At 52.7% G+C, this 107,445-nt stretch carries 96 protein-coding genes, 8 tRNA genes and 1 riboswitch (1 of these 105 cut by a window edge); of the genes, 65 read left to right on the forward strand and 39 right to left on the reverse strand.

From position 1 onward, the window contains the following. The 22 genes from HC757_RS10290 to HC757_RS10395 all read left to right on the forward strand — a co-directional run. A protein-coding gene (locus HC757_RS10290; RefSeq protein WP_169564254.1) for a flagellar hook-length control protein FliK crosses the window boundary here: on the forward strand, window positions 1–1,061 show its 3' portion. The gene continues 571 nt to the left of window position 1, outside the view; the window shows 1,061 of its 1,632 coding nt (coding positions 572–1,632); the start codon falls outside the window, past its left edge; its stop codon occupies window positions 1,059–1,061. A 104-nt stretch (window positions 1,062–1,165) separates the two neighbouring features. Continuing rightward, window positions 1,166–1,687 (forward strand): flagellar basal body-associated protein FliL, encoded by a 522-nt coding sequence (gene fliL / locus HC757_RS10295; protein WP_169564255.1) that lies wholly within the window; start codon window positions 1,166–1,168, stop codon window positions 1,685–1,687. A gap of 55 nt (window positions 1,688–1,742) precedes the next feature. Next, a complete protein-coding gene (gene fliM / locus HC757_RS10300) occupies window positions 1,743–2,771 on the forward strand; it encodes a flagellar motor switch protein FliM (RefSeq protein WP_169564256.1) in 1,029 nt (342 codons plus the stop codon). 11 nt (window positions 2,772–2,782) lie between these two features. After that, window positions 2,783–3,166, forward strand: a complete 384-nt coding sequence (gene fliN, locus HC757_RS10305; protein WP_169564257.1) for a flagellar motor switch protein FliN — start codon at window positions 2,783–2,785, stop codon at window positions 3,164–3,166. A gap of 139 nt (window positions 3,167–3,305) precedes the next feature. Further along, window positions 3,306–3,671 carry a flagellar biosynthetic protein FliO gene (gene fliO, locus HC757_RS10310; RefSeq protein ID WP_169564258.1) on the forward strand — a complete coding sequence of 122 codons (366 nt, stop codon included), beginning with the start codon at window positions 3,306–3,308 and terminating at the stop codon, window positions 3,669–3,671. Further along, window positions 3,671–4,417, forward strand: coding sequence for a flagellar type III secretion system pore protein FliP (gene fliP, locus HC757_RS10315; protein WP_169564385.1), 747 nt, complete (start codon window positions 3,671–3,673; stop codon window positions 4,415–4,417). Before fliO ends, fliP begins: the two co-directional genes overlap by 1 nt. A 123-nt stretch (window positions 4,418–4,540) precedes the next feature. After that, window positions 4,541–4,810 (forward strand): flagellar biosynthesis protein FliQ, encoded by a 270-nt coding sequence (gene fliQ / locus HC757_RS10320; RefSeq protein ID WP_169564259.1) that lies wholly within the window; start codon window positions 4,541–4,543, stop codon window positions 4,808–4,810. A gap of 3 nt (window positions 4,811–4,813) precedes the next feature. Beyond that, complete coding sequence (gene fliR, locus HC757_RS10325; RefSeq protein WP_169564260.1) at window positions 4,814–5,611, forward strand: flagellar biosynthetic protein FliR; 798 nt, start codon at window positions 4,814–4,816, stop codon at window positions 5,609–5,611. Between the two features lie 244 nt (window positions 5,612–5,855). Then, entirely contained in the window at window positions 5,856–6,989 is a 1,134-nt protein-coding gene (flhB, locus tag HC757_RS10330; RefSeq protein WP_169564261.1) for a flagellar biosynthesis protein FlhB, read from the forward strand. A gap of 164 nt (window positions 6,990–7,153) precedes the next feature. Next, window positions 7,154–9,253 (forward strand): flagellar biosynthesis protein FlhA, encoded by a 2,100-nt coding sequence (gene flhA, locus HC757_RS10335; RefSeq protein ID WP_169564262.1) that lies wholly within the window; start codon window positions 7,154–7,156, stop codon window positions 9,251–9,253. 11 nt (window positions 9,254–9,264) lie between these two features. Beyond that, entirely contained in the window at window positions 9,265–10,644 is a 1,380-nt protein-coding gene (gene flhF, locus HC757_RS10340; RefSeq protein ID WP_169564263.1) for a flagellar biosynthesis GTPase FlhF, read from the forward strand. 4 nt (window positions 10,645–10,648) lie between these two features. After that, a complete protein-coding gene (locus tag HC757_RS10345; protein ID WP_169564264.1) occupies window positions 10,649–11,530 on the forward strand; it encodes a MinD/ParA family protein in 882 nt (293 codons plus the stop codon). Then, a complete protein-coding gene (locus tag HC757_RS10350) occupies window positions 11,523–12,242 on the forward strand; it encodes an RNA polymerase sigma factor FliA (RefSeq protein WP_169564265.1) in 720 nt (239 codons plus the stop codon). The genes HC757_RS10345 and HC757_RS10350 overlap by 8 nt, the downstream gene beginning before the upstream one ends. Before the next feature lie 43 nt (window positions 12,243–12,285). Beyond that, window positions 12,286–12,669: a chemotaxis response regulator CheY gene (cheY, locus tag HC757_RS10355; RefSeq protein WP_007649667.1), complete on the forward strand. Its 384-nt coding sequence runs from the start codon at window positions 12,286–12,288 to the stop codon at window positions 12,667–12,669. 13 nt (window positions 12,670–12,682) lie between these two features. After that, window positions 12,683–13,420, forward strand: coding sequence for a protein phosphatase CheZ (locus HC757_RS10360; RefSeq protein WP_169564266.1), 738 nt, complete (start codon window positions 12,683–12,685; stop codon window positions 13,418–13,420). Between the two features lie 15 nt (window positions 13,421–13,435). After that, window positions 13,436–15,778: a chemotaxis protein CheA gene (locus HC757_RS10365; protein WP_169564267.1), complete on the forward strand. Its 2,343-nt coding sequence runs from the start codon at window positions 13,436–13,438 to the stop codon at window positions 15,776–15,778. A 21-nt stretch (window positions 15,779–15,799) separates the two neighbouring features. Next, window positions 15,800–16,960, forward strand: coding sequence for a protein-glutamate methylesterase/protein-glutamine glutaminase (locus tag HC757_RS10370; protein ID WP_169564268.1), 1,161 nt, complete (start codon window positions 15,800–15,802; stop codon window positions 16,958–16,960). Further along, a complete protein-coding gene (locus tag HC757_RS10375; protein WP_342343062.1) occupies window positions 16,953–17,411 on the forward strand; it encodes a hypothetical protein in 459 nt (152 codons plus the stop codon). Before HC757_RS10370 ends, HC757_RS10375 begins: the two co-directional genes overlap by 8 nt. Window positions 17,412–17,452: 41 nt before the next feature. Continuing rightward, on the forward strand, window positions 17,453–18,244 hold the full coding sequence (locus HC757_RS10380; protein WP_169564269.1) for a ParA family protein: 792 nt from the start codon (window positions 17,453–17,455) through the stop codon (window positions 18,242–18,244). After that, on the forward strand, window positions 18,228–19,181 hold the full coding sequence (locus HC757_RS10385; protein ID WP_169564270.1) for a chemotaxis protein CheW: 954 nt from the start codon (window positions 18,228–18,230) through the stop codon (window positions 19,179–19,181). Before HC757_RS10380 ends, HC757_RS10385 begins: the two co-directional genes overlap by 17 nt. 7 nt (window positions 19,182–19,188) lie before the next feature. Continuing rightward, window positions 19,189–19,683: a chemotaxis protein CheW gene (locus HC757_RS10390; RefSeq protein ID WP_169564271.1), complete on the forward strand. Its 495-nt coding sequence runs from the start codon at window positions 19,189–19,191 to the stop codon at window positions 19,681–19,683. Between the two features lie 81 nt (window positions 19,684–19,764). After that, window positions 19,765–20,166, forward strand: a complete 402-nt coding sequence (locus tag HC757_RS10395; protein ID WP_234235268.1) for a DUF2802 domain-containing protein — start codon at window positions 19,765–19,767, stop codon at window positions 20,164–20,166. Between the two features lie 132 nt (window positions 20,167–20,298). Here the strand turns inward: HC757_RS10395 and HC757_RS10400 are convergent, their stop codons facing one another. Continuing rightward, window positions 20,299–20,610: an EscU/YscU/HrcU family type III secretion system export apparatus switch protein gene (locus HC757_RS10400; RefSeq protein ID WP_169564273.1), complete on the reverse strand. Its 312-nt coding sequence runs from the start codon at window positions 20,608–20,610 to the stop codon at window positions 20,299–20,301. A 50-nt stretch (window positions 20,611–20,660) separates the two neighbouring features. Further along, on the reverse strand, window positions 20,661–22,511 hold the full coding sequence (locus HC757_RS10405) for a hypothetical protein (RefSeq protein WP_169564274.1): 1,851 nt from the start codon (window positions 22,509–22,511) through the stop codon (window positions 20,661–20,663). A gap of 307 nt (window positions 22,512–22,818) precedes the next feature. On the opposite strand from HC757_RS10405, the gene HC757_RS10410 reads away from it, so the two are divergent. Both HC757_RS10410 and HC757_RS10415 read left to right on the forward strand, forming a co-directional pair. After that, on the forward strand, window positions 22,819–23,589 hold the full coding sequence (locus HC757_RS10410; RefSeq protein ID WP_169564275.1) for an MlaA family lipoprotein: 771 nt from the start codon (window positions 22,819–22,821) through the stop codon (window positions 23,587–23,589). Between the two features lie 105 nt (window positions 23,590–23,694). Beyond that, window positions 23,695–24,798, forward strand: coding sequence for a response regulator (locus HC757_RS10415; RefSeq protein ID WP_169564276.1), 1,104 nt, complete (start codon window positions 23,695–23,697; stop codon window positions 24,796–24,798). Between the two features lie 323 nt (window positions 24,799–25,121). On the opposite strand, the gene HC757_RS10420 is transcribed toward HC757_RS10415, so the two are convergent. Then, entirely contained in the window at window positions 25,122–26,597 is a 1,476-nt protein-coding gene (locus HC757_RS10420) for a peptide MFS transporter (protein WP_169564277.1), read from the reverse strand. Between the two features lie 452 nt (window positions 26,598–27,049). On the opposite strand from HC757_RS10420, the gene rfaH reads away from it, so the two are divergent. The 21 genes from rfaH to rfbD all read left to right on the forward strand — a co-directional run bounded on the left by rfaH (window position 27,050) and on the right by rfbD (window position 51,355). After that, window positions 27,050–27,574 (forward strand): transcription/translation regulatory transformer protein RfaH, encoded by a 525-nt coding sequence (gene rfaH / locus HC757_RS10425; RefSeq protein WP_169564278.1) that lies wholly within the window; start codon window positions 27,050–27,052, stop codon window positions 27,572–27,574. 845 nt (window positions 27,575–28,419) lie between these two features. Continuing rightward, entirely contained in the window at window positions 28,420–31,227 is a 2,808-nt protein-coding gene (locus HC757_RS10430) for an SLBB domain-containing protein (RefSeq protein ID WP_169564279.1), read from the forward strand. 190 nt (window positions 31,228–31,417) lie between these two features. After that, a complete protein-coding gene (locus tag HC757_RS10435) occupies window positions 31,418–32,386 on the forward strand; it encodes a Wzz/FepE/Etk N-terminal domain-containing protein (protein WP_169564280.1) in 969 nt (322 codons plus the stop codon). 99 nt (window positions 32,387–32,485) lie between these two features. Continuing rightward, window positions 32,486–33,676, forward strand: a complete 1,191-nt coding sequence (locus HC757_RS10440) for a UDP-N-acetylglucosamine 4,6-dehydratase (protein ID WP_169564282.1) — start codon at window positions 32,486–32,488, stop codon at window positions 33,674–33,676. 8 nt (window positions 33,677–33,684) lie between these two features. Beyond that, window positions 33,685–34,833, forward strand: a complete 1,149-nt coding sequence (locus HC757_RS10445; protein ID WP_169564283.1) for a LegC family aminotransferase — start codon at window positions 33,685–33,687, stop codon at window positions 34,831–34,833. 1 nt (window position 34,834) lies between these two features. Beyond that, entirely contained in the window at window positions 34,835–35,998 is a 1,164-nt protein-coding gene (gene neuC / locus HC757_RS10450) for a UDP-N-acetylglucosamine 2-epimerase (protein ID WP_169564285.1), read from the forward strand. Window position 35,999: 1 nt separating this feature from the next. Continuing rightward, window positions 36,000–37,073: an N-acetylneuraminate synthase gene (gene neuB, locus HC757_RS10455; RefSeq protein ID WP_169564287.1), complete on the forward strand. Its 1,074-nt coding sequence runs from the start codon at window positions 36,000–36,002 to the stop codon at window positions 37,071–37,073. Further along, window positions 37,066–37,728 (forward strand): acetyltransferase, encoded by a 663-nt coding sequence (locus HC757_RS10460; protein ID WP_169564288.1) that lies wholly within the window; start codon window positions 37,066–37,068, stop codon window positions 37,726–37,728. Before neuB ends, HC757_RS10460 begins: the two co-directional genes overlap by 8 nt. Continuing rightward, window positions 37,725–38,786 carry a nucleotidyltransferase family protein gene (locus HC757_RS10465; RefSeq protein WP_169564290.1) on the forward strand — a complete coding sequence of 354 codons (1,062 nt, stop codon included), beginning with the start codon at window positions 37,725–37,727 and terminating at the stop codon, window positions 38,784–38,786. Before HC757_RS10460 ends, HC757_RS10465 begins: the two co-directional genes overlap by 4 nt. Continuing rightward, the gene (locus tag HC757_RS10470) at window positions 38,787–39,494 is read left to right on the forward strand and encodes an acylneuraminate cytidylyltransferase family protein (RefSeq protein WP_169564291.1); all 708 of its coding nucleotides are present in this window, start codon (window positions 38,787–38,789) and stop codon (window positions 39,492–39,494) included. It begins immediately after the preceding gene. A 5-nt stretch (window positions 39,495–39,499) separates the two neighbouring features. After that, window positions 39,500–40,780 (forward strand): lipopolysaccharide biosynthesis protein, encoded by a 1,281-nt coding sequence (locus HC757_RS10475; protein WP_169564293.1) that lies wholly within the window; start codon window positions 39,500–39,502, stop codon window positions 40,778–40,780. 95 nt (window positions 40,781–40,875) lie between these two features. Further along, window positions 40,876–41,874, forward strand: a complete 999-nt coding sequence (locus HC757_RS10480) for an SDR family NAD(P)-dependent oxidoreductase (RefSeq protein WP_169564295.1) — start codon at window positions 40,876–40,878, stop codon at window positions 41,872–41,874. Continuing rightward, window positions 41,874–42,722 (forward strand): dTDP-4-dehydrorhamnose reductase family protein, encoded by an 849-nt coding sequence (locus HC757_RS10485; protein ID WP_244623443.1) that lies wholly within the window; start codon window positions 41,874–41,876, stop codon window positions 42,720–42,722. Before HC757_RS10480 ends, HC757_RS10485 begins: the two co-directional genes overlap by 1 nt. A 4-nt stretch (window positions 42,723–42,726) precedes the next feature. Further along, complete coding sequence (locus HC757_RS10490) at window positions 42,727–43,527, forward strand: glycosyltransferase (RefSeq protein WP_169564299.1); 801 nt, start codon at window positions 42,727–42,729, stop codon at window positions 43,525–43,527. 4 nt (window positions 43,528–43,531) lie between these two features. Further along, window positions 43,532–44,662, forward strand: coding sequence for a hypothetical protein (locus HC757_RS10495; RefSeq protein WP_169564301.1), 1,131 nt, complete (start codon window positions 43,532–43,534; stop codon window positions 44,660–44,662). Then, a complete protein-coding gene (locus tag HC757_RS10500) occupies window positions 44,652–45,590 on the forward strand; it encodes a glycosyltransferase family 52 (RefSeq protein ID WP_342343065.1) in 939 nt (312 codons plus the stop codon). Before HC757_RS10495 ends, HC757_RS10500 begins: the two co-directional genes overlap by 11 nt. A 9-nt stretch (window positions 45,591–45,599) precedes the next feature. Next, entirely contained in the window at window positions 45,600–46,562 is a 963-nt protein-coding gene (locus HC757_RS10505) for a UDP-glucose 4-epimerase family protein (protein ID WP_169564304.1), read from the forward strand. Beyond that, on the forward strand, window positions 46,559–47,116 hold the full coding sequence (locus HC757_RS10510) for a sugar transferase (protein WP_169564305.1): 558 nt from the start codon (window positions 46,559–46,561) through the stop codon (window positions 47,114–47,116). The genes HC757_RS10505 and HC757_RS10510 overlap by 4 nt, the downstream gene beginning before the upstream one ends. A gap of 119 nt (window positions 47,117–47,235) precedes the next feature. Continuing rightward, entirely contained in the window at window positions 47,236–49,176 is a 1,941-nt protein-coding gene (locus HC757_RS10515; protein WP_169564307.1) for a polysaccharide biosynthesis protein, read from the forward strand. A gap of 92 nt (window positions 49,177–49,268) precedes the next feature. Then, window positions 49,269–50,315, forward strand: coding sequence for a dTDP-glucose 4,6-dehydratase (gene rfbB, locus HC757_RS10520; protein WP_169564309.1), 1,047 nt, complete (start codon window positions 49,269–49,271; stop codon window positions 50,313–50,315). Window positions 50,316–50,398: 83 nt separating this feature from the next. Next, the gene (gene rfbD, locus HC757_RS10525) at window positions 50,399–51,355 is read left to right on the forward strand and encodes a dTDP-4-dehydrorhamnose reductase (RefSeq protein ID WP_169564311.1); all 957 of its coding nucleotides are present in this window, start codon (window positions 50,399–50,401) and stop codon (window positions 51,353–51,355) included. A 63-nt stretch (window positions 51,356–51,418) separates the two neighbouring features. On the opposite strand, the gene HC757_RS10530 is transcribed toward rfbD, so the two are convergent. Beyond that, on the reverse strand, window positions 51,419–52,006 hold the full coding sequence (locus HC757_RS10530; RefSeq protein ID WP_169564313.1) for a HutD/Ves family protein: 588 nt from the start codon (window positions 52,004–52,006) through the stop codon (window positions 51,419–51,421). A gap of 320 nt (window positions 52,007–52,326) precedes the next feature. Here HC757_RS10530 and rfbA point away from each other — a divergent pair, with 320 nt between their 5' ends. The 4 genes from rfbA to HC757_RS10550 all read left to right on the forward strand — a co-directional run bounded on the left by rfbA (window position 52,327) and on the right by HC757_RS10550 (window position 56,105). Next, window positions 52,327–53,205, forward strand: a complete 879-nt coding sequence (gene rfbA / locus HC757_RS10535) for a glucose-1-phosphate thymidylyltransferase RfbA (RefSeq protein ID WP_169564314.1) — start codon at window positions 52,327–52,329, stop codon at window positions 53,203–53,205. Further along, window positions 53,205–53,738, forward strand: a complete 534-nt coding sequence (gene rfbC, locus HC757_RS10540; RefSeq protein ID WP_169564316.1) for a dTDP-4-dehydrorhamnose 3,5-epimerase — start codon at window positions 53,205–53,207, stop codon at window positions 53,736–53,738. The genes rfbA and rfbC overlap by 1 nt, the downstream gene beginning before the upstream one ends. Window positions 53,739–53,881: 143 nt before the next feature. Beyond that, a complete protein-coding gene (locus HC757_RS10545; protein WP_169564318.1) occupies window positions 53,882–55,048 on the forward strand; it encodes a nucleotide sugar dehydrogenase in 1,167 nt (388 codons plus the stop codon). A gap of 49 nt (window positions 55,049–55,097) precedes the next feature. Beyond that, window positions 55,098–56,105, forward strand: a complete 1,008-nt coding sequence (locus tag HC757_RS10550; RefSeq protein WP_169564387.1) for an NAD-dependent epimerase — start codon at window positions 55,098–55,100, stop codon at window positions 56,103–56,105. 100 nt (window positions 56,106–56,205) lie between these two features. Here HC757_RS10550 and HC757_RS10555 read toward each other — a convergent pair whose 3' ends face one another. Continuing rightward, entirely contained in the window at window positions 56,206–57,384 is a 1,179-nt protein-coding gene (locus tag HC757_RS10555; RefSeq protein WP_169564320.1) for a patatin-like phospholipase family protein, read from the reverse strand. Between the two features lie 122 nt (window positions 57,385–57,506). After that, window positions 57,507–58,340: a 3-methyl-2-oxobutanoate hydroxymethyltransferase gene (gene panB / locus HC757_RS10560; protein WP_169564322.1), complete on the reverse strand. Its 834-nt coding sequence runs from the start codon at window positions 58,338–58,340 to the stop codon at window positions 57,507–57,509. Between the two features lie 181 nt (window positions 58,341–58,521). Between panB and HC757_RS10565 the strand changes: the two genes are divergently transcribed. Beyond that, window positions 58,522–59,340: an AraC family transcriptional regulator gene (locus HC757_RS10565; protein WP_169564324.1), complete on the forward strand. Its 819-nt coding sequence runs from the start codon at window positions 58,522–58,524 to the stop codon at window positions 59,338–59,340. 102 nt (window positions 59,341–59,442) lie between these two features. Here the strand turns inward: HC757_RS10565 and HC757_RS10570 are convergent, their stop codons facing one another. From HC757_RS10570 to HC757_RS10590, 5 genes are all read right to left on the reverse strand, one after another. Beyond that, complete coding sequence (locus tag HC757_RS10570) at window positions 59,443–61,158, reverse strand: proline--tRNA ligase (RefSeq protein WP_169564326.1); 1,716 nt, start codon at window positions 61,156–61,158, stop codon at window positions 59,443–59,445. Between the two features lie 336 nt (window positions 61,159–61,494). Then, window positions 61,495–62,151 carry an acyltransferase gene (locus HC757_RS10575; protein WP_244623432.1) on the reverse strand — a complete coding sequence of 219 codons (657 nt, stop codon included), beginning with the start codon at window positions 62,149–62,151 and terminating at the stop codon, window positions 61,495–61,497. A 50-nt stretch (window positions 62,152–62,201) separates the two neighbouring features. Continuing rightward, a complete protein-coding gene (gene tsaA, locus HC757_RS10580) occupies window positions 62,202–62,960 on the reverse strand; it encodes a tRNA (N6-threonylcarbamoyladenosine(37)-N6)-methyltransferase TrmO (RefSeq protein WP_169564327.1) in 759 nt (252 codons plus the stop codon). 17 nt (window positions 62,961–62,977) lie between these two features. Continuing rightward, the gene (rcsF, locus tag HC757_RS10585) at window positions 62,978–63,364 is read right to left on the reverse strand and encodes an Rcs stress response system protein RcsF (protein WP_169564329.1); all 387 of its coding nucleotides are present in this window, start codon (window positions 63,362–63,364) and stop codon (window positions 62,978–62,980) included. Between the two features lie 934 nt (window positions 63,365–64,298). Continuing rightward, window positions 64,299–64,691 carry an H-NS histone family protein gene (locus HC757_RS10590; protein ID WP_169564330.1) on the reverse strand — a complete coding sequence of 131 codons (393 nt, stop codon included), beginning with the start codon at window positions 64,689–64,691 and terminating at the stop codon, window positions 64,299–64,301. Window positions 64,692–65,016: 325 nt separating this feature from the next. Between HC757_RS10590 and HC757_RS10595 the strand changes: the two genes are divergently transcribed. The 4 genes from HC757_RS10595 (at window position 65,017) to HC757_RS10610 (ending at window position 69,449) form a co-directional block, all read left to right on the forward strand. After that, entirely contained in the window at window positions 65,017–65,766 is a 750-nt protein-coding gene (locus tag HC757_RS10595; protein WP_169564332.1) for an electron transfer flavoprotein subunit beta/FixA family protein, read from the forward strand. Beyond that, on the forward strand, window positions 65,767–66,696 hold the full coding sequence (locus HC757_RS10600; protein WP_169564334.1) for an electron transfer flavoprotein subunit alpha/FixB family protein: 930 nt from the start codon (window positions 65,767–65,769) through the stop codon (window positions 66,694–66,696). It abuts the gene before it with no gap. Between the two features lie 142 nt (window positions 66,697–66,838). After that, window positions 66,839–67,036: riboswitch (Lysine riboswitch) on the forward strand. A 79-nt stretch (window positions 67,037–67,115) separates the two neighbouring features. Continuing rightward, window positions 67,116–68,672, forward strand: coding sequence for a Na+/H+ antiporter NhaC family protein (locus HC757_RS10605; protein WP_169564335.1), 1,557 nt, complete (start codon window positions 67,116–67,118; stop codon window positions 68,670–68,672). A gap of 198 nt (window positions 68,673–68,870) precedes the next feature. Continuing rightward, window positions 68,871–69,449, forward strand: coding sequence for a thymidine kinase (locus tag HC757_RS10610; protein WP_169564337.1), 579 nt, complete (start codon window positions 68,871–68,873; stop codon window positions 69,447–69,449). Window position 69,450: 1 nt separating this feature from the next. On the opposite strand, the gene HC757_RS10615 is transcribed toward HC757_RS10610, so the two are convergent. From HC757_RS10615 to HC757_RS10625, 3 genes are all read right to left on the reverse strand, one after another. Then, a complete protein-coding gene (locus HC757_RS10615) occupies window positions 69,451–69,888 on the reverse strand; it encodes a hypothetical protein (RefSeq protein ID WP_169564339.1) in 438 nt (145 codons plus the stop codon). 105 nt (window positions 69,889–69,993) lie between these two features. After that, window positions 69,994–70,560, reverse strand: coding sequence for a class I SAM-dependent methyltransferase (locus HC757_RS10620; RefSeq protein ID WP_342343063.1), 567 nt, complete (start codon window positions 70,558–70,560; stop codon window positions 69,994–69,996). Between the two features lie 231 nt (window positions 70,561–70,791). Continuing rightward, a complete protein-coding gene (locus HC757_RS10625) occupies window positions 70,792–72,687 on the reverse strand; it encodes a M61 family metallopeptidase (RefSeq protein WP_169564340.1) in 1,896 nt (631 codons plus the stop codon). A gap of 637 nt (window positions 72,688–73,324) precedes the next feature. On the opposite strand from HC757_RS10625, the gene HC757_RS10630 reads away from it, so the two are divergent. Then, entirely contained in the window at window positions 73,325–73,684 is a 360-nt protein-coding gene (locus HC757_RS10630) for a hypothetical protein (RefSeq protein WP_169564342.1), read from the forward strand. A 325-nt stretch (window positions 73,685–74,009) separates the two neighbouring features. On the opposite strand, the gene HC757_RS10635 is transcribed toward HC757_RS10630, so the two are convergent. After that, window positions 74,010–75,011 carry a zinc-dependent alcohol dehydrogenase family protein gene (locus tag HC757_RS10635; RefSeq protein WP_169564343.1) on the reverse strand — a complete coding sequence of 334 codons (1,002 nt, stop codon included), beginning with the start codon at window positions 75,009–75,011 and terminating at the stop codon, window positions 74,010–74,012. 103 nt (window positions 75,012–75,114) lie between these two features. Between HC757_RS10635 and HC757_RS10640 the strand changes: the two genes are divergently transcribed. Together HC757_RS10640 and HC757_RS10645 are read left to right on the forward strand one after the other, a co-directional pair. Then, window positions 75,115–75,993 (forward strand): LysR family transcriptional regulator, encoded by an 879-nt coding sequence (locus HC757_RS10640; protein WP_169564345.1) that lies wholly within the window; start codon window positions 75,115–75,117, stop codon window positions 75,991–75,993. Between the two features lie 228 nt (window positions 75,994–76,221). Then, window positions 76,222–76,974 carry a hypothetical protein gene (locus HC757_RS10645; RefSeq protein ID WP_169564346.1) on the forward strand — a complete coding sequence of 251 codons (753 nt, stop codon included), beginning with the start codon at window positions 76,222–76,224 and terminating at the stop codon, window positions 76,972–76,974. A 255-nt stretch (window positions 76,975–77,229) separates the two neighbouring features. On the opposite strand, the gene HC757_RS10650 is transcribed toward HC757_RS10645, so the two are convergent. The 9 genes from HC757_RS10650 to HC757_RS10690 form a co-directional block, all read right to left on the reverse strand. After that, window positions 77,230–77,910 carry a PilZ domain-containing protein gene (locus HC757_RS10650; RefSeq protein WP_169564348.1) on the reverse strand — a complete coding sequence of 227 codons (681 nt, stop codon included), beginning with the start codon at window positions 77,908–77,910 and terminating at the stop codon, window positions 77,230–77,232. 203 nt (window positions 77,911–78,113) lie between these two features. Then, window positions 78,114–78,770, reverse strand: coding sequence for a 3-oxoacid CoA-transferase subunit B (locus tag HC757_RS10655; RefSeq protein WP_169564349.1), 657 nt, complete (start codon window positions 78,768–78,770; stop codon window positions 78,114–78,116). A gap of 29 nt (window positions 78,771–78,799) precedes the next feature. Further along, entirely contained in the window at window positions 78,800–79,504 is a 705-nt protein-coding gene (locus tag HC757_RS10660) for a CoA transferase subunit A (protein WP_169564351.1), read from the reverse strand. Between the two features lie 92 nt (window positions 79,505–79,596). Further along, window positions 79,597–80,490, reverse strand: a complete 894-nt coding sequence (locus tag HC757_RS10665) for a hydroxymethylglutaryl-CoA lyase (protein WP_169564353.1) — start codon at window positions 80,488–80,490, stop codon at window positions 79,597–79,599. A gap of 1 nt (window position 80,491) precedes the next feature. After that, window positions 80,492–82,531: an ATP-binding protein gene (locus HC757_RS10670; protein ID WP_169564354.1), complete on the reverse strand. Its 2,040-nt coding sequence runs from the start codon at window positions 82,529–82,531 to the stop codon at window positions 80,492–80,494. Beyond that, a complete protein-coding gene (locus tag HC757_RS10675) occupies window positions 82,532–83,398 on the reverse strand; it encodes an enoyl-CoA hydratase-related protein (RefSeq protein ID WP_425313960.1) in 867 nt (288 codons plus the stop codon). A gap of 26 nt (window positions 83,399–83,424) precedes the next feature. Continuing rightward, window positions 83,425–85,047: a carboxyl transferase domain-containing protein gene (locus tag HC757_RS10680; RefSeq protein ID WP_169564356.1), complete on the reverse strand. Its 1,623-nt coding sequence runs from the start codon at window positions 85,045–85,047 to the stop codon at window positions 83,425–83,427. Between the two features lie 60 nt (window positions 85,048–85,107). Continuing rightward, on the reverse strand, window positions 85,108–86,277 hold the full coding sequence (locus tag HC757_RS10685; protein ID WP_169564357.1) for an isovaleryl-CoA dehydrogenase: 1,170 nt from the start codon (window positions 86,275–86,277) through the stop codon (window positions 85,108–85,110). Between the two features lie 189 nt (window positions 86,278–86,466). After that, complete coding sequence (locus tag HC757_RS10690; protein WP_169564358.1) at window positions 86,467–86,874, reverse strand: MerR family transcriptional regulator; 408 nt, start codon at window positions 86,872–86,874, stop codon at window positions 86,467–86,469. 323 nt (window positions 86,875–87,197) lie between these two features. Between HC757_RS10690 and HC757_RS10695 the strand changes: the two genes are divergently transcribed. Both HC757_RS10695 and gndA read left to right on the forward strand, forming a co-directional pair. Further along, a complete protein-coding gene (locus tag HC757_RS10695) occupies window positions 87,198–89,141 on the forward strand; it encodes a propionyl-CoA synthetase (protein ID WP_211164368.1) in 1,944 nt (647 codons plus the stop codon). A gap of 309 nt (window positions 89,142–89,450) precedes the next feature. Beyond that, window positions 89,451–90,977 carry an NADP-dependent phosphogluconate dehydrogenase gene (gene gndA / locus HC757_RS10700; protein WP_169564360.1) on the forward strand — a complete coding sequence of 509 codons (1,527 nt, stop codon included), beginning with the start codon at window positions 89,451–89,453 and terminating at the stop codon, window positions 90,975–90,977. Window positions 90,978–91,130: 153 nt separating this feature from the next. Here the strand turns inward: gndA and HC757_RS10705 are convergent, their stop codons facing one another. After that, entirely contained in the window at window positions 91,131–92,006 is an 876-nt protein-coding gene (locus HC757_RS10705) for a 1,4-dihydroxy-2-naphthoate polyprenyltransferase (protein WP_169564361.1), read from the reverse strand. A 240-nt stretch (window positions 92,007–92,246) separates the two neighbouring features. Here HC757_RS10705 and tesB point away from each other — a divergent pair, with 240 nt between their 5' ends. Further along, window positions 92,247–93,113, forward strand: a complete 867-nt coding sequence (gene tesB / locus HC757_RS10710; RefSeq protein WP_169564362.1) for an acyl-CoA thioesterase II — start codon at window positions 92,247–92,249, stop codon at window positions 93,111–93,113. After that, on the forward strand, window positions 93,114–93,515 hold the full coding sequence (locus HC757_RS10715; RefSeq protein WP_169564363.1) for a YbaY family lipoprotein: 402 nt from the start codon (window positions 93,114–93,116) through the stop codon (window positions 93,513–93,515). It abuts the gene before it with no gap. 8 nt (window positions 93,516–93,523) lie between these two features. Here the strand turns inward: HC757_RS10715 and HC757_RS10720 are convergent, their stop codons facing one another. Further along, window positions 93,524–94,393 carry a LysR family transcriptional regulator gene (locus HC757_RS10720; RefSeq protein WP_169564364.1) on the reverse strand — a complete coding sequence of 290 codons (870 nt, stop codon included), beginning with the start codon at window positions 94,391–94,393 and terminating at the stop codon, window positions 93,524–93,526. Between the two features lie 118 nt (window positions 94,394–94,511). Between HC757_RS10720 and HC757_RS10725 the strand changes: the two genes are divergently transcribed. Beyond that, window positions 94,512–95,759, forward strand: coding sequence for an MFS transporter (locus tag HC757_RS10725; protein WP_169564365.1), 1,248 nt, complete (start codon window positions 94,512–94,514; stop codon window positions 95,757–95,759). A 36-nt stretch (window positions 95,760–95,795) separates the two neighbouring features. On the opposite strand, the gene HC757_RS10730 is transcribed toward HC757_RS10725, so the two are convergent. The 13 genes from HC757_RS10730 to HC757_RS10790 form a co-directional block, all read right to left on the reverse strand. Continuing rightward, window positions 95,796–97,175 carry a sigma-54-dependent transcriptional regulator gene (locus tag HC757_RS10730; RefSeq protein ID WP_169564366.1) on the reverse strand — a complete coding sequence of 460 codons (1,380 nt, stop codon included), beginning with the start codon at window positions 97,173–97,175 and terminating at the stop codon, window positions 95,796–95,798. Next, on the reverse strand, window positions 97,172–98,926 hold the full coding sequence (locus HC757_RS10735; protein ID WP_244623446.1) for an ATP-binding protein: 1,755 nt from the start codon (window positions 98,924–98,926) through the stop codon (window positions 97,172–97,174). Before HC757_RS10735 ends, HC757_RS10730 begins: the two co-directional genes overlap by 4 nt. Window positions 98,927–99,111: 185 nt before the next feature. Beyond that, window positions 99,112–100,512 carry a TRAP transporter large permease gene (locus HC757_RS10740; RefSeq protein WP_169564368.1) on the reverse strand — a complete coding sequence of 467 codons (1,401 nt, stop codon included), beginning with the start codon at window positions 100,510–100,512 and terminating at the stop codon, window positions 99,112–99,114. Further along, window positions 100,512–101,177, reverse strand: a complete 666-nt coding sequence (locus HC757_RS10745) for a TRAP transporter small permease (RefSeq protein ID WP_342343064.1) — start codon at window positions 101,175–101,177, stop codon at window positions 100,512–100,514. Before HC757_RS10745 ends, HC757_RS10740 begins: the two co-directional genes overlap by 1 nt. Window positions 101,178–101,238: 61 nt before the next feature. Next, window positions 101,239–102,261, reverse strand: coding sequence for a TRAP transporter substrate-binding protein (locus HC757_RS10750; protein ID WP_280520981.1), 1,023 nt, complete (start codon window positions 102,259–102,261; stop codon window positions 101,239–101,241). 264 nt (window positions 102,262–102,525) lie between these two features. Next, entirely contained in the window at window positions 102,526–103,776 is a 1,251-nt protein-coding gene (locus HC757_RS10755; protein ID WP_169564369.1) for an MFS transporter, read from the reverse strand. 289 nt (window positions 103,777–104,065) lie between these two features. Further along, window positions 104,066–104,293, reverse strand: a complete 228-nt coding sequence (locus HC757_RS10760) for a hypothetical protein (protein ID WP_169564370.1) — start codon at window positions 104,291–104,293, stop codon at window positions 104,066–104,068. Window positions 104,294–104,369: 76 nt separating this feature from the next. Next, window positions 104,370–104,445, reverse strand: a tRNA-Val gene (locus tag HC757_RS10765). Window positions 104,446–104,492: 47 nt separating this feature from the next. Continuing rightward, window positions 104,493–104,568 (reverse strand) — tRNA-Val (locus tag HC757_RS10770). Window positions 104,569–104,615: 47 nt separating this feature from the next. After that, window positions 104,616–104,691, reverse strand: a tRNA-Val gene (locus HC757_RS10775). Window positions 104,692–104,730: 39 nt separating this feature from the next. Then, window positions 104,731–104,806: transfer RNA gene (locus HC757_RS10780), tRNA-Val, on the reverse strand. A gap of 35 nt (window positions 104,807–104,841) precedes the next feature. Then, window positions 104,842–104,917: transfer RNA gene (locus HC757_RS10785), tRNA-Val, on the reverse strand. Between the two features lie 45 nt (window positions 104,918–104,962). Further along, a tRNA-Val gene (locus HC757_RS10790) sits at window positions 104,963–105,038 on the reverse strand. Window positions 105,039–105,556: 518 nt separating this feature from the next. Here HC757_RS10790 and gltX point away from each other — a divergent pair. From gltX to HC757_RS10805, 3 genes are all read left to right on the forward strand, one after another. After that, window positions 105,557–106,966 (forward strand): glutamate--tRNA ligase, encoded by a 1,410-nt coding sequence (gene gltX, locus HC757_RS10795; protein WP_169564371.1) that lies wholly within the window; start codon window positions 105,557–105,559, stop codon window positions 106,964–106,966. A gap of 127 nt (window positions 106,967–107,093) precedes the next feature. Next, window positions 107,094–107,169, forward strand: a tRNA-Ala gene (locus tag HC757_RS10800). Window positions 107,170–107,372: 203 nt separating this feature from the next. Continuing rightward, window positions 107,373–107,445: transfer RNA gene (locus tag HC757_RS10805), tRNA-Glu, on the forward strand.

Here is a 107,445-nt window from a genome sequence, read left to right on the forward strand (position 1 = left end):
TAGCGGCCCAAGGCGCGAGTCCAGAGGCGGGTCAGGGCGCAGACGCAGATGCAGAGCAAATTACATCACAAACTGTACAACACATGCCGCAATCAGCTTCCGGGGCAAACTTGACCTCAGAGTCCAGCCTGGAACCGGCGCCTGCCGGGTCTGGCGCTGGGTTGAGTGCTGGACTGAGCGCCGGCGCAATGGCGACGCCCGAGGTGGCCGATGCCGGGGGCGAGCTCGCAAGTTCGCAAGGGCTGAATCCTGACCCTGGTCCAATGGCTGCCTCGGCGACATCGACCAGAGCCGCCGCCGGGGCCGCGACGACCGCCGCGAGTCCTGGCCTCGAAGCCATGGGTGCCGCCAAGGGTGATGCTGCGCTGGCGATGTCCGGCGTCTCTCAGGAGGCGTCACTCGGCAATGCCGATAAACTGACGGCGATTCAGACCTCGGATAGCGCCGCTCAGCTTAGGGAGGCCAGCCTGTCCGTCGGTTTACTGACCGACGCAGGTGAGGCGCCGGCTGTCGATGGCCAGAACGCTAACCCTGTGGATGCCAAGGCGCTGCAGTTGCAGCACTTGTCGGCCCAAGGTCTTTTGAACCGCAGCGAGCAGGCACAGATGCAGTTGTCTCTGCGCCACGGCGGCGAGCAGGCACCGCAGATGCAGGAGATGATCCAGCGCTTCTCTCCCGTGATGAAACAGCAGTTGATCGCCATGGTCAGCCAGGGCATACAACAGGCAGAGATCCGCCTGGATCCCCCCGAACTTGGGGCCATGATGGTGAAGATCCAGGTGCAGGGCGATCAGACCCAGGTGCAGTTCCATGTGGTGCATCATCAGACCCGGGATCTGGTCGAACAAGCCATTCCCAGACTGAGGGAGTTGTTGTCTGAGCAGGGCATGCAACTGACCGACAGCCAGGTATCCCAGGGCCATGGTCAGCAGGAAAGGCGCGGCTCCGACGACGGCGGTGCGGGCACTGGCCAGGGGCTGGATGAAATTTCAGCAGAAGAGACAGTGTTGAGCCTAAATCAGGCAACAAGTTCGGCTTCGGGTATAGATTATTACGCATAAGCGGGTAACCTATAGGGTCGGCGCCATGCCCCAGGGCGGCCCGATTGCAAGTGAACCCTTTAGAAGTATGACCGAAATTAACTCATGGGTGAATGGAACAGCTAATGGCTGAAGAAGAATCTTTAGAACTTGAAAATACGCAGGACTCTCAGAGTAAGCGCAAACTCATGCTGTTTGCCGGGCTTGGCCTGGTACTGCTGCTTCTCTTGGGCATAGGCCTGTGGCTGCTGCTCGGCGGCGACGATGCCGAATCGGCAGCAGCCGAGGATGCCGGCCAGGAGATAGCCACAGAAGTCGTCGACCCGGGGGAGGCATTCTATGTCGCCATGCCCAGGCCGTTTCTCTTCAATCTTCCCGGTGCCGACAGGGCCAGGTTGGTGGAAATCAAGGTACAGTTGATGGTGCGGGGCAGCAACGACGATGTCCTGGTCAAGAAACACATTCCTTTGGTCGAAGATGCCCTGCTGACCACCTTCAGCAGTGCCGATGTGCAGAAGTTGAGCTCCTTGGTGGGCAAGGACGAGTTGCGTCAGCTGGCGTTGTTGAATGTACAGAATACCCTGCAGCCGGTGACGGGTCGCAAGGTGGTCGAGAAGGTGCTGTTCACAGGTTTTGTGATGCAATGAGTGGTGACTTAGATGGAAAGCAGATTAATCCAGGCAAAGATGCTAAGGCGATATTGTGAGTGATCTATTAAGCCAAGACGAAATTGATGCGCTGTTGCACGGCGTTGACGATGTCGATGACGACGACATAGAGCTCGATGATAGCGATGCCCGCTCCTATGACTTCTCTTCCCAGGACAGGATCGTGCGTGGGCGCATGCCGACCTTGGAAATCGTCAACGAAAGGTTCGCCCGTCACCTGAGGATCAGCATGTTCAACATGATGCGCCGGGCGGCGGAGGTGTCGATCAACGGGGTACAGATGCTCAAGTTTGGTGAGTATGTCCATACCCTGTTCGTCCCTACCAGTCTCAACATGGTGCGTTTCAGTCCGCTCAAGGGCACCGCCTTGATCACCATGGAAGCCAGGCTGGTATTCATACTGGTGGACAATTTCTTCGGCGGTGACGGGCGTTTTCACGCCAAGATTGAAGGCCGGGAATTTACCCCGACCGAGCGGCGGATTGTTCAGCTGTTGCTGAAGATCATTTTTGAAGATTATAAGGAAGCCTGGGCTCCCGTGATGGACGTCGAGTTCGATTACCTCGACTCGGAAGTCAATCCGGCCATGGCCAACATAGTCAGCCCGACGGAAGTGGTAGTGATCAACTCGTTCCACATAGAAGTCGATGGCGGCGGCGGTGACTTTCATATCACCATGCCCTATTCGATGATCGAGCCTATCCGTGAGTTGCTCGATGCCGGGGTACAGAGTGACAAGCAAGACACTGACATGCGCTGGTCCCAGGCGCTGCGTGACGAGATCATGGACGTCAATGTGGGTTTCGACGCCAACGTGGTCGAGCAGGAAGTGACGCTGAAAGATGTGATGAATTTCAAGGCTGGGGATATCATACCCATAGAATTACCCGAATACATCATGATGAAAATTGAAGACTTACCCACCTACAGATGTAAGATGGGCAAGTCCAGAGACAATCTGGCGTTAAAGATCTGTGAGAAGATACCCCGTCCGGAAACAGTCAAAACTGAGCTGCAGCTTGTGACCCGTAAAGGGAAATCCAGAGATATTTCAGAATTATAAGGTAGTAGTGTATGAGTACAGAAGATACAGGTGACGATTGGGCTGCAGCCATGGCAGAGCAGGCGCTGGAAGAGGCCAATGCCATAGGATTGGATGAACTGGTCGATGACTCCAAGCCGATAACGGAAGAGCAGGCGGCCAAGCTGGACACCATCTTGGATATCCCAGTGACCATCTCCATGGAAGTGGGCCGCAGTTTTATCAGCATACGCAACTTGTTGCAGCTCAATCAGGGCTCAGTGGTCGAACTCGACAGGGTTGCCGGCGAGCCGCTGGATGTGATGGTCAATGGGACCCTGATTGCCCACGGTGAAGTCGTGGTGGTGAACGACAAGTTCGGTATCCGTTTGACCGACGTGATCAGCCAGACTGAGCGGATCAAGAAATTGCGCTGACTTAACTCCTGGCCGGCAAGTCATTGCCGCGGCCGGGATCCAGGTGCGTGAATGGGAGCCACCCGCCAAGCGTGGCTGAAATAATAATAAGGACATCCTGGCCGAGTTTCCGCCAGGAACCCATCATCGGGACTGTTTAATGCTCACTCCTGTCATTCTAAGCCTGGCGGCGACGACTTCAGCCGCCGAACATGAGCCATCACAGGTCGCTACCCTGGCCAGCATGCTGGGTGGACTCATCCTAGTCCTGCTGTTGATCTTTGCCCTGGCTTATCTGGTCAGACGCTTTAATCTGGTGCCCGCCAGCCAAGGGGTATTGAAAATCCTGGCGGCGACTTCTCTCGGCACCAAAGAAAAACTCGTGTTGGTCGAAGTCGGGGGCCAGCAGTATTTACTCGGGGTGACGGCGCAGCAAGTCAATCTGATAGACAAGCTGGAAACCGGCGTCGCCATAGGGTCGGATTCATTTGCGACCAAGTTAAGACAAGCGAAGTCAAAATTATGATGAAATGGACACGGACCCTGGCGGTCCTGGGCCTGATGCTGGTGGCTCCGACCGGGTTGGCCGCCGAGGGTATCTTGCCCGCCGTCACTGTGACGACCGGGGCCGATGGTTCGACCCAGTACTCGGTCACCATGCAGATATTGCTGTTGATGACGGCGCTGAGCTTTTTGCCGGCCATGCTCATCATGCTGACCTCCTTCACTCGCATCATAGTGGTGCTCTCGATTCTCAGACAGGCGTTGGGCCTGCAACAGACCCCCTCGAATCAGGTATTGATCGGCATGAGCCTGTTCATGACCTTCTTCATCATGGCGCCCGTGTTTGACAAGATTTACGAACAGGGGGTCAAACCCTATGTCGACGAGACCTTGACGCTGCAACAGGCGTTCGACAACGGCAAGGAGCCGCTGAAACATTTCATGTTGTCCCAGTTGCGCTTGACGGATCTGCAGACCTTCATCGAAATTTCAGGCTATCAGGACATCAAGTCGCCGGAAGAGGCCCCCATGACTGTGGTGATCCCGGCATTCATTACCAGCGAGCTGAAGACGGCATTCCAGATAGGCTTCATGTTGTTCGTGCCCTTTCTGGTGTTGGATCTGGTGGTCGCCAGTATCCTGATGGCCATGGGGATGATGATGTTGTCGCCCATGATAGTTTCCTTGCCCTTCAAGATCATGTTGTTCGTGCTGGTGGATGGTTGGGGCCTGGTGATGGGCACCCTGGCCAACAGTTTCGGCCTCTAGCCAAGGTGAATGCGTTGACGGAGCCGAGATGAGCCCTGAAAGCCGGTTAGTGATATCGGCAAGGCGCCGGCCATCGGTTTTGGTCGCGAGTGAGGTGCTGATGTTTTTTTCGACGGAGCCAAGATGAGCCCAGAATCCCTGATAGATATATTTCGTGAGGCCCTGTCTGTCATCGTCTTGATCGTCTCGGCCGTGGTCTTGCCGGGTCTCGCCATCGGCCTGGTGGTGGCGGTATTTCAGGCTGCGACCTCGATCAACGAACAGACCCTGAGTTTTTTGCCCAGGCTCCTGGTGACGCTGTTCGCCTTGATGTTCCTGGGTCACTGGCTGGTGCAGACGCTGATGGAGTTTTTCATCGAGATGGTGAACCGTATTCCCCAGGTGATAGGGTAAGACGTGGAGTTGCTGTTTGACACCCTATCCCAGACCATAGCGGCTTATATCTGGCCGCTGTTTCGCATCGCCAGCATGTTGATGGTGATGGTCGTCTTCGGCGCCAATACTACCCCTACCAGGGTACGCTTGCTGTTTGCCATGGCGATCACCTTCGCCATAGCGCCGGTATTACCCCCCATGGACAAGGTCGAGTTGTTCGGTTTCAGCGCCGTCTTCATCACGGCGCAACAGATACTGATCGGCACCGCCATGGGCTTCGTGACCCTGATGCTGATGCAGACCTTCGTGTTGACCGGGCAGATCATCGGCATGCAGACCAGTTTGGGCTTCGCCTCCATGGTGGATCCCGGCTCGGGGCAGCAGACCCCAGTGGTAGGTAACTTCTTTCTCTTGCTGGCGACACTGATCTTCCTGGCGGTCGATGGCCATCTGTTGATGATCCGCATGCTGGTGGCCAGCTTCGAGACGATTCCCATCGGCAACCAAGGCATAGATATCAGCAGCTATCGGGCGTTGGCCGAATGGGGTTCATACATGTTTGGTGCCGCACTGACCATGTCCTTGTCGGCGATCATCGCCTTGCTCTTGGTTAACCTCTCTTTCGGTGTCATGACCCGCGCCGCGCCGCAGCTGAACATCTTCGCCATAGGTTTCCCCGTCACCATGGTGGGAGGCCTGTTGATCCTTTGGCTGACCCTGACCCCCATAATGGCGCATTTCGATGAGGTCTGGCGTACGGCCCAGTTGCTCTTATGCGACATGCTACATTTGCAATGTTCCAAGGACGCAGTCCTATGATGGCCTTTGTCATGGCAGCTATGTTTGATGAAGTCTGGCGTGCGGCCCAGTTGCTCTTATGCGACATGTTGCACTTGCAATGCTTCAAGGACGCTGTCCTATGATGGCCCTTATCATGGCACCTATGTTTGATGAAGTCTGGCGTGCGGCCCAGTTGCTCTTATGCGACATGCTGCATTTGCAATGTTCCAAGGACGCAGTCCTGTGATGGGTTGTATCGGGTCATTGAACTGGAGTTGCCGTCATGGCTGATAACGACAGCAGTCAGGAACGTACCGAGGAGGCCACCAGTAGGCGACTGGAGCAGGCCCGTGAGAAAGGCCAGGTCGCCCGCTCCAAAGAACTCGGTACCGCCGCCGTGCTGCTCGCCGCCGCCGTGGGCTTTTCCATGACGGGACCGGCGCTGGCCCAGAGTCTGTCGAGGATCATGACCCAGGTGCTCACCATGGAGCGGGCACAGATATTCGATACCAACTCCATGTACCGGGTCTGGGGTGTCGTCGGCAGTGAATTGACCCTGCCGATGCTGAGTTTCATCGGCATGCTCGCCGTGGTGGCTTTTCTGGGCAATATAGTGCTCGGTGGATTGAGTTTTTCGACCAAGGCCTTCATGCCCAAGGGCAGCAAGATGAATCCCATGAATGGCTTCAAGCGCATGTTCGGCACCCAGGCCCTGGTGGAGCTGACCAAGGGCATAGCCAAGTTTTCTGTCATCGCCCTGTCGGCCTATCTGCTGCTCAGCTTCTATTTCAACGATCTTCTCATGCTGTCGGCGGACCACCTGCCGGGCAATGTGTATCATGCCCTGGATCTGCTGGTGTGGATGTTTATCCTGCTGTGCTCATCTATGTTGCTCATCGTCGCCATAGACGTGCCATTCCAGATCTGGAATCACAATAAACAGCTGAAGATGACCAAGCAGGAGGTCAAAGACGAATATAAGGACACCGAGGGCAAACCCGAGGTCAAGGGGCGCATCCGGCAGATGCAGCGCGAAATGGCTCAGCGCAAGATGATGAGTGAAGTGCCCAATGCCGACGTGATAGTGGTTAACCCCGAGCATTATGCCGTGGCGGTGAAATACGATGTGACACGTTCGGCGGCGCCTTTCGTGATAGCCAAGGGGGTGGATGAGGTGGCCTTCAAAATTCGGGAAATTGCCAGGGAGCATAAGGTGGCCATAGTCTCGGCGCCGCCGCTCGCCAGGGCGATATACCACACCACCAAGTTGGATCAGCAGGTGCCCGAGGGCTTGTTTACCGCCGTCGCCCAGGTGCTGGCCTATGTGTTCCAGCTAAGGCAATATCAGAAGGGCCGCGGCCGTAAGCCCTTGCCCATACCGCTCAACCAACCCATTCCGGATGAATTGAAGCATTGAGACTGAGGCCGGACTTGTCCTGGGCGCGTTCTAGCCGGGGGATCAGGCTAAGCGGGTTGCCGCTACCCCTGGCTGTTTTTACGGCTGAAACCGCGAATCGAATATAAATCTGGCGTGCTTTTTGCTTTAAGGTTGTTATGCGTCAAAGTTTAGGTTAACTGTGAATGGATGTTAAAGCGACCCTGGGTCAGATAAAACAAATAAGACCTGCCACCTTTAAGGGGATAGGCACGCCTCTGTTGGTGCTCGCGGCACTGGCCATGGTGGTGTTGCCTATTCCGCCATTCCTGCTCGACATCTTGTTTTCCTTTAATATCGCCCTGGCACTGGTGGTGCTGCTGGTGTCCATTTACAGCGACAGGCCGCTGGATTTCGCCGCCTTTCCGACGGTGCTGCTGGTGGCGACCCTGCTCAGGTTGGCGCTTAATGTCGCCTCGACCCGGGTGGTGTTGCTCGAGGGTCACAACGGCGGTGATGCCGCGGGTAAAGTCATCGAAGCCTTCGGCTCTGTGGTGATCGGCGGTAACTATGCCGTGGGCCTGGTGGTCTTCCTCATTCTCATCATCATCAACTTCGCCGTGGTGACCAAGGGTGCCGGGCGTATCTCGGAGGTGAGTGCCCGCTTTACCCTGGATGCCATGCCGGGCAAGCAGATGGCCATAGATGCCGATCTCAATGCCGGCACTCTGAATCAGGAGCAGGCCAGGATACGGCGCGCCGAAGTGACCCGTGAGGCCGACTTCTACGGTGCCATGGACGGTGCTTCAAAATTTGTTAAGGGTGATGCCATCGCGGGTATCATGATCTTGGTCATCAACATACTGGGTGGTTTCGTCATAGGCATAGCCCAGCATGGGTTGAGCTTCTCCGATGCCATGGAGATCTATACCCTGCTGACCATAGGTGACGGTCTGGTGGCACAGATCCCCGGACTCTTGCTCTCGATTGCCGCCGCCCTGATGGTGACGCGTCAGAACGAGTCGGGTGATATGGGCCAGATGGTGATGAGTCAGATGTTTGACAGCCCCAAGTCGATGGCGATCGCCTCCGGGGTGTTATTCGTCATGGGGCTGGTGCCCGGCATGCCGCATCTGGCCTTCCTGGCATTCGCCCTCTGCACCGCAGGCGGCGCGTATTTCATCAATAAACGCAATAATGCCAAACGCACTCAGGCATTGGCGCTGGCCCAACAGGGGCCGACCGAGAAACTGGATAAAGAACCCAAGGACCTGAGCTGGGACGACGTGCGCCATGTGGATACCATCGGCCTGGAGGTGGGTTATCGGCTGATCCCTCTGGTGGATAAGGGCCAGGGCGGCGAGTTGTTGGGGCGGATAAAAGGGGTACGCAAGAAACTGTCCCAGGAGCTGGGTTTCCTGGTGCCTGCGGTGCACATACGTGACAATCTCGACCTGTCGCCCAACGTCTATCGCATCTCTCTCATGGGGGTGGTGGTCGGTGAAGCCGAGGTGCGCCACGATTGCGAGCTGGCGATCAATCCGGGTCAGGTTTATGGCAAGCTCGATGGCATAGAGACCAAAGATCCCGCCTTCGGCCTGGAGGCCGTATGGATAGCCCCGGAACAAAGGGAACACGCCCAGACCCTGGGGTACACAGTGGTGGACGCAGCGACAGTGATCGCCACTCATATCAGTCAGTTACTCACCAACAATGCCGCCAAGCTGCTGGGTTACGAAGAAGTGCAGCAGCTGATGGACATGCTGGGTAAACATTCGCCCAAGCTGGTCGATGGTTTCGTGCCGGATGTGATGCCGCTGGGCAGCGTGGTGAAGGTCATGCAGAACCTCCTCAATGAAGGGGTGTCGGTGCGGGATCTGCGCACCATAGTCCAGACCCTGCTGGAGTATGGCACCAAGAGCAATGATACCGAAGTCTTGACTGCTGCCGTGCGTATCGCCCTGAAACGCATGATAGTGCAGGAGATCTCCGGTCCAGAGTTGGAAATTCCTGTCATAACTTTGGCGCCAGAGTTGGAACAGATGTTGCATCAGTCTATGCAGGCAACCGGTGGCGAGGGGCCGAATATCGAACCAGGCCTTGCAGAGCGCATGCAGCAGTCACTCGCTGACGCGGCGCAGAAGCAGGAAATGGTCGGTCAACCTGCCATATTGTTGACGTCGGGTATGTTGCGAGCCACATTGTCACGCTTCGTGAAGTATACCATTCCAAATCTCAGGGTGATTTCCTACCAGGAGATCCCAGATGAGAAGCAGATACGCATAGTATCCGCAGTCGGTCAGTAGAGGGTGCGTAATTGAAGATTAAACGTTTTTTTGCCAAGGATATGCGTGCCGCGCTGGCCCAGGTCAAGGAGACCTTAGGCTCGGATGCGGTGATCATGTCGAACAAGAAAGTCACGGGTGGCATAGAAATTGTGGCTGCTGTCGACTATGACGAACCCAAGGCCAACATCAAGACCCAGTCGGCCGTATCCAGTTTGCTGGACATAGGTGACGACAAGGTTTCGCTGGGCAATCAACCTGTCCGGGCCCAGAGCAGGATCAATGCCCCAGCTGCCCCGGATTCGCTGCAGGCCTTGCTGGAGAAACAGCAGAGCCGCCTGACTCAGCAGTTGTCGCAACAGCAGGAAGAGTTGGATATGCCGGCCTGGGCCAAGGAGTTGCAGACCCCGGCCGCCCCTAAGGTCGCGGCCCGTGAGCCTCAGTCAGGTTTCGAGCGCCAGCATAAGGGCAACAGCAAACCCAGCGCCGAGTTGGACGCCATGCGCGACGAGCTGGCTTCACTGCGAAGTCTGTTGACCCATCAAGTGTCTTCCCTGATGAATGAGCAGAAGAAGCGCACGGATCCCGTCGGTGCCATGCTGGAAACCAAGCTGCTCGAAGCCGAGTTTTCTCCTGCGGTCGCAGGCAAACTCGCCGCTCTGAGCCAGCATTACTCTCCGGCCGAATTGGTTAACGCCTTGCCCCAGAGTCTGGCCAATATGCTCGACAATCAGGGGGATGACATAGTCCGCCAGGGCGGGGTAGTGGCCTTGGTAGGCCCCACTGGGGTGGGCAAGACCACCTCGCTGGCGAAACTGGCGGCGCGTTTCGCCGCCCACCATGGCGCCGACCAGGTTGCCCTCATTACCACGGATCATTATCGCATCGGAGCCTTTGAGCAATTGGCGACTTATGGCAAAATAATGGGCTGTCCGGTAAAACAGGCTCACGACTTGGGTGAGTTGGAACAAATTCTTTACCAGTTCAGGAACCGCAAGTTAGTCTTGATAGATACCGCCGGCATGGGCCAGCGGGATATGCGGCTTTATCAGCAACTCGACAATTTGACTGCAAATACCAGGATACCGATACGCAGTTATCTGGTACTGTCTGCAACAGGGCAGCGCCGGGTGTTGCAGGATGCGGTGGATCACTTCAAGCGCATTCCCTTGTCGGGGGCCGTGCTCACTAAGCTCGACGAGTCAGTCTCCTTGGCTGGCGCCTTGAGTGTTTTGATCCAAAGTGGGTTACCATTGAGTTATGTGACTGATGGTCAAAGAGTTCCTGAAGATATGCAGGTAGCGGATACCCTGGCTCTGGCGCAGCAAGCCTTGACAGCGTTGAACAATACCGAACAACAATCGTTACATGACAAAAGCTGGTCAGAAAATATGACCCGTGCATTTGAGTAGAGTTATGACCCCGGATCAAGCAAGTGGTTTACGTATGATGAATCAACCTTATAACGAAAAAGTAAAAGTCATCGCTGTGACTGGCGGTAAAGGCGGCGTGGGTAAGACCAGCGTCTCCATCAATACGGCTGTCGCCCTGGCGGAAAAAGGCAAGCGGGTGTTGGTGCTCGATGCCGACCTCGGTCTGGCGAACGTCGATGTCATGTTGGGGATCCGGGCCGAGCGCAATTTGTCGCACGTCTTGTCCGGTGATGCCGAGCTGGATGAGATCATCGTCCGTGGCCCCAAAGGCATAGGCATAGTGCCTGCGACTTCGGGTACCCAGGGCATGGTGGAACTCACCCCGGCCCAGCATGCCGGCCTGATCCGCGCCTTCAGCGAGATGCGCACCCAATTCGATATCCTGGTGGTGGATACCGCCGCCGGTATTTCCGACATGGTGCTGAGCTTCTCCCGCGCTTCCCAGGACGTGTTGGTGGTGGTCTGTGATGAGCCGACATCGATAACCGATGCCTACGCCCTGATCAAGATCCTCAGCCGTGAACATGGGGTGTTTCGCTTCAAGATAGTGGCCAACATGGTGCGCAGTCTGCGGGAAGGCATGGAACTCTTCGCCAAACTCAGCAAGGTGACCGACAGATTCCTGGATGTGGCGCTGGAGCTGGTGGCGACGATTCCCTTCGATGAAAACCTGCGCAAGTCGGTACGCAAACAGAAGCTGGTCGTCGAAGCCTATCCTAAATCGCCTGCGGCTATTGCTTATCAGGGATTAGCCAATAAAATAATGAGCTGGCCCGTGCCGCAGCAACCCGGTGGTCATCTGGAGTTCTTCGTCGAACGTTTAGTGCAAAGACCAGATTTTCAAGAGGAAAAAACGGGTGAATAAAGCCGCTGCGTATACTTGTTTAGACAATAAATCCACTATCGTTGAACAGTATGCTCCGCTGGTTAAAAGAATTGCCCACCATTTATTGGCAAGATTGCCGGCGAGTGTGCAACTGGATGACCTGTTACAGGCTGGAATGATGGGGCTGCTCGAGGCCTCATCCAAGTTTGATGGCGGTAAGGGTGCCAAGTTTGAGACCTTTGCCGGGATCCGCATCCGCGGTGCCATGCTCGATGAGATTCGCCGTGGTGACTGGGTTCCGCGTTCGGTTCACAGGAACCAACGCCGGGTCGCCCAGGCCATAGATGAGTTGGAGCAAGAGCTGGGCCGTGATGCCCGCGATGGCGAAATTGCAGAAAGACTTGATATGACTCTGGATGAGTATCATCATATCCTCAATGACGTTTCTGTCGGGAAAATCATAGGCATAGAAGATTTGGGTGTCTCCCAGGATGTGTTAACTCCCGAGGATGGCAGCAACGATGATGCCTTCGAGAGCCTGGCAGAGACCCAATTTCATTCGGCCTTGGTTTCAGCCATTAAACTCTTGCCGGAAAGAGATGCCTTAGTCTTGTCGCTGTATTACGATGAAGCACTTAATTTAAAAGAAATTGGTGCCATTCTTGAGGTGAGCGAGTCGCGGATCAGCCAGATACTGAGTCAGGCTATGTTGCGACTGAAAGCGAAACTCAAGCACTGGACACTAACATAATTACTAATCGAGCACATTGAATGTCAGCTCACCGGAGGAAACCTTGGACAAGAATATGAAGATTCTTATTGTTGACGACTTTTCAACAATGAGACGTATCATTAAGAACTTGTTGCGAGATCTGGGGTTTAATAACACCCAGGAAGCAGATGATGGATCGACAGCCCTGCCTATGCTGCAGAAAGGAGATTTCGATTTTGTCGTGACAGATTGGAACATGCCCGGCATGCAGGGGATAGATCTGTTGAAGGCAATACGCGCCGATGACTCACTCAAGCATTTACCCGTACTCATGGTGACGGCGGAAGCCAAGCGTGAGCAAATCATTGCCGCGGCGCAAGCCGGGGTCAATGGCTATGTGGTGAAACCCTTCACCGCGGCCACATTGAAAGAGAAGCTAGATAAAATCTTCGAACGTCTCGCTTGAGCAAGGATGGGTTATGCAGTCACATACTTCAGGGCTCATCACGCTCGAGCAGGCGCAACACTTAGTTGCCTTGCTCGGTGCGGGCAGTCAGAGCCAGGCAGATGATGTCATCAGGGAACTTGCCGCACCGTTACAAAGGGATCTCTTCGAGGAAGTGGGCAAACTGACCCGCCAGCTTCACAGCGCTTTGATGGACTTTCAGGTCGATAACCGCTTGGCGGAATTGGCGAATAATGAGATCCCCGATGCGAAAGAACGCCTTAACTATGTGATTGACATGACAGAGCAGGCCGCTAACAAGACCATGGATGCGGTCGAAGAATGTTTGCCGCTGGCCGATGCGCTGACGACCAATATTCAGACTGTGATGCCGAGTTGGGACAGGTTGATGCGCCGCGATATAGACTTAACCGAATTCAAGGGCTTATGCCACAATATTCAGCAGCTTATGACGCGCAGTGAGCATGACTCCAGCCGGTTGAAAGAGTTGCTGAACCAGATACTGTTGGCGCAGGATTTCCAAGATCTCACAGGGCAGATGATACGCCGGGTGATAGATCTGGTCAGGGAAGTCGAGAATAATTTGGTGTCCATGCTGACGGTATTTGGCGAACAGGCCGTGAGCGAAAGCCAGTTTGTGGTGGAAAAGAATATTGAGGCCGAAGGTCCGATCATGAATGCGGAGCTGCGCGAAGATGTGGTGACAGGTCAGGATGAAGTCGACGACCTGCTGTCGAGTCTGGGTTTCTAACTAGGAGTCAAGCTAATGGCCTTTGAAGTTGATGAAGAGATACTCCAGGACTTTTTGATTGAAGCGGGTGAAATTTTAGAGTTATTGCAGGAGCAATTGGTGGCGTTGGAGAACAATCCCGACGATACCAACCTGTTGAATGCGATTTTCCGTGGTTTCCACACAGTTAAAGGCGGCGCCGGTTTCCTGAGCCTGACTCCCATGGTCGATGTGTGCCACGAGGCCGAGAATACCTTCGACCTGCTCCGGACCGGCAAACGCCAGGTGAACGCCGAGCTGATGGACATCATACTGCAGGCCGTCGATGCCATTAATGGCATGTTCGCCCAGACCCAGCGCGGTGAGGAACAAGATCCCGCCGGCAGCGACTTGCTCGGTCAACTCAAGTTATTGAGTTCGGGCGCCCCGCTGGCATCGGAAACCCAGGTGCAAGCAGCCGCAGCCGATTTCAGTGGTATCGAATTGCTCGATGCCCTGGTACAGGCAGATGCGCCGGCCGATGCCGGCATGGCGCTGTTCGATTCGGTCGCCGGCGTGGCTGAGCCCGCCGGCAGCATAGATGAGATCAACGAAGACGAATTCGAGGCCTTGCTCGATGCCTTGCACGGTGCGGGCCAGAGCCCGACCACCAAGGGCGTCGATATGGCGCAAGCCAGCACGCCGCTTGCGGCGAACCCTACGCCTCATGTCGCGCCTCATGTCGCGGCTCAGACGAGCGGCCCCATGGGGGGCAACGACGACATCACAGACGATGAGTTCGAGGCTCTGCTCGATGAGCTGCATGGTTCGGGACAGTTCAAGGCGACGTCCGCTCAACCCAGTCAGCCCCAAACTCAGGCCACATCCGCGCCGACACCCGGTCAAACGGGCCAGCAGCTGAGTACATCCGTCGCCGGCGCCGGCAGTGACTCGGATGAAATCACGGACGATGAATTCGAGCGTCTGCTCGATGAACTCCATGGCAAGGGTGGCGCGCCGGCTAAGGTCGATGTGCCACAAAGTCATCCTGCCGCCAATGAGGCACCCAGGGTCAGCGCCCCAAGCCGCGAGGCCGAGGTCACTGCGACGCCGGTACCTCAGGCGCCTGCCGCCAAGGCAGTGCCCAGTGTCGCCGCCAAAGCAAATGTCTTAGTGCCGGAAAAGGCCCAGGCGAAAGCCGTCACCGCCAATGTGCCCCAGGGTGAAACCACAGTGCGGGTCGATACCGCCCGCTTGGATCAGATAATGAACATGGTGGGTGAGCTGGTGTTGGTGCGTAATCGCCTGGTCAGCCTCGGCATCAGCCGTGACGATGAGGAAATGTCCAAGGCGTTGGCCAACCTGGATCTGGTGACCGCCGATTTGCAGGGCGCGGTGATGAAGACCCGGATGCAACCTATCAAGAAGGTCTTCGGTCGCTTCCCGCGGGTGGTTCGGGATCTCGCCCGCAGCCTGAATAAAGACATAGATTTAATCATGGTGGGTGAAGAGACAGATCTGGACAAGAATCTGGTCGAGGCACTGGCCGATCCTCTGGTGCATCTGGTGCGCAACTCTGTCGATCATGGCATAGAAATGCCGTTGGAGCGCGAAGCCAAAGGCAAACCCAGAACCGGTACCATCACACTGTCGGCCAGCCAGGAAGGCGATCATATACTGCTGAAAATCGAGGATGATGGCGCCGGGATGGATCCCGAGAAGCTCAAGCAGATCGCCATCAGCCGCGGGGTATTGGATGAGGATGCCGCCGCCCGCATGTCTGATGGCGAGGCCTATAACCTGATCTTTGCCCCTGGATTCTCGACCAAAGTGGAAATCTCCGATATTTCCGGTCGTGGCGTGGGCATGGATGTGGTCAAGACCCGCATCACCCAGTTGAACGGCACTGTGCATATCGACTCGCTCAAAGGCAAGGGCACCACCTTGGAGATCAAGGTGCCGCTGACCCTGGCGATCATGCCGACCCTGATGGTCGATGTCGCCAAACAAGTGTTCGCCTTGCCTCTGTCGAGCGTGAGTGAAATTTTCCACCTGGACTTGACCAAGACGAATGTGGTCGATAGCCAGTTGACCGTCATAGTGCGCAATAAAGCCGTGCCCTTGTTCTATCTCGAGCATTGGCTGCACCGCAACAAGACCCAGTTCAAGCATGGTGACAGACAACACGGTCATGTGGTCATAGTCCAATTAGGCACTATGCAAATAGGCTTCGTGGTCGATGCCCTGATAGGGCAGGAAGAGGTCGTCATTAAGCCTTTGGGTGCCATGCTTCACGGTACTCCCGGGATGGCGGGTGCGACTATCACCTCAGATGGTGGCATAGCACTGATATTGGATGTTCCCGGATTGCTGAAGCATTACGCCAAGAATAAGAGCTAGTCCGGGATATTAAGGAATTGCATGGCCATTAAAGTATTAGTCGTCGATGATTCGAGTTTTTTCAGGCGACGTGTCAGCGAGATCATAAGCCAGGACGCTGAACTGGAAGTCATAGGCACAGCGACCAATGGTCTCGAAGCGGTGAAGATGGCTGCCGAGCTAAACCCTCAGGTCATCACCATGGACATAGAGATGCCTGTGATGGATGGGATCACCGCAGTGCGGGAGATCATGGCGAAGACCCCCATCCCTATCCTGATGTTTTCTTCACTGACCCATGATGGCGCCAAGGCGACGCTGGATGCCCTGGATGCAGGTGCGCTGGACTTCCTGCCGAAACGCTTCGAGGACATAGCCACCAACAAGGACGATGCCATCGCCTTGCTGCAGCAGAGGGTCAGGGCCCTGGGACGCAGACGCTTGTTTCGGCCCATAGGCCGACCTGCGCCCCTGCAGCCGCATCCGCTCACAGGCGGCCTGGCCGGCACTGTCGCCGGCACTGCGGCAGGCACTTCGGTCGGCAGCAGCCGGCTTCAGAGCCAGAGCCTGAGCCAGAGTCAGGTCCCCGTCAGGCAAGCGGCTCCGACTATCCGTGCCAGCGGCAAGCAATATAAGTTACTGCTGATAGGGACATCCACGGGCGGGCCTGTGGCGCTGCAAAAAATCCTCACCCAATTTCCGGCCGACTACCCCCATCCCATCCTGTTGATCCAGCATATGCCGGCGGCCTTTACTCCGGCCTTTGCCGCCAGGCTCAATGGCTTATGCAAGATCCAGGTCAAGGAGGCGGCCGCAGGCGATGTGCTGAGCCCAGGTCATGCCTATCTGGCCCCCGGCGGAATGCAGATGTTGGTCGAACGGGCGGGCACGAGCGGCAGGATTAAAGTCCTCGCAGGCAATGCCGATATGAATTACAAACCCAGCGTCGACATCACGTTCGCCTCGGCATCCAAGGCCTTCGGCGGCGATATCCTGGCCGTGGTATTGACCGGCATGGGGGCCGATGGCCGTGAAGGCGCACGCATGCTGAAGAGCGTTGGCGCCAACATCTGGGCCCAGGACGAGGCCAGCTGTGTCGTTTATGGCATGCCTCAGGCGGTGACTGCCGCCGGACTGACGAGCCAGTCTATCCCACTGGACAGCATGGCAGAGTCCATCTTGAAAGAGACGGCGCGTGGCTGAGCCCGGGGGCCATGTTGACCCGGGCGCCGCCAGCCGCATGGCCGATCGTGGCATAGGCACTAGTACTGCCGGCAAAAGCACCGCCGGCGGCTTGGCTATTTTTCTGTTGGCAGGCGCAGTGCTGGTATTGCTGGCCTTCTGCACTCAGCTGCAGCGCAAGAATAGCTTGTTGCTCGATGAGCTTGAGCGTTTGCAGGCGGAACAGGTCGTGCTCATGGCACCGAGCGAACAGGCCCAGGCGCTGGCCAGCTGGCTGGACTCACATCCGCAGCAAACCCGGGCCTTAGTCCAAAAGCCGTCACAGGCCAGTTCCATGCAACTTGGCCAGGACGCTGGCAATGACACCCGCCCCGCAACCGAGCAGGCGGTCATACTGTCTGAGAATGCTGCGGGCGTGAAAGTAGTGAGTTTACCCGATGGCGGGATCCGGGTGACGACTCGTGTAGAGTAGTCATATCAGACTGATAACATGGGCTATTCGAGGGGCGTTTCTTGAAAGTATGGACGGTAGCAAACCAGAAAGGCGGTGTGGGGAAAACCACCACAGTGGCGAGCCTGGCCGGCGCCTTGGCCAAACGCGGCAAACGTGTGCTCATGATAGACACGGATCCCCATGCCTCCTTGGGCTATTACCTGGGCATAGATTGTGAAGAAGTGCCGGGTTCCCTCTACGACGTCTTTCTGGCCCATGACAGGTTGACCAGGGAACTCGTCGCCCAGCACATAGTGCCGACCCTGGTCGAAGGCCTGGACTTGTTACCCGCCACCATGGCCCTGGCGACGCTGGACAGGGCCCTGGGGCATAAGGAAGGCATGGGCTTGGTATTGCGCAACTTGTTGGCCAGGGTCGAAGATGACTATGACGTCGCCATCATAGATTGCCCGCCTGTGTTGGGGGTGCTGATGGTCAATGCCCTGGCGGCATCACAGCACATAGTGATCCCTGTGCAGACTGAGTTCCTGGCGATCAAGGGCCTGGACCGCATGCTCAAGACCATGGAGCTCATGGGGCGCTCGAAGCAGACCCGCTACAGCTATACCATAGTGCCGACCATGTTCGATAAACGCACCAAGGCATCGCCGATGGCGTTAACCAGCCTGATGCAAGACTACCCTGATACCCTCTGGGATGACATCATTCCGGTGGATACCAAGTTTCGTGATGCCAGCCTGGCACATGTGCCGGCAACCCATTATGCCGCCGGCAGCCGTGGGGTTAAGGCCTACATGAGGTTGTTGGATTTCTTATTCGCCGGGGAGTTTGGTCATGTCAAAATCGGTTGATCAAACTGTTTTTGATTTCTTCCAGCTGTTGTTGCAGGAACCCGAAACAGGCCAAGACAATGCGGAAGCCGAACTCAAACGAACGTCGCCGCAAGCCGGTGCTAGAGTAACCCCTGCAGGCCAGAGGGCGCCCCGGCCGGCGGAGTTGAAGCCGGATTATGCTTCCGCCGAGAAGCAGGCCAGGCCGCAGCTGGATAAGAAGGCGTTGGAGAAATTATTCGCCCCCATGCGGGTGCAGGCCGAGCCCCAGCCTGAGATTCAGGCGCAGACTCAGAGCCAGCCACGGCAACCAATGGCGGATGAGGCGAGTCAGCCAGGTACGGTAGCGCCGGCACTCACAGAGACCGCCGCCAGGCTCGCGGATTGCGCCCCTATGCCGGCGGCAGCAAAAACTGCTACCATCCCACCGCCAGAGGCTCGTCAAGAGGTTGATCTTGCCGCAGCCCCGGCGGAGAGCCTGACCTGTGAGTTGCAGGATGGGCTGGATGATGAGTTTCAGGTGTTGTTCTTCAAAGTGGCGGGCTTGACCTTGGCCGTGCCGCTGGTGAGCCTGGGCGGGATTGTCAAGATAGAGAAGATTAACCATATCATTGGCCGGCCCGACTGGTTCATGGGGGTGCAATCCCACAGGGAGTCGCAACTCAATATTGTCGATACCGGCGCCTGGGTCATGCCGGAAAAGTATGACGCCACTCTGGCTCAGAAGGTCAGTTACCAGTATCTTGTGATGCTGGAAGGCAGTAATTGGGGCCTGGCCTGTGAATCTCTGGTCAATGCGGTCAAGATTAACAAGTCCCAGGTAAATTGGCGCAGCAAGGCGGGTAAACGTCCCTGGCTCGCCGGGGTGGTACGGGAACAAATGTGTGGTATTTTGCATGTGCAATCACTGATCGGCATGCTAGATGCGGGTTTAGGTTGTCAGGACTCTATTGGCTGAGGTAAATATGACAGAATCAAGAAATGTGGCAGTGGTTGCCGCGGGTAAAGAAGACGCGGTATTACAGTGGGTAACCTTCAAGTTAGATAACGAAACCTATGGTATTAACGTCATGCAGGTGCAGGAAGTGTTGCGTTATTCCGACATAGCACCTGTGCCGGGCGCACCCTATTATGTGCTGGGGATCATTAACCTGCGCGGCAATGTGGTGACTGTTATCGATACCCGCACCCGTTTCGGGCTGCCGTCGGCCGAGATAGATGATTCCAGCCGGATTGTTATCATAGAAGCGGAAAAACAGGTGATAGGCATATTGGTCGACAGCGTCGCCGAAGTCGTTTACCTGCGCCGCTCTGAAATCGATAACGCGCCAAACGTGGGCACGGAAGAAAGTGCCAAGTTTATTCAGGGCGTGAGCAACCGTGATGATGAGCTGTTGATCCTGGTGGATTTGGATAAGCTGTTATCCGATGAAGAATGGGCCGAACTGACGCAGATCTGATTGCCCGCGTCCCTGCTGTGGCCCGAGTCCCGGGCCAGAGTCTAGCCCTTGTTGTAGCTTTACCCTGTTGAGACCGACATGATCGCCGATGAAATGATTATCCTAGCTGCACTGGTTTTTGTGGTTGCCTGCCTCGCTCTGGTGCTCTATTTGCAGAAGCAGGCGGGTAAGCTGCGCACCAAGGTGGATGCCTTGACTGTGCTGGTGAAGGAAAGTGATCGTCAACGCGAGACGGTTAAACGTGAACTGCATGAGTTGCGCAGCGGCACCATAGGCGTCGGCCGGCGGGTGCTGGAACTGGAGAAGAGATTGCAGCAACAGTCGGAGCGTATCGAAGAGTCCAGCCAGCAAGATCCTCAGGCCAAATTATACAGTCGCGCCATGAAGATGGTGTCGCTGGGCGCAGGGGTCGAGGAGCTGGTACGCGAGTGCGAGTTGCCCAAGGCCGAGGCCGAGTTATTGATCCGCTTACACGGCAAATAGTGCCTGCTTGCGCGCCGTCTGGCCGCTGTCCCCCAATTCTTCGACACCTTAATTCTTTGACACCTCGATTCTTCGACACCTCGATTCTTTAACATGTACAGTCCCGCCTCCTTCCTGGGCTAAGGCACTGCTTCAGGCTTTTTCGATAATCTTCTGATGCAGGTTATTCCATTGCTCGGGAAACTTGCCATCGAGCATATAGACGAAGGAAATCAGCTCGGCGATTAGCAGATATAACTCCTTGGGTATTTCTTCTCCCAGCTCCAGTCGTTGCAAGAAATCACTCAGGTGAGGATCCCTGTGGATATAGATGCCGGCGTCCTTTGCCAGGCTGATGATTTCCTCGGCGATGAGATCTTGCCCCGTGGCGGTGATCTTGGGGGCGCCCTTACCGTCATAACTCAGGGCGACCGCCTGGGTCGGTTGTTGCTTGTTATCTGACATCTCAGTTTTTCCTTGATGACTCATTTTACGCCCAGCTGCACGGCAGTGCCTCAGGCCTGGGTCTTGACCAGATAATGATCGCCGGGAAGCAGTGTGGCGGGTATCGAAGTTACCTGGGTGGTCATTTTCCCCGGCATGAAACCCAATTGGGTGAGCTTTTCACTCAGGGGAGCCAAGTAATTGCTCACACTATCCAGCAAGGCGGGATCATTGGCCTTGAATTGCATATTCAGGTGTTCACCCTGTTGCTGTGCCTGGATCAGCAGGGGGCCATGGCTTAGGTTAAATTTAAGCTGCAGCCGCCATAGGCTTGAGTGTTTATCTTCGGCCTCGCCGCTGCCACGCTCGAATTTTCCTTCAAGCTGTTCATGTCTCTGGTTGATGACATAGGGCAGGGAAAAATACCAATTGAGCGAGCCTTTATCCTCGCCGCTGGCCTGCTGATACTGAGCCTGTCCCGCCGATAACAGTCCGAGGGCGTCCAGTGTGCCTGCCTTGTCGAGTGCTTCCAGCTGCCGCCGATTCATACCGCTTGAAGCCTGCAAATGCTGCAGATAGTTTTCGAGCTTGGGACTGATCCGGGCACCGGCTGCCGAGGCTTTTATCCCCAGCAGCAGCTGGAACAGGGTGGTTATGGCATTGGCGTTAACAGCCAGCGAGGAGAGCGTCGCCGGCTGGCTCGCCAGACTAAGGCCGGCGAGTCCGGTCATTTCGGCGGCGAGAATGCTTGGCTCTGCTAAAATACTCAAAGGCAATGGGTCGAGCCGGGGCAAGTGCTTGAGCAGTTCACCGGCCAAGTTGTCCTTAATGGCCGCACCTATGTCACCCTTGGGCATGGCTCCGGCTTTATTCAGGGCCTGTTGCAAGATCAGGCTCCTTGCCTTGGTATCCGAGCCGGCGGCAAATTCAGGCGCTGTGGCTGCATTTATGCCAGCGCCAGGGCTGGCTGTGTTAGTGGCAATGTTAGTGGCAGTGTTTGTGGCAGTGTTAGTGGTGTTGTTAAGGCCTGTATTGGCACCAGCAGCTGTCAGGGGAGGCCTGGTCTGTGTGGCGGCAGGAACCAACCTGGCTTCGGTGCCGAGGCGGTTTATTGACGCCTTGTCTGACGTCAGCCCTGGATTGGCCGGCTTGGCAGCCGGGGAGTTTGGCTGCGACGAGCCGAGCGCCTCGGTCTGCGTCGCTGCTGTTGGGGTCTGAGAAGGCAGGGTCTCGGCCATCTTGGATGGGACGTTAGCCACCGGCGTTGTTGACCCTGTCGATGGCGGGAGCTGTTCCAGCTTTTTCAGCAGTTGTCCCCATACTTGTGCCGGTTCGGTCTTGCTCTGTACTTGTGATCCTAGCTTGGCGTCAGCAGGGAGCTCGGCTTCTGCTACCGTTGCTGTTGCTATGCTTCCCAGTTGAACCTGGGTTTGAGCCAGTAGCGGGCTGAGACTCAGTTTGAAGCTGCCCTGAGTGAACACTATCTTGGCCACATAGTCGCCATCATCGACTCGGATATTGGTACCCAGGTGGACATAGGTAGCGCCGGAAAAGGAAAGCTGCTGTGCTTGCAGGCTGGCGATGGGAAGAGGATAGCCTTGAGGCCGGGCGGCTAACTGGGTGAGCAGCTCCGTTGACACGCCGTTTTGTCTGGCCAGGGCGAGCAGGGCCGATGGCAGTTTGAATTCTGCTGCCGCGCCCAGGCCGAGCAGTTTTGCCATTTGGCCGGTGGGGGGCAGGTTATTGTTCTGGGCTTGAGTCTGGACTTGGGTTTGGGTCTGAGCTTGGGGTGGTAGCTGCAGCATGAAGGTGTCTATACCGGCGAATTTACGCTGTTGGGCAGAATTCAGTATGAGACTATATTCGCTGCCATCTAACACCAGTGTGGCGCTTGGCGCAGCCGGATTCAGTTCAACTGTCACCAGCCTGGTTTGCCCCTGGCTGACCGCGGTAGATGCAGCAGTGGCTCCCGCTGGGTATGTAGCTGAATTGTTAATGTTTATCGGGGCTTTTAGTGGCTCCATGGTGTAACCTTCGGCAGATTATGGCGAGCGTTATGATTTATCACAAATTAACATTTGACCTTAATTTTCTGGCAAGTATCCTTAGCCACCATATCGGGCTAATTGGCCGGCTTTCGCATCAAACCGATCTTTATATCGTCCGCTGCGCGGCTTCACTTTAGCGAAAACCCGGTGTGTGTGCAGTACTTTCACATAAGAGAATGCTATGAAGTTGAAATGGATGATGATATCTCTGGTTGTTTTGGCCAGCCATTACGCCGATGCAGTTGAAATCGCAAAGGAAAGCGAACCTTCTGGGGTGCAGATCAGTTATAACGATCCCAATGACCCCTTCGAAGGCTTTAACCGGACCATGTGGGACTTTAACTATCTTTTCTTGGACAGATATTTATATCGCCCCGTTGCCCATGGTTATAACGATTACGTTCCGTCACCGATAAAGTCCGGATTGAATAATTTCGTCAGGAATTTTGATGAACCCAGCAGCTTAGTCAACAATAGCCTACAGGGGAAATGGGGCTGGGCGGCGAATGCGGGTGGGCGCTTTACCATCAACACCACTCTGGGTTTGTTGGGCTTCATCGATGTGGCCGACATGATGGGGATGCCGCGCAAGAATGATGAATTCAATGAAGTGCTCGGCTACTATGGCGTCCCCAATGGACCCTATTTTATGGCCCCCTTTGCCGGGCCTTACGTGACCCGTGAGCTCGCATCGGATTGGGTGGATGGTCTATACTTCCCCTTGTCAGAGTTCACCTTATGGCAGTCGGTAATTAAGTGGGGTCTCAAGAGTCTTCATGCCCGGGCGACGGCCATAGATCAGGAACGACTCGTCGACAATGCCCTCGATCCTTATACTTTTGTGAAAGATGCCTATTTACAGCATATGGATTACAAGGTGTATGATGGCAATCTTCCAACGAATGATGATGATGACGCATTACTCGATGAATACATGAAGGAGCTGGATTAGCACCCTGGTCCTACAGCATTGCAGATAAGATAGCTTAATTTCAGAGGCAGGATTTTCCGGAACCTGATCATTTCTAACGCTATCCGCTCCTATGGGGATTTGGTTATGGCGTTAAAGGATGTTGCGGTACTCTTGGTCGAAGATGATCCTGTTTTCAGGCAAGTTGTCGCCAGTTTTCTCTGCAGTCGCGGCGCCAGTGTCTGCGAGGCCGCCGATGGTGAACAAGGTTTGTCCAAGTTCAGCCAGCAACGCTTCGATGTGGTGCTTGCCGATCTGAGCATGCCAGTCATGGGAGGCCTGGATATGCTCAAGGCCATGTCCGGCCTGGATGCCCGGGTGCCTTCCATCGTTATCTCAGGCAACAATGTCATGGCCGATGTGGTCGAGGCGCTGCGTTTAGGCGCCAGTGATTATCTGGTCAAGCCCATTCCGGATCTGTACATCATAGAGCAGGCAATAAATCAGTGCCTTGCCGAGGTGACTCACACAGATCCTGTACTGTCTCAATTGGAAGAACTCTCCTATCAAGAGCTGAATGACAATCTGGCGCTACTCGAACAAAACGCCCAGGCCGCCAAGAGTGTGCAGCAACAGCTGTTCCCCGCATCCAACATCAGTTATCCCCATGCCAAGATAGATTACAGCCTATTTAAAGATAACGATATCAGCGCCTATTTCATCGATTCCACCATGGTCGGCAGTGAGCATCTGATCTTGTATATGGCGCATTTTCACCCCGAGGACAACAGAGCCGCTTTCGGTTGTGTGCTGCTCAGGAGCTTCGTGAATCAGAAGCTTAAACTCTTCAGGAACGGTCTGAGTAAGACCATAATCGAACCCTTCAACATGCTCAGTTACCTGAATGAACGCATGGTCAAATCCGGCCTGGATATTTATGTCGATATCATTTATATCAGCATTGAACTGACTAAGTTTCGTGCCGGCATAGCACAGGCAGGGCAGGGCTTACGCTGTTATCTACGCAACAATGAGGGGTTGAGCCCACTGGCATTGCCTGAGTCACTGCAACTCGGCATCTTGGATTGGGGTAAGCCCAGTATCCAATTCAGGACCCTAATGCCGGGAGAGCAGTTGTGTATCGCTACCCATGACCCCCTGCATAAACGACTGTTGTTGCAAAATCAATTCAAGGGGTTGGTCTATGATGTCAATATTCCGGCCGGGGGCTTCATTCAGCTGCGACTCTAATGGCTTGATTGTGGGCAATGCTTGTGAGTGAGCCCAAGGCTCAGGGCCAGCGGATAAAGATGAGTGACTTGAGGTACTTCCGGGTTTAGGCAGTGAATGCCGCTTTGCTGACGTCATTTACGGTAAGCCGCTCTTCAGTGACCTACTGGTAACTTAAGTAGCAGTGACTTAAGTAGCAGAGATGTAAGTTGCAGTTGCTTAAGTCGCATAAAAAACTGACAAGGGAAAGCATGCATGAAGCAGGTTTCTCTTGTCAGCCAGTATCAGTTTAACTTTTTTGACTCTTTAAATTGAGAGTCATTGCTAAGAGCTCTGACTAAGGGCTATCGCTTCAGGGCTATAGCTTCATGCTCTGCAGTTACGGCAATCTCTTCTTCCAGCACTTCGGCCTCGGTATGCTCTTTGGTTTCGGCGCCATGCATCCAATCGACCAGCTTATCCGCCATGAAATACAGTATCATGCCAGAAATGGCTGCGGTGATGGCTATGCCGGCGAAGATAGACATGGCGTTGGCCAGCTGTTCTTCCCTGGCACCATCGTGGCCGATGAAGGAACCGACCACACCGCCAATCTTGTTGGCGGCGGCGATAAACAGGAACCAGGCGCCCATCATCAGGGAGGCGATACGCAGCGGCGCCAGTTTGGTCACCATAGACAGGCCTATGGGAGACAGGCACAACTCACCCATGGTATGGAAGAAGTAGGCGCCTACTAACCACCACATGCTTGACTTGGCATCAGGATCGCCGCCCATTTCCATAACAGCGCCTATCATGAACAGGAAGCCTATGCCCAACAGCAACAGGCCTAAGGCAAACTTGACCGGTGAGTTGGGTTCATTCTTGCCTAAACGTATCCAGATGGAGGCGAGTACAGGGGCAAAGATAACGATGAACATGGCGTTCAGTGACTGGAACCAGGTGGTGGGGACTTCCCAGTTGCCTATCATGCGATCGGTAAAATCATTGGTGAACAGATTCATCAGGCCGCCGGCCTGCTCGAAGCCGGCCCAGAAGATGATGGTGAACAGGCCCATGACCATGATGACCTTGATGCGATCACGTTCAACTTTAGTGAGTGGTTCCTTACGTACTTCACCGCGAGCGGCATCTTTCTCTTTCTCCAGCTTGGCCGCCGGTACTGTGCCTATATCACCCAATAATCTCTGGGCGAAGAAGAACTGAATGACGAGGGAGAACAGCATGCCTATACCGGCACAGAAGAAACCCGCCTGGAAGTTACCGTCGTAGGCGCTGACAACAGAGCCGACTATGATGCCGGACAGGAAGGCACCGACGTTGATGCCCATATAGAAGATGGTAAAGGCACCATCACGGCGATGATCGCCTTCCGGATATAAATCACCGACCATGGTGGAGATGTTAGGCTTAAACAGACCATTACCCAAAATAAGGGTGCCCAGGCCTAAATAAAAGGCCGCGGTTTCCAAACCTGGGATCCAGCTGTGAGGCGCGGCCAATATGAACTGGCCCATGGCCATCAGCGCGCCACCTATGTAAATTGCCTTGCGCTGCCCAAGCACGTTGTCAGCCAACCAGCCACCCAACAAAGGGGTTAGGTAAACGAGCCCGGTGAAAGTACCGTACAAGGACAGGGCATCGGCCTGTGACCAACCTAAACCATGGCCACCTTCGCTCTGTACTTTATCCACCAAATACAGCACCAGAATGGCGCGCATAGCGTAATAACTGAACCTTTCCCATAACTCTGTCGTAAAGAGTAGGAACAGTCCCTTGGGATGCCCAAGCATCGTTCCTTGTGGTTTTGCTGCGCTCATGAAGTCTTCCACCTTAAGCTTGTTATTGCCTGCGGACCCACAATGCCAGAGGGGGGGCCGCAGAAAAGTTGTTGTTGCTAATGTTAGTACAGCCGTGCCATGTCGAAATGATAAAACCCCTTGGTTTTGATGCTATTCCCATGATGTTCTTGTTAGCCGCACTTAGGTAACTCGTTATATTTTTATAATAAAAGTTGTTTTTTAGGCCTTAAAAAGCACTTAATGCTAAAAAATCCCAATCTATATACCCTCTTAAGGCTGCGAAAGTCAATTTTAGCGGTTTGATTGGTGCTATTTTCAGCAGGTGTCGGCCTGTATCTTTCTCAGTGTTGGCGAGGGTTAGCCTGGCGCCATAAGGGTTAAAAAATTATTTCATAAGCAGGGGTATCTTTGTTATCATCCTCGCCCGTGTGAAAGGACGTCAGTTGGCTGGCAGGAACGAGAGAGATAAGATGAAAGCCTGGTACCTTTTGTACTGTAAAGCTCGAGAAGAACAGAGGGCGCAGCAGAATTTAGCCCTGCAAGAGCTTGAAACCTATCTGCCCATGATGACTTGCCAAAAGCGCACCAAGGGCGGGTTGAGAGTGTCTAAAACGCCGCTATTCCCCAGCTATATCTTCATTCATTTCGATCCCTTACAGACCAGTGTCGGCCGAATTCACTCTACCCGTGGCGTGGTGCGCTTGGTGGGGTGCAAAGAGGACATTACGCCGATAGACGACAGAATTATCCATGGCTTGAAGCTGAGGGAGTTGTCCTTAAGCGCAACCGAGGGTACGTTTTCCGGGCTAGAGCCTGCTGAGGTTGAGCTTAAATCTGGCGACAGGATTAGGTTCAGCGAGGGCCCTTTTGCCGAGCTCGAAGGCATTTTTGAAGAGCAGTGTGCCAACAAACGTTGTTTTGTGTTGTTCGATATTTTGGGGCAGCAGAAGAAGGTGGCCGTGCCACAGAGCAGCGTCAAACGCATCTGTGAGTGATACACCTGCAGGCGTGTGAGATATTTGCCCTGATTTAGTGATACATTGTAACGCTTGGACTGCAGTCAGTAGGAAAAGATAGAGTAGATTGAATGGGAAAGTGGTATTTATCAATATGTTACCAGGATTTCATTTTTGGTTTATGTAGAGGTAGAGTACAACTGCTTGAAATCTAAACCGAACCTGCGCGTTAGGTCAGAGATTGAGCTTTTTGTTTTTTTTATTCGGGTATAATCCGGCTCGCCGTAGGTAAAGTTCGTGAATACCGGGAGAGATACACCCATTCAGTCTGATACAAGGTTGAGTCGCTATGGTATAGCCGTAGCCAAGAAAGATTTCAAGGTGTGAGGTTTATACGTTACTGTTTAAAAAGGTATTTTCACTTAGTGAAGGGCATGTTGGAGGCCGTAATCCATGGGCGGTAGCGTGTCTGAAAGGCGAAAAAACTTGCAAAGGGTGAGCTTTTGAGCGAGAGGCATGGATGCCGAACTGGCTGTTAAATAGGGAGATTGTTAGCTCATGAACAATTTCATGAGCTTAGTGGACGCCGAAGGCCTCTGGCCGCCACGCGGACGGTAGCGTGTCTGAAAGGCGAAAAACCTTGCAAAGAGTGAGCTTTTGAGCGAGAGGCATGGATGTCGAACTGGCTGTTAAATAGGGAGATTGTTAACTCATGAACAATTTCATGAGCTGAGTGGACGCCGAAGGCCTCTGGCCGCCACGCGGGCGGTAGCGTGTCCGAAGAACAAGAAGTCCTTAGATAATGCCATTGCGGCCTTAGGTTCAATAATTAGCCATTCGTAGAGTTTCTGGACCTTGGCACTATTTTTAAACGGAGATAACAGGTGTTACAACAAGTAAAAAAATTCATCTTAGTGGGCCTTGGTGCCTTGGTGTTGCTTGGCGCTCAGGCTCATGCCATCACCCCATCTCCGCAAATGCTGGAACAGTTCAAGAGCTTACCCAAGTCAGAACAGCAGAGACTGGCGAAGCAGTACGGGATAGATCCTTCGTTGATATCGGCCACCCAGTCACAAGCACAGCTGGAAAATCCTGATTTGGTCGGTCCAAGGTTGAATGACCAAAGGATAGATAATGAAAATAGCCCATATGGCGAAGACAGTGACGACAGTAGAGAAGGCAGAGGCTCTCGTGATAATAAGAAAGAATTCGATTTTGCCCAGGATGAGAGCAAGAAAGAATTAACGCGTTTCGGTTATGACATGTTTGCCGGTGAGCCGAGCACCTTCGCACCAGTATCGGATGTGCCTGTGCCGAGCGAGTATTTGGTAGGGCCCGGCGATAGCATCAAGATACAACTTTATGGTAAAGACAGCCAAACCTATGACCTGGTGATTAACCGTGAAGGTGTGATCCAGTTCCCCGAGTTGGGCCCCATTTCGGTGACAGGACTCAACTTTGAACAGTTGAGAAAGTCATTATCGACCCAGATTAAGCAGCAGATGATAGGTGTCGAGTCCAACATCACCATGGGCGAGCTACGCTCCATCCGAATTTTTGTCGCAGGGGATGCATATAAGCCTGGCTCTTACACCGTCTCTAGTTTATCTACCATTACTCAGGCCTTGTTCGTGGCCGGAGGGGTGAATGAGATTGGCTCACTGCGCAACATACAGTTGAAGCGAAATGGTAAGTTGGTCGGTTCGTTCGACTTGTATGATCTCTTGCTTCGTGGTGATGCCTCGGGTGATATGCGTCTGCATTCAGGCGATGTGGTTTTTATTCCTTCTGTGGGTGGCTTGATTAGTGTCAGTGGTGAAGTACGTCGGCCGGCGATTTATGAGCTTAAGCAACACGAAACAATGGCAGACGTTATTGTTATGGCCGCAGGGCTTAAGCCTGGTGCTTACCCTAGAAGCAGTTCGGTCGATCGCTATAACGCTAAGGGTTTGAAGTCGATAGTCAGTGTGGATTTGACTTCGGCCAAGGGGCAGAACACTCAGGCGAAAGCCGGAGATTATCTGAGGGTTAAGAGCGCTTCTACTCAATATGAAAGCGCCATTACTGTTCTGGGGGCTGTAGTGCGCCCAGGTAAGTATCAATGGTATCAGGGGCAGAAGATAAGTGACCTACTGCCATCAATCTGGGGGGACTTATCCATATCAGCTGACTTGGATTATGGCCTGATAGTGAGGGAGGTTAGTGAGTACGGCGATATCGAAGTTCATCAATTCTCGCCAGGCAAAGCCATAAGCAGTCAAGGTTCTGAGGAAGACTTGAGTTTGGCCGCCAGAGATATAGTCATTATTTTTAATTTCAGTGATGAAGAACAGAATCGTTACGAATTGAATAAGTTGGTGAAGGAGCGGGTTAAGAAAGTCACCAGACTCAATGAGGACAGCCTGCTTGGCTCAGATCTATTCAGTGCAGGTTTCGCTCAGTTAGACAAAGCTCGCTTGAGCCCGAGAAAAGAGCTTGCCGGCGTGGTATTCAATGATGCAGCAAGAGAGAGCGAACTCGATGAGCTTAAAGCCGCTGAAGAGTCGGTAGTCAAAGCCGTAGTCAGCAAGATGTTGATGAACATGTTTGATGATGCCGAGTTAATAAAACTCAGTGGTCAAATGAATCGTAACGAGCTGTTATTCCCTATCATTACCAAGCTTAATAGTCAGGGCCGCGCCGGGGCTAATGTCAACATAGTTGCTGTCAATGGCCAAGTGCGTCACGAAGGTATTTATCCGCTAACCGTCGGTGCCAAGGTGAGAGACATCATCCATGCTGCCGGAGGCCTGAAAGAAGGGGCCTATACGGCCAGGGCAGAGCTGACCAGTACTGTGACGGATGCCGTAGGTTCGAGTATCAGTCATCAGAGTATTGAGCTGTCCCAGGCGCTGATGGGTGATGCCGAGGCCAATAAAGCCCTGAAGGGGCGTGACATATTAACGGTAATGACAACACCCGATTGGCAAGAACACAAGTCGGTTGAGATTCGAGGGGAAGTCAAGTTTCCCGGCATATACAACATACGCCGCGGTGAAACCCTCAACGATGTGCTCAATCGTGCCGGTGGCTTTACCGAATATGCTTCGTTGCCATCGGCCGTATTCGTACGCGAATCTGTACGTCAGCAGGAACAATTGGAGATCCAAAAGCTTGCAGATCAACTACGTCGTGACATAGCTACCCGCGGGGTATCCAAAGACGGTAATGTGGTTAATTATGCCGATGCGCAGTTGATGCTAGCCGATTTGGAGAATATTCAGGCCGTAGGTCGTTTAGTGGTCGATTTACCCGCAATTTCTGTTGGTATTGAGCAGGCTAATATTCAGCTGGAAAATGCCGACATTCTATACGTACCCTCGACCAAACAGACTATTTCAGTCATGGGAGAGGTGCAACATCCGGCGACCCACAGATTCAAACAGGGCTTAACGCTGGATCAGTATCTGACTATGTCTGGTGGGGTGCGTAAGCGTGCCGATGAAGGCAGGACTTATGTTATCCAGGCCAATGGCTCGGTACTGCTGCCAAACCGTTCGGCTTGGTTCAGCGGTGAAGACCTGTTACAACCGGGTGACACCGTAATCGTGCCGCTCGATACCGAGTACAAGGACAACTTGACGCTCTGGAGCCAGGTGACCAGCATTATCTATAACAGCGCCGTAGCATTGGCAAGTATCGCCAGGTTGTAACGGTAGAAGGGGGGGAGATATTACAGTACGCTCCTTCGGAGCTAGGGATAACTGAATGGCCTGCGGCCTCAAGGGGAAGCGAAGCGTTCCACATTCCGCCCTCCGTAATCCGTAATTGCTTTTGCTGTATCCGAACACCGTAAGCGACGCGTTCTGTCAGCGAGAACTCAAATCAAGAGACAAGGTTGCAATGTCCACAGAAATAAAAAACTATAAGCAAGACTTGGATTTTACCCCACCGCGTGCGGCGGACGACGAAATCGATCTACGCGAACTCTTCTCAGTTATTTGGCAAGGTAAGTGGTTCATCATAGCCATAACAGCCGTGTTCACTGTAGGTTCTGTAATTTTTGCAGTTATGCAACCCAATATCTACAAGTCTGAAGCATTGTTAGCACCTGCTTCAGAAGAACAAGGGGGAGGCGGGCTTGCAGCATTAGCGGGTCAATTTGGAGGCTTAGCCAGCTTAGCAGGCATTAACCTTAGTGGTCAGGGCGGAGTGGATAAGACTCAATTGGCGATTGAGGTGATGAAGTCGCGTCAGTTTGTCAGTCAGTTTATCCAAAAGCACACTCTGCTGCCTGATCTCATGGCAGCTGAAAAGTGGGATCGAAATCAAGATAAGCTTAGTTATGATAAAGGTGACTATTTGGCTGAAACCCAAACTTGGGTTCGTGATGTTAACCCACCTTTTAGACCTGAGCCATCGATGCAGGAAGCATATAAAGAGTTCAGTAAAATCATCAGTGTCGACTCGACTAAAGATACAGGAATGGTGACTGTATCGGTTGAGCATCTGTCTCCAACGGTTGCCCAACAATGGGTTACCTGGCTGGTTCAAGACATCAATAAAGTGATGAAAGACCGTGATGTTGCTGAGGCCAACCGCAGTAGTGAATTTTTAAATAAACAAATCTCACAGACTAATGTCGCCGATATTCGCTCCATTTTATACAAACTAATTGAAGAGCAAGCTAAAACTATCATGTTTGCTGAAGTACGTGATGAATATGTGTTTAAAACCATAGATCCGGCATTAGTTCCTGAAGAGAAAGCTAAGCCCAAACGTGCCCTTATCTGCGTATTAGGCGCTATGTTAGGTGGCGTAGTGGGGATGATGTTTATACTAATAAGACACTATATTAGAAAAGAAAAGTGATATGACTCAACTGTTTCAAAATGGTTGAATTATCTTAGTTTGGTTTGAAAGACTGAAGTTGATATATGAAAAATGACAGCAAGTTAGGAATTGAAGTTTATGAGCAATGTATTGCCATTAATTGGGCGAAGTAAAGAACTATTTATATCCGATATAAGCTTTCATAATGAAGAGTTACAGCAGATTGTAGCTGAATCGAGATTCCTTGTTTTAGGTGGTGCAGGCTCTATTGGTCAGGCCGTTACTAAAGAGATTTTTAAGCGTAATCCGAAAAAACTACATGTGGTTGATATCAGCGAAAATAACATGGTAGAGCTGGTGCGAGACATCCGTAGTTCTTTTGGCTACATCAATGGTGACTTTCAGACCTTTGCTCTAGATATTGGCTCTGTAGAGTATGATGCCTTTATTAAAGCAGATGGCAGGTACGACTATGTGCTAAATTTATCTGCATTAAAACATGTGCGTAGTGAAAAAGATCCTTTCACTTTAATGCGAATGATCGATGTAAACGTGTTTAATACAGATAAAACTATTCAACAGTCTGTTGAAAAAGGCAGTAAGAAATATTTCTGCGTGTCTACAGACAAAGCGGCTAATCCTGTCAATATGATGGGGGCATCCAAACGTATTATGGAAATGTTCCTGATGCGCCGCAGTGAGGAAATTGCGATTTCTACAGCACGCTTTGCTAATGTCGCATTCTCAGATGGTTCTCTTTTACATGGTTTTAATCAGCGAATACAAAAGAATCAACCGATCGTCGCTCCTAATGACATCAAGCGTTATTTTGTGACACCACAAGAGTCAGGTGAATTATGTTTGATGTCTTGCATCTTTGGTGAGAATCGTGACATTTTTTTCCCAAAACTAAGTGAAACTTTGCATCTAATTACCTTTGCAGACATCGCAGTGAAATACCTGAAGCAACTTGGGTATGAACCCCATATGTGTGACAACGAAGATGACGCCCGTGAGCTGGTTAAAACTTTACCTGCAGAAGGTAAGTGGCCTTGCCTCTTTACGTCTAGCGACACTACCGGCGAGAAAGACTTTGAAGAGTTTTTTACCGACAAAGAAACTCTGGATATGGCGCGTTTTGATAATCTGGGCGTGATTAAAAACGAACCTCTGTACCAGCAGGAATTACTGACCTTGTTTGAACAACAAATAGCCTCTTATAAACAGGATAAATCCTGGACTAAAGAGCAGATTGTTGAACTGTTTCATCAAATGATCCCCGATTTTGGCCACAAAGAAACAGGCAAATATCTCGATAGCAAAATGTAAGGTGTCGTATGAGCGCTGCAGTTATTAATTTTATTCGTGAGCTTTACCGTACTAACGAGTTTATCCCGTTACATACGCCAACTTTTGCTGGCAATGAACTGAAGTATGTTGCCGAAACCATTCAAAGTACTTTTGTGTCCAGTGTCGGTAAATTTGTGGATGATTTTGAACGCAAAATGGAAGCCTTCACTTCAACCACAAAAGCAATTGCAACGGTAAATGGTACTGCAGCTTTGCATACTGCGCTTTATATGGCTGGTGTAAAGACTGGTGATTATGTGATTACTCAGGCGCTGACCTTTGTGGCAACTTGCAACGCTTTACATCATATGGGGGCTGAGCCCATCTTCGTTGATGTATCCAAAGTTAGTTTGTCTTTGTGCCCTGTTGCCTTAGATAACTATTTGACTGAAAACGCCTTCAGTAATGAGTCCGGCTGTTTTCATAAAAGTAATCAGCGACCTATCAGTGCCGTGGTTCCTATGCATACTTTTGGTCATCCTGCAGAGCTGGATGAGCTGGTTGCTGTATGTAGTAAATGGAACATAGTTCTGGTAGAAGACGCAGCAGAAAGCTTGGGGTCTTATTATAAAGGTAAACACACCGGTACTATTGGTGAGCTTGGCGCTTTAAGTTTTAATGGCAACAAAGTTATTACCACAGGTGGAGGTGGTATGGTGTTATGCCGTGACGCAGCACTTGGTGCCCGCACTAAACATGTTACTACCACAGCCAAGGTGCCACATCCTTATGAATTTTTTCATGATGAGCCAGGTTTTAACTACAGATTACCCAATTTAAACGCGGCATTAGGCTGTGCTCAAATGGAAATGTTGCCTGAGTTTCTTAAGCAAAAACGTCAGTTGGCTCAGCTTTATAAAACTTTTTTTGCAGATACCGAATTTAGTTTTGTCAACGAACCTGATTATGCTCAGTCTAACTACTGGCTTAATGCTGTCATTTGTCCTGATCCACAATCCCGGGATCAATTGTTAAAGAGCACCAATGAATCTGGTGTAATGACTCGTCCTATCTGGAAGCTGATGCATCGTTTACCTATGTTCCAAAATGCTCACAGAGATAGCCTGGAAGTGTCTGAGTGGATTGAAGGGAATCTAATTAATCTACCTAGTTCACCAACACAACTGGCTTTATGACATGACAAAAAAAATTGCAGTCTTCACCGGAACCCGTGCTGAGTACGGGCTTTTGTATTGGTTACTTAAAGATATTCAGTCTGAAGAAGAGCTCTCTTTACAACTGCTTGTCTCTGGTATGCACTTATCACCTGAGTTTGGTGAAACGTATCGACAGATAGAAAAAGACGGTTTTAAGATTGATGAAAAAATAGAGATTTTATTGTCGTCAGATTCAGCAGTCGGTACAGCTAAAAGTATGGGCTTGGGGGTATTAGGTTTTGCAGATGCGCTTTCTCGCTTATCCCCTGATGTACTGGTTATTTTAGGGGATAGGTTTGAGGCTTTGGCTGCCGCTCAGACAGCCATGATTTTACGTATCCCTGTTGTTCATCTGCATGGTGGTGAAATTACTGAAGGTGCCTATGACGACGCTATCCGACATGCGATCACTAAATTAAGTTATCTTCATGCTACTTCAACCGAAGAATACAGACAGAGAGTGATTCAGCTTGGTGAAGCACCAGAGCGTGTATTTAATGTAGGGGCGATTGGTTTAGACCATCTGAAACGGGGCACATTTATGTCTGTGGAGGAGCTGGCAACTTCGCTCAACTTTCCACTACACAAACCTTATGTAGTAGCAACTTATCATCCTGTCACTTTAGCAGATGAAGAGCCAACAGCATCCTTTACCGCTTTATTAGAAGCCATGGATCAGTATCCTGATATTCAAGTGATTTTAACGTACCCTAATGCAGACGATGGTGGCCGCAGAATTATCCCGTTGCTTGAAGCTTATGCTGCAAAGCAACCTCTGCGAGTGCTGGCTATACCCTCTTTAGGGCAAGTACGCTACCTGAGTGCTATTAAACATGCAGCTGCTGTAGTTGGTAATTCATCCAGTGGTATTATTGAAGTGCCCTCACTGGATGTGCCAAGTGTGAATATTGGTATGAGGCAAAAAGGACGTCTCGCAGCAAGCAGTGTGTTGCATTGTGGAGCAACAGCCTCTGACATTCAGGCTACTCTTGAGATTGCATTAAGTCGTAGTTATAAAGAAACTGACGAACAGGTTTATAACCCCTATGGCCAGGGCAATGCAAGCCGGAAAGTTATTTCAATACTTAAAAATCTAAAGTTTAATTCAGTAAAATCTTTTTATGATGTGAAGGTAAGTGATTAATATGACACTCATTATTGCTGAAGCTGGTGTAAATCATAACGGTGACGAGAAACTAGCTTTTCAGTTAGTGGACAAAGCATACGAGGCTGGTGCTGACATCGTTAAATTTCAGACCTTTAAAGCAAAAAATCTGGTTACGGCGCAAGCTCTACAGGCCGATTATCAGGTCATGAATACACAGAAACAAGAGTCACAGTTAGCGATGTTAAGCCGACTTGAGCTATCTTACGCTGCTCATCATCAGCTAGTGAAGTATTGTCAATCACTGGGTATCGAATTCTTATCGACAGCGTTTGACTCAGAGAGCCTTGATTTTTTGGTGAACGACTTACAGTTAAAACGGCTTAAATTACCATCTGGTGAGCTGACCAATGCGCCTCTGGTATTGGAGCATGCTCGAAGCGGTTGTGATTTGATTGTCTCCACCGGTATGGCAACACTGGCAGAAATTGAGATGGCCTTGAGCGTGATAGCCTTTGGTTACACAGTAAGCTCCGAGACTGAGCCATCTGTTTTGGCCTTTCAACAAGCGTATGCATCTTCGTCTGGACAACAAGCATTGAAAGCGAAAGTGACCATTTTGCATTGCACCACTGAATACCCCGCGCCAATGAAGGAAATTAATCTCAGAGCTATGGATACCTTAGGTCGCTCATTTGATTTACCAGCGGGTTATTCGGATCATAGTGAAGGGATTACGATTCCGATTGCCGCTGTAGCTCGTGGTGCTGTGTTGATTGAAAAACACTTCACCTTAGATAAAAACATGGAAGGGCCTGATCATAAAGCCTCGCTTGAGCCACATGAGCTTGCTGCGATGGTCCAGGCTATTCGTCAAATTGAAGTCGCGCTGGGAACGTCAGTGAAAACTCCAACTGTCTCGGAAGCGAAAAATAAAGCGGTAGCGCGTAAGAGCCTTGTGGCGGCTAAAGCGATTCAGGCTGGAGAGGCATTTAGCCAAGATAATTTGACTATAAAACGCCCTGGTACCGGAATGTCTCCTTATCAATATTGGAATATGCTCGAGTGCACTGCAAGTCGAGATTATCAACCGGGGGAGTTGATCCTTGAATAGTGACAAACCGTTACTACTGATTGGTGGCGGTGGTCATGCCAGTGTTTTAGCGGATATCCTACTGAGTCAAGGCAGAGATATTTTAGCGGTGATTAGTCCTGACGATATTTCTGCAAGGAAGGTGTTCCAGGGAATCCCACATATAACGCACGATGATGAAGTGAAGAATTTCTCTCCAAAGAGTGTACTACTTGTCAATGGTATTGGAATGATGCCTCGTTCTACATTTCGTAGGCTTATTAACCAGCATTTTCTTGATTTGGGATACCAGTTTGAGACAGTGATTGCTAACAATGCATTTGTTTCAAATTACTCTGAAATCAAACCTGGGGCCCAAATACTGCCAGGCGCGATAGTTCATACTGGTGCAATAATTGGAGAGCATTCAATTATCAATAGCAATGTGCTGATTGAACATGATTGTAAGATAGGTTGTTACAACCATATAGCGCCTAAGGCAACATTGTGTGGTGAAGTTCGTACCGGAAAAGATGTTTATGTCGGTGCAAATTCAACGGTTGTTCAGGGCCTTGTATTAGCAGAGCAATCAGTAGTTGGAGCTGGAGCGGTGTTAACGCAAGTTTTACCCGCACGCAGCACTTGTTACCCTGCTCGAAGTATGATAAAAGCAAACAGAATTAAAGGTATTTCATGAGCTACTGTTGGAACAATGTGTTGATAAACCCAAATGATTCTATTCGTGATGCGCTGGAAATTATTAATAATGAAGCTCTACGCGTTGCCTTAGTAGTGGACAATAATCAACATTTAGTTGGGATCGTAACTGACGGGGATATTCGTCGTGGACTGCTTAGAAGTCTTACATTAGGCGAATCAGTATCAAAGGTGATGAATATATCACCGATAACTGCCAAAATAAGTACAGCACGTACTGATTTAATTGAACTAATGGAAAAAAAAGGCATTTTGTCAGTTCCATTACTCGATGATGAAAATAAAGTCGTTGGTCTCGAAACTTTGAACGGACCTCTACGTCGACCTAAGTATCAAAATCCTGTTTTCCTGATGGCTGGCGGTTTTGGTACTCGTTTACGTCCTCTGACGGATACGTGCCCCAAACCTATGCTGAAAATTGGTAATAAACCGATTTTGGAAACTGTGATCCGCAGTTTTATCAAAGCAGGTTTTGTCAACTTCTACGTGTCTACCCATTATATGCCTGAACAGATCCGTGCATTTTTTGGTGATGGTGCTGATTTAGGTGTAAACATCTCTTATGTACACGAAGAGTTCCCACTGGGTACGGGTGGTGCACTAGGTTTGCTGCCTAGGGATCTGCCTGAAGGTTTGCCTCTGATCATGATGAATGGTGATGTTCTAACCAAAGTAGATTTTCAACGCCTATTAGAGTTTCATGTTAGGAATAATGCTGATGCAACTATGTGTGTGCGAGAGTATGACTACCAAATCCCATACGGGGTGATCAATGGTGAAGGTAATAAAATCATCAGTATGGTGGAAAAGCCGATCCAACGTTTCTTTATCAATGCAGGCATCTACGTGGTTTCCCCTCGCGTAATCCAGTCGGTCCCAGAAAATCATAGAATCGATATGCCGACCTTACTTGAACAGCATATGCATAAACGTGAGAAAGTTCTGATGTTTCCTATTCATGAGTACTGGTTAGATATTGGCCGAATGGATGACTTTAACCGCGCTCAATCAGATATATTGTCTTTAGGACTCGATTAAATGATAAATGGTAAAAAAGTTATCGCTATCATCCCTGCAAGAGGGGGAAGTAAACGCCTACCTAGAAAAAATATACTTTCCTTGGGAAACAAACCATTAATTGCATGGACAATAGAGGCTGCTAAAAATAGTAAATATATCGATAATGTGTTTGTAAGTACAGATGATCAGGAAATAGCTGATATTGCGTGCGAGTTTGGCGCAAATGTACCGGAACTTCGTCCTTCAGAGTTATCTTCTGATGTTGCGAAAACACAAACTGTTTTGCTGTATGTCTTAAATAAATTCGGGAAAGATGCTGATATTGTTATTTTGCTCCAGCCAACGTCACCATTTCGTAACGAAGAACATATTGATGAGGCATTAGAGTTGTTCATTAAAAAAGGTGCATACTCAATCATTTCAGTTACACCATGTGAGCACCCACCACTATGGGCTAATATACTCCCAGAGGATGATTCTATGAAGGATTTCATTCGTAAAAATCTGAATAGTGTGCGTTCTCAAGATTTAGGTGAGTTTTATCGATTAAATGGTGCAATATATATCTATAATGTTAGAGAGTTGATTCAAGCAGGTTCAATGGAAAACACAGCGAGAACTTATGCCTATAAAATGGAAAGTAAGTGCTCCATAGATATAGATAATCAAATTGATTTTGATATGGCTGAGTTCTTTTTTGATAAAAAAACACAAAAAACTAATTAATTATTATGAGTTTTGCGAAAAACACCTCGGTATATCTAATTTCAAATATACTTAATGCTGCGGCCCCTTTTTTGTTACTACCTCTTCTTACAAGATGGTTAGGGCCCGAAGGGTATGGAAAGGTCGCGATGTTTCAAACCTTAATTGCAGGGATGCTTGCACTTATAGGTATAAATACTGTTGGAGCCGCTAGTCGTAAATATTATGATGATATGAGCCGTGAAGAGCTCGGTCGTTTTAATTTCTCATGTATCTACATTCTATTTTTTACGTTAATTTTATCAATAATAATGATTTTTACTTTTGGAGATATAATCTCTGTTTTTTTAAACATCCAAGTCAAGTGGATTTATGCAGCTATAGTGATTGCTTTCTTTACTTATATAATTAATTTTAGGCTTGTCCAATGGCAAGTGAGAAATAAAGCAATGAAATACTGTGGCCTTCAGGTCTCTAATGCTTTACTTGGTATGTTAGCAACTTTGTTTCTTGTTAAAATGTATTCGTTCGGAGAACAAGGGAGGGTTGATGCACTTCTTTATACAAGTGCTATTTTTTCCCTTATATCAGTGTGTCTTTTAATTAAGGATAAGCTTTTAATAATAACTGGACTTCGATATGACTATATTTCTGAAGCGCTTAAATTTGGAGTCCCTTTGACTCCGCATGTTTTTGGCGCCTTCCTTTTGAGTGCAGCTGATAGGTTCGTCATTAATGATGAATTGGGCGTTAAGTTTGCAGGAATATATATGGTTTCAGTACAGGTAAGTATGGCCTTAGCAATTATTTTTGATGCTATAAATAAAGCGTATGTGCCTTGGTTGTTTAGCAGGTTAAAGAATTGTAGTATGACTGGTAAATATGAAATTGTTAAGAATACGTACTTATATTTCATATCTCTACTTGTTGTATCTGGATGCGCATTTTTCATCGGGCCGCTAGTAATAGAATTGGTAGTTAATGAAGATTTTTACATGGCGAAAGATGTAATTGGTTGGCTGTGTTTAGGCCAAGTTTTTGGCGGTATGTATTTAATGGTCACCAATTATATTTTTTATGAGAAGAGTACTACAGCATTATCAATAGTTACAATAGCATGCGGATTGGGTAATTTATTATTAATGCTTTTGTTTATAGGCCCATTCGGGGTTAATGGCGTAGCTTTTGCTTTTGTAATTTCAAAGCTTATACAGTTTTTGGTTACGTGGGTTTTAGCCAATAAAGTTTACCCTATGCCATGGTTAAGTTTTTTGCTAAATAAGAATGGAATTGAACACGTTAGATAATACTTGCATTATTATGTTGGATTAAATGCCTTAACATTTATTGTTTTTTAATTACTTTGGTAAGGTATGTTTTTATTGAATATTATGGGGTTTTTATGTTCGAAAATAAAATATTATTGATTACTGGTGGTACTGGTTCTTTTGGAAATGCTGTTATTCGAAGGTTTTTAAAAACAAATATAAAAGAGATTCGAGTATTTTCTAGAGATGAAAAAAAACAAGATGATATGAGAAAACAGATTGGGGATTCAAAAGTTTCATTTTATATTGGAGATGTTCGAGATAGGCAGTCTATAGATTATGCTATGAAGGGAGTAGATTATGTTTTCCATGCTGCCGCATTGAAACAAGTTCCATCTTGTGAATTCTACCCTTTAGAAGCAGTTAAAACGAACATTCAAGGTACGGAAAATGTTGTTGACAGTGCCGTAAAGCATAAAGTGAAAAGACTTATTGGTCTTAGCACGGATAAAGCTGTATATCCCATCAATGCGATGGGGATTTCTAAGTCAATGATGGAAAAGGTCATAACCGCCAAATCAAGGAATTTATCTGACGATGAAACAACACTGTGTGTGACTCGGTATGGGAATGTTATGGCATCTCGAGGTTCAGTAATTCCATTGTTTATAGAACAACTAGAGAAAGGAAATCCAATAACGATTACTGATCCGAAAATGACTCGATTTATGATGAGTCTAGATGAAGCTGTAGAACTTGTCCTTTTTGCATTTGAGAATGGCACTGGCGGCGACACTTTCGTGCAGAAATCCCCTGCAATATCTATTGGACGTTTGGCCGAGGCAGTTTGCCTATATAAAAATTGTATCGGGCATGAAATAAAAAATATTGGAACGCGTCATGCTGAAAAGTTATATGAAACTTTGTTAACTCGTGAGGAAATGGTTAAAGCGGAAGATTTAGGGCAATATTATAGAGTTCCTCTTGATAATAGAAATATGAATTACAATGATTATCTGGATGCAGGGGAAAGTAAAATTACCGCTGAACAAGATTTTCACTCTCATAATACGAAACAGTTAACAGTGAATGAAATGGTTGCTTTGTTAAATAACCTAACAGAGCTTAAGTGATGAATGTCATGGTGTTAGGCGGAGCTGGTATGTTGGGCTCCGAGCTTGTGAAAAGCTTAAAAATAGCAGGGCATCGTGTGATTTCTTTAGGTAGAAAAAATTGCGATCACAATCTGGATTGCTTGGATTTTGATGCTCTAAAAGTAGTCATTGAGGTTGAAAGGCCAAACGTAATTGTTAATTGTATAGCAATCGTAAATCTTAGTACTTGTGAGGAAGATAAGTCCCTAGCACATGATACACATTTTCATCTTTCACGGTTTTTGGCTGATTTTAAGGACGTGTATAATATATACATATCAACGGACTCTGTCTACTCAGGAAGTGCCGGCCTCTGGAAGGAAATAGATGAGCCTAATCCGGTTAACTATTATGCCAAAAGTAAGCTTGAGGGAGAAAGACCTGTGCTTAATAGTTTGGGATTAGTATTGAGAACTAATTTGTATGGCTTTAACAATGATCTAGATGGAAACTCTCTATTTGAGTGGGCATATAAGTCCTTAGCTTGCGGTGAGGAGATAGAAGGATATGACAATGTCTTATTTAATCCGTTGTCTGTCACTCAACTTTCTAATCTAATATGTCGTGTCCTAGATATTGATAAACCACCGCAAGGAATCATAGTAAATACTGGTTCAAATCAAATGCTTAGTAAGTACGAATTTGTGAATTATATAGCGAAATTATTTAATCCTTATGATATTGAAATAAGGAAAGGCACTTTAAAAGGCGGGGATCTAGTAAGGCCAATGAATACAAGTCTAAATATAACTAAAATGAAAGAAATATTTAATTGTGATTATGATATTTACCAAGGCATAGAAGAACTGATAAGAAGAGTTAAGTGATATCATGAATTTTTCAGTACTAATGACAGTTTATTTAAAGGATTCTCCCGTATATTTTGAAAGAGCATTGACAAGTATCACATTCGATCAAGTTAGAAAGCCAGACGAAATTGTTTTAGTTTGTGATGGACCTTTATCAGAAGAACTTAATAAGGTAATAGGTACTTTCGAAAAAGTAATTCCTTACTTAAAGGTGTGTCGGTTGCATAAAAACTGTGGGCAAGGAAATGCACTAAATTATGGTCTTAAAAATTGTTCTTTTGAATTGATTGCTAGAATGGATTCTGATGATATATCTCTTCCTCATAGATTTAAAGAACAAGTTGACTACATGGAGCGAAATAAGAATACAGATGTCTTAAGTTCTGTAATAGAAGAGTTTTCATCAAGTTTTAGTAACTACAGAAAACTTCCTGAGAGTCATTCGGATATTTCGAATTTAATGAGCTTTAGATCTCCAGTGAATCATGGGTGCTGCATATATAAGAAGTCGACTGTTATCGCTGCCGGTGGTTATTCTCAGTTATTCCAATGCCAAGACTATCTGCTTTGGATAAATATGCTTTCCAATGGTGCTGAATTCCATAATCTAACTGAATGTCACATGAGAGTAAGAATGGAAGAGGGGTATTCGAGGAAAATTGGTTATAGCTACGCTAAAGAAGAGTTTGCTATTCAAAAGTACTTATTTAAATTAGGCATGATTGGTTGTTTTGGTTTTGCTAGAAATTTATTTATAAAAGTAGGGGGACGATTACTTCCGGAGAAAATAGTGGACTATGTATATAGAAAATACTACAGGTAAAGTAATGTCAGTGCAAAACAGAGTGCTTTTTTCACTACTTTTTGCATTGACATTTTTTTACACTGCTTTAAATAGGAATTGGTATAATATTGCTGCCATATTCCAGTTGGCATTGGTTTTAACGTTACTCTTAACTTTTTCAGTTAATATAAAACATGTTAAAAATACACTAATGTTCTGGGTGTTACTATTGTTTTTCCCTTTGCTTGCCTTTTTTCAAGGGCAGTACATTTTGAATTTATTAGCATTCTTTTTTGTTTTTGAATTATCTAGAATCGTTAGTCGGAGTTTTTTTTATAAGGCATCTGTTCTCTACTCATTGATTATTGCTTTAGTTTCTATAATGCTTTTCTCAGTTTTTCGGGGAGGGGGGATGTATAATTATATCTCTTTTGGGAATCAGATTGTTCCCGGCTTAAATAGATTGCTGGGTCTCGATGGTAGTCCTGTCAGTATTTCAATAGTGGTGATTTTGGGTATATTGGCAAGTATTCAATTGCGAACGGTGTTTTATGTTTTTATTGTTCCATTTATTTTGATTTTGGTTCTTGTCTGGACTGGTAGCAGAACAACAATATTTGCTATTCTTTTCGCATTGCTTGTAGCTAAAGTAAAAGGGTGGAAACTCTGTGTAATTCTTATTTTTATTCTGACTCTTCCTTTTTTATTTACATATTTATACGTAACCCATTCAGATAATTTACTTTTAACCTTTAGTATAGAGGGGGTAACCTCATATAGAATAGTTAATTGGGTGAATGCAATTTATTACTATTTAGACTCCGGTCTGTGGGGGGTTTTATTCGGCATTGGTCACTTGCCTGTTCTTAATGAAGCTTATCTGGCAAAGAGTTTCTTTGATGGACACTATACATATAAATTTGTTACGTATACGGAATCTGCAATATTGAGAATAATGGTTAACTATGGTTTGATTTTTTTTGTTTCTTTTTTTGGGTTGATTGTGTACTCATCTAAAAAGTTGGAGAGCTATGTTGGGCGGTTAACAGTTTTGATAATTGTGCTGATGTCATTTTTATATGATCCCGTTTATTCTATTCAATATTTTTTCATTATTATGATGTTGTTTATTACTGTTAGCCGAAGCAGGGAGAATAGTTTTGGTGGTTTATGAAGCTAGAAACAGCAAGGAACTTCTGTATTCTGTTATTTTAGCTTGTTCAAATGTAGGGAGGGAGGCTCTAATATTAAATTTGTCAAGCTTTACGTTTCCTGAAAATATTTTTGACATAAGAGTATTGCATATTCCTTATCAAACTACGATGGATAAAATAAGGTATCATTTATTTGGTTATAAATTCCTTAGTGGAGTTGAACATGCCTTTGTCTTTCATGACTTCTCTCCCATAGTTAGAATATCTTTCCCTATGAGGCCCTCTCTAGTTGAGCATGGTTTAGTTAATTACCTCGAGAAAGAAGATATTTATGGTGCAATGCCAATAATTCCTAGGTTTTTGTCAAAGTTAATATCAGGTTCAGTGTGCGGTAGAAATAAAAAAATAAGTTCAATATATGCCCACTTCCCAAGGGCATTGCCCTCCGATATTATCAATAAAGGGGTTGCGTTAGATATAATAGGTAAATGGTCCGCAATGCCGTTAGAGGTGAAAGCAATAGTTAATTCTATTTTCGGATATAAATCTCCTGAATCCAACTTCTCACTACTTGTAACTCAGCCTATTGAAATATTTGATGGCATATCGGAAAAAGATAAAATAAATATTTACACGGATGTGGCGAATACTTTTTCGTCTAATGACGGGAAACTTTTGCTAAAAAGACATCCGTTAGAAACTACCCAGTATAGTTCTTATATTAAAGATGCTGAAATGCTTGAGGGAGAGTTCCCTTTAGAGCTCTTAATGCTAAATGATATTGAGAAGGTTAATAAAGTTGTAACCTTGTTTTCCTCTGCGGTTATACCTTTTATCGGCCTTAACGAAGTAGTATGGTTGGGAGGGTATCGCCAGGATGCATTGGTTACTGCTTCTGAAATGGCTAAATTACCTAAGTTATTAATGGACATGGTCACACAATACTAGAGTTTTATTATGAAAGTAGCATTGACTGGATATAGTGGTTTTGTGGGAAAGTATGTACTCAGGTCTCTAGAAGATAGTTATATGAACATTACGTTGTTGGGAAGAAGTGGCGTCTCAAGTGTTCGTGAGAGAGTTGATTTTGATCTCAGTGAACCCACTGATATAACCGAAGGCTTACGAGATATCGATGTTGTGGTTCATTGTGCTGCTATGGTCCACCAAATGCAAAAAGCAGATAACAATACAGCTTTCAACTATCATCGTATTAATATGATGGGAACGTTAGAACTTGCCAAGCAGGCTGCTAAAGCGGGTGTAAAGAGGTTTATCTTTATTAGCACAATTAAGGTTAACGGTGAGTGTACGACACTGTCCTCTCCTTTTACTGCTTTTGATGAACCAACTCCAAAAGATAACTATGGTGATTCTAAAGCCAAGGCTGAAAAACAGTTGTTTGAGTTGGCTGAAAATAATGGAATTGAGGTTGTAGTCATTCGTCCTACATTGGTTTATGGCCCAGGTGTAAAAGCAAATTTTGCATCATTACTGAATTTTGTATATATGAGGCTCCCGCTTCCCTTTGGCTGTATAACAGATAATAAGCGTAGCTTAGTTTCAGTGGTGAACCTAGTGGACCTTATTAAAGTTTGTATTGTGCATCCAAAAGCAGCAAATCAGGTATTCTTGGTTTCCGATGATAATGATATTTCGACTTCTGACATGGTTGTAGAGATGGGTAAGTCTCTTGGAAGGAAGACTTGGCTACTCCCTGTCCCATTGTGGTGTTTTAAACTAGTTGGGAGAGTGATAAATAAATCCGACGTAGTCGAACGCTTGATCGGTTCGCTTCAAGTTGATATATCGCATACAAAAGAAACTTTAGGTTGGAAACCTCCTCAGAGTTTAGAAGAGGGCTTTAAGAATACAGCCCAAAAATTTTTTCAATCAAAGAACAAAAACGGTAGATTATGATTCGTTTACTAGATTTTCTGGCAGCATTTTTCGGTTTGTTGCTTCTATGGCCCATTTTAATTATTGTTACTATCATTGGTTTATTTGATTCGGGCTCACCATTTTTTGTGCAAACCCGCGTCGGCAAACAAAAAAAACCATTTAAGCTGATAAAGTTTCGGACTATGAGGAAGGGCACTGCCTCTGTTGCTAGTCATCTAGCCTGCAACGCAGCGATTACCAAGCTTGGCGGTTTTTTACGTAAAACTAAAATTGATGAATTGCCACAATTAATTAATGTGCTAAAAGGTGAAATGAGTTTAGTTGGTCCTAGGCCAAATTTATTTAATCAAGAGGAGTTAATTACTGAACGTGATGCGCTTGGGGTTTATAATGTCCTCCCCGGCGTGACTGGCTTAGCCCAGGTACAGAATATTGATATGTCTACGCCTAAATTATTAGCGCAAACAGATAAAAAAATGATCGATAATATGACATTGAGTTGTTATTTTCAATACATACTCATGACAGCCACCGGAAGTGGCAGCGGTGACGCGGTAAAACCTAATAAGTAGTTGTAAGTTTCGGACTTTGGGACATGTGATGTATACTTATTTTCCTTAGGATATCCAGTCTTCATATGAAGTGTATAGTATCTAATTTTATGAATATTATTAATAGGTTGAAGCGGAAAATGGATTTTTTGCAATGTTTGTTCTCCTTGAAACGGTCACAGAAACGTCTGGTGAGTGTTACAGTCGATTCGTTTTTTCTAGTTACCGCCTTCTGGGCTTCACTCTTGGTCCGTCTAGATGCTGTCAGCGTGCTGGCAAACAGCAGCTATTGGTTACTGATTGCCTTAGTCGTGCCTATTAGCGTCATTGGTTTTGTTAAGCTTGGTTTGTACCGTGCTGTGCTCAGGTATATGGGGTTGCAAGCCTTGACTGCGATTATCTTGGGAGTCGCAGCTTCGACCACAGCTCTGGTATTAGTTAGTTATTATGCCGAGCTTGATTTACCTCGCACCGTGCCGATTATTTATGCGGCTTTTGCTTTGGTGTTTGTCGGTGGCACTCGCGCCATGGTGCGTTCATTGGTTGGCTCCGGTATGAAGCGGATTGGTGAGCCGGTGATCATCTATGGTGCAGGGGTCAGTGGCCGCCAACTGGTGACTGCGCTGGTACAGAGCCACGAATACTATCCTTTTGCATTTGTCGATGATGATAGAACACTAAATGGCACTGTGATCCAGGGGGTGCATGTACACTCACCGTCTATTATCCGCAAGCTGATCAAACAAAAAGCCGCCACTAAGGTACTGCTTGCTATACCCAGCGCATCTCGCGCTCGTCGCCAAGAGATACTGACTTTGCTGGAGCCTTTAGCTGTACAAGTCCTGACTTTGCCTGCTATGGCAGATTTGGTCAGTGGCAACAAGTTGTACAGTGATATAAAAGAAGTCGAAATCGACGATCTTCTCGGTCGGGATGCGGTGGCTCCGCGTAATGATCTGATGTCCGCTAACATCAAAAATAAAGTTGTGATGGTTACAGGTGCGGGCGGGTCTATAGGCTCCGAGTTATGTCGACAGATCTTAAAGCAATCTCCAAAGAAATTGGTATTGTTCGAATTATCAGAGTTCGGCTTGTATTCTATCGAACGTGAGTTGAGTGCTACTGCGCAGGACTTAGGACTTGATATTGAGATCTTACCCATGATGGGCTCAGTTCAACGTGAAAACCGGGTTCGAGCTGTCATGGAAGCTTTTAAAGTACAAACTGTATATCATGCGGCTGCATACAAGCATGTACCTTTAGTTGAGCACAATGTGGTGGAAGGGGTGCGTAATAATATATTCGGTACTCTGTATACTGCTCGTGCGGCGATCGTTGCCAGAGTCGAAACTTTTGTATTGGTATCTACCGATAAAGCTGTACGTCCAACCAATGTAATGGGGACGACTAAGCGTATGGCTGAGTTGGTACTTCAAGCACTTTCGAAAGAAATAAATCAGACCCGTTTCTGTATGGTACGCTTCGGCAATGTGTTGGGTTCATCGGGCTCTGTTGTTCCTCTGTTTCGTAAGCAAATCGCCAATGGTGGCCCTGTGACTGTCACCCATCCCGAAATTACCCGCTTCTTCATGACCATACCGGAGGCATCGCAGCTGGTGATCCAGGCCGGTGCCATGGGCAAGGGTGGCGATGTGTTTGTGCTGGACATGGGCAAGTCGGTTAAGATCGTCGACCTTGCCGCCAAGATGATACGTTTGAGTGGTTTCGAGGTGAAGGATGATAAACATCCTGATGGGGATATTACCATTGCGTTCAGTGGATTGCGCCCCGGTGAGAAACTCTATGAAGAGCTGCTTATCGGGGATGATGTCACTGGTACTGAGCATGAACGAATAATGACTGCCAATGAAGTGTGTCTATCATGGAAAGAACTTGAAAGCATTCTCAACCGCTTGGATAAGGCATGTCACGAATTTAATCATGAGGTGATACGGGATATCTTAGTTACTACGCCAACAGGCTTCAATCCTACCGATGGGATTTGTGATTTGGTATGGAAACAGAAAGCTAGTCTAGCGTTAACTTCTAGCGACAATAAGGTAGTACCCTTAGTGTCTTAGTCGTTTTCGGGTATGAAGAGGCCAATTCAGTAAATGACTTGGCCTTTTTGTTTCTGGAGTGCAGACCGAGAACCATGGGAGAGCACAAAGTTATGGCAAAGAGTATTTTTATTACAGGCGGTGCCGGTTTTATCGGCTCGGCTCTGGTGCGTTATCTTATCAATGAAACCGATTGCCGAGTGGTTAACCTGGACAAGTTGACCTATGCGGGCAAGCTGGCGTCCCTGGCCTCGCTTGAAGGCTGTGAGCGTTATTATTTCGTTCAAGCCGACATCTGCGACAGAAGCACTCTGGATTATGCGCTGGCGAAATTTCAGCCTGATATCATCATGCATCTGGCGGCCGAGAGTCATGTGGATCGCTCCATCGAAGGGCCGGCGGAGTTTATTCAGACCAACATAGTGGGCACTTACACCTTGCTGGAGGCCGCGCGGGCTTATTATCTCGTCTTGGATGAGGGCCGACGCAGCAACTTCAGATTTCTTCATGTCTCGACCGATGAGGTCTATGGCGACCTTGGCTCCGGTGAGATTGGCGCAGGCGCGCTGTTTACCGAAGAGAGTGCCTATGCGCCCAGTTCGCCCTATGCGGCCAGCAAGGCGGCGTCGGATCATCTGGTGCGGGCCTGGCAGCGAACCTATGGCCTGCCGATAGTGATCACTCACTGCTCGAATAATTACGGTCCCTTTCAACTTCCCGAGAAGCTTATCCCGCAGGTGATACTCAATGCGCTGGCTGGCAAGCCGCTGTCGCTGTACGGTGATGGTCGGCAGGTGCGGGACTGGCTGTATGTGGAAGATCATGTCAGGGCGCTGTACCAGGTCGCGACTCGAGGCAAGTTGGGCGAAACTTATAATATCGGTGGCCATAACGAGAAGACTAACCTCGAGGTGGTAAACGCTATCTGTGAGTTGTTGGAGCAGCTGGCGCCCGCCAAACCTCAGGGTATTGCCAGGTACCAAGATCTGATCCGCTTCGTGGCCGACAGGCCGGGTCACGATGTGCGCTATGCCATAGATGCAGGTAAAATACAGCGTGAGCTTGGCTGGCTGCCACTGGAGAGTTTCGACACTGGCCTCAGGAAAACCTTGCGCTGGTATTTGGCTAATTTGGATTGGCCGAGGCAACTGCCAAGTTAGTATGCTTTGCCCTGAATTTTTTGGTGTTTATGGGCATAGTGGGATGGGATGCAGCAGGCGTTATTTGAGTTGTTAAGGCAAAAATGAGAGTACTGGTCATAGGAAAACACGGCCAACTAGCCCGGGAACTGGCGGCTGTTGTGGAGGACAAAGCGGCAAAGGAAAAAGAGGCCAAAGAGAAAGGGGCTGAAGAGGTGGAAGTAAACGAGAGCCGGGCGCCGGCTGACGTGCAGTTGCTGTGCCTCGGCCGCGCCGATGTCGATATATTGCAACCGGCCACATTGGCCGCCGCAGTGGATGCATTCGACCCAGAGGTGATGATCAACGCCTCCGGCTATACCCAGGTCGATAAGGCCGAGACCGACATAGCGCAGGCCTTTGCCATCAACGAGACTGCGGTTGCCAACATGGCTAAAATTGCTGCAAAGCGAGGCATTCGCTTCATTCACGTATCGAGCGATTATGTCTTTGACGGTGACAGCAGGGCCCGCTATGGCGTCGGCGATGCCCCCAAGCCGCTCAATGTCTATGGCGCCTCTAAACTCGCCGGCGAGCTGGCATTGGCACGCATCATTCCCCCGGATACGGCCATGGCTACCATTGTCAGGAGTTCCTGGGTCTATTCGCAATATGGCAATAATTTTGTCAATACCATGCTGGGGTTGATGCAGCAAAAAACCGAGCTCGCGGTGGTCGCCGACCAAGTAGGTTGTCCTACCTATGCCAGAGGGCTGGCGGAGTTTATTTGGCGCCTGACCCAACTCGACCGACTCGAGCCCATTTATCACTGGTGCGATCTGGGCCAGGCTTCCTGGCATGAGTTTGCCGTGGCGATCCAAGAAACAGCATTGGAACTTGGGCTGTTGCCGCGGGCGATAAGCATCACTCCCATTAGCTCGGAGCAGTACCCTTCAGCGGCCAAACGGCCGCATTTCAGTGTGCTGGACGTGAGCGGATCACTGGCGATTATGGCGGGCACGCCCTGGCGCGAACAGCTGAACATCATGCTGTCGGCGCTGGCCGGCAAGCGGCAGCAATAGCCTGGTTCAAAACTTTCCCACCTGCTTAGCCAAGCAACACTTATCCAATCAATACCCATTTAATCAACATCTATCCAACCAGACTCTGATGATGTCTGCGGCTGCTTGCGGTTGCAGGCGGATCGTTTCTCCTGCCTCATAGCTCAAGAGATCATAGGTCTGCAACTCGAGTACGGGTATGCCTTCTCCCGTGAGGCAGAGTGCCTGGGTTAAAAACATCAACAGGCAGCGCCGGCTGCGGCATTCCTGGTTGATGCCGACATTTTTCTCCAGCCTGAGGTACTCAGTCTTTGCCCGGTAGTGGCCCCGGCGGGTCATGACGTTGAAGTCGAGTACCGGCCCGGCCAATAACTTGCTGTCAATCATCAACTCGCCGGTGAATGTCAGCGCCGGGCCCAGCTTCAACAGGGTTGCAGCGTCTTCCTTTCCCTCAATCTCCAATGCCAATCCCTCGCCCTCAAGGATCAGCAATTGCCTGTCTATGGCTTCGAACCGCGAGAAGGGGCCGTCCGAGTTGACCCTGGCCATGCTGACTCGATAATCGAAGTTATCCAGACTGGCCCCTGGCGGGGCTATTATCAGTTGGGTGGTGGTACCGCCGCCATTCTTCCACTGTGTGCTCTGGCATTGGTTGAAGCGAATGATATCCATGATGTTACTGCCGCCCTTATTTGGTGTTGTTTTGACCAGTGTTGTTCCGGTCTGGGTTCTTCTAAGCCGTATTGGTAAGCGAAGCGTTTCAGGCAAATCAGCCGTAAGCCAATAACACTGGGCCGGGTCTGGTCTGGTGCCAGCCTATGTCAGCCTGCTACATAGCATCGCCGCCAGATTAACATAAAAGCCGCAGCCGGCTAACGGGCTTTGATCCGAGAGGTTTCGCTTTTCTGGCGGCGACTCTGCCGAGCCGTTTTGCGTCCCTGGGTCTTGAATATGCTACAATCCCAACAGTTTAGGATGATTGCAGACAGGCGATGAGAAAAGGCATTTTGTTGGCGGGAGGTACGGGTAGCCGTTTATTCCCCATGACCCAAGTAGTGAGCAAGCAGCTGTTGCCTCTGTATGATAAGCCGATGATTTATTATCCCTTATCCACGCTGATGCAGGCCGGCGTCAGGGAGGTGCTGCTGATCTGCACCCCGAGCGATCTTGGGCTGTTTCGCGCCTTGCTCGGGGACGGTTCTAAGTGGGGCATGCAGTTGCACTATGAAGTGCAGCCCAGACCCGAGGGACTGGCGCAGGCGCTGCTCATTGCCGAGGAATATCTGGACGGCGACGACAGCGTGTTGATCCTCGGCGATAACCTCTTCTATGGTCACGAGCTGCCGCAGATGCTCACACGCGTCGCCGCCAGCCAAGGCGGTGCCACTGTCTTCGGTTATCATGTGGCCAATCCCCGGGCCTATGGGGTGCTGGGCTTCGATGCTGAGGGACGGGTCACCTCTATCACAGAGAAACCGCTCGCGCCCGCATCCCAATATGCCATGCCCGGGCTGTATTTCTTCGACGGCCGGGCCTCGTCTATCGCCAAAGGGGTTAAGCCGTCATTGCGGGGCGAGCTGGAAATCGTCGATGTGCTCAACCACTATCTTGCCGAGGGCTCTCTCGAGGTGGAAATCATGGGGCGGGGCACGGCTTGGCTCGACACAGGCACAGCGGATGCCATGGCGGAGGCGAGTCAATTCATTGCCGCCATAGAGAAACGTCAGGGGCTGAAGATCAATTGTCCGGAAGAGCAGGCCTATCGGCTCGGCTGGATAGATGCGGCACAGTTGCAGGCGTTGGCGCAGCCGCTATTGAAGAGTGGTTACGGTGAGTATCTGCTCAGTCTGTTAGACACTAAGGTATTTTAATGCACTGTATCAGCACAGAAATTCCCGATGTTCTCCTATTTGAACCCCAAGTGTTTGGCGATGAGCGCGGTTTCTTCATGGAGACCTTTCGCGAGTCAGAGTTCAACGCCTGCTTCAAGGCCCATGGCCTGGAGGCCCCCAGGCTGGTGCAGGAGAACCACAGCCGCTCGATGAAAAATGTGCTGCGCGGCCTGCATTATCAGGCAACGAGGCCCCAGGGCAAGCTGGTGCGGGTCATCGCCGGTACTGTCTTCGATGTGGCGGTGGACATTCGGCCCGAGTCGCCAACCCATGGCCGCTGGGTCGGACGTGAGTTGTCCGCCGATAACCGCCTGCAGCTGTGGATCCCGCCGGGGTTCGCCCATGGCTTCTATGTGCTCAGCGATTCTGCCGAAGTGATCTATAAGTGCAGTGACTATTATGTTCCGCAAGATGAACATGTGCTCCCCTGGAACGACCCGAGGTTTGCTATCGCCTGGCCTCTGTCGGCAGCCCCTATCTTGTCCAGACGCGATACCCCAGCAGGCGATTAGTTTTGGCATGGACTTTTATAGGTAGTAATATGCGGGCTTCTTCAGCTCAATTTGTCTCTTATTCTTGAAGCGTAAAGTGAAGTTGGGACCAACTTGGGCATCGAGGAATTACCACTTAGATCATTATTCCTGTAAGGTTTTTTATGAAAATTGCAGTTGCCGGTACCGGGTATGTTGGCTTGTCTAATGCAGTGCTGTTGGCGCAACATAATGAAGTCATTGCGGTGGATATTCTTCAGAGCCGGGTCGATGCGGTCAATAACCGTCACTCGCCTATCGCCGATGCACAGATAGAAGAATATCTGGCCAGCCACGCATTGAATTTAAGTGCGACCCAGGACAAAGCTCTCGCCTATGGCAATGCCGACTATGTGATCATCGCCACCCCGACAGATTACGATCCCAGCACCAACTATTTCAATACCAGTTCGGTAGAAGCTGTGATCCAAGAGGTGATGGCCATCAATCCCAATGCTGTGATGGTGATCAAATCCACAGTGCCCGTGGGCTATACCCGGTCGATCAGAGCCAAGTTCAATTGCGACAACATTCTCTTCTCGCCCGAGTTCCTGCGCGAAGGCAAGGCCTTGTACGACAACCTGTACCCTTCACGCATCATAGTGGGTGAGCGTTCCGAGCGGGCGCGGGTGTTTGCCGACCTGCTGAGCCAAGCCGCCATCAAACAGGACATTCCCGTGCTGTTCACCGACTCGACCGAGGCCGAGGCGGTGAAACTCTTCTCCAACACCTATCTGGCGATGCGGGTGGCCTATTTCAATGAGCTGGACAGCTATGCCGAGACCCATAACCTCGACAGTCGGCAGATCATCGAAGGGGTAGGGCTGGATCCCCGTATCGGCTCTCACTATAACAACCCCTCCTTCGGTTACGGTGGTTATTGCCTGCCCAAGGACACCAAGCAGTTGCGGGCCAACTATGCCGACGTGCCCAACAGCCTGATAGGGGCGATAGTCGATGCCAACACCACCCGCAAGGACTTCATCGCCGATGCCATCATCCGCAAGCATCCCAAGGTGGTGGGCATCTATCGATTGATCATGAAGTCGGGCTCGGACAACTTTCGCGCCTCATCCATCCAGGGGATTATGAAGCGCATCAAGGCCAAGGGCATAGAAGTGGTAGTGTTTGAGCCTGTGCTGACCGAGCCCGAGTTCTTCAACTCCAGGGTGATCACAGATCTCGACGAGTTCAAGGCAATGGCGGATGTGATAGTGTCGAACCGCATGCTGGCAGAGCTCAACGATGTGGCCGACAAGGTCTATACCCGCGATCTGTTTGGATCAGATTAAGCCCCGGCTTTCCAAAATTATTTTTAAGGATTAGATTTTAATGAAGCTGATGAAATATTTAGTCACAGGCGCGGCAGGATTTATCGGTGCCAGGGTCAGCGAGCGCCTGTGCGCCGCAGGTCATAGTGTCGTAGGTATAGATAATCTCAATGATTATTATGATGTTAACCTGAAACAGGCCAGGTTGGCCAGGCTGGCGTCCCAGGACAAGTTTCGCTTCATCGAGCTGGATCTGGCCGATCGCACCGGTATCGCCGAGTTATTCGCCGGCGAAGGTTTCACCCGGGTGATCCACCTCGGTGCCCAGGCCGGGGTGCGCTACTCGATAGACAATCCCTTGGCCTATGCCGACAGTAACCTCATAGGTCAGCTGACCATACTCGAAGGTTGCCGCCACCATAAGATAGAGCATCTGGTGTATGCCTCTTCCAGCTCTGTCTATGGCCTGAATCAGAAGATGCCATTCTCGACCGCCGACAGTGTCGATCATCCCATTTCCCTGTATGCGGCCACCAAGAAGGCCAACGAACTGATGGCCCATACCTACTCGCATCTGTATGGCTTGCCGACCACGGGGTTGAGATTCTTCACCGTCTATGGCCCCTGGGGCCGACCGGACATGGCGCCTATCAAGTTCGTCAGGGCGATCCTCAAGGGTGAGGCCATAGACGTGTACAACCATGGCAACCTGAGCCGTGACTTCACCTATATCGACGACATAGTCGAAGGCATCATGCGTATCCAGGATGCCGTGCCTGCGGCCGATGTCAACTGGACGGTCGAAACCGGCACCCCGGGCACCAGCTCGGCGCCCTATAAGGTGTTCAACATAGGCAACGGCAGTCCCGTGCCCCTGATGGACTTTATCGCCGCCATAGAAGCGGCGCTCGGCGTGGAGGCCATCAAGAACATGTTGCCTATGCAGCCGGGCGACGTGCATGCCACCTGGGCCGATACCGAAGATCTGTTCAAGACTGTGGGTTACAAGCCGCAGATGGACATCAAGCAAGGGGTGCAGCAGTTCGTCGATTGGTATCGCGACTATTATTCCGTCTAAATTCCCGGTCACACAGAGTTAAACAACAACCCCGCATCTCTTGGCAATAAGCAATGCGGGGTTATTTTTTACTCGTCGGCTAACGGCTAACGGCTAACGGCTAACGGCTAACTGTGGCGGTTGGTTTGTCTCTGACACACACTGAACCTCTGCCGCCTTCGATACCGAAGAAGGCTTTGATCTCATCTATTTGGCACATGGCATCCTGGTAGCCCAGCTCTATCAGTGTGCTGGTATAGGATTTTTCGAACAACAGGTAGGAGACAATACTCGAGTCCGAGTGTTTATCTATGCCGATAAAGGCCAACAGGGTGCGGATCGCAAACGGCATATCGTCATAATAACGGGCGGCTATTTGGGTGAGATCTTCGCTCGGCTTGATGACCAAGGTTTCTATCGGTTTAAGCTCCAACTTGGTTTTGCCAGATTCAGGGATCAGGCTCAGGGTGTTGTTGATCCGCTCCAGCCGCTCCAGATCGCTGTTGAGGGTATCAGAGAAGATGGTATCCAATAGATGACCCGCAATGGTGGCCGTCTTGGGGTGATGGGCTTGGCGGGTAGGCAGCAGCCTGTTGGGGCTATCCAGGTTGATCACCATGAGCTTCTTGGCCCCCAAATGGATAGGGCTGGAGAGGGGCGCCAGCTGGTGGACCGAGCCATCGCCATAGTAGCCCTGCTCGAGTTTAATCGACGGGAACACCAGCGGGATGGCCGAGCTGGCGAGCAAATGCTCCGTGTTGAGGCGCCTGCGCTCACCGCTGCGCCTGGCGCGGGTCCAGTTTTCGATATCACTGCTGGCCTGGAAAAAGGTCTCTGAGCGGGAGCGATCATAACAGGAGGTGTCTATGCTCAGGGCGGTGAGGGCACCGTGGGTGATATTCCTGTCTATGCGTTTGAAATCTATCAGTTGGTTCAGCAGGTGCCTCAAGGGGTCGTTGTCGAGCAGGCTGCCGGCATCCGTGTTGACAGCGTCATTTTGCAGCCCCCTCAAGGCCATCTTGCCGAGGTGACGCAGCACGCCGGGGATCGAGGCGCGGTAGACCTTGCGGGTCTCGATGTGACGCCAGACCCACTCGAGTTTACGCACCCCCAGATGAAAACAGGAGGCGTGAGTGGCGATGGAGGTGCCATTGATGGCCCCGGCCGAGGTGCCACAGATGATCTTGAAGGGAATACCGTGATTGCGGGGATAAAATTGTACCAGCGCTTTCAATACTCCCAATTGGTAGGCGGCTCTGGCGCCGCCGCCACCCAGTACCAGTGCGGTTGATGTTGGCAAAATAGGGCCCCAATTGCTTGATAGATAAATCAATTAAAGCCATTTAACACCCTAAAAAGCAATAGGACAGGCAAAATAAGCCACACTTGGCCACGGGGCGTCGGCGCAAACCGGCATTCGGGTTACTCCATAGGTTGCTCCAGCATAGTGAAGCAATGGGCCGAGGTCGGAAAACTGCCTTGGCGTACCTCCATGGCAAATTGCGCACATGCCGTTGAGATCAACGGGCTCAGCTCGGCATAGCGTTTGACGAACCTGGGGCTATAGTCGCTGAACAGCCCCAAGATATCTTCGGTCACCAGTACCTGACCATCGCAGGCGGGTGACGCCCCTATGCCTATGACTGGGATGTTGACCGCCGCCGTTATTCTGGCGGCGGCCGGCTCAGAGATGGCCTCGACCAAGAGGGCGAAGGCGCCGTGCTGGGCGAAGGCCACTGCGACATCACGCAGCTGAGCCGTGCTCTCTGCCGTCCTGGCCTGGGCCTTGAAGCCGCCGAGCCGGTTCACATGCTGGGGTGTCAAGCCTATGTGGGCCATGACAGGGATGCCGCGCTCCACTAAAAACTGCGTGGTGGCCAGCATTTCGGCTCCCCCTTCGAGTTTGACGCCTTGGGCGCCGGTGCGACTCAACACCCGGCTGGCATTGCGGAAGGCCTGTTGTGGCGATTCTTGGTAACTGCCGAAGGGCATGTCGATGATGACGCAGGCGCGGTTTGCCCCTCTGACCACGGCCGCGCCATGGTTGATCATGGTCTCCAGACTGACCCCCAGGGTGGACGCCTGGCCGTAGGCGACCATGCCAACCGAGTCGCCGACTATGATGAGCTCGACATGGGGATCCACCAGGCTCGCCATGGAGCTGGTATAGGCGGTAAGTGAGACTATCTTGGTATTGCCTTTCATTTTTTGCAGAACCAATGGGGTGACTCTGTCGTTAGACACGTGCTGACTCATAGGGAGGCTCCTCGATTAACCTGGATAATGAACCTGCATGCTAGCACTTGTCTGTTTGGCTTAGTCTCGCTAAATTGCCGTCTTATCTATAGAAATCGCCATCATGGTCATCATGACCAGCTATGTTGGCGAGCCATTAGGCAAAGCACTTAGTTAGGTAAAGCATTGCGAGGTTCAGTTCATGTCCGCTGCTCATATCCCCATCCCGCCCTCGACGCTGGCCGCCGCCGGGCTGAGCTTACCCATCATGCTGCTCAAACGCAGGTTGAACCACAATGAACGGGTGCAGAAGCATAGCCATGCCTGGGGCCAGCTTATCTATGCCAGCAGGGGGCTGCTGACTGTGATAACGAATTCAGGGCGCTACATAGTACCGCCGGAGCAGGCGGTGTGGGTCGCGGCCCATACCCAACATGAAGTGATCGCCATGACGGATGCCAGCCTTACCAGCCTGTATCTGGATGAAGCCGAGAGTCTCGGCCTTAAAGACGAGGCCTGCGTGCTTGCCATCACGCCACTGCTGAGCATGCTGCTGGCCGAGGCGAGCGTGAGAGTGGCCAATGACGACTGGCCTGGGCCGGGAGGACGCCTGCTGCGGGTCATCCGCGACTTGCTATGTCAGGCCGAAGTGGTGGCCTTGAACCTGCCTTACCCCAGGGATCCCAGGTTGCTGCAGATCACCCGGACATTGCTGGCCGAGCCGGGCAATGACGCGAGTCTGGCGTTCTGGCAGCAACACGTTGGCGCCTCGTCCCGCACCCTGGCGCGGCTGTTCAAGGCGCAAACCGGGCTGAGTTTCAGTCAGTGGAAACAGAGATTGAAGTTACAGCTGGCGGTGCAATTACTCGGGCGGGGTGAGTCGGTACTGGGCACGGCCCTGAGCCTGGGCTACGAGTCCAGCTCGGCATTTGGTTTCATGTTCAAGCAACAGATGGGCATCAGCCCGAGCGAGTTTATTTCCGGGGGGCGGCGTCTTTGGCAACAGCCGCAGGCAGACTGAGGTTGTCGAGCCAGCATAAAAAAACGCACCCCGGGGTGCGTTTTTGTTTGGGTAGGTCGGCGCCAATCATTCGGCGCACGCCTGGGGCCCATAGCCTGAACTTCAGGCCTGAAGCTGGCCCTTGAGGAAGTCGATGAGCTGATCGAAGGGGATGTCCTGCTTCTCACCCGTGCGACGGTTCTTGTATTCGAACATGCCGGCATCTATGTTGCGATCACCTATGACCACAGTGTGCGGAATGCCCAGCAGTTCCATGTCGGCAAACATCACTCCAGGGCGTTCCTTGCGATCGTCCAGCAGCACTTCGATACCGGCGGCGTTGAGATCTTGATACAGCTTCTCGGCGATATCCGTGACTCTATGGGATTTGTGCATGTTCATCGGCAGTATGCCGACGCTGAATGGCGCTATGGCTTCCGGCCAGATGATGCCGCGCTCGTCATTGTTCTGCTCGATCGCCGCTGCCACTATGCGGCTGACACCGACACCGTAACAGCCCATCAAGAGGACCTGTGACTTGCCATTTTCGTCCAAGACAGTGGCGTTCATCGCCTCCGAGTAGTTGGTGCCCAACTGGAAGATATGACCCACTTCTATGCCGCGTGCCATGGCATAGGTGCCCAGGCCATCCGGTGTCGGCTCGCCTTCGACCACGTTGCGTATGTCGGCAGCCTGAGCCAGCGGCAGATCCCGCTCCCAGTTGATACCGAAATAATGCTTGTCATCGAGGTTGGCACCGGCACTGAAATCGCTCATGACGGCCACGCTGTGATCGATAATGATGGGCAGCTTAAGACCGACAGGGCCGAGTGAACCCGGGCCAGCACCTATGGCGTCGCGGATTTCGGCGTCGGAGGCAAACTCCAACGGTGAGGCGACCAGTTCCAGCTTGTCTGCCTTGATTTCGTTCAGCTCGTGATCGCCACGAACGATCAAGGCCACCAGTGGCGCGCCATCGCTGGCGCCTTTGACTATCAAGGTTTTGACCGTCTTGGTGATATCCAGACCAAATTGGTCGACCAATTCGGCTATGGTCTTGGCATTCGGGGTATCGACCAGGGTCATTTCCTGGGTTGCGGCGCCGCGGGCCTCGGTCGGCATGGGTGACTCGGCTTTCTCTATGTTGGCGGCATAATCGCTGCCGGTAGAGTAGGCGATAAGATCTTCACCGCTCTGGGCCAGTACATGGAATTCGTGTGACATGCTGCCGCCGATGGAGCCGGTATCGGCCAGCACGGGACGGAAGGCCAGTCCCATGCGTGACAGTATGTTGCTGTAGGCCTGGTGCATGGCGTGGTAGGTGTCATCCATGGTGCCCTGATCCAGATGGAAGGAGTAGGCGTCTTTCATCAGGAACTCACGGGCACGCATCACACCGAAACGTGGGCGGACTTCGTCACGGAATTTGGTCTGGATCTGATACAGGCTCAGAGGCAACTGCTTGTATGAGTTGACTTCTTTACGAATGATGTCTGTGATCACTTCTTCATGGGTCGGGCCCAGGACGAAGTCACGGTTGTGACGATCTTTGAAGCGCAGCAGCTCGGGGCCAAACTTTTCCCAACGACCCGTCTCAACCCAAAGATCCCCGGGTTGCACCATGGGCATCAAGATCTCTATGGCGCCGGCCTTGTTCATTTCTTCACGAACTATGGCCTCGACCTTACGCAGTACACGCAGGCCTGAGGGCAACCAGCTGTACAGGCCCGATGCGTTACGGCGGATCATGCCGGCACGTAACATTAATTGGTGACTGACCACTTCTGCGTTGGCAGGGGTTTCTTTTTGTGTTGATAGCAGGTACTTGCTGACGCGCATTACCGAAGTCCATATTTGAGTTGAATGGGCGTCATTTTATCACCTGCGGCTATGATGTCACCTACCAAGTACCAAATAAGTGCAGCAGATAAAGGCTGTTGCGCCGCTGGATGGGCTTTATCACGTCTGTGCTTATGGATGCGGGCAGCAACAGTTGTGCAATTGGGGCATCAGACGGGGGCTTTATCGCGCCTATCGCCTAGGATACGGGCGAGAACACTCGCGCCACTATGCATGGTGTGCAATTCAGGCATCAGACGGGGGCTTTATCGCGCCTGTCGCCTAGGATACGGGCGAGAACACTCGTGCCACTATGCATGGTGTGTAATTCAGGCATCAGACAGGGGCTTTATCGCGCCTGTCGCCTATGATACGGGCGGGATTACCTGCCACTATCGCCCAGTCGGGCACATCTTTGGTGACAATGGCGCCCATGCCAACCACAGCGTGATGGCCTATGGTGACGCCATCGACTATCCCGGCCTGCGCCCCTATCCATACATCCTCGCCTATGACCACGCCGCATGAGTTGGCGGCCTGCCGGCACACTGGGGCGTTGGGGGCCATGCCATGATTGAAGGCGTAGATGGTGACATTGTTGGCGATACGGGTCTGACGGCCGATGCAGATGCCCTTGCGGCCGCCATCGAGGGAGCAGCCATGGTTGATGGCCACTTCGTCACCGAGGGTGATGGGGCCATGGAGAAAGCTGTCGGCGGCGATCATGCAGTCATCGCCTATGAGTATGTCCCGCCCTGGCTCGGCAAACAGTCGCGCCTCGGGGGCGACAAAACAATGTTTGCCTATGCTGACGGTTTCCAGCGCACTGAATTGGCGCTGCACCTCCTCCTGCCAGGGCCTGGCCCAGCTCAAGTGTTTCTCTTTCAGGGAGAAATACAGCCAGGGCATCCAGGATAGCCGGCGTTTGTGTTGGCTGCGGTAGTCGGGTTGTGACAGAGATTCTGGCATGGGATCAGGTATATGTTTGGGCATGGGCTGATGCATAGTTCCAAGTGTCGGTATGGGTTGCGGCTTGTTCTGTCCTAAGTGGCCAGTTCGGCAGCTTGTCCATTGGTACCGGATGACTGTTTATCCAGTTTCGCCGGCCTGAGTTCCAGTACCTTGATGCCAGCGTTTTCTATGCACCAGAAGATATCCAAATCGTACAACGCCACCTGGTACAACTTGGGGTCTTCCTTGGCCTTCTTGTAGGCGGGACGGGGATCCTGGGCCAAGACTCCGTCTATGAGTTCGGCCAGGTCCAGGTATTGTGGTTGGGCGGCATAGGCGGCGATCTGCGCGCTGGCAAGCTCAGTGTAGTTCACCGTCATGAGTGCCGGCGCCTCATGAGCTATACCGCCAACGGCATCATGGATGGCGTCGGAAAAGGGAATATAAGGCTTGATGTCGATAACCGGGGTGTTATCGAGCAAGTCCATGCCGGAGATTTCCAGGCAGACCTTGCCATTGCGCTGCACCACACCGTGCAGCTTGACCACAGATTGGCCTATGCCGTTGGGCCTGAAGGTGGAACGGGTGGCAAATACCCCGAGCTTCTCGTTGCCGCCGAGCCGGGGAGGGCGCACCGTGGTCTTCCAGCCCTGAGCCAAGTTTTCATGGAAACAGAACAACAGCCACAGATGCGAGTATTGTTCCAAGCCGCGCACCGCATCCATGTGATTGAACTCTGCTTCGAGTTCGACAAACCCCCTGGCCGCAACCAGGCCTGGCTGTCTCGGGATGCCGAATTTCTGTTTATAAGGCGTGCGGCAACGGGCCACCGCCTTGATCTGGTAGGTCATACAGTCTCTTACCTGGGTTATTTGGCTTCTGGCTTGGCCATCTTGATCGCTTGGCCGACGCATAGGGCGCGGCTGATGCAGCCTTGAGCCGCCTCTTCAAACAGGGCGCAACGTTTGATGATGAGGCCGTTGGCCTGCTTATCGGCGGCGGCCCGGCGCGCCTGGGTCCTGGCGTCGCTGATGGCGGCGGGGACATCGTTGGGCTTTATCTGGCATGACTCGCCTTCGACCAAGCCCAACACCTCGTATTGTCCCTGAGGAGAAAGCTTGCCCTCGAAGACTGTCACGTCCGAGGCCTTGAAGTAATCGTTGATGGCGTCGCTGTCGAGGTTGGAGTTGAAGCGATAGTCACCGGCACAGCCGCTGAGTAAAAGGACGATCACTGTCACAGTTGGCATTTTCATAGACTGGGCCTGAAGTTAGCTGAAGTGGCACCAAGAGGAATCTGCACTCCTGCTTAGTGAAAGTTAAGCAAATTCTAGCGCTTAAGTCGCTTTTGATAAAGCTTTGGCGGCGATTATTCGTCGCTGTGAGGTTTCCAGTCTTCGGCAGGCTTGTGATTTAAGTTCTGGGATGGCTCCGGGTGCAAACAGACTGTCACTTTACTTCACTCGGGCATCTTGAGGCGGCTATCTTTAACTGAGTCCTTTGTCTTGGACCTATGGCGAATTAATTCTTCAGAGGAGCATCATTGGCGTCATGGGTGGTTTCATCGACTCGCCGGCATAGGGGGATCGGCTTGCAGACACATGGCATATGTTATAATAAGTTAATTATTTGTTGGCGGCATATCGCCATGGAGTAACTGCTTGGTGGTCGTTTATAAGAGGCTAAAATTAGCCTGAGAGCCGATATTTGTACCGCTGCGGTCCAGGTTAATTGGACTCGGGTACTGAGATTAACTTGAATATTAAGCCGTGGTCGAGAGGACGGGGACTTTAAACTGCCAATTCAACCAGCTAGGTAACAGATTTATGACGGCAATAAATTTGAATACATGCCAGGCATGGAATCCTCTAAAGTGAATATTGCTGCGACTGGCAGGGAAATTACCCTTCCCGCTTTACTCTGTCAGCAGCTTAATCTGTTATCGGCATAAAGAAAGGAGAGATTATGCTGAATGCCAGTGGCCGATATGGAGCCAGTTGAGGCTCTCTGCCCTGTGTTGCCGGCCCGGGTTCCTGACTGGCCCGCTGTAGATTGACTCGCTGTAGGTTAGCCTGACACATAGTGTCTTTATGACACAGCCAAGGACACACTGATACAGACATACTGATACACGTACACACAAAAAAAAGACCCGCTGTTGCGGGTCCATGACAGTCAAGATACTGACGCTTAAATCAGGAAATCATCCATAGAACGACCTTTCTCAACTTCGTTCTTAAATACGGTTGGCATACGACCTTGACCCGTCCATTGGATCATTTCGCCATTGACTTCGATTTGATATTTAGGTGGGCGTGGTGCACGTTTCTTGGTCGTTGCTTTGGCTGCAACACCACCAAGATCATCGATAGATAAACCTACGGCTTCCATTTGCAGGCGGATGGCTTCGATTTTAGCGTTACGCTCAGCCATGGCTTTCTCTTCTTCTTCAGCCATAGATGCACGGTCGAGGATAATCTTATCCAGTTTGTCGGCTACATCACGTAATTCGACAACGCTTAAATCTTTCACTGCGGCTTTGAAACGACGGCCGTGAGTTAATATATCTAAAAATTCGCTCATATCAATTTTCGTCCCACATGATTTTATTTACAGGATAACGGTGAACAACAACTAAATAATAGAAACTAATATGGCTCGGAGCAAACAAAATTAGCAAATATTAAGAAGAATTTATTAAAAAGTGCCCAATCTAATAAATTTTGACCGTTTTGGTGTTCAAAAAAGTGGCCAACTGTGACAACAAAAAATCAAAACAGGCGTTTGAGTTTGGTTGACGTTAACGTCAACAGCACGTAGAGTTGGCCTATCTTACATAGGTTCGGCGGATTTACAGGTCAGAGCCCATGTGTCATCCACTCAGATAAAGCGGTAGGAAGGTAGCCCTATGAAAGTACTGGTGCCTATAAAGCGTGTGGTCGATGCCAACGTGAAAGTCAGGGTCAAGGCCGACAACTCGAACGTTGATACAGCCAACCTCAAGATGGCGTTGAATCCTTTTTGTGAAATCGCCGTCGAAGAGGCTGTGCGTCTCAAGGAAGCCGGCTCGGCCAGCGAAATAGTCGTGGTCAGCATTGGCAGCAAGGCAGTACAAGAGCAGCTGCGTACCGCCATGGCACTGGGTGCCGATCGCGCCATTCATATCGAAACCGACGAAGAATTGACGCCGCTTTCTATCGCTAAGCTGCTCAAGGCTGTGCAAGAGAAAGAACAGGCCCAGTTGGTGATCTTCGGTAAACAATCTATCGATGGTGACAATAACCAGACGGGTCAAATGTTCGCCGCCTTAACCGATATGCCGCAGGCAACCTTCGCCTCGGAAGTGAAGCTGGAAGGTGACAGCCTGTTGGTCACCCGTGAAGTCGATGGTGGCTTACAGACGCTGAAACTCCCGCTGCCGGCGGTGGTCACCACAGATCTGCGTTTGAATGAACCGCGTTATGCCTCCCTGCCCAACATCATGAAGGCGAAACGCAAGCCTTTGGATGTCATGGCCGTTGCCGATCTCGGGGTGATCCTGAAACAGCATGTGAAGTTGCTCGATGTCACGCCGCCGGCCCAGCGCACTGCGGGTGTGATGCTAGCCTCTGTGGCCGAGTTGGTGGAAAAGTTAAGAAACGAAGCGAAGGTGATCTAAATGGCCATTCTAGTATTAGCAGAACATGATAATGCCAGCCTGAAGCTGGACACAGCCAAAGTGGTTACTGCGGCTAAGGCCATAGGCACAGAGATCCATGTGTTGGTGGCCGGACATGAGTGTGCCGCAGTGGCGGCTGCCGCGCAGCAACTCGACGGGGTGACAAGAGTCTTGGTGGCCGATGCCGCAGCCTATCAGGCACACCTGGCGGAAAATCTGGCCAAACTCATCCTTGAGCTGGCTCCAGGTTATGAGCATATCCTGGCAAGTGCGTCGAGTGTCGGCAAGGATACTCTTCCCAGAGTTGCGGCCTTGCTGGACGTGGCGCAGATCTCCGAAGTATTACAAGTGCTGAGCGGCGATACCTTCGTGCGACCCATCTACGCGGGTAACGCCATGGCCAAGGTGCAGAGCCTGGATGACAAGAAAGTGCTGACGGTGCGCGCGAGCGCCTTCGATGCCACCGCCAATGGCGGTAATGCCGGCCTGGAGACCATAGACAAGGTCATAGAGGCCAGGACTCAGTTCGTCTCCCAGAGCCTGACTGTGTCGGAACGCCCTGAGCTTGGCAACGCAGGCATCATAGTCTCGGGTGGCCGAGGTATGGGCAGCGGTGAGAACTTCGCCATGTTGGAAGCGTTGGCCGATAGCCTGGGCGCCGCCGTCGGGGCATCGCGTGCCGCCGTGGACGCAGGTTTCGTGCCTAACGATTTACAGGTTGGCCAGACGGGTAAGATAGTTGCCCCGGATCTCTATATTGCCGTGGGCATCTCGGGTGCCATTCAGCACCTTGCCGGCATGAAAGATTCCAAGGTGATAGTGGCAATCAACAAAGATCCCGAAGCGCCGATTTTCCAGATCGCCGACTACGGGTTAACGGCCGATTTATTCGAGGCCATCCCCGAGTTGATCGCGGCCATCAAGGCCTGAGTGTGGCAGCCGTACCCGGGTACGGCGTAAGTTGAGTTAATCTGTGATCTCGGTCACGTTAAGCGGCTTTGAGGTAGCTCCTCAAAGCCGCTTATGTTTTTATGTGCCCGCGCCGCATAGGCGCCCTACATAGATACAATTTCTATGCAGTAGAGGTGCACTTAATATCAGTAGTGATCAGTAGGGTGATGCCGCTGAGGGGTCATGAAAGGATTGAGTGCCGAAATGGTGAGACCCATCCCGGCTCGTCATTGGGGCTGTTGCCGAACAGGAACAGCACTGCCATGGTATTTTCTATCCCTATGATAGAGATAATTGACTGTGGAGCGCTACTATTAGGACAGGTGTTTATGAACGTCTATGGGCGTTTCCAGCCAGTTCAGTTGCCCTCCATTCGTACTCAACGAAGAACATAATAAATGACCGTACTAAGTTATGCCGATTCGGCACTGTCTTTACTGCCACCCGTGATGGCGATTCTGCTGGCGATCGTTACCCGTAAGGTGCTGATTTCGCTTGGCGTGGGGATCCTGCTCGGCACCCTGTTGCTGAATGACTTCTCTGCCTTGGATAGTGGCCGATTCTTGCTCGAGAGCGTGATTTCACTCCTGTGGCGTGACGGGGCTCTCAACAGTTGGAACCTCTATATTCTCGGTTTCTTGATCTTGTTGGGGATGATCACCGCCTTGATCACCGTCAGCGGTGCGGCCCGTGCCTTTGCGATCTGGGCCCGCAACCATATCCGCAATAAGCGTGACGCCAAGTTGCTGACCATATTCTTGGGTTGTGTCGTGTTCATCGATGACTACTTCAACAGCCTGGTGGTGGGCAGTGTGGCGCGGCCATTGACCGACAGGTACTATGTTTCCCGTGCCAAGCTCGCCTACATATTAGACTCGACCGCAGCCCCAGTGTGCGTGATCTCCCCTGTATCCAGCTGGGGTGCCTATATCATAGCGCTGATCGGCGGCATACTCACGGCCCATGGTTTCGCCGATACCGGCCATTTGAGCCTGTTCATCCAGATGATCCCGATGAATTTTTACGCCATCTTCGCCTTGCTGTTGTTGTTCTGTGTCGCCTTCTGGGGACTGGACATAGGTCCGATGCGGACCCATGAACTCAATGCCGTGCGTGGCGAACTCTATGACGAGTCCAAGGGTTTACCGCCCGGTGCCAATGTGGATCTGCCCGAGGCCGAGAGTGGCAGGGTACTGGGCCTCTTCCTGCCCATAGGCGTGCTGGTACTGGCGACCCTGTATTTTATGCTCAGCAGCGGTGCCCGGGTGTTGAGTGCCGATGGTCTGGCGTTCAGCCTCATAGGTGCCTTCGAGAAGACGGATGTCAGTTCATCCTTGTTTTTCGGTGCGCTGGTGGGATTGGGGGCAACCCTGGCCTTGGTGTTCATTCAGGGGATAGCGAAACCGTCCGTGGTTAAGGGCGTCACCCTGGGGGCCCGCTCCATGCTGCCCGCCATCTATATACTGCTGTTTGCCTGGACCATAGCAGCTGTCATAGGTCAGCTGGAAACCGGCAAGTTTATGGCCAGCCTGGTGACGGACAATATTCCTTTCGCCCTCCTGCCGGCGTTGATGTTCGTGTTGGCCGGCTTCACCGCCTTTGCCACAGGCACCAGTTGGGGCACCTTCGGGATCATGCTGCCGATAGCGGCCGACATGGCCATGGGCAGCCATACCGGCATGATGCTGCCCATGCTGGCGGCCGTACTGGCAGGCGCGGTATTCGGCGATCATTGCTCACCGATATCCGACACGACTATCCTGTCATCGACGGGTGCCAGCTGCCATCATATAGATCATGTGGTGACTCAGCTGCCCTACGCCTTGATCGTCGCGGCCATCAGCCTGGGCGGCTATGTGGTGCTGGGCTTTACCGAGTCGGTTGCCTTGGGGCTGGGCGCCTGCAGCCTGTTATTCCTCTTGTCACTCCTGTGGTTGAAGTTGAAAACCCGCTAGCTCAGCGGCTCGGGTGGGTTTTCAGCCCAGTCGGTTCTGCATAGATGAAAAAGCGCCGCCTTTGCCGGCGCTTTTTTATGCGCGTCACCCGGAGACGGCAGATCCGGTGTCCTGCATACGCGGGCCGTGATTTATCGGCGCTTTCAATGCTAGAATGGCGCGGTTTTCCACTGCAGTTTTCATTCAAGGGCAAGGATTTTGGCACAACTTTATTTTTATTACTCGGCGATGAACGCAGGTAAGTCGACCTCGCTGTTACAATCTTCCTACAACTATCGCGAACGCGGCATGAACACCCTGGTGATGACGGCCTCGATAGATGACAGGTACGGTAAGGGTAAAGTCGCCTCGCGCATCGGCATAGAGACCGAGGCGCAGGTGTTTGCCGCCGCCGATAACCTGGTCCGCATCATAGAAGCGGCTCACAGGGAAACACCACTGCATTGTGTGTTGGTGGATGAATGCCAATTCCTCAGCAAGGAGCAGGTACGGCAATTGACCTTTATCGTCGATAAGCTCGATATTCCCGTGCTCTGCTATGGCCTGAGAACCGATTTCCAGGGGGAGCTGTTCGTTGGCAGCCACTATCTGCTGGCCTGGGCCGATAAGCTGGTGGAATTGAAGACCATCTGCCATTGTGGCCGCAAGGCCAACATGGTGGTGCGCCTCGATGGCGACGGCAAGGTGATGTGTGAGGGCGAACAGGTCGCCATCGGCGGCAACGAGAGCTATGAGTCCGTGTGCCGCAAGCACTTTCGCGAATCTATCTGGGATTGAGTCAGTCCAATGCCGCCAGTGCCTGTCGTACCTGGGCACGGGTGGCATCTATGGCCGTCACCACTGAGATGGCACTGGTCTCTTCGGTCGGCAGCCGCGGCCAATGTTCACTCCACGACCGTTTCAGTTCTTTGGCCGCCACACGGATCTCTGCCGGCATTATCATGCTCAGATCTTCAATCAGGCCGACCTTGACCCAGCCCCTGCGCGGATTGCCTTCGATGGCATCCTGATCATAGTAGGCGGCGTAGACATTCAGCTCCAACTCAGACAGCTGCAATAACATTTCGAAACTGGCTTCCCTCAGGGTCGCATTGGTTTCCGTCACTTCCATGCGCCAGACGTTGTAGCTGAAGCCTATCAGGGCAAACAGCATGCTGAACACTGCCGTAGTCTGGAATATCGTCACCCCTGAGGGCCTCGCCACAGCCGCTTTCATTTTGTCACCTCAGACGCTGCTTCCCTGAAATGACTCTAGCCAAGGGCGGTGAAAAAAGACAGGGGCTGGCCGGTTAAGGCAAGAAGTTCGGCCTTGGCGAAAAACTCATACCGCCTCGGCATAAATAAACAGGTCTATGCCTGGGGTGCCATTTTCCACCGGGAACTGTTTGCGCTGTACTTTTATTATGCTGAAGCCATTCGATGTCAATGCCTGTGCCAGATGCTCGAGTTGGTGATAGTGGATGAAGACGCGATCGCCGGCACTCGAGGTCTGCCAGTCCGAGCGACTGTCCTCATCTTCCATGGTGCTGAGGTAGAGGATCCCGCCAATGTTAACTCGGTCGCGCATCTGCTTGATGAGCCGCTCAACATCTGATTTGCTCAAATAAGGGGTGCAGAAGCCACAGATGATGGCATCGAAGCCTTTGGCTATGGCGGATATATCACGGCTGTCCATGACCTCGAACGAGGCCTCAGGGTTATTGCTTCTGGCCAGCGCCACCATGTTGGGCGCCAAGTCGATCCCATGGATCTGATAATCTGGGCGCTTATTCAACAGATATCGGGTGATGTTGCCCGGACCACAGGCGATCTCGAATACCTTGGCATTCGGCCGTGACACCAGCTCGCAGAAGCTGTCAATCATCGGGGACCTGACAGGTATCGACATAGAAGTCGAAATCCATGTATTTCGCCTGATACTTATCGGCTAATTTATCGAAAGTGCTGACTGTGATGTCATATTTATCCATGGGCTTATTCACTGGCTCATTCACTGGCTTATTCACTGTCTATGTATGACGCATGTAATAGGCCCGGCAGCGCGCTGTCGGGCCTATTGCACTCTGCGCTTGTTTGGCTATGCGCACTTAGCCATGCGCATTTATCTATGGCGGCGCGCTTAGCGTGGTGTCAACAGCAGCGTCAGGTAATCCGGCTTGCTGTCGATGCGTTGCAGGTGCGGGTATTTGAGGCCGCCGTGGTAGTCGAGCTTCAGGGTCCGGTACTGATTGAAGTCCTTTACCAGAAGTTCTATGGGCGCCTTATTGTCTTTGGCGGCGGTCACCGCATCCTTGAGGGCGTGGCCATCCATGTCCAGCTGTTCACCGTTGATGGCCACTATGGTCATGCTGGGAGCCAGGCCGGCGTTAAAGGCCGGGCTGTCCCAGAGCACATCCTTGAGTGTGCCATCCTTGCCCACCATGAAGCCAAGCGAATAGACAAAATCGATGCTTTCGTAGCGTTTTTCCGCCGCCTTGACCGCTTCTGTTATTTGCTCGTTATAGACCAACTGCCAGCCCTGGTCGGCCAGGGAGGTGGACAGGTTCACATGCCCCTTGAGGCGAGCGTTGAGGAATTCGCTCCAGTCATACTTCTGGACGCCATTCAGGCTGGCCACTACATCCTCGAATTCGTAGGTGTTGACATCCCAGGCGCCCGGATTTACGCCGAAGAAGGCCTTGGCGAAATCGTCCAGGCTCAGCTTATTGGCGCTGAGTTCACGCAGCTTGGCATCCACCGCCAGCCAGATCAGCTCACCGCCCGAGTAGTAGTCTTCGCTCATCTGATAGTTGCGATAGGCCAGGGGAGTGCGTTGGGCTATGGTGGGATCGTTGGTGGTATCCAATATGTTGCGCCACTGCATGCCGGGGCGACCCTTGTCATAGGTGGCCGCCAGGCGCGCCATCATGTCCATGGTCTGCTCCTGGCTCCAGAGGCCGGAGCGGGCGGCGATGACATTGCCCCAGTACTGGGTTTGACCCTCGTAGACCCAGAGGCCATGATCACGCTTGACCTCATTGTAGCTTGGGGTCCAGACGCCGGCGGGGCGGCGGTACTTGCCGTTCCAGGAGTGATTGAATTCGTGGGCCAAGAGATCCCGCCCCAGCCAAGACTTATCCCACTCGGTGAAGTAGTTGGGCTTGGCGCTGTTCTCACTGGATCTGTGGTGTTCCAGGCCTATGCCACCCAGCTTGTCGGTCAGGGCCAGCAGGAAGTCATAGCGATCATAATGCTGGGCGCCATACACCTTGTACATCTGCTGCACCAGGTTGCGGTGAATCGTCAGGCTCTCCTCACTCAGCTCAAGCGACTTGGCCTTGTCGGCAAAGACGTTGAGATGCACAGGGGTCTCGGCGCCTGGCGCCAGGTCCAGGCGTTTGTAATAGCGTCCGGCGAATATGGGAGAGTCCACCAGATTCTCGAAATCTATGGCCTTGAAGCTGACGGTATTGCCATGCTGGGCGGTTTTTTCCAGCGCGGTGGCGAACTGCCAGCCGCTCGGCAGGGTTACGCTGGGGGCAACCTGGATCCGGCGGCTGTAATGGCCTGCCGGGTACAGGGCGACCGTGTTCCATTGCAGGTTGAGCATTTCCTGGGTCATCACCACCCGGCCCTGTTCCGGGTTCTGTGGGCTGAGGAATTTAAAGTCCAGGCTGATGCTGGTGACGCCTGCCGGTACCTGCAGATTGAAAGCATAGACGTTGCCTTGATCCCGCTCCCAGGGGATGGTCTTGCCCTTGGCACTTATGCTCAGGCCGGCGATTTTGTCTATGGGGCCTGTGGGGGAATGATGGCCTGGGATCCATTGGGGATAGAGCAAGGTCAAGGGGCCTGGAGTCACAGGAATGTCTTCGTGGACCTGGAAGATACGGTGACCCAGGTCGGTGGCGTCCACTTGCAGGCTCAGGGTGCCCGGATAGGCTTGATCCCGAGGGGCCGCAATCTCGGCCCTGGCCGGCAGTGCCAACCCCAATAGAGTGCTGAATACGGCAATCGCTACGGCAGATTTTTTCACTTGCGTCTCCAATGTACCGGGCATGAAAAGCGCCCGTTATTTTATTATGTTGGATAGTTATTATTTCCACGGCTCGCAGGGCGAACTCGGGCTTGGCACCATACATCTCGAGTCTGGCAAAGTCGCACGAGTGCCATTGATGCAGAGATACTTATGCAGAAGGAGAACGCCTCGTTGGCATAAGCCAAGAGCGGCACTCAGCAGAGGTGGAATACACCTCTGAAGCCGGGCTCGTTGCTGCACTGGGGCCTTTGCCTGGCGTTAAATCATTCATGCAAAATGCCATACGAAATAAAAGCATTGAGACAGACTAAGCTTTTCCCTGGGATAAGTGAAGTCAAGCGCTTAACTCAGATATCATTTTAGCTTTCCCAGCCTTTAGCTTTCCCTGCCTGGATAGGGCGGCGCCATTGACTCGTCTTATTCTTGGCTCAAGCTAGATTTCAGTTGTCGTTAATTCTCTGTCTCAGAAAGTTTACGACATTTATATTCCCTGTCATTTTACTTTGGCAAAGGCTGAACTAGACTTTTGAGGCGTTACACAATCGCCTTGCAACGAGGCTTAGTGCAGATCGAAGCAAGTGGTCGTTCTTAACCTAATCGAATCTATGGATCTATACACATTAAGGAAATGATTATGGCACTTTCAGCATCACTGGAAATCGTAAATAACACCAGCTACAACATCAAAATCACCGGCGTGAGTAAGGTCAATGACGACTCGACTTTTGCCGGCATTAAGGTGGGGGATGTGATCCTACCCGACGGCTCTGAGACCTTGGCCATGGGCAATTCTTCGGTATTTTTGGCGCCCAAGGGTTGTGGTGCCGATATCACCTTTATCGTCGCCGATGACAATCTGGACCTGGGCAACGTTTATCTGGATATTCCCGCCGTTGGTGCTCACAGTTTCAGCTACGGCAATGAAACTGTGTTCGCTTATGCAACCCAAAACCCCAGTGGTAATAACTATATCGTTGCCATTTCCTTGAAATAACCGAAGATAAAAAATATCGGCATACTGAAATAGCATGCCCGATACAGATATGTCAGATATAGATATGTTCTCTAGGGACATACTCTCTAGAACTCAGCAATAAGTGACACATTCTATATTGACACTAGAGAGGCGGGTGTGAGGCAAAGTGCCATGCCCCGCCTCTCTTATATCGCAATCCTGGCCAGTGCCGCTGGGCATTAGCGGCGTCGGGTCTGGCATTGTTCAGAGTTTGATGCGCATAACCGCTTGGGCCATTGCAATATCTGTTAAAGACTATCAATCAGCGGGGACCTGACAACGAGGGAAACACCTTCCCCGTGAATCAAATGTCGGCAATAGTGATGACAACTTTACCTTTGGCCCTGCCTGCCATGACATGACCATGTGCCTCATTGACCTGTGATAAATCAAATTTGTTAGGATCCTGAATGACCCGTAATTGGCTGTTTTCCACTAATTTAGAGGCTTGCTGCATTATGTGGCCATGGTGAGCGCGGGCCTTGCCCGTTTGCAATGGCATTAAGGTGAAGACACCCGAATAAGTTGCACCTCTAAAGGATAACGGAGCAAGGCTGTGTGTGCCCCAGCCCAAACAGCTGACGACGTGACCCGTATAGTTTTTTACCGACTCGAAGGCACTATCCAACACTGTGCCGCCAACCGTATCATAGACTATGTCGAACCCGGCACCGCCGGTATATTGGTTCAGGTACTCTTCAACTGAGGTGCGCTCGAAATCGATTGGCGTGGCACCTAAGTTGCGGATTGTTTCTGCATCTTGTGCCTTGCCTGTGGCGTAGACCTCGGCACCATAGGCTTTAGCAATCTGAACGGCCATTTGTCCTACGCCACCGGCACCACCATGCACCAATACGCTTTGTCCTTCGCTGACGTTGGCCCTATCGACGATTCCCTCCCATGCGGTGGTAAAAATCAGTGGGATGGATGCAGCTTCTCGCAGTGACATGGATTCGGGTACCTTTGCCAGCAGAGCGGCATCCACAACTTGGTATTCAGCTAAGGCACCTTGATGACCGCCGATACCCCCGGTCAAGCCAAATACTCGGTCCCCCTGCTTGAATTGGTCGACTTCGCTGCCAACCGAGTCGACAATGCCGGCCATGTCCATACCCAATACGGCCGGGAGGGGATGCTTGGCGTGGGGGGCTTGCCCTGCACGGATTTTAAGATCCAAAGGGTTAACCCCACTGGCAGCGACCCTCACTCTGACTTCACCTGGCTTAGGTGTCGGAATGGTTAAGAGCACGGATTTGAGGGGGGCGTCTATGTGTTCTGCAATGACGGCTTTCATGGACTCAGACATGGGCTTTCTCCAACTGAATTGAACGTTTTCTTAAGAGTATATTTATATATTTTTGAATTGAAATTAACTAAAATGCAGTATTGTTATTCAAAAATGAATAGTCATGAATTGGAATGATGTGCGTTTCTTTTTAGAGGTTGCCAGGGCGGGTACCCTGAGTGGGGCGGCTAAAGTTTTGGGAGCCAGCCAGCCAACGGTTGGGCGCCGTATTCAAAGCCTGGAAAAAGCCATAGGGCAAAGACTGTTTCAACGCTCTTCTGAGGGTTTCTGGCTCACGGATGAAGGCCTGATGATGCTGGGTTTCGCCCAGAGAATGGAAAGTGAAACCTTGGCCTTATCACGCAGCCTGCAGGGGCAAGATCAAGAGTTAAGTGGCTCGATCAAGGTGTCATCCTCGGATTGGTTTGGGAGCCACGTTTTAAGTCCCATGTTTACCGAATTCTTAGCGCTGCATCCTAAGCTGATGATAGAGCTTGTGACTGATAGCAGGCCATTCAATCTCAATCGCAGGGAAGCCGACTTGGCTTTTCGTATCTTACCCTTTGAAGACCCTGACATTGTTCAACGCAAAGTGCTTACCATGAAGTATGGCGTCTATGCTGCGGCGGCGCTCGACTGGCAAGAGGTTGGTACTGGCGCCGGCATGCAGCTGATCACCATGGACAGTCAATTTGGGAGTATGCCGGATGTGTTGTGGTTGAAGCAGCATTTTCCAGATGCGCGGGTCATTTTTACCAGCAATAATCGCATTGCCCAAGCTCAAGTCTGCTCATTGGGCAAAGGGTTGGCTGTATTACCTGAATTACTCGGCGATCACTATCCGGGCCTGAAAAGAGTCGAGGTGGGGGAACACTTGCCGAGTCGCGATGTCTGGATGGGGTATCATCAGGATTTTCGACACTTACTCAGGCTGAGAGCGTTAATCACGTTCATTACCGAGGCGCTGCAGCGGGATCCCAGTATTCATCTGCAAAATACATAGCAGTGCCCTCATACACACTCACACAGGCTTATTGTGCCTGCGTATCATCCCGGCACTCTCTGTTCGGACGCTGTCGGCGTATCCGCTGTTTTGCTATCAATTCTGCCGCTCTCTGAATGTTAAATTCAATTATTGCGGCGATTTTTTTGGGCTCGGTAGCGAAATGCCGATTCTTTGCTAAGCTTGCCTCGACGTTTAGTTAGATTCATTAATTTAAGGAGAGAAGATATGAGTAATAACTACGTTTATGCCTCTTACAAAGGTTCGCAACAAGGAGTCACGGTTCGCGATTTAGGTTTGGACCAGATCTCATTCATCAATACCGGGTTCGATATTAATGGGGTGGCGGCCGGCGCCGATAACGATTTTTACGTCGCTTCTGCCAACAACATTTATCACTATCGGACGGACGGTGCGCTGATCTCGCGGATGACCTTTCCCGACACAGGCATTATCTACACCAGCTTGACCGTGCGTGGTGATTTGCTGTTTGCGACCTATAAAGGTTCACAAGTAGGGGTAACGGTTCGGGATCTGAATCTCACTCAGATTTCCTGGTTTGCGACGCCCTTTGTCAGCAGTGGCATAGCGGCAGGGCCCAGCCAGGATGTGTATTTGGCCGCAGGTAATCACATCTATCGTTACAAAACCAATGGGACTCAACTGCAGGACATGACCTTCCCGGTCACCAGTATTAATTACACCGACGTCAGTGTATTGGAAGATCGTCTGTATGCTTCTTATAACGGCTCGCAACTCGGGTTTACCGTACGCGATTTAAACCTGAATCAGTTGTCCTATTGCAACACCGGCTTCAATATCAGCAGCATCGCGGCCGGGGCCAGTAACAATGTGTATCTGACCTCGAGTAACCATATTTACAACTATTCGACGGCCGGGAATCTGTTGGCCGATATGAATTTCCCCGATAAGGGGGTCGACTACACCAGCGCTTCGGTGGTCTTTACTAGCCTGACCTAACCCAGGTTCCGGGCCAGAGCACGGATGAGTCTGGCTAGGACTCGTCCGTGCTGCTTAGGCCGGTAGCGGTAAAATATGCGACCGCTAGCGGTAAAACATTAGCTTAGTAACGATTAGTAACAGTAATCCCTTCCCAATCCACCATTTGCAGTGAGTTTTAGGTTGTGAAAGTTACCCTAGCTGTAGCTGTGCCGTCCAGGCAGTCAGAGAGACACGAGTCCAGGCCAGGGAAAGTTCAAAGCGTCTGGGCTGGCGTCATGGCTCGCTGGTCCACATGGTTTCGTCAAAGTCAGGTTGTACCTCATCGAACTTGATGCCGACACATAGACCAGTATCTTCCATTTTGGAGTTACGTACCGAGCCCTGGAGCTGCCTTGGCGGCAGCCCTTCCTGGCCATGCAGATTGATTTGCACCGGCAACAGGTTGACCTTATGCCCCTTGTGGTTCGGGGCGAAGCGGAAGCGACATCCCACCTGGGAGATGTCCGTTATCAGGCCATCATAGGCCTTGCCCACCTGGTCATGCCCAGTGCGTAACTGGATGGAGGCAGGAATGCTGATGCTGACCCGTCTTGTGGTCCTCAGCGGCCGGCGATGGATTTCGGTGGGGAAGGACAGAAACAGCAGCTTGTCGGGTAGACGCACGGCATTGAGTATATGGCTCTTGAAGGCATAGCATTCACCGACACTGTCCTCTACCAGAAAGCGGCAGACGGCGACCAGGCCGTTGAGGCTAAGCTTGGGCGGCAGGGCCTGCTCATCGAAGCGCACCAGGATGAAGCGACCCAGGCGGTAGCCAATCAGTTCACTGTGAAACCGGCTGTTGTGGTGATCCAGCAGTTGTACATCCAGGCGCATGCCGATCCAGACATGTTCCAGCCATTGGCTCTGTGGTGCGAACGAATTCAGCGAATTCTCGACAATGACGTTTGACATCAAATACTTCCTTTGTCGCAGACGACATCCATGTTTTTATTGCACTATACCTTGTCCTCGTCCTGAGAGCCATTGTCATGGCAGTCGACGAGGAGGCGGCAAGGCTATTGCGGTCCCTATCGGCATCTACATAGACATAGACATAAAAAACCACCCAAGAGGGTGGTTCTCATATCAGGCGGGCCTTCAGGCTTGGGGCAAGCCTAAAACACCATCTCAGGCACATGCTCCGGCACTATCAGCTTGCCGGCGGTCTTGGAAACGATTTCCTCGACACTGACCCCAGGGGCTCGCTCCAACAGGTGGAAGGCACCGTCCTTGATCTCTATGAAGGCCAAGTCGGTCAGTACCCGCTTGATGCAGCCGTAACCCGTCAGCGGCAGTTCACACTTGGGCAACAGCTTGGAGTTGCCGTATTTGTCGGCGTGCATCATGGTGACTATGATGTTTTCCGCGCCGGCCACCAGATCCATGGCGCCGCCCATGCCCTTGATCAGCTTGCCGGGGATCATCCAGGAAGCGATGGAGCCGTCGACGTCGACTTCGAAGGCGCCGAGCACTGTGAGATCCACATGACCGCCGCGGATCATGGCGAAGCTTTCCGCCGAGGAGAAGAAGGATGCCCCCTTGACTGCGGTGACAGTCTGCTTGCCGGCGTTGATGAGATCCGGATCTATGGTCTCTTCGGTGGGAAATTCACCCATCCCCAGTAGACCGTTCTCCGACTGCAGCATGACTTCTATGCCGGCGGGGATATAGTTGGCCACCAGGGTAGGTATGCCTATGCCCAAGTTAACGTAATAGCCGTCTTTCAGTTCTTTGGCGACGCGCTGGGCCAGTTGTTCTCTGGATAATGCCATGGTATTGAATCCCTTATTGCTGCTGCGCCTTAGTTGGCGGCCTTGACGGTGCGCTGTTCTATGCGCTTCTCGAAGCTGGCCTGGATCACCCGATTGACATAGATGCCAGGGGTATGGATATGATCCGGATCCAGCTCGCCCGGTTGAACTATGTGTTCGGCTTCGACCACAGTTATCTTGCCGGCGGTGGCCATCATGGGATTGAAGTTGGCGGCTGTCTTGCGGTACACCAGATTGCCCATGGTGTCGGCCTTCCAGGCACGGATCAGGGCGAAATCTGCGGTCAGGGATTCTTCCAGCACATAGTGGCGGCCCTTGATTTCACGGGTCTCCTTGCCGTCGGCGACCGGGGTGCCGTAGCCTGTGGCGGTGAAGAATGCCGGAATACCTGCGCCGCCGGCGCGGATTTTTTCCGCCAGGGTGCCCTGGGGAGTGAGGATCACATTCAGTTCGCCGCTGAGCATCTGTTGCTCGAAGGTGGCGTTCTCGCCCACGTAGGAGGCGATCATAGTGGCTATCTGCCTATGCTTGAGCAGCAGCCCCAGGCCGAAGTCATCCACACCCGCGTTGTTGGAAATGGCCGTCAGGCCGCTGACGCCCAGCTTGACCATCTGCTCGATCAGCCCTTCGGGAATGCCGCATAGGCCAAATCCGCCTACCATTATGGTCATGTCATCGGTCAGGCCGCTCAGGGCTTCTTCATAGCTGGTGACGACTTTATTGAGTCCCGCCATTGTTATTTCCTTGTGTTTGGCGCCGATGTTCAGGCCGGCGCTGAAGCTGGATCTGTGAGGCTGGCCATGCCGCCGTGGCATAGCCAGCCCGGTTAATTCTGTGCCGTGGCTCTGGCGACCTTGGCGCCGCTTGGGCGTCCCAGCGCCTGGCTGATGCCATTGCCGGCCGCCGCCAGCTTGGCTAAGTCTATGCCAGTTTCTATGCCCATGCCGTGCAGCATATAGACAAGATCTTCGCTCGCCAGGTTACCCGAGGCGCCCTTGGCATAGGGGCAGCCGCCGAGACCCGCCACCGAGGCGTCGAAGGTGCGTACCCCGGTATCCAGACAGGCGAGGATGTTGGCCAACGCCTGGCCATAGGTGTCATGGAAGTGCAGCGCCAGTTGTTCGACCGGTACCCGCGCTGCGACCGCATCCAGCATTCTACGGGCATTTAACGGCGTGCCAACCCCTATGGTGTCGCCCAGAGAAATCTCGTAACAACCCATTTTGTAAAGGATTTCAGACACACGCGCCACTTCGGTGACGGCAATCTCGCCCTCGTAGGGGCAACCCAGGACGCAGGAAACATAACCCCGCACCCTGACTCCGGCTTCTTTTGCCTTTTCCATCAAGGGGATGAAGCGGGCAATCGACTCATCTATGGAGCAGTTTATGTTGCGCCGGCTGAAGCTCTCCGAGGCGGCACCGAAGATGGCGACTTCGTCGGCCCCGGCGGCAAGCGCGAGTTCCAGTCCCTGTAAGTTAGGGGTGAGGGCGCTGTAAACGACGCCTGGACTGCGGTTGATGGCGGCAAACACCTGCGCCGAGTCGGCCATCTGCGGCACCCACTTGGGGGAGACGAAACTGCCGGCTTCGATGCGCTTGACCCCGGCAGCGCTCAGTTGGTCGATCAGCGCCACCTTGGCGGCCGTGGTGACCGCCTTCTCATTTTGCAGCCCGTCACGTGGACCGACTTCGAAGATACTGACCTCGGTTGGTAACATCTCAGTTCCCCTTGTCTTCTGCGTCTGGCACCAGAGCTTCGATTTCCAGCAGTTTGGCGCCATCGCCGACCAGCTCGCCACTCTGATAGTAGAATGCCGTTACCACGCCATCGAATGGCGCTTCTATTGTGTACTCCATCTTCATGGCTTCCATCACCAACAGCCCCTGACCCGCACTGACGCGATCGCCGACCTGCACCAGGTGGGTGACGACCGTACCGTTCATCGGTGCCTTCAGCTTGTCTTCATGACTGGCCTGTTCCTCGACTATCTCTGTCTGGATGGCGCGGTAATGATAGCTGCCTGAGGTCAGGAAGAGGGTGAAATCGTCGCCGACCTGGCTGACGGGGAGCTTGCTCTTGTGACCGTTGATCTCGGCAAGCAACATATCCTGTCTGAGCTCGCCCGCCAGCAGCAGTTCCCTGTCGTGCAGCGTCAGCTGGTAATAGCCGGCCACTTCGGTCACCGCCAGTTGTTGCAGCTGGTGGTCATTGTCCAGCAGGGACACATGGTGGACGTTGGCGCTGTTGAGGCGAAAACCACTGGCCAGGCCCCATGGCGAATAAGGATCTGCGCTGTTCACCGCCGCGGCTTGGGCCTCGGCCTTGCGGGCACACAGCTGATACAGGGCGGCCAGTGCCAGCGCCATGTCGGCCTCGCTGGACGCCGAGCCTATCAGGGCATCGCCGTAACGCTCGATGAAGTCTGTGCTGAAGTCTGCCGCGGCGAAGGCCGGGTGTTCGGCTATGTTGGCCAGGAATTCTATGTTGTGCTTCAGGCCGCTGATCTGATAGGACTCGAGCGCATGCACCAAACGCTGCAGCGCCCGTGGCCGCGACTCATCCCAGACGATGAGCTTGGCGATCATGGGATCGTAGAAGTTGCTGATCACATCGTTCTCGCGGATCCCCGAGTCGATGCGCACGAACTTGCTCTGCTCCGGCTCGCGCAGGAAGTTGAGCTTGCCGCTGGCGGGCAGGAACTCGTTCTGGGGATCTTCGGCGTAGATGCGCACTTCGAAGGAATGGCCGTGAATGCGCACTTCATCCTGGCTCAGTGGCAGTGGCTGGCCGCTGGCAACCAGCAGCTGCCATTTGACCAAGTCCTGGCCCGTGACCATCTCGGTCACAGGATGTTCCACCTGCAGCCGGGTGTTCATTTCCATGAAGTAGAAGTTGCTGCCGTCGTCGTCGGTAGCCAGGGTGTCCAGCAGGAATTCGACAGTGCCGGCGCCGACATAGTCTATCGCCTTGGCGGCAGCGACGGCCGCCGCCCCCATGCGGGCGCGCAGGGCATCGGACAGGCCGGGAGCCGGGGCTTCTTCGACCACCTTCTGATGGCGGCGCTGAATGGAGCAGTCACGGTCGGATAAGTAAATCGCATTGCCTAAGGTATCGGCAAACACTTGCACTTCCACATGGCGCGGCTGGCGCAGGTAGCGCTCCATCAGCAGCTTGTCGTTGCCGAAGGAGGAACTGGCTTCACGGCGCGCCGAGTCGATGGCGCCCTGAAGTTCGGCCGCATTTTCGACTATCCGCATCCCCTTGCCGCCGCCACCGTAGGCGGCCTTGATCAGCAAAGGGAAGCCTATCTTGTTGGCCTCGCTGAGCAGCAGGGCATCGCTCTGATCGTCACCATGGTAACCCGGCACCAGCGGCACCTTGGCGGCGGCCATGATGGCCTTGGCGGCGCTCTTGCTGCCCATGGCGTCTATGGCATCAGAGCCTGGACCGACGAAGGCGATGCCGGCGGCTTCGCACTTGCGGGCGAAGTCGGCATTCTCCGACAGGAAACCATAACCCGGGTGTATCGCCTGGGCGCCGGCCTTCCTGGCTATCTCTATGATGGCATCGCCCTTGAGGTAGGAGTCTGCCGGGGCGCTGCCGCCCAGATAGAAAGACTCATCGGCCATGGCCACATGGCGGGCGTCCTTGTCGGCATCCGAGTAGAGGGCGACGGTGCGCACCCCCATGCTCTGGGCCGTCTTGATGATACGACAGGCGATTTCGCCGCGGTTGGCAATTAATAATTTGCTGAACATTTATTGGGCTCCTGGCGTATCGTCGGTTTTTGCTTGTGCTTTGGCGGCTTTTTGGCTCAAGGCTGTCCAAGCCGGCGGGCGCTTGTCGAAGAAGGCATTGAGGCCTTCCTGGCCTTCCTCCGATACCCGGATGCGGGCGATGCGCTCGCTGGTGTAGGCGAGGGTGGCGGCGTCTATCACCCCATCCTCCTGGCGTTGCAACAGGGTCTTGACCCAAGCCATGCCCTGGGGGCTGTTGGCCAAAAGCGCTGCCATTATGGGCGCGGCGGCCGCATCCACATCTTCGTGTATTTCGTGGATCACCTGCAGCTCGGCCGCCTTGGCCGCATCGAAGCGTTCGGCGGTCAGCATGTAGCGCCGCGAGGCACGTTGGCCCATGGCGCGGATCACATAGGGGCTGATCACCGCGGGAATGAGTCCCAGCTTGACTTCGCTGAGGCAGAAACTGGCCTTGGGGGTGGCGATGGCGATGTCGCAGCAGCAGATGAGTCCCAGGGCGCCCCCGAAGGCGGCACCCTGGACCAGGGCCAGTGTCGGCTTGGGAAATCTGTCCAGCGCCTGCATCAATCCGGCCAGGGCCTTGGCATCGTCGAGGTTTTGCTCGAAGTCCATCTTGGCCTGCTTACGCATCCAGTTGAGATCCGCACCGGCACTGAAGTTCTTGCCCTCGGCCCTGAGCAGCAGCAGCTGACAGTCCGGGTTGGCGGCGAAGGCCTGAATGGCCTGGGTCATCTCGGCGATCATCACCTCGTCGAAGGCGTTATGCAGTGCGGGACGATTGAGGCTCAGAGTTCCCACGCCCAGCTCCAGGCTGGTGAGAATATGCTGGTACTGGCCCGGGTGTTTGGCTTCCATTGGGGTTTCCATAGTCGGTTCCTTAGCGCTTGCTGCCATTACATGCGGAACACGCCGAAACGTGTGTCCTCTATGGGGGCGTTGAGCGCCGCCGACAGCGCCAGGCCCACCACGTCGCGGGTCTGCGCCGGATCTATGATGCCATCGTCCCACAGACGGGCGCTGGCATGGTAAGGGTGACCTTCCTTATCGTATTGAGCGACGATCGGCGCCTTGAAGGCCTGTTCTTCCTCGACCGGCCAGTCCAATCCCTTGCGGGCCAGACCATCGCGGCGCACTGTTGCCAGCACGCCGGCGGCCTGCTCGCCGCCCATCACAGAGATGCGGGCGTTGGGCCACATCCACATCATGGTCGGCTCGAAGGCGCGGCCACACATGCCGTAGTTACCTGCGCCATAGCTGCCGCCTATGATGACGGTAAACTTGGGCACTGTGGCGCAGGACACGGCGGTCACCATCTTGGCACCATGCTTGGCTATGCCTTCGTGCTCGTACTTCTTGCCCACCATGAAGCCGGTGATGTTCTGCAGGAATAGCAGGGGGATCTTGCGCTGACAGCAGAGCTCGATGAAGTGGGCGCCTTTTTGCGCCGACTCGGAGAAGAGGATGCCGTTGTTGGCGACTATGCCGACCGGGTAGCCGTGGACGCGGGCGAAGCCACACACCAGGGTGGCGCCATAGTTGGCCTTGAATTCGTCGAAGTCCGAGTCGTCCACCAGGCGGGCTATGACCTCCTTGACGTCGAAGGGCTTCTTCAGATCTGTGCCTACTATGCCATACAGCTCGTTGATGTCGTATTTGGGCGCCTTCACCTGGCCCGGGTGTGACGGGCTGAGCAGGCTGCGAATTTCTTTCTGATGATTGAGGCGCGACACGGCACGGCGCGCCAGTTCCAGCGCGTGATCGTCGTTCTGTGCCAGGTGATCGGCCACCCCGGAAATCTTGGTATGTACCTCGGCGCCGCCGAGCTCTTCGGCGCTCACTTCTTCACCCGTGGCGGCTTTCACCAGCGGCGGGCCGGCGAGGAAGATGGTGCCCTGTTCCTTGACTATGATGGACTCGTCCGCCATCGCCGGCACATAGGCGCCGCCGGCGGTGCATAGGCCCATGACCACGGCTATCTGAGGTATGCCCTTGGCCGACATCTGCGCCTGGTTGTAGAAGATGCGACCGAAATGATCCCGGTCGGGGAAGACTTCGTCCTGGCGCGGCAGGTTGGCGCCACCCGAGTCCACCAGATAGATACAGGGCAGGTGGCAACGGCTGGCGATGTCTTGGGCGCGCAGGTGTTTCTTCACCGTCAGCGGATAGTAGGTACCGCCCTTGACCGTGGCATCGTTGGCGATGATCATGCACTCCACGCCGCTGACCCTGCCTATGCCGGCTATGATGCCGGCTGCCGGCACTTCTTCGTCATAGACCTCGAAGGCGGCAAATTGAGACAGCTCGAGGAAGGGCGAGCCAGGGTCGAGCAGTTTCTCGACCCTCTGACGCGGCAGCAACTTGCCACGGGACAGGTGACGTTCCAGTGCGACCGGGCCGCCACCTTGTTCGATTTTTGCCAGTTTGAGTTTGAGATCTTGTACCAGAGATGCCATGCCGTCGTATTTGGCTTTGAATTCATCGCTGCGGGCGTTGATGCGGCTGCCGAGTTGGGTCACTGTCTTATCCTTTTCGAAACAGGAAGGGTAGAGGGCGGTAGACCGCCCTCGATACATAGCTTATTTGGACTCGTTGAAGAGTTCGCGGCCGATCAGCATGCGGCGGATCTCCGAGGTGCCGGCGCCGATTTCGTACAGCTTGGCATCGCGCAGCAGGCGGCCGGTGGCGTATTCGTTGACATAGCCGTTGCCGCCCAGCAGCTGGATGGCATCCAGCGCCATCTTGGTCGCCAGCTCGGCGCTGTAGAGAATGGCGCCGGCGGCATCCTTGCGGGTGGTCTCGCCGCGATCACAGGACTTGGCGACGTTGTAGATGTAGGACTTGGCGGCGTTCATGCCGGTATACATGTCGGCCAGCTTGCCCTGTACCAGTTGGAATTCGCCGATGGACTTGCCGAACTGTTCACGTTCGTGGATGTAGGGCACCACTATGTCCATGCAGGCGGCCATGATCCCCAGCGGACCGCCGGAGAGCACCACGCGCTCGTAATCCAGGCCGCTCATCAGCACCTTGACGCCGTTGTTGAGGCCGCCGAGGATGTTTTCTTCCGGCACTTCACAGTCTTCGAACACCAGCTCACAGGTGTTGGAGCCGCGCATCCCCAGCTTGTCGAGTTTCTGCGCCTGGCTGAAGCCCTTGCTGCCGCGCTCGACGATGAAGGCCGTGATGCCGTGGGGCCCCTTGTCGAGATCTGTCTTGGCGTAGATCACATAGGTGTGGGCGTCCGGACCATTGGTGATCCACATCTTGTTGCCGTTGAGTATGTATCTGTCGCCTTGCTTGCGGGCGTGCAGTTTCATTGACACTACGTCCGAACCTGCGTTGGGTTCGCTCATGGCCAGTGCGCCTATGTGCTCGCCGCTGACCAGCTTGGGCAGGTACTTGGCCTTCTGTTCGCTGTTGCCGTTGCGGTTGATCTGGTTGACGCACAGGTTGGAGTGGGCGCCATAGGACAGGCCGATAGAGGCCGAGGCGCGGGAAATTTCTTCCATCGCCACCACATGGGCCAGGTAGCCCATGTTGGCGCCACCGAACTCCTCGGGTACCGTCACGCCCAGCAGCCCCATGTTACCCAGTACAGGCCAGAGTTCGTTGGGGAAGGCGTTGTCGTGATCTACCTTGGCGGCGATGGGGGCGATCTCATTGGCGGCGAAGTCCTGTACCGCGTCGCGCAACATGTCTATGTCTTGGCCTAGGCCGAAATTAAGGCTGGTGTAGAGTGAGGTCATGGCTTGTGTCCTGTGTCTTATTGGCCCCTGGAGCGAACCTGCGGCTTGTCGCCTGTGCCCACAGACAGCTGTGGACTGTGACTAGGTGCCGCGGCTCCGAGACCAGGGGTCTGATTATCGTTATTATATTTATGGTGTTGAGCTTATATGTTTCATCTTTCGCCGGCTTGGGTCTCAGGCCAGGCGCAATCAGGCCCGGTTGCTGAGGTTATCTTCCAGCGCCGCGCGGCATTGCTGCTCGGCAGAATTGAGTTCCATCAGCACGACCTTGATATCGTCCATCTGCTGCTGCAGTGCCGTCTTCTTCTCCTCGACCAGCGCCAGCATGGTATTGAGCTGCGAAGTGCTGCTCTTGTCGGCGTCGTAGAGTTCGAATAGTCTACGGGTCTCGGCCAGGGAGAAGCCCAGGCGCTTACCGCGCAGGATCAGCTTGAGCCGTACCCTGTCTTTCAAACTATAGATGCGGGTCTGGCCGCGACGCTTGGGTTTAAGCAGGCCCTGATCTTCGTAAAACCTGATGCTTCGAGTGGTGATATCAAACTCCTTGGAGAGATCACTGATCGAATAGGTGGTTTGTGGATTGTTGTTCACGCTCATATGACACCATAAATAATCACTTTCCCAGCACGATATATGAAGTTTACGTAAAGGTAAAGCTGGTTGATTTTTTTCCTCGACTCAAGGTGTCAATCCCTATTGCCAGCGGGCTGTCCAGGGCAGTTAAAACGCTTGTTTATTTTTTGTCTTCAATCCATCCGGGCCGGGTTTCCATGCCGGCATTCCCCCGTGTGTCTCTACCCGGCGCGTGCAGAACCCCGGGCCGTTGCGGTTAACTTTTAGGCTAATGTCTAATAGGGCCGCGGCTCGCATTCTGCTCATAATGTGGCAGGCCGGGCAATGCGAATGGGGAGATGACAGAGATGACACAGGCAAGCAATCTGGCGTTACACAGGCAGCTGTTGCGGCAGTCGTTGGAAGATAAGCAGGGCTTCTGGTACCAGGCGGCCGGGCTGCTGGATTGGTCGCGGCCGGCCGATAGGGTACTGGATGACAGCCAGGCGCCTTTTTATCGCTGGTTCAGCGGCGGGGAATTGAATACCTGTTACAACGCCGTCGATCGCCATGTGTTGGCCGGGCGGGGCGAGCAGACTGCCATAGCCTATGTCAGTCCGCTGGCAGGCAAGGAATACAGCATAAGTTATCGCGAGTTGTTGGCCGAGGTGAGGCGACTGGCGGGCTATATGCGCTCGATTGGGGTGACCAAGGGCGACAGGGTCATCATCTACATGCCCATGGTGCCGGAAACCGCCTTCGCCATGTTGGCCTGTGCCCGTATCGGTGCCGTGCACTCAGTGGTCTTCGGCGGCTTCGCCGCCAGTGAGCTGGCCACCCGGATAGAGGATGCCAAGCCCAAGTTGGTGCTCTCGGCTTCCTGTGGCATAGAGCCAGCGGGCGTGGTGCCCTACAAGCCCTTGCTCGATGCCGCCTTGGATCTGAGCCGACATAAGGTGCCCCATTGCCTGATACTCGGTCGCAGTCAGTATCAGGCCGAGTTGGTACCTGGGCGGGATCAGGACTGGCAACAGGCCCTAGCCGGTGCCGGCGATGCCGAGTGTGTCGCCCTGGCGGCCACGGATCCCCTCTATATACTGTACACCTCAGGCACCACAGGGCAGCCCAAAGGCGTGGTGCGAGACAACGGCGGTCATGCGGTGGCGCTGGCCTGGTCCATGAGCAACATCTATGACATAGGAGCCGGAGAGGTGTTTTGGGCGGCCTCGGATGTGGGCTGGGTCGTGGGCCATTCCTATATTGTCTACGGGCCGCTGCTGGTCGGGGCAACGACCTTGATGTACGAAGGAAAACCCGTGGGCACACCGGATCCCGGGGCCTTCTGGCGCACCATAGAAAAGTATCGGGTGAAAAGCTTCTTCACCGCGCCTACCGCCATCCGTGCCATCAAGCGCGAAGATCCACAGGGGCTGTACGCGGCAGGGCATGATCTGGCTTGCCTCGGGGCTGTGTTTCTGGCCGGTGAGCGCTGCGATCCCGATACCTTGAGCTGGGCGACACAAACCCTGGATAAACCCGTGATAGATCATTGGTGGCAAACCGAGACCGGCTGGCCGGTAGCGGCCAACCTGATGGGCGTGGCCCCCGTTGCCATCAAACCCGGCTCGCCCGCCTTGCCCGTGCCCGGCTATCGGGTCGAAGTCCTGAACGAGCAGGGCGAGGCGGTCGGCGCCAATGTCCCCGGGAATCTGGTGATTAAACTGCCGTTGCCGCCGGGCACACTCTGCACCCTGTGGCAGAACGATCGCCGTTATACGGACAGTTATCTGTCCATGTACCCAGGCTATTACTTGACGGGGGATGCCGGCTACCTGGATGAAGAGGGCTACCTCTATGTCATGAGTCGCATCGACGACATCATCAATGTTGCCGGACATAGATTGTCGACCGGGCGTTTCGAGGAAGTCCTGTGCCAACATCCGGATGTTGCCGAGGCCGCCGTGATAGGCGTCGAGGATAAGCTCAAGGGCCAGGTGCCCCTGGGGCTGGTGGTGCTTAAAAGCGGGGTACAGACCCGGGATGAGATCTTGTACCAAGAGTTGATCGCCCTGGTGCGCCAGCAGATAGGGCCAGTGGCGTCGTTTCGTTTGGTCAGTGCGGTACAAAAGCTGCCCAAGACGCGCTCGGGCAAGATCTTGCGTGGCACCATGCGCAAGATTGCCGACAATCAGGATTACACCCCACCCGCGACCCTGGAAGATCCCCTGAGTCTGGCCCTGGTGCGCGCCGCACTGACGCGACTCGGTTATGCCGACGCCCTGGTACGGGCGTCGGCCGAGCAGCTGCCGTGACGCTAGGGCCTGGATTTGGCTTGAGGCAAGCTGACATGGGCATTTCCAGTGGCTTAGGCTAAATCTTGGGACCCTATGCCCCGATGTCATACTCGGTTCCCGGCCATAGCCATCCTTGTCTATCATTAAGCTATCAGCCAGGGCGTTTCGAGCCCGTCATCTGGCAGAAACTGCTGCTAAGCCTTTTTGCCGGCAGTGGTTATTGACAGCCGCAAACGTATGCAGAGGCTATTGTCGCTGGTAATTAACTTACCAAAGTCGGTATAATCGGCAAAAAATAGCCCTTCTGTATCCGTGGGAATAATAGCAATGCCAAACCGCAGCAAACTGAATGACATAGGCGTAATAGGCCTGGGTGTCATGGGTAAAAACCTTGCCCTCAACATAGTCGACAACGGCTATCGTGTCTCTGCCTTCGATTTAGATCCTGTTAAAGTCACTGCTGCCGTAGCGCAGGCCAGGGCCGAAGTGCCCGGCCGTGCCCAAGTACTGGATGGCTGTAATAATCTTACCGATATGTTAGCCAGCCTGGCTAAACCCAGGATCCTGGTGTTATCCGTGCCCGCGGGGGCGCCGGTCGACGGTGTGTGCTCGGCATTGTTCGCTGCCGGCCTGGAAGCCGACGACATAGTCATAGATACGGGTAACAGCCTGTGGACAGATACGGTCGAGCGCGAGCAACGTTATGCGGGCAAGTGCGTGTTCTTCAGTTCGGCCGTGTCCGGCGGTGAAGTCGGCGCGCGCTTCGGCCCTTCGCTGATGCCGAGTGGCGATCTCAAGGCCTGGCAGCATGTGGCGCCCATCTGGAAGGCGATTGCCGCCAAGGTGGATGGCGCTACCGGCTTGCCGATAGAGCGTTTCGAGCCGGGTAATCCAGTCACCGAAGGCGAGCCTTGCACTAGTTACATAGGCCCCGCCGGCGCCGGCCATTATGTGAAGATGGTGCATAACGGCATCGAATATGCCGATATGCAGCTGATCTGTGAGGCGTACCAGCTGTTGCATGATGGCCTGGGTATGACGCCGTTCGCCGTGGGTGAAGTGTTCAAGGGCTGGAACCAGGGCAGCCTCAACTCTTACCTCATGGGGATCAGCGCCGAAGTGTTGCAGCAGGATGACCCGCTCACGGGTAAGCCGCTGGTGGAGATGATACTGGACAAGGCCGGCCAGAAAGGCACTGGCCTGTGGACCGCGGTCAGCAGCTTACAGATTGGCTGTCCGGCGCCGACCATAGCCGAGGCGGTCTACGCCAGGGCCGTCAGTACCCAGAAACCACTGCGTCTGGCGCTGAGCCAGAAATTGGCTGGCCCGGCGGGCACTAAACTGCCCGAGGATGAGCAGCAGGCCTTCATTCAGGCGCTGGAGAGCGCCCTCTATTGCGCCAAGGTTTGCAGCTATGCCCAAGGCTTCCAGCTGATGGCGATGACGGCCAAGGAGCAGGGCTGGCAACTGGATTTTGCCGAGATCGCCAAGATCTGGCGTGCCGGCTGTATCATACGTGCCACCTTCCTTCAGTCCATTACCCAGGCCTATCGGGACAATGCCGAGCTGCATAATCTGTTGATGGCCGACAGTTTCAGCCAGGCCCTGTCGCAGAAACAGAAGGAATGGCGCAAGGCGGTGATTTCCGCCGTCAGCCTCGGCATTCCCGTGCCTTGTATCGCTTCGGCCCTGAGCTACTACGACAGTTACCGCAGTGAAACCCTGCCGGCGAATCTGTTGCAGGGCCAGCGTGATTACTTCGGCGCCCATAGCTTCGAGCGCACCGACACCCCGGCCGGCGACAAGTATCACCTCAACTGGAGTGACGCCAAGCGTGAGCTGCATAAGCTCTGAACTGTCGGCGTTGACCGTTTGAATGAATGCCGCTGGCTTTTGAAGGCTACCGGTTTTTGAAGGCTACAGCTTTAAAGCGGCATTGATTGACAAAAAAGGCTCATAGTATGAGCCTTTTTTCATGGTCTTGAATACTCAAGGCTCAGCGCCGCCTCAGGGAAGCAGGAGCCAACCGGCGCTGAACAGCAGGCTGAAGACCAGCATGAGTTTGGCGGTGCGCCCCAGCAGGGGATTGAGTGCCTGGCCTGAGGCCTCGGAAAATTTACGGCTCAGGCCGCGGGCCAGAGGCAAGGATACCCCCGCCAGCAACACGGGCAGGCCGGGCAGCAGCCCCAGCAAGAAACCCGAGATGATGAGGCCATAAGGCAGATAGGCCAGAGTCTGGTACCAGACTCTGGCCTGGGCCTGACCCCAACGCACCGCCAGGGTCAGCTTGCCCGCCTTGGCATCCGTCTGTATGTCACGGGTGTTGTTGACCAGCATGATGGCGGCGCTGAAACTGCCCATGGCGCAACCTAGCAGCCAGGCGGTCGGCGTGGTGACGCCCGTCTGCAGCAGGTAGCTGCCGACCACGGCTACCAGGCCGAAGAAGATGAAGGCGGCGACTTCGCCCAGGCCATGGGAGGCCAGCGGGTAGGGGCCGCCACTGTAACCCAGCACCCCGAAAACCGAGGCCGTCGCCAGCAGGGCTATGGGCCAGCCACCGTGCCAGATGAGATAGCTGCCGACGGCCAGGGCCAGCAACAGGCATAGCAGCATGGCGCTGCGTACCTTGGCCGGGGCCAGCAGGCCGCTCTGGCTGACACGTACGGGCCCAAGGCGTTCCGCCGTGTCTATGCCATGCTTGTGATCGAAGTAATCGTTGGCCAGATTGACGGCAATTTGCAGCAAGAGGGCACAGCTCAAGGATGCCAGGGCGATGAGCCAGCTGAAATGGTCGGTTGCAAAGGCCAACACATTACCCAGGATTAGCGGGCTGGCGGCTGCGGGCAGGGTGCGGGGTCTGACGGCTAATATCCAAGGGTTCATTTTGCTGTCCAGTGATGCATTAAAGGCCAATAGCGACAAAGAGTTAAGTTTACTCTCTGCCGACATAGCATAACAAGGACTCCGGCTCGGGTGTGGGGAATTTCCATGCTTGTCCGTCTCGCTTGAATGCCATGCCCGGCCGCCGGTCGCGGCTGGGGCAGGCGATTAAAAGCTGCTGGCAGGGGGAGGGGATGTGAGTTACCCTTTAGGCATTTATTGCTAAGTATTCAGTAGGATCTTATGAGTCATGTGTTAGACGATCTCTTGTCCTTGTTATCCCTGGAGCAAATTGAAATCGGCCTGTTTCGGGGTCAGAGCCAGGATCTGGGCTTCGGTCATGTGTTTGGCGGCCAGGTAATGGGCCAAGCCTTGAGCGCCGCCAAGCAAACTGTGGCGCCGGAGCGCAAGGTGCATTCGCTGCATTCTTACTTCTTGCGGGCCGGCGATGAGAAGTTGCCGATAGTCTATGATGTGGAAATCATGCGCGACGGTGGCAGCTTCAGTGCCCGGCGGGTGAAGGCGATTCAGAAGGGGCGGCCGATTTTCTACATGACCTGTTCCTTCCAGGCCGAAGAGGCAGGCTTCGAACATCAGGCCAGCATGCCACAAGTACCTGGGCCTGAGGGGCTGCTCAATCAGCAGGAACTGGCGATGACCATGCGCGATCGGGTACCTGCCAGGATGTTGGAAAAGTTCATGGCCGATGCGCCTATCGAGATGCGCCTGGTCAACCCGCTCAATCCCGTGACACCGGCGGCGAGCGAGCCGCACCGCTATCTGTGGTTGCGGGCCAATGGCACAGTGCCGGCCGACGAGCATGTGCATGACTCTCTGCTGGCCTATGCTTCGGATTTCAACTTTTTGGTCACCGCCGCCCAGCCCCACGGGGTCTCTTTCCTGACGCCGGGAATGCGGATGGCGACCATAGATCACTCCATGTGGTTCCACCGTCCCTTCGACATAGGCGAATGGTTGCTCTACAGCATAGACAGCCCCACCGCCAGCGGTGGCCGCGGTTATGTGAAGGGACAGTTTTTCAATCAGCAGGGCGAGTTGGTGGCTTCGGCGACCCAGGAAGGCCTGCTGCGAATGGTTAAGGATAAATAAATGCTCAAGCGCATCATCAAAAGTGTGACATTAGTCTGTATTGCCATAGGCCTGAGTGCCTGCGTGACAGTCGAGCCCCCACCACCGGTGGTGATTAATGGCGCCGCCGGCTATTTGGAACGCATCGCCTTGCCCCAGGGCTGCAGCATCACTATCGCCATCATAGATCTCTCATCGCCCGGAGTGATCGTGGCCCAGAAGAGCTTCAACATTGCCCGTGCCCCTGTGCCCTTCAAGTTCATCCTGCCGCCCGAGTCGATCGACAGCAGCATAGACTATGGCGTGGTGGCCATGATCCAATACCAGGGTCGGGTTATCTTCCAAACCTATGACAGGTTTCCCGTGATCAACAACCAGAAGTTCACCACGGAAGTGCTGATGAAGGCGGTGCCTTTAAAATAGCAGTAGCCTTATCTGTTGTGCATAAGAAAATCGACGAACGCCCGGTCGGCCAAGCTGATCGGGCGTTGTTTTTTCCAGGCGACATGCAGGTCGAGAAACACCGGCGGTTCGAAGGGTTTGGCGAGTATGTCATCCTTGGGGCCGATAGCCATTTCCAGCACGCTGGTGATGGCAAAGCCTTGGGACACCACCTGCTTTATCAGGTTGATCAGATTGGTCTCGAAGGCGATGTTCGGTGTTTTTCCCAGAGATTTGGCCTGTGACAAGATCCACTCGCGGTGGAAATAGCCTGTCTTGAACATCACCAGCTCATGCTCGAGGAAATCGTCGAGGCGGATGCGCTCGAGTCCGGCCAGCGGATGTTCCTGTCCCAGGGCGACGACCATCTGTTCTCGCAGCAACAGCCGACTGTCAAACTCGCTGTTGAGATCCTGGGCCGTGATGATGGCGATATCCACCTCCTCCTGTTGCAGCATCCTCAAGGCATCGCGGGTGCCACCTTCGAACAGCGACAGTTTCAGCTCAGGATGCTGATGCCTGAAGGCCATCAGGCGCGAGGGCAGATAGAAGGAGCCGAGCATTCCCGGCACGGCGATGCGTACCTCTCCCGAACTCAGGTTGGCCATGGCACGGATCTGCGCCTGTGCCTGTAGCAGCTGCTTGATGATCAGCGTGGCATGCTGGTGCAGTACCAGGCCTTCGGCGGTCAGGCTGAGCCGGCCCGTGCCGCGGTTGACCAGAGTGACACCCAGGGAGTGTTCCAGGCGTTTGATGCTCTGACTCAGGGCCGGTTGGGCCATGTTGAGGCGTTTGGCGGCAAGGGTAAAACTGCCGCTGCGGGCGAGGGCGTCCAGGTGGGTCAACTGGCGTATGTCCATGGCTTCCTCGACGAAATGTTATAACAAAAATCAATATGTTTGATTGATTTTATTTATTATTGTTATCTCCTGTCCAGTGCTAATCTTGGCCTATCGCATTTGGGCTAACGAGGTTGCCATGCAAGATGAACTGGATGCCCTAATCGACGCCAGAAGACGGGATAAGAAGCTGATCTGGGGGCTATGCCTGGCTTCCGTGGTGGTGTACATCAACCTTTACCTGATGCAGGGCATGTTGCCCTTGATCGCCGAACAGTTCAGTGTGGCGCCGGCCAAGGCGCCGTTGATCCTCTCGTTCACCAGTTTTTCCATGGCCTTCTCGCTGTTGCTGTACGCCATCTTGTCCGATCGCATCGGCCGGCATTGGCCTATCCTCATCAGTCTCTGGTTGCTGGTGGCATCGGACCTGATGCTGGTGTTTGTGGCGGATTTCGAGGCCTTGATGTGGACGCGTTTGCTGCAGGGCGTGCTGCTGGCTGCGGTGCCTGCCATCGCCATGGCCTATTTCAAGGAACAGCTGCAACCCGCTATCATGCTCAAGGCCGCGGCGGTATACATCACGGCCAACAGCACGGGCGGCATTCTGGGGCGTTTATTCGGTGGCCTGATGTCGCAGTATTTCGCCTGGCAGGAGGCCATGTGGATCTTATGCCTGTTGAGCCTATTCGGCGTCGCCTTGGCCAGCTATTTGCTGACGCCGATAACCGAACTCAGGCCGGCGACCGGCGTCGCCAAACTGCCGGGCTTCTGGCGCGGGATGCAGAGGGATGTGCAAGGATTCTGGTATCACCTGACCGATGCCCAGATGCGTTTGATCTATGGCATAGGCGGACTGGCGTTCATGGTGATGGTCAACCAGTTCAGCTTCATCCAGCTGCATCTGATGGCGCCGCCCTACAACTGGAGCCGCTTCGAGGCGACGCTGATCTTCCTCTGCTACTCCAGCGGCACAGTCGCCTCCTACTTTACTTCCAGGTGGATAGTGAAACACGGTCAGCTTAAATTGTTTCAGCTGTCTCTGGCCATGATGCTATGCGGCAGCCTGCTGACCCTAGCCGACACTGAGCCGATGATCTGCCTGGGATTTCTGCTGACCGCCTGTGGTTTCTTCATCATCCACAGCTGCTGCAATTCCTTCGTCGCCATGCGCGCCATGAGCCATAGGGCCAAGGCGACGTCGCTCTACCTCTGTTGCTATTATCTGGGCGCCGCCGTGGGCGGCCCTTATCTGATGTATTTTTGGCATGCCGCCGACTGGTCGGGCGTGGTGCTTGGGTCGCTGCTGATCTTGCTGTTGACTGGGGTGGCCATCTGGCGCCTGGGACGTTTTCGCCAGCCAGCTGTGGGTGAGCTGGCCAGCGTCTGAGCCGGGATTGCCCTTGCTCTGAGCCGAGGGGCTACATCAAGCCTCGTCGGCGGTCAGGTATTGTTTCCTGTCCAATTCATATTTGCGCATCTTGTCATACAAGGTCTTGCGCGGCAGTTCCAGCTGCTCCATGGTCAGTTTGATGCTGCCCTTGTTGTGGCTCAGGGCATCTTCGATCAACATGCGCTCGAAAAACTCTACCCTCTGTTGCAGCGACATGCCCGTATGCAGCCCCTGGGTGGTGAGCGGGCCGGCGAAGGCCGCCTCGGCGCCGAGCAGCACGAAACGCTCCGCCAGGTTACGCAGCTCGCGGACATTGCCCGGCCAGTCGTGGGCGGTCAGCACGGCATTCTGCTCGGCGTTGAGGGCGATCAGCGCCCTGTGATATCGGGCCGACGCGACGCGGGCGAAATGCAGGAACAGCAGGGGTATGTCTTCGCGCCTGTCCCGCAACGCGGGAATGGCCACAGTCACCAGGTTCAAACGATAATAGAGATCCTGGCGAAACTCGCCCTTGTCACACAGTTGCTTGAGATCCACCTTGGTGGCGGCCACCACCCGTATGTCCAGCGCTATGCTCTTGTTGGAACCCAGGCGTTGCAGTTTCCTGTCTTCCAGCACCCTGAGCAGTTTCACCTGCAGCGACAGCGGCGTGCTCTCTATCTCATCGAGAAACAGGGTGCCGCCGTTGGCATATTCGAACTTGCCTATGCGAGTCTTGTCCATGCCGGTGAAGGCGCCGGGATCGGCACCAAAGAGTTCACTCTCGATCAGGTTTTCCGGAATGGCACCACAGTTGATGGCGACGAAGTTGGCGCGGCTGCGCTGGCTGTGATCGTGCAGGTAACGGGCGACCAGCTCCTTGCCTGTCCCCGTCTCGCCCTCGATCAGCACGTCGGCCGGGGTATCCAAGACGCTGTCGAGAATGTTGCGCATGCGATTGATGCCAGGGCTGTTGCCCAGGATCCTGGGCCCCGGCAGGCTCTGGGATTCGAGTTCCTTCTTCAGCTGGCGGTTTTCCAGGGTGAGGCTGCGCTTCTCCAGCGCCCGTTTGACCACATCGAGAATATGCTCGTTGTTGAAGGGTTTCTCGATAAAATCGTAGGCCCCCTGTTTGAGGGCCTTGACCGCCATGGCGATGTCACCGACGCCCGTGAGCAAGATCACCGGCAAGTCGGCGTCTTGGTGGTGGAGCTGCTGCATCAGGCCTATGCCGTCCAGATACGGCATGTTGACGTCGGAGAGCACCACGCCCGGCCAGTGTCTGTCCAGGCTGTTGGCCAGGCCCCTGGGATCTGTGCAGGCGATGGCGCTGATGCCTTCGAGTTCGAACAGCTGCACCAGGACCGTGCCTATGTGGGCCTCATCGTCGACGATAAGTACGGCATGGTCTTGGATATTTTTCGGGACACTCATGGCTGTGATGCTTCCTCACGTGAAAATATGGGTAAAATGAGCTGAAAAATGGCCCCGCCTTCGGCGGCGTTGGCGACGGTGATCTGGCCCTTCATCGCCTCCATGATACGCCTGGAGATGGACAAGCCCAGACCCAGTCCCTGGCGTTCATTGGTGGTGAAGTAAGGCTCGAAAATTTTCTCCATCTGGCTTTCCCGTACCCCGGGGCCAGTATCCTGGATACTGATGTGAAATTTTTCCCCGGCCCAGACCCGGATCGCCAGGTGCCTGGGATGGGATTGTTGCATTGCGACTATGGCATTGCTCATCAGGTTCACCAGCACTTGCTGCAAGCGCACCTTATCGCCCCATATCTGGTAGCGGCCTGCGGCGGATTCCAACGTCAGCATTATGCCCTGTTTGTCGATTTCCGGCTGCACTATGGTCAATGCCTGTTGTATGCATTGGCCGAGATCGACGGCGCCCTCTGTGCCCTGACTCTTGCGGGTAAAGCTCTTGAACTGGCCTATGATGTCCGCCAGACGGTCGGTGAGTTCGATCATGATGCGAATGTTGTCGGCGGCCTTGTCCAGCAGGTTACGGCCGAGAAAGGTCTGGGTGTTCTGGGCGTAACTGCGCAGCGCCGCCAGTGGCTGATTCAATTCATGGTTGATACTGGCCGACAGGCTGCCGATGGCGGTGAGCTTGGCCGCCTGGATCAGTTGATCTTGGGTGTCTTTGAGTTGCTGGTTGGTGGCCTGCAGTTCACGGGTGCGTTCGGCGACGCGCTGTTCCAGCCAGCTCTGGGCCAGCTGCATGCGTTGCAGGTTGCGCCGCCGCTCGGCACCGAACAGCAGCGCCAGGGCGACCAGCAGGTATAGGCTGGCCGCCAGCCAGAGTTGCGGTGCCAGGGATTGCTGCAGCGGCGCCAACGGGGCCAGAATATGCACCCGCCAGCCGGCGCTGCTCATGGCGCCCTGGGTTTCCATGAAGCGAGGCCATTGTTGGCCCAGTTTCAGGCGATAGACACTGACGCGCTCGTCTGTCCCTGGGCGGTATTCGGGGATCAGATCCAGCTCGGTTATGGGACGGTTGGCATAACGTCTGGATGCCGTCAGCGCCGTTTGTCTGGCCTGGGTCAAGGGGACCAGGGAGCCCAGGCGCCACTGGGCAATGCTGGAGAGGAAGACCACCTGTTCGGGATCTGTGACGATGAATTCGTACTGACCTGCGGTCGCTATGCCCGTGCTTTGCTTCTCTATGTCTGTGATGTCGACCTTGACGACTATCACGCCCAAAACCTTGTCTTGGTGGTAAATGGGGTAAGAGAAATAGAAGCCCCGCTTATTCGATGCCGTGCCTACGGCGTAATAGCGGCCGGTTTTGCCCTTGATGGCCTCGCGATAATAGGGGCGGAACCCATAGTTCTGGCCTATGAAGGAATAGCCTTGCTGCCAGTTACTGGCGGCGACGGCTGTGCCCTTGGCGTCCAGCAAATAGATATCCGACGCCTCGGTGGCCTGTTGCATTTCTGCGAAATAATCATTGACGCGTTGCACCTGCAACTCGTCATCCCCGAGCAGTGTCTGGGCCAGCAGCGGGTTGCCCGACATCACGTGGGGAATATTGGCATAGCGCGACAGGGCGGCATCGTAGAAGTCGATGAGTTCGCTCAACTGCTGCCTGGACTGCGCCTGGATTGCCGCCTGACCTTGCTGCTGGTGGAACCAGAGCGTCAGCTTGAGGGTCACGAATAAACCACATAGCAGCATCACAAAGAGCAGCAGGCGTTTCTTCGCTTTGGTGGAAAAGAGGTTGGCGGACGATTTCAGTGTGGATAGTGTCAGTGTGGATGGTGACAGTGTGGGCAATAACATAGTGAATCAGCCTGAAAAACAGCGAGCCCGTTAAGGCTCGCTCAATTGGGGGAACTAATCAAGGATTAATACCAGTGTTATCAGTTATAGCCGCTCAGTTTATCTATCAGCTCGGGCAAGAACAGCGAGATCTGCGGTACATAGGTGATCAACAGCAGGAAGCCCAGCATCAGGCTCAACCAGGGCAGGCAGGCCTTGATCACCCAGCCCATGCTGTGGCCTGTGATGCCGGCGGTGACGAACAGGTTCAGGCCGACCGGCGGCGTCAGCATGCCTATCTCCATGTTCACCACCATGATGATCCCCAGATGGATGGGATCTATGCCGAGCTGGGTGGCGATGGGGAAGAGGATAGGGGCCATGATCAACAAGATGGCCGAAGGCTCCATGAAGTTACCTGCTGCCAGCAACAAGAGGTTGACTATGATGAGGAAACCCCAGGCCGGCAGCCCCATGCCCACTATGGCTTCGGCTATGATATGCGGAATGCGCTCCGTGGTCAGCACGTGGGCGAACAACATGGCGTTGGCTATGATGAACAGCAACATGATGCTGACCTTGGCACCATCACGCACCACATGACGGATCTCTTTGTCTATCGGAGTCTTTATCAACGCCAGCAACATCTGTCCCAGGTTACGCAGGGCCGCTCTGGGCAAGGACTCACCGGCATTGTGCCAGGCCACCTGTTTCAACGGGCCTATGTCGCGGTAACCGAATACGGCGATAAGATAGGCATAAACCGTTGCCACCGCTGCCGCTTCGGTCGGACTGGCGATACCGCCATAGATGGACCCCAACACTATGACTATCAGTGCCAGTCCGCCCATGGCCTTGGCACTGGAGAGGGCGAGTTTCCTGATACCGGGGAAGGGCATGGATGGCAGCTTCTTGATCCTGGCGACGATATAGATGGCCAGCATCAGCAGGCAGCCCATCATGAGTCCGGGGATCAAACCCGCCATGAACATGCGGGCGGCCGACACTTCGGTGGCGGCGGCATACACCAGCATGACGATGGAGGGCGGGATGAGAATGCCCAGGGTGCCCGAAGTGGTGATCACCCCGGCAGCGAATTTCTCCGGATAACCGGCCTTGACCATGCCGACAATCACGATGGAGCCAATGGCGGCGACCGTTGCCGGCGAGGAGCCGGATACGGCGGCAAACAGCATGCAGGCCATCACCGACGCCATCGCCAGGCCGCCACGAATATGACCTACGCTGTCCATGGCAAAGTCGATGATCCGCCTCGCGACCCCGCCGGTCGACAGGAAGGCCGACGACAGGATGAAGAAGGGGATTGCCAGCAGGGTATAATGCTCCGACGAGGAGGCATAGAGTTTGAGTGCTATGGATGCCAATGAGTCACTGGAAAACAACATGATAGTCAGCATGCTGGAGAAGCCTAAGGCGATGGCGATAGGCATGCCGAGAAACATGCAGATAAATAAGGTTAAAAAAAGCGTCGCGATCGTCATTATTCCACCTTGTTATTCTTGTTGCTGTTTTTCTGTTCTGTGGTGTCATCCGAGTCGTCAGTCTGGTCATCGTCCAGCAAATGCATGCTGTCCTTGGCCTCATCGGCCAGGTGAAAACCTGTGGCCCGACCATAAAGGATGGCGATGAAGAGTTCGACAAAGCGCCATGCCAGCATGGAAAAGCCGATGATCAGTATGCTTTGTGACATCCAAATCGGCACGGCGCCGTCTTCGACATCGATACGCAATTTTTCCCAGGCGAAATCGGCATCCAACTGCTGCAACAGCATGGCAGGGAAGTTGATGTCTTCCATCGGCACGCCTGTCTGATACATCTGTGACAGGTAGTCCCAGCTGCCCTTGAGGAACATGGCGCAATACACCAGGCAGATGAAGGAGGCCAGCAGCGCCGTCAGTTTGCGGGGCAGGGGCGCCAGGCTCTTGGTGAACACATCGACCCCTATGTGGGCCCCGACCTTGACGCCATAGGACATGCCGAACAGCACAAACCAGCCGCTCAGGGTCAGGGTCAGCTCCTGGATCCACAGGAAACCACTGTTAAAGAAAAATCGGGCTATCACTTCTGCAAACACCAGTAATGTCATCATGGTGATGAGCAGGTTGAGAAAGCCTTCTTCAAAATAGCCAAAAATTCGCGATATCACTCTGCTACTCCTTCGAATTGACAGAGCCACGGCAGCGCTTGCGCTACCGTGGCATCAGACATTACTTGTTGTTGGCGGCTTCGGCGGCACGGATGACGTCTTTGCCGACCTTATCTTCAAATTTAGCCCAAACAGGTTTCATGATGGCGACCCATTGTTGACGCTGGGCCGGCGTGAGGGTGACCAGCTGGGTGCGTTTGGAGTTCAGAATGGCTTGTTTGTCTTCTTCGTTCTTGGTCATGGCAATCTTATTGCCCAGGGCGATGGCTTCATCCAATGAATCTTTGATGATCTGGCGCTTGTCTTTCGGCAGGCTATTCCAGAAGGCATCCGAGGTGACAATCATATAGTCCAATACCCCATGGTTACTCTCTGTGATGTGGGACTGAACTTCGTAGAATTTCTTCGAGTAGATGTTCGACCAGGTATTCTCCTGGCCATCGATGGCGCGAGTCTGGAGCAGGGTGAAGACTTCGGAGAAGGGCTTCTTCACCGGAATGGCGTCGACGGCGTCAAACTGGGCGGCGATGACATCCGAGGCCATGATGCGGAACTTCTTGCCCTTGGCGTCGCTTGGGAGGGTCAGGGGGTCGTTGGCCGAGAACTGCTTCATACCGTTATGCAAGTACCCCAGTCCAAGCAAACCCTTGCGTCTCATGGAGGTCAACAGCTTCTGACCTGCTTCACTCTGTTGGAAACGGTCGACCGCGGCCATGTCTTCGAACAGGAAAGGCAGATCGAATACCTGTAGCTTCTTGGTGTAACGTTCGAATTTCGACAGCGAAGGCGCTACCAATTGCACGTCGTTGAGCAAGAGTGCGGCTAATTCGTTGTTGTCGCCAAACAGCTGGGAGTTGGGGAATACGCTGACCTTATATTCGCCCGGCAGACGTTGCTCCACCAGTTCCTTGAACTTAAGCGCCATCTGTCCCTTGGGGGTATTCTCTGCCACCACGTGGGAGAACTTGATTTCCACCGGCGCGGCAAACACATTCAGGCTCAGTGTCAACATGGAGGCGAGGGTGGCGATCTTCATCATGGCTTTGAGTGGCTGTTTGCCGATCTTGTCTTGTAGCTTTGTCATCTTGAGTTCCCTTATATAGTTATTAGGATGTTGGCCTCGGTGCTGCGACTGGGCAGCTTTGAGTAGGAATACTGCCTTGATTTCCATGAGGTCTGACTAACGATAGGCAAATAGCGCGCCAAGTGAATTAACTGAGCTATAACCCGTTGGTTGTAAAAGTGTAGTTGATTTGTTGTCAAAAAGCCGGAGGGATTGGATGGGTGGGGGAACGCTCACACAAGCATGGCCCATGGGTGGATAACCACCCATGGGCCATGGCGGAGATCAGTGGCGGGGTAAGGCTGTTTCTTGTGCCATTGCAACCTTGGCTTGCCATAAGCCGGCCTTGAAATGGCCATGAAAAAACACCATACAGGCCAGCAGCACTGTGATGGCACCGACCAAGAGTGCCCACTGCACCGCCAGCAAGGACAGCAGGCTGCCGATGATGGCCGCCAGCAGGTTGCCGACGCAGAAGATGGTCACCAGCATGCCCATCAACTGGCCTTGGGCCCTATGCTCATAGGCGGTGGAGATATAGGCGGGGAGAAAGCCGTTGTAGATGGCGATACCCATGCCCATCAAGGCAAAACAAAGCAGGAAGCTGAAGTGGCCACTGGCAGGCAGCATGGCCAACGCCAGGCTGAACAGCAGCATGCCCAAGAGCCCTGCCTGTGCCTGGCTGAAGCGGCGTTGTAACCTGGGATTGAACATCAAGCTGGTGGCTATCATGCAACTGGTCAGAAACACAGTCGCCCAGCTGATGCCGACAGCACTGTAGTCCTGCTGCTGTACCAGCCACAGGGGATAGAATTCATAGTAGATGTTGACGCCCAGAGTCAGCAGCAGATACAGCAGAAAGAAGCGCCGCAGTTGCGCATCTTTCAGCAGCACCAGGCTCGAGCCCTTGTCGGCATGCTGGACTCTGGCATCGAGTGCCTTGGGTAACAGGCCATGGGATAACAGGGTGCAGACGAGACATGCCAATGCCGCCAGGTAAAACACCACTTCTGTGCCGGCAAAGGCGAGTTGGCCGCCGACGAGTGGCCCCAGCAGGTAGCCGCCATAGCCCATGGCGCTGATGAGTGAAAAACTGCGCAGCTTATCTATCTTGGGGTGCAAATCTGTGGCGATCGCCCGGGCGATGGCGATATTGCCTTCGCAGATCCCTGTCAGTAGCCTGGCCAGGCAAAACAGCAGGAAATTGCCCGAGGCGGCGGCCAGGCCGGTCAGGCCATAGCCTAGGGCACTGCCGAGCAAGGTTAGCGAGAGAACGCGTTTGCGGCCGAGGTGATCCGATAAGGCGCCGATGAAACTGCTGCCTATGATGATGCCCAGCGGATAGATGCCGAGCACTATGCCGAGCAGGAGCTCGGGCGGCAGTTGCATAAACTGGGTCAGGGGTGAACTGGCCTCGGAAAACAAGGGCGCCAGTATGGGGTAGGGTAAGGCGATACCGGCCACGCTGATCAGGGTGACCAATAGGGTGACAGCCAGTATCTGTTGGGCGTTATCTTGGATTTCTGTGGTATTCATCTTATTATCGGCTCGGATCTGCTATGTCCGATACTATTGCAGTTAGCCTTGATTAAGTAAATAAAAAACTTTACTTAATTGTCTGGAGGTAGCTGTTCTCCTAAGTTGAATAACCGTAATAACATGAATTTATTGAGTTAATTTTTTTGTCTAGGTTTTTGATTCGATCTTTGGCTGAGCTACTGGCTGCTGAAACCAGATTGACGAGGGCCTGCCATTGAGGCCTGACTACAGGAGCTGCTGTTGCGTGGTTGGTTTTTTTTGCATGCAAGCGGCTGAACCCACGGGACTATTTCTGTGGATCTATGCGTTTTAGGATGGCATCGCTGGGTAAGAGTTCCAAATGGCCCTGTTCATCAAAATACCAGCCGTTTATGAAGCCTTTTTGGCGCATGGTGACGAGATTTTGCATGACTTCCCTGGCCTCTCTCAAGGCGGTTTCATCGTCACAGTCATGGGTTAATTTCAAGTAGGCGGCGATATTATCTAAAGATGCCGATTGGCTGACATTTGCCATCAGAAAACCCCTATGCCTTCACATGTGTAAAGCATAGACGACTGACAGGGGGATGAAGCGAGAAAATGGCAGAAAATGGTGGTCGCTACTGGGCTCGAACCAGTGACCCCCTCCTTGTAAGGGAGGTGCTCTCCCAGCTGAGCTAAGCGACCTGGGATTTCCTGTCTATGGCGACAGTTTGTAACGTATTGACTGAAGATGGTGGTCGTTACTGGGCTCGAACCAGTGACCCCCTCCTTGTAAGGGAGGTGCTCTCCCAGCTGAGCTAAACGACCTGGGATTTCCTGTCTATGACGACAGTTTGTAACTTATTGACTGAAGATGGTGGTCGTTACTGGGCTCGAACCAGTGACCCCCTCCTTGTAAGGGAGGTGCTCTCCCAGCTGAGCTAAACGACCTGGGAATTCTTCATATTGTCGAGTATTTATACCAAAATATGGTGGTCGTTACTGGGCTCGAACCAGTGACCCCCTCCTTGTAAGGGAGGTGCTCTCCCAGCTGAGCTAAACGACCTGGGAATACTCTCACACTGCAAACTAAGGGTTATATGGTGGTCGCTACTGGGCTCGAACCAGTGACCCCCTCCTTGTAAGGGAGGTGCTCTCCCAGCTGAGCTAAGCGACCTGGGATATAACACTTTGTAAAACCATGCCTTTTACTTAAAAGATATGGTGGTCGATACTGGGCTCGAACCAGTGACCCCCTCCTTGTAAGGGAGGTGCTCTCCCAGCTGAGCTAATCGACCTCGCTGTGTGGAGCCGTATTATAGGTGGGGCGTCTCCACTGTCAACGCTTTTTTAGATAAAAAGCATTGAGCGTATTAATTTTATCCGCCTTGATGCTTTGTTGGGCAGCCCATTAACTATCTGGGGTTTATATGGGCCCGAGTGCGCTCCAAGCTGGCAAATTTTGCCGGGATGAGTGGCAGTCGCCGACAGGCTGAGTCTATCGGCGCCTGGGCTGTTTTCTCTGTATCGAGTGACAGGGGCGCTATTGATAACGCTCAATTACGGCCAGAGTACTGCTTCTGCTTTTATTACCTCTGCTTTTGCTTTTATTGCTTCTACTCCTATATTTGCCGCTTTTTCTATGGCTATGCCAGTTCCTACACTCTGACAGAGTGGCGACGCTTGAGTGGCGCAGCGGAGAATTTGCTTGAGGCATTAAGAGTGGCATTTCCAGTGGCAGGTTTGGCTGTTAGAATGGCCCCCTTTGATAGTGACAGTCTTTTTACAGACTATTTATATAGGTTAGTGTCCCATTATGACAACTAAGACGCGTTTTGCTCCAAGCCCTACCGGCTTTTTACATGTTGGCGGCGCCCGCACCGCACTCTACTCCTGGTTACATGCCCGCGCCAACAAGGGTGAGTTTGTGCTGCGTATCGAAGATACAGATCTCGAACGTTCCAGCCAGGAAGCCTGCGATGCCATTCTCGATGGCATGCAGTGGTTGGGCTTGACCTGGGATGAGGGGCCGTATTACCAGACAAAACGTTTCGATCGTTACAATGAAATCATTGCTCAGATGTTGGAGCAGGGCACAGCCTATAAATGTTATTGCTCACGCGAGCGCATAGAGACACTGCGTGATGAACAAGCCGCCAGGGGCGAAAAACAGAAGTACGATGGCTGCTGTCGCAACCTGGCCCCCCGTGACACGGATGAGCCTTTTGTGGTGCGTTTCAAGAATCCATTGGAAGGTTCTGTGGTATTTGACGACCATGTCCGTGGTCGCATTGAGTTTGCCAACGAGGAGCTGGACGATCTCATCATAGCCCGCAGCGAAGGTACGCCTACCTATAACTTCTGCGTCGTGGTCGACGATTGGGACATGGGGATCACTTGTGTGGTGCGTGGTGAAGACCATATCAATAACACCCCAAGACAGATAAACATACTCAAAGCCCTGGGGGCACCTATCCCTGAATATGCCCATGTGTCGATGATCCTGGGTGATGATGGCGCCAAGTTGTCCAAACGCCACGGTGCCGTGAGCGTGATGCAATACCGTGATGATGGCTATTTACCCGAAGCGCTGCTTAATTACCTGGTGCGTCTGGGTTGGTCCCATGGGGATCAGGAGATCTTCACTCTCGACGAGATGAAGCAACTGTTTAAGTTGAGCGACATCAATAAGGCCCCTTCGGCCTTTAATACCGAGAAATTGCTGTGGTTGAATCAGCACTATATAAAGAGTCTGGCGCCCGAGTATGTTGCCAGCCATTTGCAATGGCATATGGACGAGCAAAAAATCGATACCAGCAATGGGCCGGCCTTGGCCGAGGTCGTCACCGCCTTATCCGAACGCGCCAAGACCCTGAAGGAGCTGGCGGCCTCGAGCCGTTACTTCTATGAAGACTTCAGTGAGTTCGATGAAGCCCAGGCCAAGAAACATCTGCGTGGGGTTGCGCTGGAGCCGCTCAAGTTAGTGCAGCAGAAGATTGCCGCCCTAAGCGAATGGACCCAGGAAGCGATTCATCAGGCGATCGAAGATACCGCCACCGAATTAGAGGTTGGCATGGGCAAGGTCGGTATGCCGCTGCGGGTTGCCGTTACCGGGGCAGGGCAGTCACCTGGTCTAGATTTGACCTTGTTTCTCATCGGAAAAGCCCGTTCTGAGCAAAGAATCTCCAAAGCGATTGAATTTGTAGCAGATAGAATAAATTCCTAAAAAAACGAGTTGACACATTTGGGTGTGCTGCATAGAATGCGCCACGCACTTGAGACACAAGCTGGCAAGCGTCGGCGATGCACTCAAATGTGATTTAAAAGCGTAGTAAAGAGTAAGTTATTTACTTGGGGCTATAGCTCAGCTGGGAGAGCGCTTGCATGGCATGCAAGAGGTCGACGGTTCGATCCCGTCTAGCTCCACCAAGTAATTTAGTCTTGTAAATTACGCTTTTAAATTTGGTCCTGCTCAACTTCGATATTTAGAAGAGAGTGTTAAGAGACACCGCCTTAACATGCGGTAATGCAAGTTAGAAATGTTAACTCCAGAGTTTCCTTCGGTTTTAGAAGAGAGCGCCTGGGACACCGCCTTAACATGCGGTAACTAAGTTAGAAATGTTAAGTCCAGGGTCCCCTTCGTCTAGAGGCCTAGGACACCGCCCTTTCACGGCGGTAACAGGGGTTCGAATCCCCTAGGGGATA

This window comes from Shewanella salipaludis (assembly GCF_012911865.1).
GTDB classification, from domain to species: Bacteria; Pseudomonadota; Gammaproteobacteria; order Enterobacterales; family Shewanellaceae; genus Shewanella; species Shewanella salipaludis.

Excerpts from the sequence above, each read along its gene's own strand:
- rfbD (WP_169564311.1), top strand. The coding sequence starts at position 50,399 with ATGAGAGTACTGGTCATAGGAAAACACGGCCAACTAGCCCGGGAACTG.
- HC757_RS10475 (WP_169564293.1), top strand. The coding sequence starts at position 39,500 with ATGAGTTTTGCGAAAAACACCTCGGTATATCTAATTTCAAATATACTT.
- HC757_RS10420 (WP_169564277.1), bottom strand. The coding sequence starts at position 26,597 with ATGAGCGCAGCAAAACCACAAGGAACGATGCTTGGGCATCCCAAGGGA.
- HC757_RS10630 (WP_169564342.1), top strand. The coding sequence starts at position 73,325 with ATGGCACTTTCAGCATCACTGGAAATCGTAAATAACACCAGCTACAAC.
- HC757_RS10360 (WP_169564266.1), top strand. The coding sequence starts at position 12,683 with ATGCAGTCACATACTTCAGGGCTCATCACGCTCGAGCAGGCGCAACAC.
- fliN (WP_169564257.1), top strand. The coding sequence starts at position 2,783 with ATGAGTACAGAAGATACAGGTGACGATTGGGCTGCAGCCATGGCAGAG.
- HC757_RS10755 (WP_169564369.1), bottom strand. The coding sequence starts at position 103,776 with ATGAATACCACAGAAATCCAAGATAACGCCCAACAGATACTGGCTGTC.
- HC757_RS10545 (WP_169564318.1), top strand. The coding sequence starts at position 53,882 with ATGAAAATTGCAGTTGCCGGTACCGGGTATGTTGGCTTGTCTAATGCA.
- HC757_RS10605 (WP_169564335.1), top strand. The coding sequence starts at position 67,116 with ATGACCGTACTAAGTTATGCCGATTCGGCACTGTCTTTACTGCCACCC.
- HC757_RS10685 (WP_169564357.1), bottom strand. The coding sequence starts at position 86,277 with ATGACCTCACTCTACACCAGCCTTAATTTCGGCCTAGGCCAAGACATA.
- HC757_RS10400 (WP_169564273.1), bottom strand. The coding sequence starts at position 20,610 with ATGTCAGATAACAAGCAACAACCGACCCAGGCGGTCGCCCTGAGTTAT.
- HC757_RS10740 (WP_169564368.1), bottom strand. The coding sequence starts at position 100,512 with ATGACGATCGCGACGCTTTTTTTAACCTTATTTATCTGCATGTTTCTC.
- HC757_RS10665 (WP_169564353.1), bottom strand. The coding sequence starts at position 80,490 with ATGTTACCAACCGAGGTCAGTATCTTCGAAGTCGGTCCACGTGACGGG.
- HC757_RS10510 (WP_169564305.1), top strand. The coding sequence starts at position 46,559 with ATGATTCGTTTACTAGATTTTCTGGCAGCATTTTTCGGTTTGTTGCTT.
- neuB (WP_169564287.1), top strand. The coding sequence starts at position 36,000 with ATGACACTCATTATTGCTGAAGCTGGTGTAAATCATAACGGTGACGAG.
- HC757_RS10720 (WP_169564364.1), bottom strand. The coding sequence starts at position 94,393 with ATGGACATACGCCAGTTGACCCACCTGGACGCCCTCGCCCGCAGCGGC.
- HC757_RS10370 (WP_169564268.1), top strand. The coding sequence starts at position 15,800 with ATGGCCATTAAAGTATTAGTCGTCGATGATTCGAGTTTTTTCAGGCGA.
- HC757_RS10530 (WP_169564313.1), bottom strand. The coding sequence starts at position 52,006 with ATGGATATCATTCGCTTCAACCAATGCCAGAGCACACAGTGGAAGAAT.
- rfbB (WP_169564309.1), top strand. The coding sequence starts at position 49,269 with ATGGCAAAGAGTATTTTTATTACAGGCGGTGCCGGTTTTATCGGCTCG.
- tesB (WP_169564362.1), top strand. The coding sequence starts at position 92,247 with ATGAGTCATGTGTTAGACGATCTCTTGTCCTTGTTATCCCTGGAGCAA.
- fliO (WP_169564258.1), top strand. The coding sequence starts at position 3,306 with ATGCTCACTCCTGTCATTCTAAGCCTGGCGGCGACGACTTCAGCCGCC.
- neuC (WP_169564285.1), top strand. The coding sequence starts at position 34,835 with ATGACAAAAAAAATTGCAGTCTTCACCGGAACCCGTGCTGAGTACGGG.
- HC757_RS10505 (WP_169564304.1), top strand. The coding sequence starts at position 45,600 with ATGAAAGTAGCATTGACTGGATATAGTGGTTTTGTGGGAAAGTATGTA.
- HC757_RS10705 (WP_169564361.1), bottom strand. The coding sequence starts at position 92,006 with ATGAACCCTTGGATATTAGCCGTCAGACCCCGCACCCTGCCCGCAGCC.
- HC757_RS10620 (WP_342343063.1), bottom strand. The coding sequence starts at position 70,560 with ATGTCGATACCTGTCAGGTCCCCGATGATTGACAGCTTCTGCGAGCTG.
- HC757_RS10730 (WP_169564366.1), bottom strand. The coding sequence starts at position 97,175 with ATGAGTGTCCCGAAAAATATCCAAGACCATGCCGTACTTATCGTCGAC.
- tsaA (WP_169564327.1), bottom strand. The coding sequence starts at position 62,960 with ATGACCTACCAGATCAAGGCGGTGGCCCGTTGCCGCACGCCTTATAAA.
- HC757_RS10495 (WP_169564301.1), top strand. The coding sequence starts at position 43,532 with ATGTCAGTGCAAAACAGAGTGCTTTTTTCACTACTTTTTGCATTGACA.
- HC757_RS10390 (WP_169564271.1), top strand. The coding sequence starts at position 19,189 with ATGACAGAATCAAGAAATGTGGCAGTGGTTGCCGCGGGTAAAGAAGAC.
- HC757_RS10600 (WP_169564334.1), top strand. The coding sequence starts at position 65,767 with ATGGCCATTCTAGTATTAGCAGAACATGATAATGCCAGCCTGAAGCTG.
- HC757_RS10760 (WP_169564370.1), bottom strand. The coding sequence starts at position 104,293 with ATGGCAAATGTCAGCCAATCGGCATCTTTAGATAATATCGCCGCCTAC.
- HC757_RS10575 (WP_244623432.1), bottom strand. The coding sequence starts at position 62,151 with ATGCCCAAACATATACCTGATCCCATGCCAGAATCTCTGTCACAACCC.
- HC757_RS10735 (WP_244623446.1), bottom strand. The coding sequence starts at position 98,926 with ATGCTGCTATGTGGTTTATTCGTGACCCTCAAGCTGACGCTCTGGTTC.
- HC757_RS10725 (WP_169564365.1), top strand. The coding sequence starts at position 94,512 with ATGCAAGATGAACTGGATGCCCTAATCGACGCCAGAAGACGGGATAAG.
- HC757_RS10345 (WP_169564264.1), top strand. The coding sequence starts at position 10,649 with ATGACCCCGGATCAAGCAAGTGGTTTACGTATGATGAATCAACCTTAT.
- HC757_RS10435 (WP_169564280.1), top strand. The coding sequence starts at position 31,418 with ATGTCCACAGAAATAAAAAACTATAAGCAAGACTTGGATTTTACCCCA.
- HC757_RS10550 (WP_169564387.1), top strand. The coding sequence starts at position 55,098 with ATGAAATATTTAGTCACAGGCGCGGCAGGATTTATCGGTGCCAGGGTC.
- HC757_RS10590 (WP_169564330.1), bottom strand. The coding sequence starts at position 64,691 with ATGAGCGAATTTTTAGATATATTAACTCACGGCCGTCGTTTCAAAGCC.
- HC757_RS10635 (WP_169564343.1), bottom strand. The coding sequence starts at position 75,011 with ATGTCTGAGTCCATGAAAGCCGTCATTGCAGAACACATAGACGCCCCC.
- HC757_RS10410 (WP_169564275.1), top strand. The coding sequence starts at position 22,819 with ATGAAGTTGAAATGGATGATGATATCTCTGGTTGTTTTGGCCAGCCAT.
- HC757_RS10565 (WP_169564324.1), top strand. The coding sequence starts at position 58,522 with ATGTCCGCTGCTCATATCCCCATCCCGCCCTCGACGCTGGCCGCCGCC.
- gndA (WP_169564360.1), top strand. The coding sequence starts at position 89,451 with ATGCCAAACCGCAGCAAACTGAATGACATAGGCGTAATAGGCCTGGGT.
- fliQ (WP_169564259.1), top strand. The coding sequence starts at position 4,541 with ATGAGCCCAGAATCCCTGATAGATATATTTCGTGAGGCCCTGTCTGTC.
- HC757_RS10440 (WP_169564282.1), top strand. The coding sequence starts at position 32,486 with ATGAGCAATGTATTGCCATTAATTGGGCGAAGTAAAGAACTATTTATA.
- HC757_RS10490 (WP_169564299.1), top strand. The coding sequence starts at position 42,727 with ATGAATTTTTCAGTACTAATGACAGTTTATTTAAAGGATTCTCCCGTA.
- HC757_RS10595 (WP_169564332.1), top strand. The coding sequence starts at position 65,017 with ATGAAAGTACTGGTGCCTATAAAGCGTGTGGTCGATGCCAACGTGAAA.
- HC757_RS10715 (WP_169564363.1), top strand. The coding sequence starts at position 93,114 with ATGCTCAAGCGCATCATCAAAAGTGTGACATTAGTCTGTATTGCCATA.
- HC757_RS10365 (WP_169564267.1), top strand. The coding sequence starts at position 13,436 with ATGGCCTTTGAAGTTGATGAAGAGATACTCCAGGACTTTTTGATTGAA.
- HC757_RS10650 (WP_169564348.1), bottom strand. The coding sequence starts at position 77,910 with ATGTCAAACGTCATTGTCGAGAATTCGCTGAATTCGTTCGCACCACAG.
- HC757_RS10615 (WP_169564339.1), bottom strand. The coding sequence starts at position 69,888 with ATGAAAGCGGCTGTGGCGAGGCCCTCAGGGGTGACGATATTCCAGACT.
- gltX (WP_169564371.1), top strand. The coding sequence starts at position 105,557 with ATGACAACTAAGACGCGTTTTGCTCCAAGCCCTACCGGCTTTTTACAT.
- HC757_RS10385 (WP_169564270.1), top strand. The coding sequence starts at position 18,228 with ATGTCAAAATCGGTTGATCAAACTGTTTTTGATTTCTTCCAGCTGTTG.
- HC757_RS10750 (WP_280520981.1), bottom strand. The coding sequence starts at position 102,261 with ATGACAAAGCTACAAGACAAGATCGGCAAACAGCCACTCAAAGCCATG.
- flhA (WP_169564262.1), top strand. The coding sequence starts at position 7,154 with ATGGATGTTAAAGCGACCCTGGGTCAGATAAAACAAATAAGACCTGCC.
- HC757_RS10695 (WP_211164368.1), top strand. The coding sequence starts at position 87,198 with ATGACACAGGCAAGCAATCTGGCGTTACACAGGCAGCTGTTGCGGCAG.
- HC757_RS10655 (WP_169564349.1), bottom strand. The coding sequence starts at position 78,770 with ATGGCATTATCCAGAGAACAACTGGCCCAGCGCGTCGCCAAAGAACTG.
- flhB (WP_169564261.1), top strand. The coding sequence starts at position 5,856 with ATGGCTGATAACGACAGCAGTCAGGAACGTACCGAGGAGGCCACCAGT.
- HC757_RS10670 (WP_169564354.1), bottom strand. The coding sequence starts at position 82,531 with ATGTTCAGCAAATTATTAATTGCCAACCGCGGCGAAATCGCCTGTCGT.
- HC757_RS10640 (WP_169564345.1), top strand. The coding sequence starts at position 75,115 with ATGAATTGGAATGATGTGCGTTTCTTTTTAGAGGTTGCCAGGGCGGGT.
- HC757_RS10660 (WP_169564351.1), bottom strand. The coding sequence starts at position 79,504 with ATGGCGGGACTCAATAAAGTCGTCACCAGCTATGAAGAAGCCCTGAGC.
- HC757_RS10485 (WP_244623443.1), top strand. The coding sequence starts at position 41,874 with ATGAATGTCATGGTGTTAGGCGGAGCTGGTATGTTGGGCTCCGAGCTT.
- HC757_RS10515 (WP_169564307.1), top strand. The coding sequence starts at position 47,236 with ATGGATTTTTTGCAATGTTTGTTCTCCTTGAAACGGTCACAGAAACGT.
- rfbC (WP_169564316.1), top strand. The coding sequence starts at position 53,205 with ATGCACTGTATCAGCACAGAAATTCCCGATGTTCTCCTATTTGAACCC.
- rfbA (WP_169564314.1), top strand. The coding sequence starts at position 52,327 with ATGAGAAAAGGCATTTTGTTGGCGGGAGGTACGGGTAGCCGTTTATTC.
- HC757_RS10445 (WP_169564283.1), top strand. The coding sequence starts at position 33,685 with ATGAGCGCTGCAGTTATTAATTTTATTCGTGAGCTTTACCGTACTAAC.
- fliP (WP_169564385.1), top strand. The coding sequence starts at position 3,671 with ATGAAATGGACACGGACCCTGGCGGTCCTGGGCCTGATGCTGGTGGCT.
- HC757_RS10480 (WP_169564295.1), top strand. The coding sequence starts at position 40,876 with ATGTTCGAAAATAAAATATTATTGATTACTGGTGGTACTGGTTCTTTT.
- HC757_RS10415 (WP_169564276.1), top strand. The coding sequence starts at position 23,695 with ATGGCGTTAAAGGATGTTGCGGTACTCTTGGTCGAAGATGATCCTGTT.
- HC757_RS10690 (WP_169564358.1), bottom strand. The coding sequence starts at position 86,874 with ATGAGCGTGAACAACAATCCACAAACCACCTATTCGATCAGTGATCTC.
- HC757_RS10570 (WP_169564326.1), bottom strand. The coding sequence starts at position 61,158 with ATGCGCGTCAGCAAGTACCTGCTATCAACACAAAAAGAAACCCCTGCC.
- HC757_RS10470 (WP_169564291.1), top strand. The coding sequence starts at position 38,787 with ATGATAAATGGTAAAAAAGTTATCGCTATCATCCCTGCAAGAGGGGGA.
- fliL (WP_169564255.1), top strand. The coding sequence starts at position 1,166 with ATGGCTGAAGAAGAATCTTTAGAACTTGAAAATACGCAGGACTCTCAG.
- HC757_RS10675 (WP_425313960.1), bottom strand. The coding sequence starts at position 83,398 with ATGGAAACCCCAATGGAAGCCAAACACCCGGGCCAGTACCAGCATATT.
- rfaH (WP_169564278.1), top strand. The coding sequence starts at position 27,050 with ATGAAAGCCTGGTACCTTTTGTACTGTAAAGCTCGAGAAGAACAGAGG.
- rcsF (WP_169564329.1), bottom strand. The coding sequence starts at position 63,364 with ATGAAAATGCCAACTGTGACAGTGATCGTCCTTTTACTCAGCGGCTGT.
- HC757_RS10465 (WP_169564290.1), top strand. The coding sequence starts at position 37,725 with ATGAGCTACTGTTGGAACAATGTGTTGATAAACCCAAATGATTCTATT.
- panB (WP_169564322.1), bottom strand. The coding sequence starts at position 58,340 with ATGAGTCAGCACGTGTCTAACGACAGAGTCACCCCATTGGTTCTGCAA.
- HC757_RS10645 (WP_169564346.1), top strand. The coding sequence starts at position 76,222 with ATGAGTAATAACTACGTTTATGCCTCTTACAAAGGTTCGCAACAAGGA.